Source organism: Delftia lacustris (assembly GCF_040267515.1).
Lineage (GTDB): Bacteria > Pseudomonadota > Gammaproteobacteria > Burkholderiales > Burkholderiaceae_C > Comamonas > Comamonas tsuruhatensis.
On record NZ_CP141274.1, the window covers coordinates 6,838,466 to 6,952,011 of the forward strand.

Here is a 113,546-nt window from a genome sequence, read left to right on the forward strand (position 1 = left end):
GGTGCTGCTGACACGCGCCCAGGATGGTCTGCTGTACCTGGACCACACCCTTGCGGACGAGCAGGCGGTGCAGCACTACATCGTCAAGTTCGGACGCGGCACCGACCCGCAGCTGGCCTGCATCCTCAGGCATGAGGCCACCTATATGCGTCTGGCCGCCGATCTGGGACTGCGGGTGCATGCACCGCTGGAGTTGCACCAGCGTGCGCTGTTCATACGACGGTTTGACCGGCAGGTGCACCGGGGCGCGGTCACGCGACTGGCGCAGGAAAGCATTGCCACGCTGACCGGCATGCCAGGCTTCGAAGCCGTGCCCGACCATGACACGGTCTGCCTGGAGCTGATGCGGCACTGCAGCCACCCGCAGCAGGAAGTGCTCGAATACATCAAACGCGACATTGCCAACCTGGCCCTGGGCAACAAGGACAACCACGCGCGCAACACCGCCGTGCAGCGCGGTTTCGATGGCCGCATCGCGCTCACGCCCCTGTACGACTTTGCGCCCATGTATCTCCACCCGGACGGCATTGCCCGACGCATCCGCTGGCGGGATGAACAGGGCGGCCGGCCCGATTGGGGCCGTGTGCTGGATAGCGTCTGTGCGCTGGCCGCGCAGCTCCCTCGAAAACGCCGGGGCACGCAGTCGGATCCGTTGCAGCGCGATCCACTGGTGAAAGGCCTCAAGGCCATGATTCCCTCGCTGGAGCGCATCGCCGCAGACGGTCTGGCGCTAGGGCTGGAGCCCGAGGTTCTCGGCCACCTGCGTCCCGCCCTCCTGGCACGTGCGCAGGAGCTCGCTGCGCTGCGCTGAAGACCATGGACAAGCGTTTCACCCCCATTCCCATTGCCCAGCAGCTGGAGCTGCGCAGGCAGGCCATTGACGATGTGCTGGCCCACCCCGAATGGTCTTTGCCGCAGGCCGTGCGGCATCTGAAGAAGACCATGCGGCTGACCACGGCCGAGATGGCCAAGCTTTGCGGCGTTTCCTATAGAACGCTGCAGGACATCGAGCAGGAGCGCAGCGAAGGCAGCGTGCAGACCATGAACCGCATCTTGGCCATGCTGGGGCTCAAGCTCGGGGTGGTGCGCATCGTGCGGACCCCGGATTCACCGGCCGGCCCGCACAACGACGCGTCTTAGGCAAACAGCTTGGCCAGCGCCTCCCCCGGCTCCTTGGCGCGCATGAAGGCCTCGCCCACCAGGAAGCCGTGGATACCGGCATCGCGCATGGCCTTGACGTCCTCGCGGCTGCCGATGCCCGACTCGGTGACCAGCAGGCGGTCGGCGGGCACGTTCTTTTGCAGGTCCAGCGTGGTCTGGATGCTGACCTCGAAGCTGCGCAGGTTGCGGTTGTTGATGCCCACCAGCGGGGTCTTGAGGCGCAGGGCGCGGTCCAGCTCGGCGCCGTCGTGCACCTCGACCAGCACGGCCATGTCCAGGCTGTGGGCGATCTGTTCCATCTCGGCCATCTGCGCGTCGTCCAGACAGGCGGCGATCAGCAGCACGCAGTCGGCGCCCATGGCGCGCGATTCGTAGATCTGGTAGGGATCGACCATGAAGTCCTTGCGCAGCACGGGCAGGTGGCAGCTGGCGCGCGCCTGCTTGAGATAGTCCACGCTGCCCTGGAAGAACTGCTTGTCGGTCAGCACCGAGAGGCAGGCGGCGCTGACGCCCTTGCCGTCGCCATCGGCATAGCTTTGCGCGATGTCGGCGGGGATGAAGTCCTCGCGGATCACGCCCTTGCTGGGGCTGGCCTTCTTGATCTCGGCGATCACGCCGGCCTGGCCGGCGGCGATCTTGGCGCGCAGCGCGCCCACGAAGTCGCGCGTGAGCACGCGGCTTTCGGCGTCGCGGCGCATGTCCGCGAAGGGCATGCGCTTCTGGGCGGCGGCCACTTCCTGCACTTTCACGTCGCAGATTTGCTTGAGGATGTCGGACACGTTGCTTTCCTTGGTTTCTTGTATTCGGTGGTCGATGGGGGCTGCGCGGCTCAGGCCGTCAGCCGGGCCGTGTAGGCCACGAGTTCGTTGAGCTTGGCCAGGGCCGCGCCGCTGTCCAGCGCCGCCTGGGCGCGGGCCATGCCGTCCTCGATGCTGGAGGCCACGTTGGCCGCATACAGGGCGGCACCCGCGTTCAGGCAGACGATGTCGCGCGCGGCACTCTTTTCGCCATGGAGCACGCCCAGCAGCATGGCCTTGGATTCCTCGGGATTGTCCACCTTGAAGGCGCGCGTGCCCACCATGCGCAGGCCGAAGTCCTCGGGATGGATCTCGTACTCGCGCACCACGCCGTCCTTGAGCTCGCCCACCAGGGTGCCCGCGCCCAGGCTGATCTCGTCCAGGCCGTCGCGGCCATAGACCACGATGGCGTGCTCGGCGCCCAGGCGCTGCAGCGCGCGCACCTGGATGCCGACCAGGTCCTCGTGGAACACGCCCATGAGGATGTTGGGCGCGCTGGCCGGATTGGTCAGCGGGCCCAGGATGTTGAAGATGGTGCGCACGCCCAGCTCCTTGCGCACGGGCGCCACGTTCTTCATGGCCGGGTGGTGGTTGGGCGCGAACATGAAGCCGATGCCCACGTCGGCGATGCTGCGCGCGATCTGCTCGGGGCTGAGCTGGATGTTGACGCCCAGCGCCTCCATGGCGTCGGCGCTGCCGCTCTTGCTGCTGACGCTGCGCCCGCCGTGCTTGCTGACCTTGCCGCCCGCCGCCGCGATCACGAAGATGGAGCAGGTGGAGATGTTGAAGGTGTTGGCGCCGTCGCCGCCCGTGCCCACGATGTCCACCAGATGGCGCTTGTCCTCCACATGGACCTTGTTGGAGAACTCGCGCATGACCTCGGCCGCGGCCGTGATCTCGCCGATGGTCTCCTTCTTCACGCGCAGGCCGGTGACGATGGCCGCCGTCATCACGGGCGACAGCTCGCCGCGCATGATCAGGCGCATCAGGTGCAGCATCTCGTCGTGGAAGATTTCGCGGTGCTCGATGGTGCGCTGCAGCGCTTCCTGGGGGGTGATCTGGGTCATTGCGGTGTCTCGGTTGGGTGCCGGCCTGCTCAGGCCTTCTGTTCCAGGAAATTCTTGAGCATGGCATGGCCATGCTCGGTGAGGATGCTCTCGGGGTGGAATTGCACGCCCTCGATGGCCAGGCTGGTGTGGCGCACGCCCTGGATCTCGCCGTCCTCGCTGGTGGCCGTGATCTCCAGGCATTCGGGCAGGCTGGAGCGCGCGATGGCCAGCGAGTGGTAGCGGTTGACTGTGAACTGCTCGGGCAGGTCGGCGAACACGCCCTTGCGGTCGGTGGTGATGACGCTGGTCTTGCCATGCATCTGCTGGCCCGCGCGCACGATGTCGCCGCCGAAGGCCGCGCCAATGCTCTGGTGGCCCAGGCACACGCCCAGGATGGGCAGGCGGCCCGCGAAGTGCTGGATGGCCGCCACGGAAATGCCCGCCTCGGCCGGCGAGCAGGGGCCGGGCGAGATCACCAGGCGGTCGATCTTCTCGCGCTCGACCAGGGCGATCACCTCGTCCAGCGTGGCCTCGTCATTGCGCACCACGGTGACATCGGCACCCAGCTCGCCGAAGTACTGGACGATGTTGTAGGTGAAGCTGTCGTAGTTGTCGATCATCAGCAGTCTGGTCATACCGGCTCCTGGGTCTCAAAGGGAAAAACGGGTGGCACGGGCATGCCGCAGCGAAGGCTGGCGCGGGAATGCGCGCAATGCTGCCTGGGTCTGGAAGGGGGAATCTGAGGGCATCTGGGCAATCTCCTGGGTTCTGGGAGCCGCCGTGCCGGGGAGCCATCTGCTGAGTGAGCCTTGCTGCCGTCACGGCGGCAAGGTGCGGTACGCAACCGCGACGACGTGCCGCTTCCTTATTGGAAGCGCCACCACTGTGCAACGATGATCGAAACGGGCGTACCGTTCATGGCTGTCTTGGATCGAGAGTTCAGGTGTCTGGAAGACGGGAATGCAGCAGGCTGCATGGCGAAGCATGCTAACACAGGGTCCGCGCAGCGTGGCGGGACGACCCTGCAGGCGCCTCACTTCAAGAAATCCGGCCGGTCGAACTTCTGCTTCAAAAAGCGCCCGTTGGCCAGCAGCGCCTGCGCATCGCTGGCCGCCACATGGGCCACCACCTGCTGCATCTGCCCGGCCAGCAGCGCCAGCTGCTCGGTCAGCAGCTGCCTGGCCGTCTTGCCGTCCTGCACGGGCTGGGTGACACGGAACAGCGGCGGCAGCGCCGCATAGTGCGACAGCGTGGCGGGCAGGTACTGCAGCACCGTCTCGCGCACGGTGAACAGGCCGTCGTTGAAGACCGGGCCGGCCTCGGCCAGCGAGGGCAGCACCTCGTGCACCGAGCCGCGCACGCTGTCCAGGTGCTTTTGCATCTCGGGCGTGAGCATCGGGCGGGCCTTTTGCACCAGCTCGTCGATGCGTTCGCGGATGTCCTCGGCGCTCCAGTGCTGCTGCAGCGCCCGCTCGAAGCTGGCGCCCGCGGGCTGCAGGGCCCAGCCCAGCAGCAGGCCCGCGACGTACAGGCCCAGCGTGATCCAGCCCCAGCCGGCGCCGATCACGCCGGCAAACAGCAGCACCGGCCCCAGCAGGGCCAGCGCCAGGCCGGCGAGGTTGCCGTTGCCGTAGAAGAAAAGCTGCAGGCGGCGCATCAGGCGGGTCCGATCGCTGGCGGCGCCGTCACTGGTAGCCCCGGATTTCCTTGAACACCAGCGGCAGCCCGCTCTTGCCGGTGTTGCGCGCATCGAAGGCGCGCCCGCCCGTCAGCGCGGCCAGGGCCTGCATTTCGCCGGACTGCGCCTCGCCAAAGATGATGGGAAAAACGCGCACCAGCGGCGCGCCGCCGTCGCGCGCCATGCGCTGCTCGCGCTCGAATGCGGCCCAGTCGCGGCCGGCCGTGTTGGCGCCATCGGTCAGCAGCACGATGCTGACGAAGCGCTCGGGATCGGCCCGCAGTTCCTGGCGGGCCTGCTGCTGGGCCAGCGTGAGCGCGTCGTAGATGGCCGTGCCGCCGTCGGCCACCAGGCTGTCGGCATAGGCCAGCACCTGGGCGCTTGCGGCCTGCAGGTCGCCCGCCGCGAACTGCACGCGCGCGGGCTGGCCGACCAGACCCGAGAACGGAATCAGCAGCACGCGCTCGCGCGCCTGGAAGGCGGCATAGCGCTGGCTGGCGGCCGAGGCCTCGGCGCCGGACAGCAGCTTCAGCGCCTCCTTCATCTGCGCCAGCCGCGCACCCTTCATGGAGCCGCTCACGTCCAGCACGAAGATGCTGGTGGCCGGGCGGCGCAGATCGCTCTGGTAGGCCGAGAGCACGGCATCGATCACCTCCAGCCGGTTCGGAAAGCTCAACTCCACCACGGGCGCCGTGGGCAGGGCCGGGCTGGCCTGCGCCTCGGGGCTGGCGGGGCGCAGCTGGGCCTGGCGCAGCGGCTGGCCCTGGAAGGCGGGGGCCTTGAACTGGGCGACCAGCTTGTCATAGTCGGCGCGGCGACCGGCGTTGAGCAGCATCAGCGGATAGTCGGCCGAGATCACGCCGTCGCGCGGGTAGACCAGGGTCAGGCGGTCGGCGGCGGGCAGCTTCTCGTTCAGGCGCAGGATCACAGCCTCGTAGTTGACCAGCGCATCGACGGCGCCGGGCTCACGCTCGAAGGCCTCGGCCAGCCAGCCGGAGCTGCCTGCCGTGAGCTTCTGGCCCGACAGAAAATCCTTGAGCACCTTGGCGTTGACCTCCCTGGCGTCCAGGTCCTCAGTCTTGCCGGCCACGGCCGAGGCCACGGCGAACAGCGCGCTCATGCCGGTGTTGGAACTGGCCGGATTGGTCATGCCGTAGCGCAGCCGGCCCTGGACGGCAGCGCGTGCGATGTCGGCCCAGGTGGGCGGGGCCTTTTCCCAGCCCAGCTTGTGCAGCACGGGGACCTTCACGCCCAGGGCCACGCGCGAGTAGAAAAGCTTTTCACGCGCCAGCGGCTTGTTCGCCAGCGCCAGCGCGGGATAGGCGCCATTGGGCGGCAGGATGGCGTCGTACTGCTCGCCCGCATTGATGCGCTCGACCATCTCCAGCGTGCCTGCATAGCTGAGCTTGAGCGGTACGCCCGCCGCCGTGGCGGCCTGCTCCAGCGCGGGCGCCACGTCCTTGAGTTCGGAGCCGGCCAGCACGGTGAACGCACCCTGGGGACCGGCGGGCGCATCGGCCTTTGCGGCGGCCTGCGGCGCGGGTTCGGGCGACTTGCCGCAGCCGGCCAGGACCAGCGCAAGGCCCAGCAGCCACCAGGCCGCCAGGCGCCGGAACATGCTCACAGCACCACCTCGCCGGCGGGCGCCTGCAGCGCCTCGCGCACGTCCTCGCGGCGGCTCTTTTCCAGATAGGCGCGGGACTTGTCCACCTCCTGCGACAGCGTGTCCACCGTGGTCTGCATGGAGGCCAGGGCCTTGACCTTGAAGTCGGCCATGGCGTCCATGGTCTGGTAGATGTTGCCGAAGGCCTGCTGCAGCCTGGCGATGTCGATGGTGCTGCCGGCCGCCTGCTCGTGGATCTTCCCGCTTTGCTCGCGCAGCAGCTCGCTGGTGCCGGCGATCAGGTTGCCCGTGGTGGTGTTCAGCGCCGTGATCTGGTCCAGCACCAGCTTCTGGTTGGCCAGCGCCTGCGCCACGATGACGGCCGTGCGCAGGGCAGAGACCGTGGTGGTGGTCGCGCGGTCCACGCCCTTGGCCAGTTCGAGGTTGTTCTTGCGCACCAGGTCCAGCGCCAGGTAGCCCTGCACGTTCACCGCCATCTGGGTGAGCAGGTCGGTGACCTTCTGGCGTGCGTAGAACAGCATGTCCTCGCGCACCACGCGCGCCTTTTCAGGGTCGCTGGCGTCCAGCTGCGCCGCCTTGGCCTCCAGCGCCGCGTCCAGCTTCTTGCCGATGTGGATGTATTTCTCCAGCCGCTCCATCAGGCCCCACAGGTTGGCCTTTTCCTGCTCGATGGCGGCGTTGTCGCGCAGCAGCTCGTCCTTGCCGCGCTTGAGGCTGTCGATGATGGCGTTCAGGTGGCTCTGGCTGGACTGGAACTTGTCGAAGTAGTCCACCAGCCTGTTGCCCATGGGGATCAGGCCCAGCAGCTTGCGCGGCTTGAACAGGTCATCCTGGCGCGAGGGGTCCAGCGCCTCCACCTGGCGACGCAGGTCGATCAGGCCCTGGCCGATCTGGCTGCCCTGGTCGAACAGGCCGTTGTTCAGCGTCTTGACGGGGCGCTCCAGCATGCGGCTGGAGACGGCCGCAGCGGCCTGCACCTCCTTGTTGCCCATGCCGTGGATGCGCTCGACCGCGCCCTTGAAGGCGGGCGACTGGCTGTCGTTGGCGGTGATGTCGTCGATGAACTGCGCCACCTGCGCGTCCAGCTGCTGCACTTCCTCGGCCTTCAGGCGGACCTTGCCGCTGGCCGACTCGATGGGCACGGGCAGGGCGGGCGCGGGCGGCTCCAGCACGAAATCCTGCTCCTGTGCAGGCACGGCCACGGCGGCGCTGGCCGTGGTGGTCTGGGGGGTGTTGCTCATCGGTTGCTCCTGGAACGTTCGGTCATTTGAAGCGCTGCTCCATGTCCACGATCATTCGCTCCAGCCACTCCTGGCTGGGCGGTTCGATCACATCCACCAGCTGCGCGGGCGCCTGCACGCCCTGCCCGGCCCAGCGCTCGGGCCCGTGCGTGTCGCCGCCGGTGCGAAAGCCGTATTCCTGCGCCAATGCGCGCAGCTGCGGGTCGGATTCGAGCAACTGGCCCACGCGATCGCCTGCCGGCGTGTAGGGCACGAGCACATGCTTGGAATACAGCGTGGGCTGCGGGTAGAGCATCACCATCTCGCCGCTCCTGCGCTGCGGATGGCGCAGCAGGAACTCCACCAGCTGCGATTCATAGGCCACCAGCAGCGGCGCCTTGCCCATGCCCAGGGCCAGGTAGTCCTCGAAGGGGCCGGCCGACGAGCTTTCCTGGAAGCCCTGGCGCAGGAACAGCGGCGCCACCTGCGGCATCACGCGCTCCAGGTCGGCCGGGCTTTGCACCACCTGCTGGCCGTTGAGCACATAGCTGGCCAGCGCCAGGTACATGGCCGCGCTGTTGGAGCTGCGCACATCGGTGCTGGCGGGCAGCACGGCCTTGCCGGTGGCAAAGGCGCCGGAGGCCTTCAGGTCACGCCAGCGCGTGCCCTTGCCGGCCATGGCCAGCAGGGCGGGAAGATCGGTCACGTAAAAGAAGTCGCCCTGCTTTTGCGCAACGCCGTTGGCGATCAGGATCTCGGCAATGGGCCGCCAGCTGGCGAACACGATGGGCGTGTAGAACGGCGTGTAGACCGTGCCGGCCCTGGCCGCCGCCTTGAGCTGGGCCGCAGCCGGCGCCCCCGAGGGAAAGCCGAAGTCGTACTGCTTGGGGTCGTAGCTGTTGGCAATGCTGCGCGAGCCGGCCTTTTGCACCGTCACCGTCACGCCGTGGCGCGCCAGCACGTCGCGCACGCGCTCGTCCTGGAAGAAGGCTTCCTTCTCGGAGCCGATCAGGCCGCGTGCCGTCACGGACTGCTGCTGCGTCAGCTGCGCCTGGCGGTCCTGCACCAGGGCCGTGCGCGAGTACCAGACGCCGCCGCCCACGGCCGCCAGCAGCAGCGCCGCCAGCCCCGCCGCCAAAGCACGGCGGGCGTTCATTGAGAGGCTCCGCCCTGGATGACGGCAAGATGAAATTCGGTCATGAACGCGCGGGCCGTTGTCATGTCTTGTTCAAAAAAACTTCTTATACGGAAGTTTTGTGACACAACGACGACACACGGCCCGGCCCGCGCCGCGACTACCTCAACGCGACTATCTCAGCGCGACTACCTCAACGCGAGTTGCTCAGTGAAGCTGCGCCCACCGGGCGTTTCGCGGTGCTGCTGGGTGCGGTGCTCCACCAGCTGGTCCCACGTCTGCATCTGGCGCTCCTGCGTCTTGCGCAGCGCGCCGGTGACCTGCTTGCCGGCTGTCTCGATCAGCGTGGTGATGGTGCGGCTGTCCTGCACCTTGGTCAGGTCATAGTTGCCCGACTGCAAATCCAGCATGCTGCGGTTGCGCGCCTTTTTGGACTCGGCGTTCAGGGACTCGGTCACCACCTGGGCGATCGACTCGCCCTCCCTGCCGCGGGACTGCCGGGTGGTCTTCTGGCCCACCTGGTACTCGGCGCGGCCGATTTCGGTCACGGCGCCGAATTCATTGGTGTTCTCGAAATCACCGCTGAAGCTGGCCTGGAAATCGGCCAGACCGCTTTGCAGGGACTGCACGGAACGCTCCAGCCCGGAGAGCGCGACGATGGCGCCCGGCGCGGCCGGCGCCTGCGCGTTGTGCAGCTGACTGAAGGCACTCTTGAACATGTCCACCAGCGCCGCATCCGCACGGCCGCGCTGCGCGGCGGCATCAAAGCGCTTCAGATGCTGGTCCAGCGCCGCCTGGCGCTGCGACGCGCTGGCGCCTGCGGGCGCGTCGGACTCCAGGTTGACGGCCAGCTCGCCCGCCGCGCCCTTCATCGCCACCGATCGGCCATCGGCGCCCACATGCAGGCTGAACGAGGACAGGGGCTGCGAAGGCTTGGGGTTCTTGATGTCCAGGTCCAGGCCGGACAGAACGCTGCGGTTGAAGTCCATCAGCTTGCCCAGTTCCAGCTGGGGCTTGCCCGGCTTTCCCAGGCCTTCCAGCGCTTCGTCCAGCCCGTCGGCCAGCTGGGCAATGGCCGCGCTCTCGGCCTGGCTCAAGGTGCCGGAACTCTTGACCTCGACCCGCAGCCCGCTGCTGCTGCCCGCTTCGCTGCCGTCGTTCGTGGCAATCCGCAGCTCCACGGTCTGGCCCGATTGCGTGCGGATCTTCAGGCTCACGGTGGCAGCGCCCACGGACACATCGCTCAGTGCGGACTTGTCCAGGGCCTGCGCATCCGCGCTGCCTGCGACGGAGTCGGCCGCCGTGGGCGCCTGGTACTCCGCCACCGTCTGTTGGTAGTCCGACGGCGTGGCCGCAAAGCGCGACAGCAGGGCGCCGCCCAGGCCGCGCCAGCGGTCGGCCAGGCTGGCCGACGGGCCCAGGCCCAGGTTGCGCGCCATCAGGGTGCTGATGTCGTCCCTGTCTTGCGAGGCCCAGGCCCGGGTCAGCCTGAACTGCCCCAGTTCCACGGGCTGCGGCTTGGCATAGATGACGCTGGACCCTGTGGACTGGCCCAGCGTGACCTGCGTGCCCGGGTCGGCGGGTGCAGCGGCTGCCGTGGTCGCTGACGACCTCACGGACACCGTGGGCCGCATGCCCGCTGCGCTGGCGGCAAAGCTGGCGCCGGTGGATGAAATGCTGGTCATGGATTGATCGTCTTCCTTCGGTCTTGTCTTGACTGAATGGCGGCCCCAGGCCTTTGCAGGCAGGGGATTTTCTCTGTCCACGGACCATCGGCAGATTTCCGGTTTTCTTTACCTCCCATGCACCAATATGGTGTGAATACCTTGTATTCATTGAAATCCGGCCAATACAGGGAATGCTCGGCTGTTGGCGCAAAAAGACACCATTGCTCTACTGGGCACAGCAACCGGCGGCAAGCGGCATTCTCCCCGTGAGGCAGCCCTCTTTGACCTGAGTCAAGACTATGGAGTGAACTGCATCGATATAACGAAACGGCATCGCCAAAATCGGTCGCTGCAGTGTAACATAGATAGAATGAAAAAGACCAGGAGACGATATTGGCATGCAAACCTTTGATTTGCATGCATCAAAACAAGCTATCAAAAGCTTCGTAGTCACAGGAAATACAAACATTCGCCGTGGCGCATATGTCGGCAATGCCGCGCCATGCCCCGTGATTCCTGACGAAGCCGCCCCAAGGCGGCCTGTTTCCCGGCAGACCTTCTGATCTGGAGCATTCGAGATGACGCTATTGGCTGGCAAAAAAGGCCTGATCGTCGGCATCGCCAACCGCGACAGCATTGCCTGGGCCTGTGCCCGGGCCATGCATGCGGCGGGCGCCGAGATCGGCGCGACCTGGCAGAACGACAAGGCCCGGGCGCATGTGGAGCCCCTGCTCGACGAGATCGGTGCCGAGCTGCGCATGCCGCTGGACGTGGGCGATGACGAGCAGATGCGCGCACTGTTCGATGCCGCCGCCGTGCGCTGGGGCCGGCTGGACTTCGTGCTGCACGCCGTGGCCTACGCCCCGCGCAAGGACCTGCAGGGCCGCGTGGTGGACAGCTCCCGCGAGGGCTTTGCGCTGGCCATGGACATCTCCTGCCACTCCTTCATCCGCATGGCCCACCTGGCCGAGCCGCTGATGGCCGCCAGCGGCGGCAGCCTCATGACGCTGAGCTACCTGGGCGCCAGCGAGGTCATGCCGCACTACGGAATCATGGGCCCGGTCAAGGCCGCGCTGGAGTCCACCACGCGCTACCTGGCGGCCGAGCTCGGCCCCTCGCGCATCCGCGTCAATGCCGTCTCGCCCGGGCCCATCGCCACGCGCGCGGCCTCGGGCATTGCCGCGTTCGATGAACTCGTGGCCGACAGCGTGCGCCGCTCGCCCATTGCCGGCGAACTGCAGCCCGACGACGTGGGGCCGCTGTGCGCCTTCCTGGCCTCGGACGGGGCGCGCGCCATCACGGGCTGCACGCTGTATGTCGATGGCGGCCACCACATCCTCAACTAGCGGCTGCCGCACCGGCACCCCGCAGCACTGCAGATGACCCTCCCATTCCCCCGAACCGCCGCCGCCGCGCTGGCAGCCGCACTGGCCGCAGCCCTGGCGGGATGTGCCTCCCTGGCGCCGCCGCACGAGCCGCCGCCCCTGCCCACGCCCGAGGCCTGGCCTGCCCATCTGCAGGCGGGCGCCCAGGGTGTCGCCGCCGCCGGCCTGCCCTGGCGCGAGTACTTCACCGACCCCGTGCTGCGCCAGCTGATCGCCACCGCGCTGGAGCACAACCGCGACCTGCGCGTGGCCGCGCTGCGCGCCGAAGAGGCGCGCGCGGCCTTCCAGATCCAGCGCTCCGAGCTGTTCCCGGCCATTGGCGTGGGCGGCCAGGCCGCGCGGGCGCGCGTGCCGGGCGACCTCAACCTCTCGGGCCGCTCCGTGGTCAGCGGCGAGTACCGCGCCGAGGTCGGCTTCAGCAGCTGGGAGCTGGACCTGTGGGGCCGCGTGCGCAGCCTCAAGGACGCGGCCCTGCAGACCTGGCTGGCCAGCGATGCGGGCCGCCACGCCGTGCAGACCGCGCTGATCGCCCAGGTGGCCGACGGCTACCTGGGCCTGCGCGAGCTGGACGAGCGCGTGGCCATTGCGCGCGAGACGCTGGCCACGCGCCAGGAATCCTTTCGCATCTTCACGCGCCGCGAGGCCGTGGGCGCCAGCTCGCGCCTGCAGCTGGCCCAGGTACAGACCCTGCTGACCCAGGCCCAGGCCCTGCTGGCCCAGCTGGAGCTGGCACGCGCGCAGCAGTTGCACGCCCTGGCCCAGCTGGTCGGCGCCCACCCGGGCCCGCTGCCCGCCGCCGCACCCTTTGACGACGCCCTGGTGCTGGCCGAGCTGCGGCCGGGCCTGCCCTCGGAACTGCTCACGGCGCGGCCCGACATTGCCGCGGCCGAGCACCAGCTGCGCGCGGCCCGGGCCCAGATCGGCGCGGCGCGCGCCGCCTTCTTCCCGCGCATTGCGCTCACCGCCCGCTGGGGCACGGCCAGCGCCGAACTCGACGGCCTGTTCGACGGCGGCAGCCGCGCCTGGGCCTTCGTGCCCACGGTGTCCCTGCCCATCTTCGACGGCGGCCGGCGCCGCGCCAACCTGGAGCTGGGCGAGATCCGCAGCGACATGGCCGTGGCCCAGTACGAGAAAGCCATACAGACCGCCTTCCGCGAGGTGGCCGATGGCCTGGCCGCGCGCCGCTGGCTGTCCGAACAGATCACCGTGCAGCGCACCGCCGTGCAGGCCCAGGCCGAGCGTGCGCGGCTGGCGCAGCTGCGCTACGACAACGGCTCGGCCGCCTACCTGGAGGTGCTGGACGCCCAGCGCGACCTGCTGGCCGCACGCCAGCAACTGGTGCAGGCGCGGCGCGCCCTGCTGTCCAGCCAGGTGGGCCTGTATGCCGCCCTGGGCGGCGGCAGCGGGGCGGAACCTGCCGCGCTGCCCGCCACCGTGCCGGCCACGCCTGCCGATCCCCCGAATTCCTGAAGCATCCGGACCCGCCCATGGACAAGAACACCTCTCTGAAGAACAAGATCGTGCCGATCGCCGCCGTGGCGGTCCTGGCCCTCGTGGCCTGGTGGGCCTGGAAGACCTTCACGCCCAAGGGCCCGGGCGAGGGCTTCGTCGGCAGCAATGGCCGGGTCGAGGCCACCGAGATCGACATCTCCACCAAGCTGCCCGGCCGCGTGGAGGAAATCCTGGTGCGCGAGGGCGACTTCGTGCAGGCCGGCCAGCCCGTGGCGCGCATGCAGATCGACACCCTGCGCGCGCAGCGCCAGGAAGCCGACGCCATGCGCCAGCAGGCCGAGCACAGCGTGGCCGCGGCCGAGGCCCAGGTCACCCTGCGCCGCAGCGACCTGGCCGCCGCCCAGGCCCTGATCGTGCAGCGCGAGACCGAGGTGGACGCCGCGCAGCGCCGCTTCAAGCGCTCGGAAACGCTGGCGCGCGAGGGTGCCTCCTCGGTGCAGGAGCTCGATGACGACCGCGCCCGCGTGCGCGGCAGCGAGGCGGCGCTGGCCGCCACGCGTGCCCAGGCCGCCGCTGCCCAGGCCGCCGTGAAGGCGGCCGAGGCCCAGGTGGTCGGCGTGCGCTCCCAGGTGCAGGCGGCCACGGCCACGGTGGCGCGCGTGCAGGCCGACATCGACGACGGCGTGCTCAAGGCCCCGCGCGACGGCCGCGTGCAGCTGCGCGTGGCCCAGCCCGGCGAGGTGCTGGGCGCAGGCGGGCGCGTGCTCAACCTGCTGGACCTGTCCGATGTCTACATGACCTTCTTCGTGCCCGAGACCGCCGCCGGCCGCATCGCCCTGGGCAGCGAGGTGCGCCTGGTGCTGGACGCCGCGCCCGAGTACGTGATCCCGGCCCGCGTCTCCTTCGTCGCCAGCCAGGCCCAGTTCACGCCCAAGACCGTGGAGACCGCCAGCGAGCGCCAGAAGCTGATGTTCCGCGTGCGCGCCCAGATCCCGCCGGAGCTGCTGCGCCGCCATCTGGAACAGGTCAAGACCGGCGTGCCCGGCATGGCCTGGCTGCGCACCGATGCCAGCCATGAGTGGCCCGCCAACCTGGCCATCAAGCTGCCAGCCCAGCCCGCGCAATGAGCCAGAGCACGACGCCCCATGCCAGCGGCTGGGTCGTGCGCCTGAAGGGCGTGCACCAGCGCTATGGCCAGGTCGAGGCTCTGGCGGGCATCGACCTGGACATTCCCGAAGGCCGCATGGTCGGCCTGATCGGGCCGGACGGCGTGGGCAAGTCCAGCCTCATGGCGCTGATCTCCGGGGCACGCAAGATCCAGGAAGGCAGCGTCGAGGTGCTGGGCGGCGACATGGCCCAGCGCCGGCACCGCGAGGCCGTCTGCCCGCGCGTGGCCTACATGCCGCAGGGCCTGGGGCGCAATCTCTATCCCACGCTGTCGGTGGAGGAGAACCTGCAGTTCTTCGCGCGCCTGTTCGGCCATGACGCGGCCGAGCGGCGCCGGCGCATCGACGACCTCACCCAGGCCACGGGCCTGCGCAAATTCCTGGAGCGGCCAGCCGGCAAGCTGTCGGGCGGCATGAAGCAGAAGCTGGGCCTGTGCTGCGCGCTGATCCACGACCCCGACCTGCTCATTCTTGACGAGCCCACCACGGGCGTGGACCCGCTGGCGCGCGCCCAGTTCTGGGACCTGATCGCGCGCATCCGCCGCCAGCGCCCCGGCATGAGCGTGCTGGTGGCCACGGCCTACATGGACGAGGCCCAGCGCTTCGACTGGCTGGTGGCCATGGACGAGGGCCGCGTGCTGGCCACGGGCACGCCGGCCGAGCTGCTGCAGCGCACGGGCAGCCGCTCGCTGGAAGAGGCCTTCATCGCCCTGCTGCCCGAAGAGAAAAAGCGCGGCCATGCGCCCGTGACCATCGCCCCCCTGCCCGAGGGCGGCGAGGACGACATCGCCATCGAGGCCAGGGACCTGACCATGCGATTTGGCGACTTCGTCGCCGTGGACCATGTGTCCTTCCGCATCCGCCGCGGCGAGATCTTCGGCTTCCTGGGCTCCAACGGCTGCGGCAAGAGCACCACCATGAAGATGCTGACCGGCCTGCTGCCGGCCAGCGAGGGCCAGGCCTGGCTGTTCGGCCAGCCCGTGGACCCGCGCGACATCGACACGCGCCGCCGCGTGGGCTACATGACCCAGGCGTTCTCGCTGTACGGCGAGCTGACCGTGCACCAGAACCTGGTGCTGCATGCGCGCCTGTTCGGCGTGCCCGAGGCGGACATTCCCGCGCGCGTGGCCGAGATGCTGCAGCGCTTTGACCTGCAGGCCGCACAGCACAGCCTGCCGGCCGGCCTGCCGCTGGGCATGCGCCAGCGCCTGTCGCTGGCCGTGGCCATGGTGCACAAGCCCGAGCTGCTCATCCTGGACGAGCCCACCTCGGGCGTGGACCCCGTGGCGCGCGACGGCTTCTGGCGCCTGCTGGTGGAGCTGTCGCGGCGCGACCGCGTGACCATCTTCATCTCCACCCACTTCATGAACGAGGCCGAGCGCTGCGACCGCATGTCCATGATGCATGCGGGCAAGGTGCTGGACAGCGACACGCCCGCGCGCCTGGTGGCCAAGCGCGGCGCGGCCACGCTGGAGGAAGCCTTCATCGGCTACCTGGTCGAGGCCGGTGGCGGCGAGGCCCCGGCCGAGGAACAGCAGGCCGCACCGGCCGCCCCCGCTGCCGTGGAAACGCACGCTGCGCGCCGCCGCCATTTCAGCGCCCAGCGCATGCTCAGCTATGTCTGGCGCGAAGCGCTGGAGCTGCAGCGCGACCCGGTGCGCGCCACGCTGGCCCTGGTGGGCTCGCTGATCCTGATGTTCGTGATGGGCTACGGCATCAGCCTGGACGTGGAGGACCTGCGCTTTGCCGTGCTGGACCGCGACCAGACCACCATCAGCCGCAGCTATGCGATGAGCCTGTCGGGCTCGCGCTACTTCATCGAGCAGCCGCCGCTGACCGACTACGACGCACTGGACCGCCGCATGCGCAGCGGCGAGCTGACCCTGGCCATCGAGATCCCCCCGGGCTTTGCGCGCGATGTGCTGCGCGGCGGCTCCGTGCAGGTGGGCGCCTGGTTCGACGGCGCCATGCCCACGCGCGCCGAGACCGTGCGCGGCTACCTGCAGGGCATCCACCAGCACTGGCTGACCGAGCAGGCGCGCGAGCGCCTGGGCGTGGCGCCGGCCGGCCTCATCGACATCCAGACGCGCTTTCGCTACAACCCCGACGTGCGCAGCCTGCCGGCCATGGTGCCGGCCGTCATGCCCCTGCTGCTGCTGCTTTTGCCGGCCATGCTGACGGCGCTGGCCGTGGTGCGCGAGAAGGAAAGCGGCTCCATCACCAACCTCTACGTCACGCCGGTCACGCGCACCGAATTCCTGCTGGGCAAGCAACTGCCCTATGTGGTGCTGGCCATGCTGAACTTCCTGCTGATGTGCCTGATGGCCGTCACCCTGTTCGGCGTGCCCGTGACGGGCAGCTTTGCCACGCTGGCCCTGGCGGCGCTGATCTTCAGCGGCGCCTCCACGGGCTTCGGCCTGCTGGCCTCCACGCTGACGCGCAGCCAGATCGCCTCGATGTTCCTGGTGCTGATCGGCACGCTGATCCCCACCACGCAGTTCGCAGGCCTGGTCGACCCCGTGTCCTCGCTGGAGGGCGTGGGCCGCGCCATCGGCGAGGTCTATCCGGCCAGCCACATGATCGCCATCAGCCGCGGCGTGTTCAGCAAGGCGCTGGGCTTTCGGGAGCTGGCCGGCTCGTTCGGGCCGCTGCTGCTGTCCGTGCCGGCGATCCTGGGCCTGGCCATTGCGCTGACCAGAAAGCAGGAGAGCTGACATGCGCACCCGCCTTTTCTCCAACATCTACCGGCTGGGCGTCAAGGAGCTGTGGAGCCTGTGGCGCGACCCCGTGCTGCTGGTGCTCATCGCCTATGTGTTCACGGTCTCCATCTACACGGCGGCCACGGCCATGCCCGAGAGCCTGCACAACGCGCCCATCGCCATCGTGGACGAGGACGGCTCGCCGCTGTCGCAGCGCATCGCGGGCGCCTTCTATCCGCCGCAGTTCGCGCCGCCGGCCATGATCGACCGCACGCAGATGGACCCGGGCATGGACTCGGGCACCTACACCTTCGTGCTCAACATCCCGCCCAACTTCCAGCGCGACGTGCTGGCGGGCCGCGCGCCCGAGCTGCAGCTGAACGTGGACGCCACGCGCATGAGCCAGGCCTTCACGGGCAACAGCTATGTGCAGCAGATCGTCTCGGCCGAGGTCAGCGAGTTCGTGCGGCGCTTTCGGGGCGCCACCGCCCTGCCCGTGGACCTGGTGGTGCGCGCGCGCTTCAATCCCGCGCTGGACAAGGTCTGGTTCGGCGGGCTGATGCAGATCATCAACAACGTGACCATGCTGTCCATCATCCTCACGGGCGCGGCGCTGATCCGCGAGCGCGAACACGGCACGGTGGAGCACCTGCTGGTCATGCCGGTGACACCGACCGAGATCATGCTGGCCAAGATATGGTCCATGGGACTGGTCGTGCTGGTCACCGCATTTGCCTCGCTCAACCTCGTGGTGCGCGGCGCCCTGGGCGTTCCCATCGAAGGCTCTCAGCCGCTGTTCCTGGCAGGGGCCGCGCTGTGCCTGTTCGCCACAACGTCGCTGGGGATCTTCCTTGCCACGCTGGCGCGCAACATGCCACAGTTCGGCATGCTGCTGGTGCTCGTGCTGCTGCCGCTGCAGCTGCTGTCGGGCGCCATGACGCCGCGCGAAAGCATGCCGCAGCTGGTGCAGACCATCATGCTGGCCGCGCCGACCACCCACTTTGTCGAGCTGTCGCAGGCCATCCTCTACCGCGGAGCGGGGCTGGACGTGGTCTGGAAGCCCTTTCTCGCACTGGCCGCCATCGGCTCCGTGCTGTTCGCCCTCACGCTCGCCCGCTTTCGCAAGACCATCGGCCAGATGGCCTGAGTTTCGTTCCGCCGCCAAGGCATCTTTCCACGTCAACCAGCAAGGAGTTCCATATGAGCGCACAGACCATTCCCCTCCATCTGCTCAAGGCCCAGCTCGAACTGCAGCTGCACCTGAGCCGGCTGCTGCAGGAAAGCGGCCAGCAATGGCTGGAGCATGCCGCACGCAACGGCCCCGAGCGCATCGCCGAGACCGGCAACGAGATCGAGGGCGTGCAGCAGACCAGCAGCTGGCAGGAGCTGGCCACCCTGCCCGCCCAGGCCTTCTGGCGCCACGCCCACCTGCGCATGGGCCATGCCCAGGCCCTGGCCCAGACCGCCATGGCCAGCCAGATGACCCTGGCCCAGGGCGTGCAGCAGGCCGTGCACGACTGGCAGCAGCAGGTGGCAGCCACGCTGAGCGGCGGCGCCCAGGGCGCGGCCGACACCGCCGTGCCGTGGAGCGACCTGCTCGCCCGCTGGACCTCGGCCGTGCAGTCCGTGGCCCAGCCCGCCCATGCGGCGCAGCAGCCCATTGCGGCAGCCGCCGCCGAAACGGCCCGCGACACCACAGCCCAGGGCTGACGGCCCCCAAGGAAGCCGCCACGCGGTCCCGCAGGTGCGGGGCCGCATGGGCGCGGGGCGGCCATCCGCACCCAGCCACAAGCAATCACACGCAATCTAAGAGCAGGGCATGACATGCCGGTAAAGGAGTGGGCCAGATGAACGAGAACCTGCAGAGCCACGGCACCGTGGACGTGGGAGGGATGTGGGGCGATCCGATGAAGCTGTCGCAGGCAGCTGCACAGTACGCCACCGATGCCTGGCAGCGCACGCTGCTGTATGCCGACATCCGGCGCCAGCGCGGCAACCAGTACCGCGCCCACCTGGCCGAGGAAGTGCCCAATGTGCTGAGCTTCCAGGCCGAGATCGTGATGTCCGGCCTGGAGCTGCCGCGTCCCGTCAACTACGGGCTGGCACGCATCGCGCCCATGGAGGGCACGGTCATCGACCCGGCCAAGCGCCCCTTCATCGTCGTCGATCCGCGCGCGGGCCACGGCCCGGGCATCGGCGGCTTCAAGCCCGACAGCGAGATCGGCGCCGCGCTCAAGGCCGGCCATCCCTGCTACTTCGTGGGCTTCCTGCCCGACCCCGTGCCCGGCCAGACCGTCGAGGACGTGATGCGCGCCGAGGCCGAATTCGTGCGCAAGGTCGCCGAGCTGCACCCCGAGAGCCGGGGCAAGCCCGCCGTCATCGGCAACTGCCAGGCCGGCTGGCAGATCCTCATGACGGCCGCCGTCTGGCCCGAGCTGTTCGGGCCCATCATCGTGGCCGGTGCGCCGCTGTCGTACTGGGCCGGCGACAACCCCATGCGCTACGGCGGCGGCCTCATGGGCGGCAGCTGGGTGACGGCACTGACCAGCGACCTGGGTGCGGGCCGCTTCGACGGCGCCTGGCTGGTGCAGAACTTCGAGAACCTCAACCCCGCCAACTCGCTGTGGGAAAAGCAGTACCAGGTCTATGCCGACGTGGACACCGAGGGGCCGCGCTACCTGGGCTTCGAGAAGTACTGGGGCGGCTATGTCTTCCTGGAAGGCCGCGAGATGCAGTACATCGTGGACAACCTGTTCATCGGCAACCGGCTGGCCACGGCCGAGCTGACGACCTCGGACGGCGTGCGCATCGACCTGCGCAACATCCGCTCGCCCATCGTGGTGTTCTGCTCGCATGGCGACAACATCACGCCGCCGGGCCAGGCCCTGGGCTGGATCACCGACCTGTACCGCGACGACGAGGACATCGCCGCCCACGACCAGACCATCGTCTTCGCCACGCACGACAGCATCGGCCACCTGGGCATCTTTGTCTCGGGCGCCGTGGGCCGCAAGGAGCACCGCGAGTTCGCGGCGCACATCGACATCATCGACCTGCTGCCCGCCGGCATCTACCGCGCCGAGATCGCCGACCGCCCCGCCGGCGTGCCGCCGCAGGAGCTGACCGACGCGGCCTACCTGATGAAGATCCGCCGCAGCGACCTGGCCGAGGTGCGCGACATCGTCCGGCCCGACCCCGAAAGCGAGCGCCACTTTGCCGCCGCCGCCCGCGTCTCCGAAATCAACCTCGCCCTGTACCGCAACACCGTGCAGCCCTGGGTGCAGGCCCTGTCCACGCCGTTGTCGGCGCGCTGGCTGCAGGCCATGCATCCGCTGCGCGTGGGCTATGAATACTGGTCGGACTCCCACCCGCTGGCCCCTGCCGTGGCCCAGGCCGCCGAGCAGGCGCGCGAGGACCGCCACCCCGTCGAGCCCGACAACCCCTTCCTGAAGGCGCAGCAGGCCATGTCGCAGGCCGTGGTGCATATGCTGGACACCTACCGCGACCAGCGCGACGCCATGCAGGCGCGGCTGTTCCACGCCATCTATGGCTCGCCTCTGGTGCAGGCCCTGGCCGGCCAAAGCCGCCAGGACGACGGCCCGCCGCGCCCGCACCCGGGCGAATCGCCCGAGCACTGCCAGTACATGTGCCAGGAGCTGGCGCGGCTGCACGAAAGCGTGGCCCAGGGCGGGCTGTACGAGGCCGTCATCCGCGCCCTGTTCCACGTGCTGCGCGCACGCGGCGAGGCCGATGAACGCCACTTCCGCCACGCCTGGCGGCTGCTGCAGGATCACCTGGGCGGCGTGCCGCCCGACATGGCGCAGTTCCGCCGCATCGTGCGCCGCCAGGCCCTGCTGATGCAGCGCGAGCCCGACGCCGCCATGGCCGCCATCACCCAGTTGCTGGCCGCCTCGCCGGCGGCCGACATCCGCTGGGGCATGACCACGGTGGACGAACTGGCCAACCAGGGCGGCAACCTCAGCGATGCCGAGCACCAGCGCCTGCTGCAGGCCATGGCGCATTTCGTGCAGGCGCTGGAGGTGGCGCAGGCCAGGGAGGCCCCCCAGGAAGCGGCCCCACCCGAAGCCCCGGCCGCCAGGCCCACCCCGAGCGCACCGGCCAGCCGCGCGCACACAGGCACCCGAAAGAAGCGATGAACCTCTCCCCTGCCTCCGATGCGGCCCTGCCGCCCGAAGACCTGGCCCTGCTGCGCAACCACAGCTTCGACGAGCTGGACGTGGGCGACAGCGCCAGCCTGGAACGCACGCTGAGCACCCAGGACCTGCGCCTGTTCGCCGCCCTGTCGGGCGCGGCCGTGGCCGACGGTGCCGGTGCCGCTGCCGGCGCTGGCACGGTTGCCGGCGCCGACGATGACGACACCGCCCTGATCGCCCACGGCATGTGGGGCGGCATGCTGCTGGCCTCGGTGCTGGGCACGCGCCTGCCCGGCCCCGGCACCACCCTGGTCGGCCAGACGCTGCGCTTTCTGGCGCCGCTGGCCGCAGGCGACCGGCTGACCGTGCGCGTGGAGGTGCTGGCCAAGCAGGCCGAGCAGCGCCAGGTCACGCTGGCCGTGGCCTGCACCAACCAGCATGGCGCCGCCGTGATCGAGGGCCAGGCCACGGTGCATGCGCCTGCGCGCCACATCGAGCGCCAGCGCACCAGCCTGCCCGAGATCCGGCTGGAGGCCGGTGGACGCGACGGCCTGCAGCGCCTGCTGGCCCATGTGGCCGGCCTGCCGCCCATCCGCGTGGCCGTGGTCCATCCCTGCGACGAGCCCAGCCTCTCGGCCGCGCTGGACGCGCGCCGCGAAGGCCTGATCGACCCCGTGCTGGTGGCCCCGCGCGCACGGCTGGAGGCCGTGGCGGCCGAGCATGGGCTGGACCTGGGCGGCCTGCGCATCGAGGACGTGCCGCACAGCCATGCCGCCGCCACGCGCGGCGCCGAGCTGGCCGCCTGCGGCGAGGTCGAGGCCATCATGAAAGGCAGCCTGCACACGGACGAACTCATGGCCGAGGTCGTGGCCGCCGCCGCCGGCCTGCGCACCAAGCGCCGCGTGAGCCACTGCTTCGTGCTGCAGACGCCGCACTACCCGCGTCCCTTCATCGTTACAGATGCGGCCATCAACCTCGCGCCCGACCTGCAGCAAAAGGCCGACATCGTGCGCAACGCCATCGCCCTGGCCCATGCCATCGGCGTGCCCGAGCCCAAGGTCGCCATCCTGGCCGCCGTGGAGACCGTGAGCCCGCACATGCCGGCCACGCTGGACGCCGCCGCGCTGTGCAAGATGGCCGACCGGGGCCAGATCGCAGGCGGCGTGCTCGACGGGCCGCTGGCCTTCGACAACGCCGTGTCCATGGCCGCCGCGCGCACCAAGGGCATCGATTCGCCCGTGGCGGGCCAGGCCGACATCCTGGTCGTGCCCGACCTGGAAAGCGGCAACATGCTGGCCAAGCAGCTCATGTACATGGGCGAGGCGGCCAGCGCCGGCATCGTTATGGGCGCCAAGGTGCCCGTGATCCTGACCAGCCGCGCCGACAGCCGCGCCTCGCGCATCGCCTCCTGTGCCATCGCCCTGCTGCTGGCCCACCGCTACCGGAACTCGCCGCCATGATCCCTGCCCACACCGCATCCTCCCCCGCCCGCGAACTGGTCGTGGTGCTCAACTGCGGCTCGTCCAGCATCAAGTTCGCCGTCTTCGACGGTGCCCAGCGCCCGCTGCCGCGCAAGCCGCTGTGGAACGGCAAGGTCCAGGGCATAGGCGGGCCCGCGCCCGACTTCGGCGAGAGCGGCGTGCCGCCCTTTGCCATCACCCTGGACACAGCCCACCCCTACCGCGCCGCGCTGCAGCTGATCCGCGAGCGCATCACCGCGCGCCTGGCGCAGCTGGACGGCGCCCGCGTGGCCGCCATCGCCCACCGCGTGGTGCACGGCGGCAGCCGCTACTTCGAGCCCGTGCGCGTCGATGCCGGCGTGCTGGCCGACCTCAAGGCCTTCATCCCGCTGGCGCCGCTGCACCAGCCCTTTGCGCTGGAGGCCATGGACATCCTGCTGCGCGAGCGGCCCGAACTGGTGCAGGTGGCCTGCTTCGACACCGCCTTCCACCACACGCTGCCCAAGGTCGAGCAACTGCTGCCCCTGCCGCATGCGGCCTGGGAACGCGGGCTGCGCCGCTACGGCTTCCACGGCCTGTCCTACGAATACATTACCACCGCCCTGCCCGAGCGCCATGGCGACCTGGCGCTCGGGCGCACCCTGGTGGCCCACCTGGGCAGCGGCGCCAGCCTGTGCGCCATGCGGGGCCTGCAAAGCGTGGCGACCACCATGGGCTTCTCTGCGCTGGACGGCCTGATGATGGGCACGCGCACCGGCGCGCTGGACCCCGGCGCCGTGATCTACCTGATGGAAATCGAAAAGCTCAGCCTGCAGGAAGTGGGCCGCATCCTGTACCACGAGTCCGGCCTGCTGGGCGTCTCGGGCACCTCGTCCGAGCCGCGCGTGCTGCTGCCGCTGGAATCAGGCGCCGATGCCCGGGCCGAGCGTGCCCGCGACGCGCTGGCGCTTTACGTGCGGCGCATCGTGCGCGAGATCGGCGCCCTGGTCGCCGTGCTGGGCGGCCTGGACCTGCTGGTGTTCACCGCAGGCGTGGGCGAGCACAGCGCCGAGATACGGCGGCGCGTGTGCGAGGGCCTGGGCTTTCTGGGCCTGCGGCTGGACGCCGAGGCCAATGCGCGCGATGCGGCCGTGATCTCGGCCACCGGCAGCGCCGTCACCGTGGGCGTGGAGCCCACCAACGAGGAATGGGTGGCGGCGCGCCATGCGCTGCGCTGGCTGCCGGGCAACGCGATCCCCGCATGAGTGTGAACAGGCCCTAGGAACGATCGTCCTGCGCACCGCCTTCGCGCAGCCGCGCGAACTCGCGGTGCTCGTAGGCAATGCATTCCTCCATGAGGTGGCGGTACACCGCCTCCATCATGTCGGGCTGGCCGCCCTCGGCGGCCGTGCGCTCGCGCACGCGGCGCACGATGGCCTCGATGCGGCCCTCGTCGCGCACCTGGGCCGCATCGGCCTTGATGCGCGCGGCCTGCTGCATGTAGCCCATGCGCGTGACCAGCAGCGGCACCAGCATATCGTCCAGCGCATCCACATTGCGGCGCACATCCAGCATGTCGGTGCAGTGCTGCACCAGGTCAATGGCCTGCTTGGCGCGGTCCGTGCTCATTCCAGTCCTTCCTCCACCAGCTCGGCCGCGCGCATCAGTGCGCGCGCCTTGTGCTCGGTCTCTTTCCATTCCATCTCGGGCACGGAATCGGCCACCACGCCGGCGGCGGCCTGCACGTAGAGCGTGCCATCCTTGATCACGCCCGTGCGGATGGCAATGGCCAGGTCCATGTCGCCCGCAAAGCTCAGGTAGCCGCAGGCGCCGCCGTAGATGCCGCGCTTGGTCGGCTCCAGCTGATCGATGATCTCCATGGCATGCACCTTGGGCGCGCCCGTCAGCGTGCCGGCCGGGAAGGTGGCCTTGAACACATCCATGTTGTCCATGCCGTCGCGCAGAATGCCCTCCACGTTGCTGACGATGTGCATCACGTGGCTGTAGCGCTCCACGGCAAAGGCCTCGGTCACCTTCACGCTGCCCGTCTTGGCGATGCGGCCGATGTCGTTGCGCGCCAGGTCGATCAGCATCACGTGCTCGGCGCGTTCCTTGGGGTCGGCCACCAGCTCCTTTTCGGTGGCCTTGTCGGCCTCGGGCGTGGCGCCGCGCGGGCGCGTGCCGGCCAGCGGGCGGATGGTGACCTTCTGGCCCTCGCCCGTGTTCTCCTGGCGCACCAGGATCTCGGGGCTGGCGCCCACCACATGGAAATCGCCCAGGTGGTAGTAGTACATGTAGGGGCTGGGATTGAGCGAACGCAGCGCGCGGTACAGGCTCAAGGGGCTGGCCGTGAAGCGCTTGTGGATGCGCTGGCCCACCTGCACCTGCATGAAGTCGCCCGCGGCGATCAGCTCCTTGGCCTTCTCCACGGCCGCCAGGTAGTCTTCCTTGGCAAAGCTGCGCTGGGCCGGGTGGCTCTCGCCGGCCTTGATCTGCGGCGCGCTGACCGAGTAGCGCAGCAGATCCTTCAACTGCCGCAGCCGCTTCTTGGCGCGCGTATAGGCCTCGCTCTCGCCGGGGTTGGCATAGACGATCAGGTACAGCTTGCCCGACAGGTTGTCGATCACCGCCACTTCCTCGCACTGCAGCAGCAGGATGTCGGGGCAGTTGAGCGTATCGGGCGGGCAGGAATCTTCCAGCTTCTTCTCGATATAGCGCACGGCGTCGTAGCCGAAGTAGCCGGCCAGCCCGCCGCAAAAACGCGGCAGCCCCGGGCGCAGCGCCACCTTGAAGCGCTTTTGGTAGGCAGCGATGAATTCCAGCGGATTGCCCTTGGCCGTCTCCACCACCTGGCCATCGGTCACCACCTCGGTGCATGCCGCATCGCCGAAGCCGCTGGCGCGCAGCAGCGTGCGTGCAGGCAGGCCGATGAAGCTGTAGCGCCCGAAGCGCTCGCCGCCCACCACGGACTCCAGCAAAAAGCTGTGCTTGCCGTCACCGCCCGCATGGGCCAGCTTGAGGTAGAGGGACAGGGGGGTTTCGAGATCCGCAAACGCCTCGACCATCAGAGGGATGCGGTTGTAGCCCTGCGCAGCAAGGCTCTTGAATTCGAGTTCGGTGATCACGGGGAAAGACTCCGGATTGCGTGGCGCTGGCAGACCTGATGTGGGTGCGGGCTGCGCATGGATTGCGCCGATTCATTCGATTGGCCCGTAGGGCCTCGGGTGCACGCCGGGTCGCGCCCCGGGTGCTTCAGCTGTTCAGTTGGACAGGCTTGCGCCAGGGCCAGGCTCCCCGGTCTCCACAACCTGCAATGAACATGCGATGAATGAACATAGCGGGCAAGTGTAGCGCAGACGCGGCTGGGTACAAGTGCGGACCGGCGCCTTGCGGGGGCGCCGCAGGGGCCTGCCATGGCCACAATTGACACCCTGGTCAGCCTGACCAACAATGGCAGCACAACCTGACCAGAAAGGTCGACCATGCCGTCCCATTTCTCCGCCCGCACCGACGCTGCCTTGCCCGAGGGCGAACGCGACCCGCTGAACCGCGCCCTGCGGGACCTGAGCCATCAGGTCGGATCGGCCATGCCGCGCAACACCACGCCCATGCCGATCTCGGTCTTCAAGGCGCAGTACGGCGCGGTGCTCAAACAGGCCGATCACGACGGGGTGGCCCTCATCTCCCAGGGCCGCAAGCGCTACGTGATCGTCAGCGAGGAGCACATGGTGGCCCTGTCCGCCAACGAGCGCGCCCCCCGCACGGTGGCCGACATCTGCAGATCGCTGCCACTGCCGCGCCAGGCCGTGGATCTGTCCGCTGCGCAAATGTCCGGGGCGCGCGGCGATATCGACGTACCCGCCCGGCGCGCGCCATGAGCCGCTACCTGCTGGGCCCCCGCTGCCTGCTGTGGATGGCGAACCAGGAGCCCGCAACGCTGCAATGGTTCTCCACCATCCGGCCGCTGGACTGCATCGTCAGCGACCTGTCCATGGCCATCGCCAAGGCGGCCGTGGCCGAGACATTCCACGACCTGCGTGACCGCAACGAATGGTTCTCCCTGCTCGATGCGCTGTACGCCAACCTGCGGGCCGAAGGCGCCTCCATGCTGACCAGCGTGGACAACAAGGTGCTGGAGCGCTTCATCGAATGGCGCAACTTCGCGCCGCTGGACAGCCAGGGCCCGCAGGGCACGGCGCCCCTGGCGCAGGACCTGCGGCTGCTCATCGCCACGGCCGACCTGCTCAAGGTCTGCTACACCGAACCCGCCAACCTCTACCTGACGCAGGCCGCCGCCCGGGGCGTTGCCGTGCACGCGCTGTGATGGACTTCGACGTACCGCCCCTGTCCAGCGCGGTGCGCCAGGGCCTGCGCCGGCGCCGGGTCGTCCTGAGCCTGTCGGGCGGCGGCTATCGCGGCCTCTTCAGCGCCCATGTGCTGGAGCGCATCCACCGCGAATTCGGCAACGGCGACCTGCTGGAGAAAGTGGACCTGTTCGCCGGCACCTCCATCGGCGCCATCATCGCCACCGCCCTGGCCAGCGGCTGCCAGCCCGCGCGCATCAAGCAACTGCTGCTGGACCACGGCCCCGCCATCTTTCCCTCCAAATGGCTGCCCGGCCTGCGCCAGGCCATGGGCAAGGCGCTCTATGACAGCGCCCCGCTGCGCGCAGCGATCAAGGAGGCCATGCCGCAAGCGGAGCAGTCCGCCCTGGGGCAACTGCAGGTGCCGCTGCTGCTGCCCGCCGTGAACTGGAATTCATCGCAGCTGCACGTGCTGGCCAGCGGCGCCCTGCCCGACAGGGACCGGCTGGGCCTGACGCTGATGGACGCCATGCTGGCCTCATCGGCCGCCCCCACCTACTTTCCCGCGCACGCCGCAGCAGGCCATGTCTTCGTGGACGGCGGACTCGCCGCCAACGCGCCCGACCTGCTGGCCCTGCAGGCCGCCCGCCAGCTCTGGGGGCCGGCGGCCGACATCGTGATGATCAGCGTAGGCACCGCCAACCCCCAGCAGGGCCAGGACCCCGTGGCCATGCCCCGGCGCGGGCTGACCCTGGTCAAGCCCCTGCTGGAACTGGTCATGGCCGCCCAGGAGGTCCAGGCCGTCAAGGCGGCCCGCCAGGAACTGGGCACCAGCAGCTACCTGCGCCTGAACTTCACGCAGCCCGCAGCCCAGCAAAAGCGCCTGGGCCTGGACATCGCCAACGCCGACAGCACCCGTCTGCTGCAGGCCCTGGGCGACGAATGCATCGCCGCCCTCACGGAGCAGGAAAAGACGCTGCTGAAGAACGTCCTGGGCTGAAACGCCGGGCCAAGCGAAGCGAAGGCCCGACAGGGCTTGCAAAGAGAATCAGCGCTCAAACGCCGCCGAAGCCGCAGCCATCCGCCGCAGATACGCCGGATCCTCCTGCAGGCAATGCACGTAGCTCACCTCGTCCTCAACCAGCTCCTCCATCCGCTGCGCAGCCCCGCAAATGGCCTGCAGCGCATTGGCCACCACCTCCAGATTGCGATGGCCCTCGGGCCGCTCCAGCCAGGCCAGCGCCAGTTGGCCCAGCGAGTACACCTCGCTGCTGCCTTGCAGCGTCAGCCGGCCGATCTCGGTCACGGCATGGCTCAACTGCTGCGGCGTAGGCGGGGTCAGGGTTGTGGAAGCGGTACTCATGGCGCAACCCCTCCCACGGCAGACGCGCCAGCATGGGGCGCTTGATGGGTGGAGGGGAAGGCAGAAATGGAAATGCCGTACATGATTTCGTACTCCTTTGCGAGAGAACAAAACCACCGGCCCGTGTTCTTACGCACAGACAGGTGGACGGGATGTTAAGAACACGTGCAAAGCCGTGCGGACGCCCTTGCGGGTAGCCCCATCCCGCCCGTAACCGCAGGGACGTGGGCATGCACCCACGATCCGACAATTCAGACGTGACAAGGCCTCGCTCACGGGGAGGCCGCACCGCTTTACACGCAGGTGTTCTTACGCACCAGCCCCTGAACAGGGGGCCGCCGCAATGATAGAGGCTTTCAAGACGGCAAACGCCCCAGCGCTCCAGGCCGAGCGAAGCGAAGGCCCGAACCCACTCCCCGTATGGCCGCGCCTGCGCCGGGCTGCCTGCGGGGTTGCAGTCCTGCCGAAGGACAGGACTGCTTCGTCATCTGACTCGCTGCGGTTGTCTGAGCGAAGTTCACGCAGTGAACGCAGCGAGTTCCGCAGCGAACCCCGCAGGCAGCCCGGCGCAGGTTGCCCCGCAGCGCAGCGAAGGGGTCGCGGACATTCGGGTGTACGTGTCAAGGACATGGGTAACAACTCAGCTCACAGACATGGGTAACACTTCAAGCTCACATAGTCCTTCTGCGGTCCTCGCACATCCTCTTCGTTGAAGCAGCCCAGTCGCACCGGCCCCAGATACACATCCCACTGGCCAGCGGCCACCTCCTGCATCCCGATCCACTGCCCCGCCAGCAGGTAGCCTATGTAGACCCGCAGCGCTCGCCAGTAGATCAAGCCGTTGTGGCTGACCCGAACCCTTTCCCAATGCTTCGGGTACTGCAGCTCGGGTAGCTTTGAGGGGTATGGCCTGGTCGAGTCGCTGTAATGCTGGGCCGGCATGCTTTGCTGCAAGGCCTCATGCGGGCGCTGCTGGTTGTAGTGCTCCACAAAGGCATCGAGCTGCATCTGCAATGCCGCTTTGTCCGCCGCAGGCTCTTTGCCCAGGGCATGCTTGAGCGTGCGGTGCATCCGCTCGTGGCGACCGTTTTGCTGTGGCTTGCCCCTCTCGATGCGCTCCGGCCTGATGCCCAGCCTTATCCACCATATCGCCAGGCGTGACAGGCCCGCCACGCCAGTAGTCGCGAACGGCGGACCGTTGTCACTGCGTATGCGCTCGGGCAGTCCGTATTGCCGAAACACCTGTTCGAAGCTGCGTTTGGCATCCTCGTAGTTGGGGCTGTCGTAGACATGCACGGCCAGCAAATAACGGCTGGCGTGGTCCATGATGGTCAATGGATAGCACCAGTGACCATCGGCTGTCTTGAACTGGCCTTTGTAGTCTGCACTCCACACCCCATTGGGCTGCTTGCTCGTTCGCAAGGGCTGGGCCGTAGGCACCGAGCGTCTGCGTACACGCCTGCTGCAAACAAGCCCCTCAGCCTTCAGCACGTTGTAGATGGTGGTTTTGCTGGGTGTCTCCTGTGGGCCCCAGCGCTGCAGGAGCAAAGCGTGCAGCTTCTTGGGCCCCATCTGTGACCTTTGCTGCGTGCGCAGCTCAATGATGGCCCGGCGCTGTGCATAGCTGATCGCCTGATTGTTCCCGTGGGGCCTGCGACTGCGTTCTTGCAATCCATCCATGCCCAGTTGGCGGTAACGCTCAACCCACTTGTAGGCCGTCTTGCGGCTGATGCCGTAGCGCCTGCACAGCTCGCTCAGCGGCGCACCACCGCGCAGGTGGTCGGCTATGAAGAGCAGTTTCTCGTCCATGGGTGCGCACTCCTTCCAGGGCATGGTGATCGCTCCTTGGCTGCTGTTGGCTCCAGCTGCCAAGCTTGGATCTGTTACCCATGTCCTTGTACTGATGTGTCACCTATGAGTGTGAGTCGTACCCGGGCGCTTTTCTTTGCTCACTTTCTTGTAGCGAGACAAGAAAGTGAGTCGGCCGCCGGGCCGAAACCCGGCCTCGAAAAGAAACGCCCCGACAGGGGCTTGCAAACAGAATCAGCGGTGCAACGCACAGACAGGTGGACGGGATGTTAAGAACACGCATTGCGACGTGCGGACGCCCTTGCGGGTAGCCCCATCCCGCCCAAAACCACTGGGACGCAGGCTCGCGCCTGCGCTCCGGAAACAAGACGAAAGCCACGAGCCGGTGTTCTTACCCACAGACAGGTGGACGGGATGTTAAGAACACGCATTGAGCCGTGCGGACGCCCTCGCGGGTAGCCCCATCCCGTCCATAACCGCAGGAACGTGGGCATACACCCACGACAAGAAAGCGGACCGAGCAGGATGATAGCCACCCTCCATCGGCCCGCGAAAACCCTGTTGCCACCCCCACCCAATCCCCACAACATCTCGCCCGGACGTAACAAACCGCAACCGGGCCACAGCCCCCGCGCAGGAGACACCATGACCGCCTTGCCCCGCTGGATGAAGACAGCCGCCCTGGCCATGGCGCTGGCGATGCCGCTGGCCGCCACAGCCCAGGAGCCTGCGCGCACCGTCGCGGGCGTGGCCTATCCCGCCCAGGCCGGGGTGGGCGGCCAGACGCTGCAGCTCAATGGCGCGGGCATTCGCTACAAGGCCATCTTCAAGGTCTACACGGCGGGCCTGTATCTGGAAAAACCGGCCGCCAGCCTGCAGGAGATCGCGGCCCTGCCCGGCCCCAAGCGCGTGAGCGTGACCATGCTGCGCGAGATCGATTCGGCTGAGCTAGGCAAGCTGTTCGCGCGCGGCATCGAGGACAACATGGAGCGCGCGCGCTTCTCGCGCCTGGTGCCCGGCGTGCTGCGCATGAGCGACATCTTCACGCAGCACAAGAAGCTGCTGCCGGGCGAGAACTTCTCGGTGGACTGGGTGCCGGGCCAGGGCGCCCAGGTCTTCGTCAAGGGCCAGGCCCAGGGCGCGCCCTTCCAGGAGCCCGAGTTCTTCCAGGCGCTGCTGGGCATCTGGCTGGGCCCGCACCCGGCCGACGAGCAGCTCAAGAAGGCATTGCTGGGCGGTTGAACGGCTGCGCGGGCTCCTGCACCGGCCCGGCAAAGCGCGCCTGGATCTCCAGCCCCGTGGCACCGGGCAGGGCCGTGAGCGTCCAGCCATGGGCGCGCGCAATCTCCAGGCAGATGGGCAGGCCCAGGCCTGCGCCCAGGTCGCGCCGCTCGCTGCTGCGCCAAAAGCGCTCGAAGATGCGCGGCAGGTCCTCGGGCGGCACGCCACGGCCCTGGTCCAGCACCGAAAAGCCCAGCCCGCAGGCCTTCACGGTGACGGTGGCGCCCTGCGGGCTGTGCTGCACGGCGTTCTCGATCAGGTTCTTGAGCAGCACGAAGAGCGCGCCCCGGTCGGCACGCCAGGCGGGCGAGCCGTCCTTGACCTCGCAGTGGATGTGCACGCCGCATTTTTCGGAGGCGCGGGCCATGAAGTCGCAGACCTCGCCAATGATGTCGGCCGGCGCAATGTCTTCCATGCGGTAGCGCTGGTGCTCGCAGACCTCGGCCAGGTGCAGCAGCTGCTGGACCTGGCGCGCCATGTGGTCCACGTCCTTGAGCAGCTCGGGGCTGCGCCGGTCCTCGGGCTCCAGTTCGATCTGCACGCGCATCAGGGCCAGCGGCGTCTTGAGCTCATGCACGGCCATGGACAGGAATTCCTGCTGGTTCCTGAAGCCGGCCTGCAGCCGGTCCAGCACGTGGTTGAAGGCCTCGACCAGGGGCGCGAACTCGCGCGGCAGGTCCTTGGGCTGCAGCCGCGTGCCCAGCGTCTGCGGGGTGATGCGCTGCGCATCCTGCGCGGCCACGCCCAGCGGCCTGAGCATGCGCTGCAGCGTGCGGTGCGTGGAGAACAGGAACACGACCAGGAAGACCACGCCGATGGCCACCATGCCGCGCCACAGCGCGGGCAGGCCCACCGATTCGCGCAGCCAGTCCACCATGCGGTCGCTGACGGCTATCTGCACGTGCCACGTCGTGCCGTCGTGGACCAGCGTGGCCGTGCCCGCGCGCATGACCACGCCGCCGCGCTCGTAGGCAAAGGCCTTGAGCTCGGGGTCGAAGCCCCGGCCGGTCTGCGTCAGCGGCTGCATTTCGCCGTTGGGGGCGAAGACCACGCGGCCGCGGGCGTCGGTGATGCGCAGCTGCATTTCCTCGCCCAGGCTGGTCAGCATCCAGGCCTTGAGTTCGCGCTCGCTGAAACCCTGGGGCACGCCCTTGGCATCGAAGCTCACCCACTCGGCCAGCTTCTCGGCCGCATGCCCCATGCCGCGCTGCAGCGCATAGCTGTCGAAAGGCTTGGCGACGAGGATCACCAGCGCGCCCACCAGCAGCGCGCTGAACACCATGCTCAACCCATAGACGGCCAGCAGCCGCGAGCGCAGGCTACCGGGCCAGCAAAGGTTCGCGAAGCGCATAGCCCTGACCCCGGATGTTGACGATTTCCATGCACGAGCCGGCCGCGGCCAGCTTGCGGCGCAGCCGGTGCAGGGCCACATCGAGGGCGTTGGGCGTGACCACGCTGCTCATGCCCCAGGCCGCCGCCTCCAGCGTGGAGCGGCGCACCGTGGCGCCGGCCTTGCGCACCAGGCTGAGCATGATCTGCAGCTCCGCCGGCGGCAGCGCGATGGCCGAGCCCGCGCAGTGCATGCAGGCCTGCTGCGGGTTGATGCTGATGTCGCCCAGCTGCGGCGCCAGCTCCTGCACCAGGGCCGGGCGGCGCAGCAGGGCGCGCACGCGGGCAATCAGCTCTTCCATGGGAAAGGGCTTGGTCAGGTAGTCGTCGGCACCGGCCTCCAGGCCGCCCACGCGGTCGCTGAGCGCGTCACGGGCCGTGAGCATCAGGCAGGGCGTGGAGCGGCCTGCGGCGCGCAGGCGCTGCACCAGTTGCAGGCCGTCGCCATCGGGCAGGCCGCGGTCGATGACGATCACGCCGTAGTCGATGTCCTGCAGGGCCAGCCAGGCCGTGGAGATCTGGTGGAAGACATCGGTCTCTATGCCGGAGTTGGCCAGCGAGCGGCTGACCAGCGTGGCCAGCCTGGCATGGTCCTCAATTAATGCGATGCGATTCATGGTTTCCGTCGTTGCCGCACAGGGACAGCAGATGCTCCCTGATCCCGGTGATGCGCTGGGGCGCCATGGGCTCGACCAGCACATGGATGACCCACAGGTCCTCGACAATGGCGCGGCATTGCAGGGCAATGTCCTCGGACACCAGATCGTCGGCGCAGGCCGCGTCCACGAAATCAAACCATATGTTCTGGAATCTAGCGCGGGTCAGCAACTGTGCGGCCGTCTTCTGGCCGCGCTGGCGGGACAGGGCATGGTCGCAGACGCAGCGGATATAGGCGCGCAGGTGGCGTGCGGGGCCTGGAGGCTCCTCGGCCAGCGCCTGCAGCAGGTCCTCGCGGAACTTGAGGATAAGCAACTCGAAGATCGTCTCCAGCCGCACGGCACGGTGCTGGCTGCATTCTTGGAAGCGCGAACCCAGGGAATACGCCTGGCCCGCCGCCTGGATACCTATCACGTCCTGGTAGATGGAGGCTTGCATTGCGATGGCACGTTCTGTCGTTTCAGGCTCCGTCGGTCCGCCGCGAGAGCGGCAAACCTGCGGGGAAAACGGCCATGCCCCCCGATTGCGTCTTACTGGCGACTTACCGGCCCCTGAATCTGCCCCATTACACCGGGAATATGCAGGCGGCCGGTTTGATCAATATTGGCTCAAATATCTTCCTGCCAGCCAGCAACATACCTGACCAGCGCCCACTGTGCCAGCCACAGTGCCATATATCCAAATGTCTCCACCAGCTCCTCCAGCACGATCACCTGATAATCAAACCATTGCTGCAGGACAATGAAACCATGACCTTCCGCATTGGTGGATATCACCATGGCCGCGACAAATGTCGCCAGGCTGAATATCGGCAGCGCCTTCTCGCGCACCAGGCGCTTGATGACCTTGTTCCAGACACCGTGGCGCACAAACCAATAGCAGCACAGCAGCAGCATGGCACCCACCACCCATTTGACGGCGGGCCGGTACCACAGCACCTGGGAGCTGATCACCGGCCCCCACTTGCCAGCCTCCAGGCTGGGCAGGAAAGCTGCGCCCCAGGCCAGTTCACGCCCCAGAAAGGCCAGCCAGAACAGGGAGGCGATCCACCACAGTGGCGCTGCAAAGGAGCCCTTTTGCCGCCGCGCCGCAACCAGGGCCGCCACCATGCCCAGCAGCAGGGTCACGGCCTGGATATTCTCCAGGAATCCATTTTCCCAGCTCAGGCTTTGCGGCAATACAAAGCTCAGGGGAAAGCTCAATATCAGCCCTGCCAACAAAGCCCAATTCCAAAGCCGCAGCAAGGAATCATCATGGTATTTGGACGCGGATATTCTTGTTTTTGAAAGGGAAGCAGTCATTTTGATACAGGGCGTCTGGCGCTTTATCTGTTGATATGGTTTTTGCAAGCACGCAATATCCCGGAAATACTTACCAGGAAGCCGGAAAAATGGCGGGCGCACGGGCCTTCCCGCCGTTTTTCATTACAGCAGACTTGCCACCAGATTGCAGCACTGTGTCAAATTTGCCCTGCCGGGCGCGCAGTTGCCACCGCAGCCCGGCCAGGGCGGGCCGGGCTCGGCCCGTTGCCAGAACGGGCCGAGCTCAGGCGACGCGGACCGCGCGCGGGGGCAGCGCCGCCAGGGGCGCGGGCTGCACCAGGTCGCGGTAGTAGTTGGGCAGCGCGAACAGTGCGGGGTGCACTTCGGCGTTGTAGTAGCGCAGGTCGGGCAGGCGGCGCTCGGCCAGGCGCTGGCGCAGCTGGGCGGGGGGCAGCGCCGCCGCATCCAGCGTGTCGGAGGCCACGGCCAGGCCCCAGTAGGCGCCGTACAGGGGGATGTAGAGGCCGTAGCAGCGCACGATGGCAAAGCGCTCGCGCAGGCTGGCCACCAGCCGCGCCACCTGCTCGCCATGGAAGACGGGGCTGCCCAGGTGCAGCACCAGGGCGCCGCCCGGCGCCAGCACGCGCTTCATGCGCGCCAGGGCCTGGTCGGAGTACAGCGCGCTGGCAGGCGTGTCGGGGTCGGTGAGGTCCATGAGGGCGAGGTCGAAGCGTTCTTCGGTGCGCTCCACCATGGCCATGCCGTCGCGTATGCGTAGCTGCAGGCGCGGGTCATCGAACACGCCCCGATGCACCTGCTGCAGGTGCGTGCGCGCGGCCTGGACCACGGCCTCGTCCAGCTCGGCCACCACCACCTGCTCCATGGACGGGTGCTTGAGCAGTTCCTCGGCTGCGCCGCCATCGCCGCCGCCCAGGATCAGCGCCTTGCGCGGCGCCGGGTGGGCCAGGGCAGCGGGGTGGACCAGGGCCTCGTGGTAGAAGAATTCCTCGCCTTCGGAGGTCATGAAGCGGCCATCCAGTCGCAGCACCTTGCCGAACTGCGGCGTGTGCAGCAGCTCCAGCTCCTGATGGGGCGTCTGCACGGTTTCGCGCCGCGTGGCGCGCCAGCCAAAGCGCGCATGGGGCGTGAGCGCCTCCAGCGCCCAATCGCCCTCATCGGCCGCCGCCTCGTCCTTGGCGCCGGGGCCGATGTCGCCACGCATGAGCTGCTGGCGCACCACGCGGCCCGGCGCGTAGGCGGCGATCACGCCCTCCATCAGCGCGCGGGCCTTGCCCGAGTTGTCGGCGGAGAAATTGCAGACGTAGACATCGACGGTGACGCAGCCGGTCTCGGGCCAGGTGTGTATGGCCAGGTGCGATTCAGCCAGCAGCACGGTGCCGGTCACGCCGCCGGGCTGCCCCTGGTAATCAGGGAACTTGACCCAGCGGTCCTCCACCAGGGTCAGGCCGGCCTGCGCGGTCTGTGCGCGGCACAGGGCGGCGATGGCATCGGCGTCGAGCATATGGCGCTCGTCGCCCTGGCATTGGTAGAGATCGGCGGTCAGGTGCAGTCCGTGCATGTCGCGTGCTTCCTCCTTGTCTGTGGCCGGATCGCGGCCAGGATGGCAAAGCAGACGACTCTAGCAAAAACATAAATCGCACCGTCAAAGTGCGTTAACCATCGCCAAATCCCATTCTTTTTCCAACAAATTTGGAGGCTGCGCGTCTCAGGCCAGTTCGGTCAGCGCATCGACGAAGCCATCGGCATCGACCTGGCGCACGGGCTGGCCGTGGTTGTAGCCGTAGCTGACCAGCACCACGGGGCAGCCCGCGGCGCGCGCGGCCTGGGCGTCGTTGCTGGAGTCGCCCAGCATCAGCGTGCGCGCGGGGGAGGTGCCCAGGGCCTCGCAGGTCTTGAGCAGGGGCAGCGGGTCGGGCTTCTTGCGCTCGAAGGAATCGCCGCCGAAGACCTGCTCGAACAGCGGTGCCAGGCCTTTTTGCTCCAGCAGCGGCCGGGCGAAGGACAGCGGCTTGTTGGTCAGGCAGGCCAGGCGCAGGCCGCGCGCGCGCAATGCCTGCAGGCCTTCGAGCACGCCCGGGTAGACATCGGCGAACTGACCGTTGAGCTGCAGGTAGTGGTGCTCGTAGCGCTGCCAGGCCTGGCCGTAGATGGCATCCACATCGGCCGCGCCCACATGGGCCAGCACCGAGCGGATCAGGTGCTCCGAGCCCTTGCCCACCATGTTCTCTATGGCCTGCGGGGCGATGGCCGGCAGTTGCAGGTCCGCCAGCATGCGGTTGAGGGCTTCGGCGAAGTCGCCCAGGGTGTTGACCATGGTGCCGTCGAGATCGACGATGGCGGCATCCAGGTGCGTGGGGTTCAACGGAATAAGGTTTGCAATCATGGCCATGGAGTATCGATAACCGGGGGCTGCCTGCGCAGGAACAGCGCTGAAAATATCAGAACTTGCACGGGCCCTGGACTTGGGCCCTGCGGCTCCTGGCAGACCCGGCATGGCGGCGGCCGCGCACCCCGGCGCACGCAAGGGGCCGTTGATCAGAACGACACCCAGTCGTCCTGCTCCTGCGCTTGCGCCTGCTTGTGCGCAGGGCTCACCGGGCTCACGGGGCGCAGCACGGGCCGGGCAGCCTGGCGGGCGGGGAGCGCCGCTTTCGCGGGTGCCGGGTTGCGCGCCTGCACCGTCGGCTGCGACAGCGGCGGTGTCGAGGCAGGCTGTGCCGCCTGGCCGCCCAGCTGGAAGATCGACACGGCCTGAACCAGCTGCTGTGCCTGCGTTCTGAGGCTGGCCGCCGCTGCCGCGCTTTCCTCCACCAGCGCCGCATTCTGCTGCGTGACCTGGTCCATCTGGCTGACGGCCTTGCCGACCTGCGCCACCCCCGCGCTTTGCTCATCGCTGGCACTGCTGATCTCCCCCATGAGGTCGGTCACGCGCTGGATGGACTGCAGCACCTGCGCCATGGTGGCGCCAGCCTGGTCGGCCAGCTCGGTGCCCTGCTTGACCCGTGTGGTGCTGGTGGCGATGAGCTGCTTGATTTCCCGGGCGGCCTGCGCGCTGCGCTGCGCCAGGTTGCGCACCTCACCGGCCACCACGGCAAAGCCCTTGCCCTGCTCGCCTGCGCGCGCAGCCTCGACTGCGGCATTGAGCGCCAGGATGTTGGTCTGGAACGCGATGCCGTCGATCACGCCCACGATTTCGCCGATCTGGCGCGAACTTTCGCTGATGTCCTGCATCGCGTTGACGACCTCCTGCACGGAGCCGCCGCCCTTGGTGGCCACCTGGCTTGCGCCCAGGGCGAGTTGATTGACCTGCTTGGCGTTGTCCGCGTTTTGCCTGACGGTGGTCGACAGCTGCTCCATCGACGCTGCAGTTTCCTGCAAGGCGCTGGCCTGCTGTTCCGTGCGCTGGCTCAAGTCGGCATTGCCGTTGGCGATCTCCGTGCTGCCGCCCGCGATCCCATCGGCATTTTTGCGAACCTCATGAACGACCGAGGCCAGGCTCTGGAGCATGGCATTGAGCGATGCCTGGACGCTGCCTTCGGGGGCCTGGTGGCGCAGCAGTTCAGGGCTGAGATTGCCTTGGGCGATCTGTTGGGCGACATCGCCCAGTTGCGCAGGCTCTGCGCCCAGGGAGCGCGTCAGGCCTCGCGCTATCAGCCAGCCCATCAGGACAGCCAGGAAAATGGCGACCATGCTTGCGGCGATCAGCATGTTCCTGCGGTAAACGTAGGCCTGCGCTGCCTGTTCAATCATCTGTCGCGACCGTGCGCGGGTCAGTTCACTGTACTGGCGAGTGGTCTCGGTCAACTCCGCTAACAAGGGCCGACACTCGTCGTTCATCTTGCGGACCGCTACATCCTTTTTATTTTGCAGAGCCAGGGCCACGATGTCGGTGGCTACCGGTCCGTAGCGCCGCTCCACATCAGCAATGCTGGTCACCAGATTGCGCGCATCGGCAGCGGCTTCCGTTGACTCCGCTGCGGCCTGGAGCTCGGTCAGCCAGGCCTTGACGTCGGCGTGTGCTGAGGTGAGAGCGCCTTTCTCCTTCTCCAGGTCTGCGGGCGATGTGACCAGCACCAAGTTACGCACCGCGATAGCCCGTCGATCCACGGCTGTGCGAACCTTCTCGGCCAAGGTTGCTCGGGCGTTGATACCGTCGACAAAGTGGACAAGATTTTGATTTGCCTCGCTCAGCGCCTGCAGGGCGAGAAGTGCCACAACCATAGTGAGAAGCGCGAGGGAACTGAAGGCCACGGAAAATTTGGTCTTGACAGTCCAGAAGCGAGGATTCATGGCACGTCTCCAATGAGATACGAAAATTTGCGGTGTACGAGCGGGGACCGGGACGTGCCGGAGCAAATTGCTCAGTTCGCAGCGCAGTCCGGCAGGGCTGCCGTGGCCGTCGCCAGGAGCTTGTCGGCATCGATGAGCAGCAGCGAACGCTCCTCGAGCACGCCCATGGCCAGCAGGCAGTCATTGACCAGGCCCCCGCCCATGGCGGGCACGGCGCGCAGGTCCTGCGGCATGAGCGTCACCACGTCGGTGACACCCTCCACCACCATGCCCGTCACTCCGCCAGGCAGGCGCAGCATGATGGTCACGGTGCAGGCGTCGTACGGCTTGGGCGCAAGCCCCAGCCTGAGCCGCAGATCGATGACGGGAATGACCTCCCCGCGCAGTTCCAGCACGCCGTTGAAGTAGGCGGGGCCATTGGCAATGCGCATGGGCGACTCGTAGGACCGGATCTCCTGCACTTGCAGCAGGTCGATGCCGAACTCCTCATCGTCCACAAGGAAGGAAAGCCATTGCCTGGCGGTGTCGGTTGTCAGTGTAGGTGGCATCTTCATCACTCCAATCAAATTTATTTGATGAATTTGCTAAAAATTTAACAGAGAAAAAAGAACAGCACAACTGGTTGTTACATTTTTGGGGTGTGTTGATGCTCGACACGTGAGCCAGGCGGAGCGCGTCGCCAAGCGCTGCCGGGCTGTGGCGACGGCTTGCCCAAGGGGATAGAGGACTGCGAGGCGGCTCGGCGCAGCGGATCCCGGGCAATGGCCTAGCGAGACTGAATTGATAAATTCAATTCCTCAAGATGGATGCAAGCTTGGTAAATTATCAATTACATCATATTGATCAAAGATTTCCGACCGCATCTCAGGAGACCCCCACCATGTTCCTCCGCCTTCTGTCCATCCGCACACGGCTCATCGCTGCTTTCATCCTGCTCCTGCTGCTGCTGAGCACGGTCGCGGCCATCGGCTCACTGCAGATCGCCCGGGTCCAGTTCAATGCCAACGACCTGGGCACCAACTGGCTGCCTTCCACCAATGCGCTGGCCTCGATTCGGGCCACAGCCAATGAAGCCCGCCGCGCCACCCTTCGCCATGTGATTGAGGAGTCTGTACCGGGCAAGCAGGCTCAGGAAGAGGCGCTGGCGAAGGCCGAGAAAGCCCTAGAGTCGGAGTTCTCCACCTACGAAAAGCTCATTTCCTCCCCTGAGGAAAAGAAGCTGTACGACAAGATGCGCGTAATTTGGGACGCCGTCGTACTGGAGGATAGGAAAGTACAGGAGCTGTCCAAGGCCGGGCCTGAGCAGGCTGCCCAGGCGCGTGAACAAGCCACGGGATCTGCGACCCAGGTCTTCACCGAGTTCATGGACGTCGTGGGCCAGGACATCGCGCTGAACCAGGAAGGCGGGCGCAAGGCCACCGAGCAGGCCGAGAAGGACTACCACCTGGCGCTGTACCTGCTCGGCGGGCTGGCCACGCTGGCGGTGTCCCTGGGCGCCGTGCTGGCCTGGGCCATCACGCGCTCGATCACCGAGCCCCTGCACATGGCGGTCTCGGTGGCGGACACCGTGGCGCGGGGCGACCTCACGGCCAGCATCGTGGTGCAGGGCCGGGATGAGCCCGCCCGGCTGCTGGGCGCGATGCGCGACATGAACGGCAAGCTTCGCGAGATCATGGCAAGCATTCGCCTCAGCAGCGACAGCATTGCGACGGGGTCGAGCGAGATCGCCTCCGGCAGCCTGGACCTGAGCCAGCGCACCGAGCAGCAGGCCAGCAACCTCGAGGAGACGGCCGCATCGATGGAGGAGCTCACGGCCACGGTGCGCACGAATGCGGACACGGCCCAGCAGGCCAGCAAGGTGGCTTCGGCCGCGTCGGCCTCGGCTGCCGAGGGAGGCCAGTCCGTGGCCCTGGTGGTGCATACCATGCAGGACATCTCGCAGGCCTCGCGCAAGATCGCCGAGATCACGAACGTCATCGACGCCATTGCCTTCCAGACCAATATCCTGGCGCTCAACGCTGCCGTGGAGGCCGCGCGGGCCGGCGAACAGGGCCGGGGCTTCGCGGTGGTCGCCAGCGAGGTGCGCGCGCTGGCCCAGCGCTCGGGCACGGCGGCCCGCGAGATCAAGGAGCTGATCGGTGCCAACCTGGAAAAGGTCGAGCAAGGCACCCAGGTGGCCACCCGGGCTGGCGAACAGATGGGCCGCATCGTGGAGCAGGTGCGCAGCGTGGACACCATGATCGGCGAGATCTCCAGTGCATCGGCCGAGCAGGCGGTAGGCATCCGGCAGGTCGGCGAGGCGGTGAGCCAGCTGGACCAGATGACGCAGCAGAACGCGGCGCTGGTCGAGCAAAGCTCGGCCGCTGCGGGCAGCCTGGAGCAGCAGGCCGCTTCTCTGGCGCAGATCGTCTCCACATTCAGGATGCACCCCGAGCATGGGGCAAGCCACCCCGCCGCGCCGCGTGCCGCCAACGTCCAGGCCATGGGGCCCAGGCAAGCGCTGCCGGCCGTTCAGGCACGCGTATCGCCGGCCCGTGCGCAACCGCAGGTCAAGGAGGAGGAATGGGCGGCCTTCTGACCTGAATCCGTACAGAAGCAAGGAAATGGCGGCAAGATGACGTATTCATGTGAACCGTTGCGGGGCCCTTGTTCATGATCAAGCGCATCAGTGTGCGGCAGCTGCGGCTGGGCATGTTTCTGGAGAGCTTTTGCGGCAGCTGGATGGAGCATCCGTTCTGGCGCAGCCGCTTCAGGCTGGAAGACCCTGCCGACCTGGCGAGGATCCTGCACGCCCCCATCCAGGAAGTGTGGATCGATACCGCCAAGGGCCTGGATGTCGCGCAAGACGAGCCGTCTTGCTCGCGCGAGCAGGTGGACACCGTGATCGACGCCCAACTGTCCGAGATCTCGCAACTGGCCGAGTTGGAGTGCGAGCTGCGGCCCGTTGCCTTCGATGAGGAGGTGAAGCGGGCGGCCCGGATCTGCCGCCAGTCCAGGCAGGCGATCACCGCCATGTTCCGCGAGGCGCGCATGGGCAGGGAGATCAACCAGGACGAGGCCCGCTCCGTGGTCGCCGAGATGTCCGAGTCGATCATCCGCAACCCGTGCGCCTTGGTCAGCATCGCCCGGCTCAAGAGCAGCGACGACTACACCTACATGCACTCGGTGGCGGTCTGCGCCCTGATGATCGTGCTGGCACGCCAGCTCGACCTGCCACCGCAGCAGGTGCGCCAGGCGGGCTATGCGGGGCTGCTGCACGATATTGGAAAGATGGCGATCCCCGCCCCCATCCTGAACAAGCCGGGGCGCCTGACCGACAGGGAGTTTGCCGAGGTCCGCGAGCATCCGGCGCGAGGCCTGGAGCTGCTCCTGGCCGGCGGCGTCGATGATCCGGTGGTGCTGGACGTCTGCCTTCACCATCATGAGAAGGTGGATGGCACAGGCTACCCCCACGGGCTGCGCGGCGAGGACATCAGCCTGTTCGCGAAGATGGGCGCGGTCTGCGATGTCTACGACGCCATCACCTCGGACCGCCCCTACAAGCGTGGCTGGGACCCTGCCGAGGCGGTGCACAAGATGGCCGAATGGAGCGCCGGGCACTTCGACAAGACCGTATTCCAGGCCTTCGTCAAAAGCATAGGCATCTACCCGGTGGGCTCTTTGGTGCGGCTGACAACGGGCAGGCTGGGGGTCGTCGTGGACCCTGGCCGCCAGTCCCTGACCTGTCCGCAGGTCAAGGTGTTCTATTCCACGGCCAGCGGCATGCGGATGGCACCGGAGACCGTTGACCTGGCCCGGCCCGGGTGCCAGGAGAAGATAGCCAGTCGGGAAGACCCCGCGAAATGGGGCTTCACCGACCTCGATGCCCTGTGGAAAGACCCGGCCTGGGAACGGGCCACATAAAGGCGGGGCTGCCGGCTCCCGCACAGGGGCAAAAGACCTGTTCCCGGCCTGGGGCCGGAACCCGCCCCGCTGCGGGCGGCAGCATCCGGCGCCCACGGGCGTGCAGGCCTGGCAACAGATTTGATAGATAAATTCAATAAAATTTGATTGAATTGATATTTATGATTCACATGCCGGCCCACACCTTTGTTGCGGCATGAAAGATCTCCCCATGCAAAAGATACTGATCGCCGAGGACCATGCCGACATCCGCAAGCTGCTGCGCATGACACTGGAATTCAGCGACTTTGACGTCATAGAGGCTTGCGATGGCGACGAGGCCTGGGCGATGGCCGAGAGGCTCAGGCCCGACATCGTCCTGCTCGACATCATGATGCCGGGCACGCTCGACGGCCTGGAGGTGTGCAGCCGCATCAAGCGCTCCTACGAGCTGCTGCATACGCAGGTCATCCTGCTGACGGCCCGGGGCAGCGCCGAGGACCGCAAGGCGGGCCTGCAGGCCGGAGCCGACGAATACCTGGTCAAGCCCTTCAGCACCCTGAAGCTGCTGGAGACGATCGAAAAGCTCGAGAGGATCGACTGATGGCCCAGTACCAGACCGCCTCCCCCCGGGAGCCATCGCGACGCTTCGATCCTGCGGCCGTGGAGCAGATGGAGCAGCTCATCCAGGACTTCGGCCGCATGTACCGCGAGCGCAACGATCTGCTCAAGGAAGTGACACGCGCCCACCACGAGACCCTGCTGCGCCTGGCCATGGCCGCCGAGTTCAAGGACGACGACACCGGCTCGCACATCATCCGCATCGGCTACCTGTCGGAGGCCTTGGCCCTGCGCCTGGGCTGCCGCATCGAATTCGCCAGCCTGCTGCGCAAGGCGGCCCCGATGCATGACATCGGCAAGGTCGGCATTCCGGACACCATCCTCAAGAAGCAGGGCCCGCTGGATGCGCAGGAGCGCCTGGTCATGAACCGGCATGCCGAGATCGGCGCGCATCTGCTGGGCCAGTCGCGCATCCCGGTGTTCCAGATGGCGGCCGAAATCGCCGCCAGCCACCACGAACGCTTCGACGGCAAGGGCTACCCGCAGGGATTGGCAGGCGAGGACATCCCGCTGTCGGCGCGCATCACCTCCATCGTCGATATCTTCGACGCGCTCACCATGGACCGGGTGTACCGGCCGGCGTTCGGGCGAGCACGGGCCCTGGAGATGATCGCGGCGGAACGGGGCAAGGCCCTGGATCCCGGCATCGTCGACGCGTTCATGGACAACATCGAAGAGCTGGATGCGCTGCGCCTGGCGCTGACCCGGCAGTCCCCGTCCTTCACCGATCTGATCGACACACCCTGAAAGCCCGCCATGCATCCATCATCGACATGTTTCGGCGCACCGTCTCCAAGGCGCGTGCTGGCCCGCCTGGCAGCCGTTGCCGGATTGCTGCTGTGTCTGGTGCCATGGTCCGGCTCTGCCGCAGCTGGCGAGGTGCTGGAGCGGATTGCATCCACGGGCGCCCTGCGTGTGTGCATATGGCCCGACTACTACGGCATCACCTTCCGCGACCCGCGCACGGGCCGGCTGACGGGCGTGGATGCAGAGCTGTCGGCGGAGCTGGCCAGGGAGCTGGGCGTACGGCTGCAGTATGTGGATTCCTCCTTTCCCAGGCTGATACCTGACCTGCTGGAGTCGCGCTGCGATGTCGCCATGTTCGCCGTGGGCATACTCCCCCAGCGGCAAAAGCAGCTGCGCTTCACGCAGCCCTATCTGAGCAGCGACATCTACGGCGTCACCACCAAGAGCAATCAGGCCGTGCAGTCCTGGGCGGACATCGACCAGCCCGGCGTGCAGGTCGCCGTGCAGCGCGGCACCTTCATGGAGCCCGTGATGCGCGAGACGCTCAAGCATGCGCAGATCGTGTCCATCGAGCCGCCCCAGACCCGCGAGAAGGAGCTCATGGCAGGGCGCGTGGATGTGTTCATGACCGACTACCCCTACAGCCGCCGGCTGCTCGACAGCTCCGACTGGGCCCGGTTGATCGCACCGCCCAAGCCGTTCCACGTGCTTCCCTACGGCTATGCAACCAGTCCTGCCGACGCCCAGTGGCTGGCGCGCCTGGACCAGTTCGTCTCCGACATCCGGCGAGACGGCCGCCTGGCCCGGGCAGCGCGCAACCACGGGCTGAGCGCCATCGTCGCGCCTTGAACCCTCCGATGGAGCGCCTTCATCATGTCTGGCCGAGCCGGCACGCATCATTTTCTGGGGGCCAGGCGCAGCGCCCACCTCAAGGCATTGGTGCTGACCTTTGCCCTGTGTGTGCTTGCCGGGCTGGTGCTGTTCGTCTGGAGCCAGCTGCATGCCGAGGCCGAGCAGAGCAAGGCCCAGGCGGCGTTGCTGGCCCGTGTGCTGCAGGATCAGACGAACAAGACCTTCGAGACCGGCGAGGTCGCCCTGGCAAGCCTGGCCAACAACCCGGTCATCCTGTCCGCCGACAGCCCCGGCGCAGCGCGCGAGGCGGCCTTGGCGCAAGTGGTCGGCCAGTTGCCGGTTCTGCGCAGCATGGCGCTGCTCGATGGCAAAGGACGCATCCTGGCGAGCACGCAAGCGGGCGAGGCCGGCCTGCAGATCGAGCTGCACAAGCTGCTGCCTGACAGGGCATCGGCTCCGGTCCCGGGCAAGGTCCAGCTGGGACGCCTGGTCACCGGCCGCAGCCTCTCCTCCCTGGCAGCGCCCCCGCATGCGACACCGCGGGGCGTCCGCTACCTGCCCCAGATCCTCGCATTCAAGCGCGACAACGGCGCACCGGCCGTGCTGGTGGCCCTGATCAATCCTGATGCCTTGGCCAACTTCTACCAGTCCACGCTGGAGTCCCTCAGCTACGAGGCCATGCTGCTGAGCTACGACGGCCAGGCGCTGGCCAGCACGAATGCGGGCACCGGCGTGCAGGCGACCGCCGTGCTGCAGACACCGCTGTTCCGGCAATGGCTGCCGCACAGCGAATTCGGCTCCTACGTCGGCGCCGGCATGCTCGGCTCCCATGAGGTCGTGTCCTTTCGCACCGTGCGCAACTGGCCTCTGCTGCTGGTGGTGGAGGAGCCCTACTCGGAGGTGGTCGCGCGCTGGCGCGACAAGGCATTCGCCTTCTTCGTTGCCGGCCTTGCGCTTCTTGCCCTGGTGCTGGGCCTGAGCGGGTCGGTGCTCAAGACCCGCAGGGTCCAGAAGTCGTCCCAGCAGTCCATGGAAAAGGCCCAGGCGCGCCTGGCCCGCAGCGAGCATGAGATGGCCGTGCTCATGCGCAGCGTGCAGGAGCTGATCTTTCGCACCGACATCCAGGGCCGGCTGACCTTCGTGAACGCACGCTGGGAGCAATGGACCGGGCAGCCCAGCGTCGAGGCGCTGGGGCAGCCGCTGGAAGGCATCGCGCGCGAAGCCTGCAGGCCGCAGATCCATGCCCTGCTCGACCCCCAGGCCAAGCTGGCCCTGCGCAACTGCCAGGCCATGTTCCAGCTGCCGGGCCACCGGGAAATACTCTGCGACATCGCCGTCGTCCCCCTGCTGCGCGACGGCCGGCTCGTGGGCTTCGCGGGCAGCGCCGTGGACGTGACGGCCCGCTGGAAGGCCCAGCAGGAACTGCAGACCCAGCTGGCCTTCCAGCACCTGCTGTTCGAGACCACGCCCCTGCCCATGCTGGTCACCGACGCGGACCACCGCGTGGTACTGGTCAACAAGGCCTGGGAGGACTTCTTCGGCCGCGGCCGCTATGCCGTGCTCGGCCACGAGATCAAGGGCCTGCACTCGCGCGACGATGCCCTGCTGCAGATACGCAGCAACCAGGTCGTGATGCGCTCGGGCCAGCGCATGGTGCTGGAGGCCCGGCTGCCCCACATGGACGGCAGCTACCGCGACGTGCAGATCTCCAAGGCGGCGGTCAAGGATGCCCAGGGACAGACCACCGGCGTGCTCAGCATCTTTGTGGATGTGAGCGAATTCCGCGCGGCCGAGCATGCCACGCGCGAGGCCCGCGACGCGGCCGAGGAGGCCTTCCGCGTGAAGTCGGAATTCGTCGCCAACATGAGCCATGAGCTGCGCACCCCGCTGCAGTCCATCATGGGCTTTGCCGAGCTGGGCAGCCTGCGCTCGCGCGGCAATCCCGCCATGGCCGACATGTTCAACGACATCCATGCGGCGGGCCAGCGCATGCTGGCCCTGGTCAATGACCTGCTCGATGTGGCCAAGCTGGACAGCGCCGTGGGAACCATCCACCTGGAGCGCACGGACCTGCGCAGCCTGATCCGGCCGGTCGTGCGCGAGCTGGAGCCGCAGCAGCAGCACAAGCTCATCGACCTGCGGCTCGAACTCGACGACGCCCCGCTGATCGCCAAGGCCGACCCCGTGCGCTTCCAGCAGGTGGTGCGCAATGTGCTGGCCAATGCCATCAAGTTCTCGCCCATCGGCGGGCGCATCGATGTGCAGGGCCGCATCGACGGACAGGGCGACATCTGCATCGCCTTCTCCGACCAGGGCCCGGGCATTCCGCCGCAGGAGCTGGACAAGATCTTCCAGCCCTTCGTGCAGTCCAGCAAGACCAAGGACGGCTCGGGCGGCACGGGCCTGGGACTGGCCATCTGCCGCAAGATCATCGACGCCATGGACGGCACCATCGTGGCCGGCAACGGCCCGGCAGGCGGCGCCATCTTCACCATCGTCCTGCCCAGCCGCAGTGCGCAGGAGACCCGACCGGCCGAGCTGACATAGCCTGCGCGGGCGCGGTGGCGCGGTGGCGCGAGGCTCAGGCCTCGGACGGCATGTGCCGCCCATGCACCAGCCAGTTGTCCCCTGCCTGCCAGCGCGCGGCCCAGGCGGGCAGCTGGTCGGCGGGCATGGGCCGGGCGATGCCGTAGCCCTGGGCCACGTGGCAGCCCATTTCGCGCAGGCGGCGCGCATGCCTGGGGGTTTCCACGCCTTCGGCCACGGATTCGAGCTGGAAGGTGCTGGCCAGCTGGATCACGCCTTCGACGATGCCCAGGTCGTCCGGGTCGGCCAGCATGTCGCGCACAAAGCTCTGGTCGATCTTCAGCGACTGCACGGGCAGCTTGCGCAGGTAGGTGAGCGAGGAGTAGCCGGTGCCGAAGTCGTCCAGCGCAAAGCGTATGCCCAGCTGCCGGCACTGCCCCATCACCTGGATGGCCTGCTCCATGTCGGCAATGGCGGCGCTTTCCAGGATTTCCAGCTCGATCAGGTGCGGCGGCAGTTCGGGATGCCGGGCCAGCACCTGGGCCATGGTGGCGTGGAAGCCGCCATCCAGAAGCTGGTTGGCGCTGACGTTGATGCTCACGCACAGGTCCAGGCCCTGGTCGAGCCAGCGTGCCGCCTGGGCCACGGCCTCGCCGATGACCCAGTCGCCCAGCGGTCGCTCCAGGTCGCTGCCCGCGATGAAGGGCAGGAACTCGGCCGGCGAGCGCAGGCCCTGGCGCGGGTCGTGCCAGCGCAGCAGGGCCTCGGCGCCCACCAGCCTGCCGCCACCCAGCTCCACCTTGGGCTGGTAGTGCAGCAGGAATTCGCCCTGCTCCAGCGCACGGCGCAGCCAGCCCAGCTGCAGGCGGCGCGCATCGGCCTTGCGGTCGTTTTCCGGGTCGAACAGCTGGTAGCGGTTGCGCCCGGCCTGCTTGGCCACGCACATGGCCTGGTCGGCATGGCGCAGCAGCAGGTCGGGGTCGGCCTGGTCGTCGGGGTAGAGGCTGACACCCACGCTGGCGGTCACGGTCAGCACCCGGTCCTGCACGGGCACGGGGCGGCTGGCCGCCTCCAGCACCCGGTCGAGGATGGAGGTGCAGTGCTCGACCGAGCCGATCTGCGACAGCAGCAGCACGAACTCGTCGCCACCGAGCCGGGCCAGCGTGTCCTCGGAGCGCAGCACGCTCTTGAGGTGCTCGGCCACGCCCACCAGCAGCGCATCGCCGGTTGCAACGCCGTGCAGGTCGTTGATTTCCTTGAAGCCGTCCAGGTCCAGAAAGCACACGGCCAGGGAGCGGCCCTCGCGCGCCGTGCGCAGCATGGCCTGGTTGAGCCGCTCGACCAGCAGGCGGCGGTTGGGCAGTCCGGTCAGCAGGTCGTAGTGGGTGACGCGGTCGAGCTCGGCCTCATGGGCCTTGATGTGGCTGATGTCGGTGAAGACGCCGATGTAGTGCTCGATCTCGCCGCCGGCACCCTGCGCAGCGGAGATGGACAGCATCTCGGCGAAGATCTCGCCCGATTTGCGGCGGTTCCAGATCTCGCCGTGCCAGAAGCCGTCGCGCGCGATGCAGGCCCAGATCTGCCGGTAGAACTCCGGCCCGTGCAGGCCCGAGGACAGCACGCGCGGCGTCTGGCCGATCACCTCCTCGGGCGCATAGCCGGTGATGCGGGTGAAGGCCGGGTTGACGCGCGTGATGCGCCGCGCCGGATCGACCACCATGATGCCCTGGTGGCTGCTGTCGAACACCACGGCGGCCTGGGCCAGCTCGCGTTCGAAGCGCTTGCGCTCGGTGATGTCCCGGGAGATGCCGAACAGGCCTGCGATGTGGCCTGCCGTATTGCGCACCGGGCCCTTGGTGACCAGGAGGTCCAGCGTCCTGCCCGGCTCCACCGTCAGCTGCTCCTCATGCGTGGCCACCTCCTGGCGCAGCACCGCCTGGTCCTTCCTGCGGATGGCGCTGGCGATGCCGAAGGGAAAGAGCGCGAAGTCGTCCTTGCCCACGATGTCTTCGGCCTGCCGGCCCACCAGGCTGGCGGCGGCCCGGTTGACCAGCAGATAGCGCCCGCGCAGGTCCTTCACGAAGACGGCGTCCGAGGTGCCGGAGATCACCGAGTCCAGCAGCTGCCGCTGCATGTTGGCCTTGCGCAGCGAGCGCTGCAGCGTCTCGGCCAGCACGCTCACGGCCAGGCCGTTGACGGCCACCACCCCCCATTGCGCCCAGTCGCGCACGGCGACGCCGTCCGTCTGGTCCAGGCTGTAGGCCGCAAAGGCCGTGGCCAGCAGGCCCGGCCCCAGGCCGCCGATCAGCGCACTGACCAGCACGGGCAGCATGAACAGCAGCAGCAGCGAGCGTTCACCGAAATGGCTGGCCAGCGTGCTGCTGGCGGCCAGCACGGCCAGGCTCATGGCCAGGGCAAACAGATAGGAGGCCCAGACCGGAAAACGGCGCGGCCCCATTTCCTGGGTGATGGCGGAGGCGCCGCCGCTGTGCGCGGCCGGCACCGAGCACAGCGCGAAGAACAGCAGGAAGTCCGTGGCCAGCACAAAGAACAGCCCCTTGGCGACGGAAAGCCAGCCGATATCCGCACTGCCTGCCAACGCGAACAACAGCTTGTCGGACAGAATGATCCAGGCGAATGCGAGCAATCCGTAGCTCACCGTGATCAGTCCGATAAATCGGCGTCTTGCTGATTTGGCCATTTCAGCGTGGCACTCCCTGTGTATATGGCTGTCCGGAATTATTGCCAATCCCTGCTGGCAATCGCGTCGTCATTCGCCGAAAACAGGGGGCAATAAAACCATTTGCCGCGCACTCGCTCATTCATAGAGAAATTGCATCGCAGGCCTTTTCCGCCGGATGCGGGAATATCTGTCCGGCCCCTTTTCCCGGTCCGGCCGCCAACTCATTCCGGGCACTGGCGGCAGGGCTGCTGCTCGGTGCGGGCGGCCTCGGCATGCAGCCAGGCCAGGAAGGCCGCCACGGCGGGGCGCCGGGCGTTGCGCGCGGGGTAGACGGCAAAGTGGGCCTTGACGCGCAGGGCCCGGTCCATGCCGAAGGGGGCCACCAGCCGGCCGTCGGCAATGTGGCCGCCCGCGTTCATGGCGCTTTCCAGCGCCACGCCCAGGCCCTGCGTGGCCGCGTCCAGCGACATCTGGGCGCGGTCGAAGCGCACGGCAAAGCGTTCTGGCGCGCGCAGCTGCGAGAACGCCTGAAACCAGTCCGACCACTGGACGATGCTGACGTTGCTCTGGATCAGCGGCACATGCAGCAACTGCTGCACGCGCTGCAGCCCATGCTCGGCCACGAACGCGGGGCTGGCCAGCGGCAGGATGTGCTCCTCGAACAGGGGCTCCACCTCCAGCTCCGGCCACTGCGCAATGCCGTAGCGGATGTCGATATCGGCCTGGCCCAGCGCGAAGTCGCTGTGCGAATGCGCAGCCGACAGGTTCAGCGCAATGTGCGGGCAGGCCCGTGCGAAGTCCCGCAGCCGGGGCATGAGCCAGAGGCTGGCGATGCTGGGCGCGCAGTGCACGTAGAGGCTGTTGCTCATGCTGTGGCGCAGGTCCTCGGTGGCCGAGACGATGGCCGCCAGCGCGCCGCCCACGCGCTCCAGGTAGGCCTGCCCCGGGCGGCTCAGGCGCACGCCATGCGCGCTGCGCTCGAACAGGCGCACGCCCAGCTGCGCCTCCAGCTTGGCCACCTGGTGGCTGACGGCCGAGGCCGTCAGGTGCAGCTCGGAGGCAGCCAGCGCGAAGCTGCGCCGGCGCGCCACGGCCTCGAAGGCCTGCAGGTGGGCACTGCTGGGAATGGATGCCATGGCAAGTTCCTCGAAGACGCGGGCAGCTCACAGGCAGACCCCGGGAGACCCCGTACGTGAGCTGAAGAACCGTCATCTTAGGCTGATGAAACATCGTTTGTCTTCATGCTCGTGACAGCCCAAGATGGCTGCATCCACCATCACTACAGCGGAGACAGGCACATGCTGCTCAAGGACAGGGTCGCCATCATCACCGGCGGCGCAGGGATCAACGGACTCGGTTTTGCCACGGCGCGCCAGATGGCCGCCCAGGGGGCCCGCGTGGCCATCCTCGACCTGGAGCGGGCCGACCCGGCCGGCGCGGCCGCGCGGCTGGGCGACGGGCACCTGGGGCTGGTGGCCGATGTGACGGACAAGCCCTCGTGCGAGGCGGCCGCCGCCGCCGTGCTGCGCGCCTTCGGCCGCATCGACGCGCTGGTCAACAACGCGGGCATCACGCAGGCCGTGGGCACGCTGGAGATCGGCGGGGCCGACTACGACCGCGTGCTCGACGTGAGCCTGCGCGGCACGCTGTACATGTCCCAGGCCGTGCTGCCAGCCATGCGCAGGCAGCAAGCGGGCGCCATCGTCTGCATTTCTTCCGTCTCGGCCCAGCGCGGCGGCGGCATCTTCGGCGGGCCGCACTATTCGGCCGCCAAGGCCGGCGTGCTGGGGCTGGCCCGCGCCATGGCGCGCGAGTTCGGCGCCGAGGGCATACGCATCAACTGCGTCACGCCGGGCCTGATCGAGACGGACATCACCCAGGGCAAGCTCGGCCCCGAGCGCAAGCGCGAGATCTCCGCCACGATTCCGCTGGCCCGCCTGGGCCGCGCCGACGATGTGGCCGGCGCCTGCGTATTCCTGGCCAGCGACCTGGCCGCCTATTGCACGGGCATCACGCTCGATGTGAACGGCGGGATGCTCATCCACTGAGCCCCGCGCGCCTGGCCATGGCCTGCATGGCCGCACACAACCCAAGCAAAGGAGACAAGACCATGCAAAGCACGCTTTTCCACCGCACCGCCCTGGCCGCCTGCGCCCTGCTGCTGCCGGCCCTGGCCTGTGCCCAGGCCGTCAAGCTCACGCTGGGGCACGGCGCCGCGCCCGACAACCCGCGCCACCTCGCATCGCTGAAGTTCGCCGAGCTGGTGAAGGCGCGCAGCGCAGGCCGCATCGAGGTGCAGGTCGCCCCCTCGGCCCAGCTGGGCGACGACGCGGCCATGGTCACGGCCCTGCGCACGGGCGCGCTGGACCTGTCGGCCAATTCCCAGGGCGCGGTGGCCGCGGCCGTGCCCGAGTACGCGGCCTATGGCATGCCGTTTCTCTTCGCCACGCCGGCCCGTGCCTTCCAGGTGCTGGACGGGCCGCTGGGCCGGGAGCTGGCCGACAAATCGGCCGCCAAGGGCATGGTGGTGCTGGGCTACTGGGACAACGGCATACGCCACATGACCAACAGCAAGCGGCCCCTGCGCAGCGTGGACGATCTCAAGGGCCTGAAGATGCGCACGCCGCCCGACGCGGTGCTGGTGGACATCATCCAGGCCCTGGGCGCCGAGGCCCAGCAGATCAAGTTCGCCGAGCTGTACGTGGCCCTGCAGCAGGGCGTGGTCGACGGCCAGGAAAACCCGCTGGCCAACTTCCATGCCAGCAAGCTGTACGAGGTGCAAAAGCACCTGGCGCTGACGGGCCACATGTTCCAGATGACGCCGCTGATCATGGGCAAGCGCAGCTGGGACCGGCTGCCGGCCGCCGACCGCACGCTGCTGGCCGAGGCCGCGCAGGAGGCCACGGCCTACCAGCGCCAGCTGGCGCGCGAGGCCGACGACAGGCTGCTGGACGACATCCGCGCCAAGGGCGTGGAGGTGAGCACCATCGACGCGCGGGCTTTCGCCCAGGCCACGGCCAAGGTGCAGGACAAGTGGCTGGCCAGCCCTGCGGGCCCCTATATCGCCAAGGTCGTCAAGGCCGCGGGCGCGCAGTCAAGCGCAGGGAGCCATCCATGAACCTCATCGAACGCCTGGTCACGGGCCTGTGCCGCGCCGTGCTGTGGACCAGCACCCTGGTGATCTTCGTGATCCTGGTGTGCAACACCGCCCTGCGCTATGCCAGCGGCACCAGCCTGCAGTGGGCCAACGAGGTGCCCGAGCTGCTGTTTCCCTGGCTGGTGATGTCGGGCGTGGTGCTGGCCGCCGCCCATGGCGCCCACATCACCACCAGCTTCCTGGTCGAGGCCCTGCCTGCCCGCGTGCGGCGCGCCACGGCCGTGCTGGGCTGGCTGGCCGTGGCCGCCCTGTACGCCACTCTGGCCTGGTCCACGCTGAACATGCTGGAGATCGTGCATGACGAGCGCAGCCAGATCCTGGGCATTCCCGGCTCGCTGACCTATGGCTGCGTGATGGTGGGCATGGCGCTGCTGGCCCTGCTGGCCCTGCAGTCGGCATGGCGCGCCTGCGTGGCGGGCAGGGACCGGGTATCCGCGCAGGCCGGTGCGGCTGGTGCGTCTGCCGAACCGGCCCGGCCCGTGGCCGGCGCGCACTGGTGAAGGGAGGGTGCCATGTCCTTCATCATGCTTTTCGTCTTCATGGCGGGCGCCGTGATCGCCATGCCCATTGCCCACGCGCTGCTCATGGGCGCCATGGCGGCGGCCGCCACCTCGGACCGCGTGCCGCTGGACCTGCTGGTGCAGCAGATGGTGGCCCAGGTGCAGAGCTTTCCGCTGATCGCCATCCCGTTCTTCATGCTCACCGGCTCGCTGATGATGGGCGGGCGCCTGGGCGAGGCCATGGTGGGCGTGCTGTCGGCGCTGATAGGGCGCTTTCACGGCGGGCCGGCCCAGGTGGGGGTGATGTCGTCCACGCTGTTCGGCGGGGTGTCGGGCTCGGCCGTGGCCGACGCCTCGGCCATCGGCTCGCTGATGATCCCGTGGCACAGGCGGCTGGGCTATCCGCCCGCGTTCTCGGCGGCCACGCTGGCGGCGGCGGCCACCATCGACATCCTGATCCCGCCGTCGATCCCCATGATCCTGTTCGCGCTCAGCGCCAATGCATCGATTGCGGCGCTGTTCGTGGCGGGCATCGTGCCGGGGCTGCTGATGTGCGCGGGCTTCATGGGTGTGTGCTGGTGGGTGGGCCGCAGGCGCGGCTTTCCGCGCGACACCACGCCCTTCGCCTGGCCCGCCTTCCGGCGCCACCTGCTGTACGCCAGCCCGGCCCTGCTGCTGCCGGTGCTGATCATCGTGTTCCTGCGCTTGGGCATCGCCACGCCCACCGAGGTGGCCGTGCTGTCCACGCTGTATGCAGGCCTGGTGTCGGCCGTGGTGTACCGCGACCTGGGCTGGCGCCGGCTCAACGATGCGGTGGTGCATGCGGGCCTGGCCACGGGCGTGGTGCTGCTGGTGATCATGGCCTCGGCGGCCATCGGCTGGCTGCTGACCTTCGACCGCATGCCCGATGGCATCGTCCAGTGGGTGCAGTCGCATGTGCATTCGGCCTGGCTGGTGATCGTGCTGATGAACCTGCTGATGCTCTTCATCGGCATGTTCATCGACCTGCCGGCCGCCGTGCTGCTGCTCACGCCGGTGTTCGTGCCGCTGGCCCAGAGCATCGGCATGGACATGACCCAGCTGGGAATCATGATGGTCGTGAACCTGGCCCTGGGGCTGTACACGCCGCCCGTGGGCACGACGCTGTTCATCACGAGCTCGCTGGCCCGGGTCAAGGTGGGCCAGACCGTGCGCGAGCTGATTCCCTTCTACCTGGTGGCGCTGGCGGTGCTGGCGCTGGTGTCCTATGTGCCGGCCAGCATCCTGCGCTGAGCCGCGCGCCCTTCCATCCCGAGGAGACGATGCATGAACCAAGAACCACTGCAACAGCGCCTGGACCGGCTCGCGGCCTGTGCCTGGCGCATACGCCGCCGCGCCCTGCAAATGGGCGAGGTGCAGGGCCAGGGCTACATAGGCCAGGCCCTGGGCTGGGCCGATGTGCTGGCCGTGGCCTATGGCGACGCGCTGCGGCTGCGGCCCGATGAGCCCGGGTGGGAGGGCCGCGACCGCTTCCTGCTCTCGCACGGCCACTACGCCATCGCCTTCTACGCGGCCCTGGCCGAGGCGGGCATCCTGTCCGACGAGGAACTCCAGACCTATGGCAGCGATGACAGCCGCCTGCCCATGTCGGGCATGGCCAGCTACACGCCGGGCATGGAGATTTCGGGCGGCTCGCTGGGCCAGGGCCTGCCGATCGCCGTGGGCATGGCGCTGGCGCTGCGCCACAAGGGCAGCGATGCCTTTGTCTACAACTCCATGTCCGACGGCGAGCTGGACGAGGGCTCGACCTGGGAGGCCGCGCTGTCCGCCGCCCACCACGGCCTGGGCCGGCTGATCTGCCTGGTGGACGTGAACAACCAGCAGGCCGATGGCCCGTCCACGCGCATGCTGGGCTTCGAGCCGCTGGCCGACAAATGGGCCGCCTTCGGCTGGCATGTGCAGCGCGTGGACGGCAACGACCTGGCCCAGGTGGTGCAGGCCTTCGACGCGGCGCGGGCGCTGGCCGAGGACCGGCCCCGCGTCATCCTCTGCGACACGCTGATGGGCAAGGGCGTGCCCTTCCTGGAGCAGCGCGAGAAGAACCATTTCATCCGCGTCGATCCGCCCGAGTGGCAGCAGGCCATCGCCATCCTGGACGCATCGCAACCCCTGGAGCCCGCCCTGCCATGAACATGCCTCTTGCCATCCCCAAGCCCCGGCCGACCACCTCGGCCATGATCGCCTCCATCGCCGCCGAAGGCCAGCGCGTGCAGGCCGCGCCTTTCGGCAAGGCCCTGGTGGAGCTGGCCGCCAGCCGCCCCGACGTGGTCGGCCTGACCGCCGACCTGGCCAAGTACACCGACCTGCACCTGTTCGCCCAGGCCCACCCCGAGCGCTTCTTCCAGATGGGCATGGCCGAGCAGTTGCTCATGGCCGCCGCCGGCGGCATGGCCAAGGAGGGGCTGACGCCGTTTGCCACCACCTATGCCGTCTTCGGCACGCGCCGCGCCTACGACTTCATCCACCAGGTGATTGCCGAGGACAACCTGGACGTCAAGATCTGCTGCGCCCTGCCCGGCCTGACCACGGGCTACGGCCCCAGCCACCAGGCCACGGACGACCTGGCCATGATGCGGGCCGTGCCGGGGCTGACCATCGTCGATCCCTGCGATGCGCTGGACATCACCCAGGCCGTGCCGCAGATCGCGGCGCACCGCGGCCCCGTCTACATGCGGCTGCTGCGCGGCAACGTGCCGCTGGTGCTGGACGAGTACGACTACCGGTTCGAGCTGGGCAAGGCCAAGATGCTGCGCGAGGGCCGCGAGGTGCTCATCATCTGCAGCGGCTTCATGACCATGCGCGCGCTGGAGGCCGCCCAGCTGCTGGCCGCCGACAACGTAGGCGCCGCCGTGCTGCACTGCGCCACCATCAAGCCGCTGGATGTGCAGGCCATCGTGCAGGCCGTGGCCAGCGGGCCGCGCCTGGTGGTGGTGGCGGAGAACCATTCGGTGGTGGGCGGCCTGGGCGAGGCCGTGGCCGGCGCTCTGCTGGAGCGCGATGTGCGGCCCGCGCGCTTTCGGCTGGCGGGCCTGCCCGACGCCTTCCTCGACGCGGGCGCCTTGCCCACGCTGCATGAGCGCTACGGCATCAGCGCCCAGGCGCTGGCGGGGCGCATCCGGCAGTGGCTGGGGTAGGCAAGGCTGCGGTCACGGGGAATCTGTCCGCAGCGCCAGCATATAGCCCATGCCCCGCACCGTGTGCAGCAGCTTGACCGCATAGGGATCGTCGAGCTTGCTGCGCAGCCTGCACACCGCCACGTCCACGGCGTTGTTCAAGGCATCCACGGGCAGGCTCCAGACCTGCTCCACCAATTCGGCGCGCGAGACCACATCGCCCTGACGCTGCAGCAGCAGCCACAGGACGGCGAACTCCTGCCGGGTCAGGTCCAGCCGGCGACCGGCGCGTTCGACCCGCTTCTTGGACAGGTCCAGCACCAGATCCGCCAAAGTCAGGCGCATGCCCTCCCGCCCGGCGGACCCGCGCATGCGCAGCCTTGCGCGGGCCAGGAACACCGGCAGCCTGATGGGCTTGACCAGGTAGTCGTCCGCGCCGTGCTGCAGGCAGAACACCTGGTCCTCCAGGCTGTCGTTTGCGGCAACCACGATGGCGGGGGTGCTTGTGGCCCGGCGCAGGGCCTGCAGGACCTCTCGCCCGCTCAACCCGGGCAGGTCCAGGTCCAGCACCACCAGGCTGTAGGCGCGGCTCAGTGCCAAGTTGCGGCCCTGCAGACCGTCATGCACGACATCGACGTTGAATCCGTCCTGGCACAGGCCCTGGCACAGGTACTGCGCCGACGGCGGGTGGGCATCCACGATCAGGATCTTCATGCTCGCTCCTTTGACCGCACGGCAAGGCTCAGGCCAGCACCTGCCTGAGCATCTGCTGCTGCCGTCGGGCCCATTTCGTGCCGACGCGGATGGCCTCGCGCTGCCGGGAGGAGGCGGAGGCGAAAAAGACCGTTTCGCTGATCTGCAGCCGGTGGAACAAGCGCCGCAACTGCAGCGAACGTGCCCGCAGCGATCCTTCCGGTACCAGGGATTCCTGGCGCTGCGCCGAGAACAGGAAAGCGGCCTGCTCCAGGCAGCAGCGGGCCTCGGGCGTGGTCGCGGGCACGGCTCGGGGCTCGCACAGCCGAGCCTTTGCCACAAAGGGGTTGTGGCCCACCACCAGGCCCCAGGGCCGCATGGCGGTCAAGGGATCGACCGACAGAGCCTCCTGCTTGGTGAGACCGAACGCCCGCGCCAGGCGCAGCCGCATGGCCAGCCGCGGCGCATCGGGCCGCACCGCCTCGATGGCCGTGAGCGCCTCCTCGTCGCCCCCGTCCACGGGCAGCAGCAATGAGCGCAGCAGCAGCCCGGCCTGCTCGTCGTCCTTGGCCGCCGCGGCATGGAGCAGGGCCACGCCCTGCTCCATGGATTCGATGCGTGTGGCGTCACGCAGCACCAGCGCACCCAGGCGGCGCTGGGCCTCCGCCAGGCCGTGCCGCGCCGCCTTCTCCAGGCAAAAGCGCGCCAGCGTGGGATTGGCCACCGAACTGCGGTAGTCGGAACACAGGCGAAACAGGTGCAGCCAGGCGACGGCGATGCCGCCATCGGCGGCGCGCAGCAGCAGGGCGGCCGCCTTGCGCAGGTTCTGCGCGTGCACGAGGTTGTCTGGCGCAAGGTGCGCGCAGGACTGGCCGGAAAGCGCCCGCCCCAGCGCATGGCAGGCGCGCAGGTCGCCATCGGCGGCGCAGCGCTCCAGGCTGCTTTCTATCCAGCCCACCGCCAGCCGCCCCAGGCCATGGCCTGCCACCTCCGCCTGGTGAACCAGGTCGGCGATCAGCTGCTGTATGGCGGGACAGGCAGCGGCATGGGGCAGATCGCCCAGCAGCTCCAGCATCTGCACTGCGCGTGGCGACTGGCCCATGGCCATGGCCTGGCGGGCTTCGCTGGCCATGACCTCGGCAATGTCCTGCGGCTGTACGGCGCGCAGGATCTGCAGGACCTGCAGCAGCTCGCCGCAGGTGAGCGCGGATGCGCCGCCTGCCCCGTGGCACGGAAGGGAAGCGCTGCACCGGCCCAGGCATTCCAGCGCCAGATCGAGTTCCCCCCGGATGAGATGCCATGCGGCGAGCTTCTGGCGCCCGACATCCTCGTACTGCGCAGCGATCCTCAAAGGCTCCAGCAGCCCGTGCTCCAGCAACTGCCTCAGCGGCAGATGCTGGGCCATGCAGACCGAGGCCTGGCGCCTGGCCTGGGGCAGTGCGGCCTGCAGGTAGCCGAGCCCCACGGAAATGCTTCTGGGCACGCCCGGCCCCCCTGCCAGATAGGCCTCCCCGAGCTGAAGCCTGGCCCCCGTGTCCCCTCTTCTTGCCAGCATCCTCAGCTTGACATCCTCGCGACGCATTTTCTGCCCCCCCGCCTATCTTTCAATACCCACCCACAGCCGCATCAGCGATACGACACGGATTATTTTTATTTCACCGGAGTCAATCCCCTGAATGCTATCAATGCCCAACATCCATCCACCCGACAGCAAAGTGACATTCAAGACATTTTGAAGAAAGGTAACTGTCATGAATGGCAGCCCCTGCCTTCTGGTGTTGGCGGGGTGGAACAGGTTTTGCACGAAAAGCCTGTGAATGGCTTGCCATGCCCTGCCCATTTCTTTTCAAGACCGACTGCGATCGCCTGCGGATTCTAGTATTTACCACAGCATCCGTTTTGAAAATGGATGCGCATGGAATCCACCATTCAATACAAGGATCAGGCATGAAATTCAATCGCATATTGGCGGCAGCATTGCCCGTCATTTCGCTGGCGGCCAGCGCGCAGTCATCCATCACCCTGTTCGGCATCGTAGACGTCAATGCGCGCTACGTGAGGAACAGCGACCTGCCTGGCAACCTGACCATGAACAACAGCGGCCTGGCCTCCGGGCGGCTGGGATTTCGCGGCGACGAGGATCTGGGCGGCGGACTGAGGGCCGGCTTCTGGCTGGAGTCGGACGTCAATGCCGACACGGGCACGTTCAGCTCCACGGGCAAGTTCTTCCAGCGCCGTTCCACCGTGAGCCTGTCGGGAGGTTTCGGCGAAGTGCGCCTGGGCCGCGACCTTTCGCCGGCTTCGGCACATACCTACAAATACGATCCGTTCGGCGTGATCGGACTGGGCGGTTCCGCCGTGGCAAGCCGCATGCCGGACGGCTTCTCACCGTCCTACTACCGCCGCGACAACGCGATCCAGTACCTCTCGCCCAGCCTCTGGGGCCTGCGTGCGGAATTCATGTACGCCATGGACGAGAACCCATCGAGCAACGTGGGCCGCCACGTGGCAGGCCGGGTTCACTACGAAAACGGTCCATTGAGCCTGTCGCTGTCCTATGGCACGACCGACATCGGCGCCGCCGGCGCCAAGTTCAGGCAGTATGGCGCGGGCGCCTCGTACGACTTCGGTTTCGCCAAGCTCATGGGCCACTTCCAGCGGGAGGACCTGCCTTTCGGCACCTACGGCAGCAGCACCCTGGGCTCCGAGGACCGCTGGCTGCTGGGCATGACGGTTCCCGTGGGCAGCGGCCATCTCCGCGCCTCCTATGTGCGTACCGATTCGCGCAAGGGTCCGGTGGCATTCAATGGCAGCGATGCGAACAAATATGCCATCGGCTATGTGCATGATCTGTCGCGCCGCACGGCCTTGTATGGAACCGTGGCCCGCATATCCAACAAGGGCAATGCGAATTTCGCCCTGTCGGGCGGTGCACCGGGGCTTGCTCCCAAGGGCACGTCAACGGGTGCGGAAGTGGGCATACGCCACAGCTTCTGATTCCCTTTCCGGGATTATTCCCGCCAGCGTTGCAAAACCGCTGGCGGCAGGCCGGGCAATGCCCTTTTTCCGCATTCGCCAAACCATTGCCACGGCCTGCCATCCATCCATGTTCCGTTTGAATTGAAAATCCCATTTGCGCCAAGGAGCATTTCATGAAAAACATCAATGCCCTGTATATCGCAGGCATTTTTCTTGCCTGCCCAATGGCCCATGCGGACACTTTTCCCAACGGTCAATCGCATTACGGCTCGCCCGCGCCTGCAGGCTCCTACCGTAGCGTCGATCTGTCGCAGAAGACGCCCATCAACGTCACCTGCGGCGAAACCCTCAATTTCACCAGCAAGGGCAGGACATTCGCGTGGAAGGTCCGCTCCATCCGGCACAGCCATGTGCCGGTGGCGCGCTTTGCGCCGCCCGGTTTCGACACGCAGGGCCGCAGCATCTTCGTCATGCCCGCAGAGCACGAGCGAGGCGGCTGAAGGGGCCGCGTCGCTGCGGCCTGCGCTGCGCAAAATCCAACTCAACGCAACTCGACGCAGCAAAAAAGGGCCCGCAATTCGCGGGCCCTTTTCGTTGCTGGAGGCAGGCCGAAGCTCAGGCCGCCAGGGCGCCGCGCATGGCGTCGATCACGGCCTTGTAGTCGGGCTTGCCGAAGATGGCGCTGCCCGCCACGAAGGTGTCGGCACCGGCATCGGCCACGCGGCGGATGTTGGTTTCCTTGATGCCGCCGTCCACCTCCAGGCGGATGTCGCGGCCGCTGGCCTCGATGCGCTTGCGCGCGGCCTCGATCTTGCGCAGCGTGCTATCGATGAAGCTCTGGCCGCCGAAGCCGGGGTTCACGCTCATCAGCAAGATGAGGTCGATGTCGTCGATGACCCAGTCCAGCACGTCCAGCGAGGCGGCCGGGTTGAACACCAGGCCCGGCTTGGCGCCCTGGGCACGGATGTTCTGGATGCTGCGGTGCACGTGGGCCGTGGCATCGGGGTGGAAGCTGATGTAGTCGGCGCCGGCCTTGGCGAAGGCCGTGGCCAGTTCGTCCACGGGCGTGACCATCAGGTGCACGTCGACGGGCACGGGCTGGCCGTCGGGCGTCTTCGCATGGGGCTTCAGGGCCTCGCAGATCATGGGACCGAACGTGAGGTTGGGCACGTAGTGGTTGTCCATCACGTCGAAGTGGATCCAGTCGGCGCCGGAGGCGATCACATTCTTGACCTCGTCACCCAGACGGGCGAAGTCGGCAGACAGGATGGAGGGGGCGATGCGGTAGGTGGGGCTCATGGCCTGCGATTGTCGCAGCTAGCCCATACCGGCACCAGCGACGGCACAAAGCCATGGGCGGCGGCGCGTGGGGACGTTCGCAAGCCGGTACATTGCGGGCAGTTACCATTGCCGCCATGCCCATGAACGAGTTCCAGGTCCAGGTCCGCCCCGCCTTTTTGCCAGAGCAATCCGCTCCAGCGGCAGGCGTGTACGCCTTCTCCTACACGATCACCGTGACCAATACCGGCCAGGTGCCGGGCCAGTTGATCGCGCGCCACTGGATCATCACCAACGAACTGGGCCATGTCGAAGAGGTCAAGGGCCTGGGGGTGATCGGCCGCCAGCCGCTGCTGCAGCCCGGCGAGACCTTCGAGTACACCAGCGGCTGCCAGCTGCGCACGCCCAACGGCAGCATGCAGGGCACCTATCTGTGCATCAGCCACGAGGGCGAAGTCTTCGAGTGCCCCATCCCGCGCTTTCATCTGCAGTCGGGCGCTGGCGGCGACAGCTTTCCAGACCCTGACAACCGCGTGCTGCACTGAGCGCGTTCCTCGGGGGAGGCGCTAGTCTTCCGCCCTGCCGCAAGACCCCTACATGAAGCGAATCACCCAAGACCTGCCCGGCCTTCTGGCCGCACTCGACCCCGAGGCCGACCTCGCGCACCGCCATATCTGGCTGATCCACCTGCTGGAGTGGGTGCGCGCGCCCAAGCCGTCGGTGGACGGCGCGGTGCAGCGCGTGCAGTTGCTGGTGGAGGCCGTGGAGGCCGATCCGGCCGTGCGCCAGCGCCTGCATGCGTGGTGGCTGCGCTTCATCGATACCGTGGACATCACGGCGCTGCTGGCCGATTTCGGCTTTGCGCCGCGCACCAACATGTTCAGCGAGCTGTCCGAGCGCGTGCGCTACAAGCTGCTGCCCAGCACGCCAGAGACGGTCGATGCCTCCGAGCTGTTCATGCTGGCCATGCCCGACGAATTCGACGCGCGCTGGCTGCATGCGCTGGACGCGGCCCTGCTCGAGCGCATCGCCGTACTGCTGACCGATGGCAGCGAGGGCCAGGGCAGCAGCTTCTGGCAGAACAGCCTGCTGGGCTCCATCACCTATTGCACGGGACAGATTCTTTCCACGGGCTTCTCGCCCGAGCTGCGCCTGCGCATGGACGAGCAGGCGCGCGATGACCAGCCCTTCCACGCCCTGATCCACGATGCGGAAAGCCTGCGCGTGGAGGTGCTGCACGCGCTGCGCACCAACGACCGGCGCGACGCGGCCGAGGCCCGGCTGCGCGAACGGCTGGATGCCTGCCGCGCGGCCGTGACATCGGTGTACGCGCATTTCGAGTCCGAAGGGATTTCGGTGGGCCTGGTGTTTCGCCTGCGCCAGCTGCGCGCGCGCATCCTGCGCGTCAGGCGCCTGCTCGACTGCCTGCTGGCCGACAACCGCGCCACCGAGACGGCCGACCTGCTGGCCAACCTGGTGTCCGTGGGCATCGAGCGGCGCAGCCTGCGCGCCCTGCTGGCCACCAATACCTCGCTGCTGGCCGCCAAGGTGGCCGAGCGCAGCGCCGAGACCGGCGAGCACTACATCACGCGCACGGGCCGCGAGTACCTGTCCATGGTGACCAAGGCCGCCGGCGGCGGCTTCGTGATGGCCTTCACCACGCTGCTCAAGTTCGCGCTCTACGCGCTGGGGCTGTCGGCGTTCTGGGGCGGGCTGGCCGCAGGCATCAACTACTCCATCAGCTTCGTGCTGATCCAGCTGCTGCACTTCACGGTGGCCACCAAGCAGCCGGCCATGACGGCGCCGGCCATGGCCGCCAAGCTCAAGGACCTGCGCGCCAGCGAGGCCATCGAGGAATTCGTGGACGAGGTCGCGCACCTGGTGCGCTCCCAGGTGGCGGCCGTGCTGGGCAACGTGCTGGTGGTGCTGCCCATGGTGCTGCTGCTGTCGCTGGGCTATGCCCAGCTGTTCGGCCACACGCCCATCGACGAGCCGCATGCGATTGCCGTGCTCGATTCGCTGAGCCTGCTGGGCCTGTCGCCGCTGTTCGCTGCCTTCACGGGCGTGCTGCTGTTTGCCAGCAGCCTGATCGCGGGCTGGGCCGAGAACTGGTTCGTGCTGCGCCGGCTGGACTCGGTGATCCGCTACAACCCCGGCATCACGCGCTGGCTGGGCGCCGGGCGCGCGGATCGCTGGGCGCATTTCTGGCGCAAGAACATCTCGGGCTTTGCTGCCAATGTCTCGCTGGGCATGATGCTGGGCCTGGTGCCGGCCTTCGCGGCCTTCTTCGGCCTGGGGCTGGAGGTGCGCCACGTCACGCTGTCGGCCGGCCAGATCGGGGCCGCCATGGCCGCCCTGGGCTGGGAGGTTCTGCACTCCGACATGTTCTGGTGGGCGATTGCCCTACTGCCCATCAATGGCGCGTTGAACGTCACTGTCAGCTTTTATCTGGCATTCCGCGTTGCGCTGAGGGCACACAATGTCAGCGGAGTCGACCGCTCGCGCATCTATTCGGCCATCCGCCGCCGTCTGCGCACAGCGCCGCTGAGTTTCTTCCGCCCCTGAGCCTGCGGGACATCGGGAACCACGCGGAACCCACGTGCTGGCGTGCCCGCCCGGCCTTGCAGCCTGGCAGTCACGCCAGTGGATCGCCAACGAAGTGTCCCCGTGCCAGGCGCACGGGACGCGGGCTTGCCCGCGCCGCAGGGAAGGCCTTGCGGAGCTTCGCTTGCGGGCCACTGGCTCGCGCAAAGGACGTCGCTGATGAATGACATGCTGAGCTTCTGGGAACCGTGGCTGCGGCCTTCGGCCGGGCTGGCCACGGTTCAGTGGTCCCTGCTGCTGGCCGTGGCCACCATGGTCGGCTATGCCTGCCAGCGCCATGCCGCCCTGCCCAAGGTGGTCGGCTACTCGCTGGTCGGCGGCATTGCCGGGTTGATCGGCTTTGGGGCCAACACCACCTGGCCGCTGCAGGGCACGGGGCTGTTCCTGCTGGAGCTGGGCGTGGCCATCGTGCTGTTCGAATGCGGCGGGCGCATCACGCTGCGCTGGTTCCGCCACAACCCCATGGTGCTGGTGCAAAGCGTGGCCGAGTCCGCGCTGACCTACGTGCTGGTCTCCCTGGTGCTGGGCTGGCTGGGCATGGCCCCCGAAGTGGCCGGGCCGCTGGCCCTGGTGGCCATGGCGGCCTCGCCCCTGGTGCTGACGCGCGTGGTGGCCGACATGCGTGCCGCAGGCGCCGTGACCGATCGCGGCCTGGTGCTGTCCACCCTGTCCACGCTGTATGCGCTGGCCCTGGGCAGCGCCAAGGCGGGCATGCTGACGCAGCCCAAGGCCGGCTTCGTGGCCTCGATCATGCCGGTGCTGGTGGTCTTGGGCGTCTCGGTGGCCGTGGCCCTGGTGCTGGCCGTGCTGATGCGCCTGGCGCTGCGCTTCATGAGCCCGGCCAGCGAGAACACCTCCATCCTCTTTCTCACCCTGATCTCGGCCAGCGTGCCGCTGACCTCGTACCTGGGCGGCTCGGCGCCGCTGGCGGCGCTGCTGGGAGGCATCCTGCTCAAGCAGTTCAACCCGCGCCCCTGGGCGTGGCCGCGCCAGCTGGGCACGGCGGCCTCGCTGCTGACCATGCTGATGTTCGTGCTGGTCTCCACCGTGGCCGCACAGGCCGACTGGAGCGCGCCGGTGGCCGGCGTGGTGGGCGCCGTGATCCTGGCGCGCCTGGTCGCCAAGACCCTGGGCGTGGCCGTGGGCAATGTGGGCACGGGCGCCAACTGGCGCCAGGCCTTCTGGGTGGGCTGCGCCATGGCGCCCATGTCATCGGTGGCGCTGCTGATCGCCTCGCAGTTCGTGGCCGCCGCGCCCGAGCTGGGCGCGCAGATCGCAGGCGTGGCCCTGCCCACCATTTTGGTGATGGAGGTGCTGGGCGCCGCCCTGGCCACAGTGGCCATCTACCGCTCCGGCGAAAGCTCCCGTCCCTGGAAGCCGCTGAGCCGCTCGAACACCGCAGGAGATGAACGTGAGTCTTGAAGCCTTCAACTCGTCCGAACCGCTGACCCTGGGCGTGGAGCTGGAACTGCAGCTGGTCAACACCCACGACTACGACCTGGCCCCCTACGCCGAGGACATGCTGCGCCTCATGCTCAAGAACCCGCTGCCCGGCAGCGTGGTGCCCGAGATGACGAACAGCATGATCGAGATCTCCACCAGCGTCTGCCATTCGGCCTCGGAGGTGCTGGGCCAGCTCAGCCAGATCCGCGATGCGCTGGTCAAAAGCGCCGACAAGCTCAACATCGCCGTGGTGGGCGGCGGCACCCACCCCTTCCAGCAGTGGCATGAGCGGCGCATCTACGACAAGCCGCGCTTCCAGGAGCTGTCGCAGCTGTACGGCTACCTGTCCAAGCAGTTCACCATCTTCGGCCAGCACGTGCACATCGGCTGCCCCGACGCCGATGCGGCGCTGCTGATGCTACACCGCATGTCGCGCTACATCCCGCATTTCATTGCGCTGTCGGCCTCCAGCCCCTATGTGCAGGGCCATGACACGGCCTTCGACTCGGCGCGGCTGAACTCGGTGTTCGCCTTTCCGCTGTCGGGCCGCGCGCCCTGCGTGCTGCACTGGAGCGAGTTCGAGCAGTACTTCGACAAGATGACGCGCACGGGCGTGGTCAAGAGCATGAAGGACTTCTACTGGGACATCCGGCCCAAGCCGGAGTTCGGCACCATCGAGATCCGCGTGTTCGACACGCCGCTGACCATCGAGCGCGCAGCCGCCCTGTCCGGCTATGTGCAGGCGCTGGCCGCCTGGTTCATGGACACCCAGCCCTTCACGCCCGTGGAGGACGACTACCTGGTCTACACCTACAACCGCTTCCAGGCCTGCCGCTTCGGCCTGGAGGCCGTGTACGTGGACCCGGCCACGGGCGAGCACATGCCGCTGGCCGACCACATCCTCAAGACCATGGATGCCGTGGCCGACTACGCGGCCCGCCATGGCGCCGCGCCCGCCCTGCACCTGCTGCGCAGCGACGTGGCCGCCGGCAGCAACGATGCCCGCTGGCTGCGCGAACGCCAGCGCAGCGAGCAGCTGCTGGCCGAGGTCTCGCGCCAGGCGGCCATGCGCTTTCGCGGCCAGGCCGTGTAGGCAGTCTTGTCCCGCACACACAGGGCTCACACGTCAAATTGTGAGCCAACTCTCCACGTTCAGCAAAGCTGCACCCCCGCCCAATAACACGCTCGCACCCCTGCACAATGAAATTGCGTTGGAGGTGGCGACCCTGTCTAGACAACCTACCTCTTGATGTTCTCCAGCATGTCCGGAGGTTCGCGCAATGCAAGAAGTCAGATGTGCCAGCTGCAACAGAAAGCTGGCGATGGGAGTGTTCCAGCATTTGAGCATCAAGTGCCCACGCTGTGGAACACTCAACTCCTTGAGAGCCTGGAGCTCCGAACCCGAGTGCCTACGAGCGCCCTTGAAGAAAGGAAGCCACCATGGCTCAAGTAACTAAGGTATTAATTGCCGATGGCGACGTGTTGTCCAGCACACCGAACAACGAAGTCATCTATTTCGCATCCAATGCAAACGGTATTCCTGTGGTGCCAGGATCGCACCATATCTTACCGACCAACCCCTATACGCTTGTATTTGACGACGCGGGCAAGCCATCCGGGTATGACAGGAAAAACAATCGCCATACTGTCGCGATGGATGTGAAGTTTGTCGAAGACTTCCTTGAAATCGAGTCGTGCCACACGGGCATCATCTCTCGCCACAAGGGCTGGAACAGCGCTCCCTATGTAAGAGGTGACAACCGTGGAGCTGCAGCCATTGCAGGCAAATGGGGCTATGCAGGCGGTAGTGTCGCTCTGGAGGAAATCGAAATCACGAACGATTTCAATAATGGTGACTCGCATCACCTTCCGTCGGCACAGCATCCAAGGGGCGCTATCGGACAGGCAAAACTTCAGGGTGATCGCTGGTATCGCATGGTGCTTGAAAGCATCGTGTTCCATGGAGCCGTCGGGCACAAGGTTAGATTCATCGACAAACAAACCAAATCCATTGTTTACAAACTACCCATCTACTGGTCGGAATTTTCGGGAAACTATGTATCTCGCGATGCTGGCAAGGTGTGCGTGTTCAGCATTCATGATCCGGCCAAGCCCGCAGCAGGTTTCTATTTCACGAACCTGATGAGCTATTGGACGCGCGCCCACAAATCGGTTGCGCACCCCTGAGAGTACAGGGGCTTGCAGCCCACGCCGTCAGCCCCCGCCATGCAAGTCAGGGCCTTACACCCTCAAGGCAGTACCGCCGCCGCACGCGCGGCGGTGATCTGCGCGTCGGCGTCGCGCTGCAGCAGCAGGCGCTGGCGCACCAGGTCCTGGGCCACGGCCGTGACGGCGCTCACGTAGCCGGCCTGGTCGACATACAGCTCCTCCAGTGAAGGCCGCCCGTCACCGGCCGCCAGCCGCGCCGCGCGCGTCTTGTGGAAGGGGATGAAGCTGCCCGTGAGGTTGGACAGGTCCACGATGCCCGGCGTGGCCACGTAGTTGAACTCCATGCTGGTGCCCAGCGGTGCCCGCGCCTCCACGCTGCGGATGCCGGCGCGCGTGAGGCCGGTGGCCGCATCGACCTGGGGCACGAGGATGGCGTAGTCCTTGCCCGTGGCGCGCGGCGGCTGCAGCGTGGCGATGCCGCTTTCGTCCTGCGGCACGTACTGCGGGCCGAAGTCGAGCAGCGCAAAGCCGTTGTGGCGCGCCAGGTAGCGGAACTCGGGGATGGCGGTCTGCACGCCGCCCACGCTCCAGCTCAGGCCCTTCATGGCGGGAAAGACCAGCTTGTCGGGCCGCACCAGGGTGCCGTCGGCCAGCCTGGGCACCTGGCTGGCCGGCGGCTCGGTGCCGCGCACCACCCAGTCCTCCAGCGCGATGAACAGCGCGCGGAAGGTGTCGTTGAAGTGCACCACGGTGCCGGCCGGATAGTCATTGCGCGTGGGCGCGTAGCCGATGCTGGCCGTGCCGCCTGCGCCGCCGTGCTGGGTGCTGGCGTAGTAGTAGATGCGCGCATTGGCGGGCTGGGCGATGTCGCGCAGGCCGTTGGCATCGGTCAGCACGGGCGAGCCCTGCAGCTGCCAGAACTCCGTGCCGGACAGGCCCAGGAAGAACTTGGGGCAGGTGTTGCTGGCTTCGCAGCGCTTCATCACGCCGCCCTGGCGGCCGCTGACCTCATCGCTGTAGTCCTTGTCCAGGCCGCGCGGCGCGGTCTGTCCGAAGGCCGTGTGGTCGGTGCGCAGGCCGCCCCCGCCGCCGGGCACGGCAAAGCGCGTGTTGATGTTGGTCTGGCGCGCGGCCACATGGGCATACATGCCGTCGAAGACCTTGCCGCCATCGAGCGCCTGGTTGAAGCCCAGGTGCAGGAAGGTCTTCATGGCATTGCCCGACTGCGAGGTGCCCTGGCCGATGGTGTGCGTGATGCGCCCGGCCAGCGGATTGGCCTTGCCGTCGGCATCGGCCGCCTTGGCGCGGAAGAAGCTCACCGTGTCGCGCAGCGCAGCCAGGCCCACGCCCATGACCTTGGGGTCCTTGGCCACGTAGATCAGCTCGTAGAGGTACTGCAGATCGAACCCGCCCTTCAGGCAGACATTGGTGGCGCTGGGTGTGCCGGGGAAGGGATTGGCGGCGGCATCGCAGCTGGCGAACTTCCAGTCGCCCGCAGGCACAGTCTGGCGCGCATCGGTTTCGTTGATGCGGCGCGTGAGCGAGTAGCCGGCCTGCGTGTTGTCCAGGTTGGCGGGCTCGTAGGGGGTCATGCTTCCATTGAACACGCCGCCGGGCAGGGTCATGGAGGGCACGGCGGCGGCCGGGACCAGTTCGGTGCGGTAGCTGCCCGTGATGCTGCTGCCGTCCTTGTTGCGGGCCACGGGCACGGTGACCGTCAGGCGCGCGGGCGTGGACTTGGGCACGTCGCCCTGCCAGGCCGAGTACAGCAGCACATAGCCGCGCTCCAGGTAGACCGCATCGCCGGGCGTGGCCGTGGGGTTGGGCATGGTCAGGATGTTGCCGCGATTGGGCGCGTCATAGCGCAGCACACCGCTGGCCTTGGACATGTCCTTGGGCTTGAGCATGACGAAGTCGGTGCTGTACTCCACCATGCCGCGCGCATTCACGGGCGCCAGCGCCAGGTCCTGGATCACGGCGTTCTTCGGGTCGGCCGGGTCCAGCTCGCCGCGCAGCACGCCGGTGACTTTTTCGTAGGCGCCGACACTGCCGTAGCTGCCGGCAAAGTCCTCGGTGGCGCTGATGCTCAGCTGCATGCGCGGCGCCTGCGAACCGGCAGGCGAGTCACTGCCGCCGCAAGCGGCCAGCAGGCCGGATGCGGCCAGCAGGCCGGATGCGGCCAGGGCAAGGGCCAGGGGATGGGTGGATCTGATGTGCATGTTGTCTCCTTGGGGTCATGGCACAGGCAAGGCTGCGCCCTGGCCGCCGTGCATTGCGGCGGCCTAGGGCGGTTCGGAAAAAAAGGAACGGGAGAGCGGGGGAGCGGCCTACTCGGGCTGGATGCCGGCGGCCTTGATCACCTGGCCCCACTTCTGGGTCTCGGCGGCCTGGAAGGCGGCCAGTTCCTGCGGTGTGGCCGTCCAGCCCTGGGAGCCGGACATGTCGAAGAAGGACTTGGCGCCCGCGCTGTGCACGGCGTCGGACAGCAGGCGGTTCAGGCGGGCCACCACGGCCTCGGGCGTGCCGGCCGGCGCATAGGCGGCGAACCAGTAGCCCATGTCATAGCCCTTGACGCCGGCCTCCTCCAGCGTGGGCACCTCGGGCAGCTGCGGGCTGCGCTGGGTGGTGGAGTAGCCCAGGGCGCGCAGCTTGCCCGACTTGACCTGGGGCACGCCGGTGGAGGTGTCGGTGATCATCAGGTCGATCTGGCCGCCCAGCAGGTCGGTGATGGCCAGCGGATTGCTCTTGTAGGGCACGTGCATCAGGTCCACGCCGGCCAGCTGCTTGAGCATTTCACCGGCCACGCGGCTGGAGGAGCTGCCGCTGCCGAACGACAGCTTGCCCGGCTGCTTCTTCGCCGCCGCCAGCAGATCGCCCACGTTCCTGTACGGCGCATCAGCGCGCACCACCAGCACCTGGCCGCCCTTGCCCAGCCCGGCCACGGGCGCGAAGTCCTTGACCGCGTCATAGGGCAGCTTCTTGTACAGATGCTGGTTGGCCGCGTGCGTGGTGTTGGTGGTGATCAGCACCGTGTAGCCATCGGCCGCCGAGCGCGCCACCTGCTGGGCCGCGATCATGCCGCTGGCGCCGCCCTTGTTCTCGACCACCACGGCCTGCTTGGTCGCCGTGGTCACGGCCTGGCCCAGCGCCCGTGCCAGCTGGTCGGTGGCGCTGCCGGCCGCAAACGGCACGACGAAGGTGATGGGCTTGGACGGATAGTCCTGCGCCAGGGCCGGTGCTGCGGCGGCCGCCAGCACGCATGCGGCCAGGGCGAGCACATGGCGGCGGGGGAAGTTGTGCGAAAAGTGCATGTCTGTCTCCTTTGTTGTGATGAATGTGTGACGGGCGGGTGCTGCCGGCTACTCCGGCGCCAGGTGGGGCAGCAGCGCAGCCGGTATGTGGACCTGCATCTGCAGCAGCCAGTACGACAGCGCCTTGCCGTGGCTGTCGAGGTTGAGCGCATCGTTGACGCCGCCGTCCAGCACCGCGTCCAGCACCCAGTTCATGGCCTGCAGGCGCTGCAGCACGAAGCGCTGCACGCGCGCCGGGCGCCGGGCGGCGAAGTGCGCGGCCACGCGCTCTTCGGTGATCTGCTCCACCAGCACGGGCCAGCAGGCGGCATTCCAGGCGATGAGGCTGATGTTGGAGCGGTTGCCCTTGTCCCCCGTGCGCCCGTGCGCCAGGCGGTACAGCGGCACGGTGACGGGCATCGTGGTTGGCAGTGTGTTCATGCGGCGTGCTCCCCGGCTTCTTTCTCGACCCCTTTGTCGACGCCTTTATCGACATCTCCCTCGGCCCACTTCCATCCGGTGGCGACGCTCTGCTGCGCCAGCAGGCAGGACACCGTGCCCAGCCGCGCGCGCAGCGCCGTGCGCACGCCGCCGCCGCCGGCCGGCCCGCAGGTGTACAGCGCATTGACCTCGCGCGGCAGGCGCCGCGCCTGGGCCTGCGTGGGGCGCAGCCAGGCAGCGCGCAGACGCACGTCCTGGGGGGCGGCTGCGCCGGCCGGCTGCGCGTCGCGCCAGCGGCCGGCGTCATCGCCCAGCACGCTGGCCACGCCGATCCAGTCCAGGCGCAGGTCGCCTGCGGCCTCGCCGCCCAGGCGCTCGCGCAGCACCTCGCCGGCCAGCCGGGCGCGCTCCAGGGCGCGCGGGCCGGCATAGGAGATCTCGCCCTCGGCCAGCCAGCCCGAGGCATGGCAGACATTGACCTTGTAGTGGCCGTTGTGCGCATGGCCGCGCACGCCGCTCAGGCGCACGGCGTCAGGCCCCACCTGGTGCACCTCGGCCTCGGACAGGTCGGCCACCACGTCGGGCGTCAGGTAGGCGGCCGGGTCGTGCACCTCGTACAGCAGCTGTTCCTTGACCGTGCGTTCGCTGACCAGGCCGCCCGTGCCTTCGGGCTTGGTGATGGTGCAGTCGCCCGAGGGCTCGATGATGGCGATGGGATAGCCCAGCCGCGCCAGGCCCTGCACGTCCTTGAAGCCCGGGTCGGCGAAGTAGCCGCCCGTGACCTGGGCGCCGCATTCCAGCAGGTGGCCGGCCATGGTGGCGCGCGCCAGGCGGTCCCAGTCGTCCCAGGCCCAGCCGAAATGCGCCATGGCCGGCCCCAGGGTCAGCGAGGGGTCGGACACGCGGCCGGCCACCACGATCTCGGCGCCGGCCTGCAAGGCCTCGGCAATCGCGCGCGCGCCGATGTAGGCGTTGGCACTGACCAGCGAATCCTCGGGGAACTCCGCGCCCAGCGCGGCCCGCAGCGCCCCGCGGTACGCCGGGCCGCTGACATCGTCGCCATGCACCACGGCGATGCGCGGCACGCGCAGGCCCAGGCGCTGCGCCAGCCGCTGGATGCAGCGCGCCGCGCCTTCGGGATTCGCCGCGCCGAAGTTGCTGACGATGCGTATGCCATGCGCCAGGCAGTCGGCCAGCACGGGCTCCAGCAGGTCCTCCAGCAGGGGTTCGTAGCCCGCGTCGGGCTGCTCGCGTCGCGCGAGCTGGGCCAGCGCCAGCGTGCGCTCGGCCAGGGTCTCGAAGATCAGGCAGGCGCTCTGGCCGCTGGCCGCCAGGGCGCGCACCACGGGCGCGGCGGCATCGGTGCGGTCGCCCGAGAAGCCGGCTGCGCAGCCCACCCACAGCGGGGGCCTGTCCGGGGCAAGAGAGGGTTCCAGGTTGTCCATGAGAGCCAATGTAGGCAGCCGCTGCTAATCTGTGAAATCGATTGTTCGGATCGACTTATCCAAAAACCCGATGAATATCTCCTCCCGCCAGCTCGATGCCTTCATCGCCCTGGCCCAGCTCAGCAGCTTCACCCTGGCCGCGCAGCGCTGCCATCTGTCGCAGCCGGCCTTCAGTGCCCTGATCAAGGGGCTTGAAGACGGCGTGGGCGTGCGCCTGTTCGACCGCAGCACGCGCCACGTGGCGCTGACGCAGGAGGGGGCGCAGTTCCTCGATGCCGCGCAACGCATACGCGCCGACCTGGGCGATGCCGTGCACGGCCTGCGCGAGGCGGCGGCGCTGCAGCGCGGGCGCGTGTCCATCGCCCTGCTGCCTTCGCTGGCGGCGGCCTGGCTGCCGCCCGTGCTGGCGCTGTTCCATGCGCGCCATCCGGGCATACAGCTGCAGGTGTCGGACCTGCTGTCCGAATCGTGCATCGCCCAGGTGGCCTCGGGCCAGGCCGACCTGGCGCTGGCCGCCATCCGCGCCGACACCGAGGAGCTGCAGGCCGAATGGTTCTGCGCCGACCGGCTGCACCTGGTCTGCCGCGCCGACCATGCGCTGGCGGCCCTGCCCGCGCCGGCCATGGCCGACCTGCGGGACCAGCCCTTCATCCAGCTCGCCCGCCACAGCAGCGTGCGCCAGTACCTGGAATCGCAGGAACAGGCCCCGCCCCTCAACACCTTGCTGGAGGTGGAGCACCTGGCCACCGTGATGGGCATGGTGCGCGCGGGCCTGGGCATCAGCGTGGTGCCGGCCCTGGCGCTGTTCCACTTCGTGCAGCCTGGCCTGGTGACGCGCCCGCTGGCCGATGCCGACCGCCGGCGCGACCTGTACCTGGTGCGCAGGCGCCAGCGCAGCCTGTCGCCGGCCGCCCAGGCCTTCCACGCGCTGGCGCTGGAGCATCGGCCCGGTGCGGGCGAGACCACCTGATACGGGGCAGCACGAACCTCGCAGCACAATAGCCCGATCGCCAACCGCCTCCGAAAGCCGCCACCGTGGGTGAATTCGACCTGATCCGCCGCTTCTTCCAGCGCCCCGTGCACCGCGCCGCCCTGGGCGTGGGCGATGACTGCGCCCTGCTCGCCCCGGCGCCGGGCATGCAGCTGGCCGTCTCCAGCGACATGCTGGTCGAGGGCCGGCATTTCTTCGCCGACGTGGACCCGCGCCTGCTGGGCCACAAATCCCTGGCCGTGAACCTGTCCGACCTGGCGGCCTGCGGCGCGCGCCCGCTGGCCTTCACCCTGGCCCTGTCCCTGCCGCGCGCCGATGCGGCCTGGACCGAGGCCTTCGCAGGCGGCCTGCTGGCCCTGGCCGACGCCCACGGCTGCGAGCTGGTCGGCGGCGACACCACCCAGGGGCCCTTGAACATCTGCATCACCGTCTTCGGCGAAGTGCCGCCCGGCCAGGCCCTGCTGCGCAGCGGCGCGCGCGCGGGCGACGACATCTGGGTCAGCGGCAGCCTGGGCGATGCCCGCCTGGCGCTGGAAGCCCTGCTGGGCCACACCACCTTGCCACCCGGCACGCTGGCCGCCGCGCGCCAGCGCCTGGAAGCGCCCACGCCGCGCGTGGCCCTGGGCCAGGCGCTGCGCGGCATTGCCAGCAGCGCGCTGGATGTGAGCGACGGCCTGCTGGGCGACCTGGGCCACATCCTGGAGCAATCCCGCGTGGGCGCCAGCCTGGATACGCGCCTGATCACGCCGCTGCTCGATGCCGGCCGGCACACGCCCCTGGCCATCGACCTGCTGCACCAGTGCACCCTGTCCGGCGGCGACGACTACGAGCTGTGCTTCACGGCCCCGGCCGACCGGCGCGATGCCGTGCAGGCCGCAGGCCGCGACAGCGCCACGCGCGTCACGCGCATCGGCTGCATCGAGGAGCAGCCCGGCCTGCGGCTGATCGGCCCGGACGGTGCGGCCATGGCGCCCCGATGGGCCTCGTTCGACCACTTCGCTGCGGCCTGACGCCGCGCCAAACCACTTTCATCCGAGAAGGACTGCCCATGGTTCAACGCTCCGCCCTGCCCGCCCTCTCTGCCCTGGCAGCCGCCTGCTTCCTGCTGGCAGGCACCCCGGTCCAGGCCCAGGCACAAGCCCAGGAAGCCACCATCGCCCGCGCCCCCATCGCGCGCGTCACCCTGTATGCGGGCGTGGCCTCGGTGGAGCGCACGGCGCGCATCACGGCCGCCACGCGCCAGCTGGTGTTCGAATGCCTGCCCGGCTCCATCGACCCGCAGAGCCTGCAGGTCAGCGCCGATGCCGGCGTGCGCCTGGGTGACTACAAGCTGCAGTCGCAGCCGCGCGAACTGGCCTCCAAGGCCTGCGCCAGCCCGCTGGAGCAGCAGATCCGCACGCTGGAAGACCAGCTGGCCGCGCTGGAGGCCGACGAGTCCGCCGCCAAGCTCGTGGGCGACTACCTGCAGGGCCTGGCCAAGCCCGGCGATGACGCCAAAGCCCCCGCCCTGCCCGCCGCCAGCCAGCTGGGCGCCGCCACCGAGGCGCTGCGCAGCACCAGCCGTGGCAACACGCTGCGCGCCCACCAGATCCTGCGGCAAAAGCAGGCGCTGCAGGAGCAGCTCAGGCCGCTGCAGCTCGAACGCGACCGCACGGGCGCAGGCAACGCCCAGGTGATGAAGGTCACCGTGAAACTGGCCAGCCCGGCCGAGGCCAATGTGCAGCTGACCTACCAGGTGCGCGGCCCGAGCTGGCAGCCCACCTACCGCGCCCAGCTGGACCCGGCCAAGGGCACGGTGGCCATCGAACGCCTGGCCCTGGTGGCCCAGAACAGCGGCGAGGACTGGAGCCAGGTGCAGCTGCTGCTATCCACCGGCCAGCCTTCGCGCAGCACGCAGGCGCGCCTGCCCAATCCCTGGACGCTGGATGTGGAACGGCCCCGCCCCGTGGCCGCCATGGCCCCTGCGCCAGCGCCGGCCCCGGCGGCCCCTGCGATGATGCTGGAGCGCGCCCGCAAGCCCGGGGCGGCCGGCGAGGCCGCCGAACTGCCGGTGCTCGATGTCGCCAGCCTCAACACCGCCTACGCCACGCAGTTCTCCGTGCCCTACCGCATCAGCGTGCCCTCCAGCAGCGAGCGCGTGACCCTGGCCCTGGGCGCGCAGAACCTGCCGGCCACCTTGCTCACGCGCACGGCGCCCGCCGTGGAAGAGGCCGCCTACCTGGTGGCCCAGCTGGCCGTGCCGGCCGGTGTCTGGCCCGCAGGCCCCGTGGCCCTGTTCCGCGACGGCGCCTTCGCCGGCCAGGGCCGGCTGGACTTCGGCAACGCCGCCGCGCTGGCCCAGGGCCTGTCCTTCGGCCGCGATGACAAGGTGGTGGTGCGCAACCTGCCCGTGGACTCGGCCACGGGCAGCGGCGGCCTGCTCAGCAGCAGCACCGAACGCCAGGTCACGCGGCGCTTCCAGGTGGACAACCGCCATGACCGCGCCATCGAGCTGCAGGTGGTGGACGCCGCACCCGTCTCGCGCAACGAGCAGATCCGCGTGCAGTCCCAGTACAACCCGCAGCCGGCCACCACGCGCTGGAACGACCGCAACGGCATGATCGCCTGGCAGCAGCCGCTGGCCGCTGGCGCCAGCGCCAGCTTCGAGGCCCGCCACCAGATCCGCCATCCGCAGGATCTGGCGGTCGAAGAGCGTCAGTGAAGCACCAGGGCCGCGCTTATGATCTCGCCCCATGAGTGACGCGCCGCTGCGGCCGGAGGTTTCCGGCGATCCTGCTACCCCCACCTTTGCCTCTGCGGCGCGCCCACCGGAAGGCCCGCCGCAGGGCGGCATGGCACGCCCCACGCTGGAATTCATGATGTCCCACCCGGCCCACTTCATCGCCATGGGGCTGGGCTCGGGGCTGGGGCGCATCGCGCCCGGCACCGTGGGCACGCTGTGGGCCTGGCTGTCCTTCCTGCTGCTGCAGCACTGGTTCACGCCCCAGCAGATCGGCCTGCTGATCGCGGGCAGCATTCCGCTGGGCTGGTGGGCCTGCACGGTCACGGCGCGCCACATGCGCGTGGCCGACCCGGGCAACCTGGTCTGGGACGAGATCGTGGCCTTCTGGCTGGTGCTGTGGCTGGTCATGCCCACGGGCTTCTGGGGCCAGCTCATCGCCTTTGCGCTGTTTCGCTTCTTCGACGCCGCCAAGCCCCAGCCCGTCAAATGGGCCGACCGGTGCTTCAAGGGCTTCGGCTGGCGCGGCGGCTGGGGGATCATGTTCGATGACCTGGTGGCCGCCTTCTGCACGCTGCTGGTCATCGCGCTATGGCGCCATTTCATCGGCTGAAGGAGCTGGCATGAACGCATCCAACGAACTCGTCGAAACCCTGGCAGGCCTGCTGCTGCAGCGCGGCTGGATGCTGGCCACGGCCGAGAGCTGCACGGGCGGCATGATCGCTGCGGCCTGCACGGACCGCGCCGGCTCCAGCGAATGGTTCGAGCGCGGCCTTGTCAGCTACTCCAACGCGGCCAAGCACGACCTGCTGGGCGTGCCCGAGCCGCTGATCGCCGAACACGGCGCCGTGAGCGAGCCCGTGGCGCGCGCCATGGCCGAAGGCGCCATCGCCCACTCACGCGCGCAGTGCAGCGTGGCCGTGACAGGCGTGGCCGGGCCGGGCGGCGGCAGCGCCGCCAAGCCCGTGGGCACGGTCTGGTTCGGCTGGAACGTGTACGGCACCACGCACAGCGAATGCCTGCGCTTTGACGGCGACCGCGCCGCCGTGCGCCAGGCCACCATGGTCCATGCCCTGCAGCGCCTCAATGCGCTGATCAGCGCAAGGCTTTTATGAGCCGGTGCGCGATCTCCTGCAGCGGTGCAGGCAGGGCGCGGTAGCTTTCCAGCAGGCGCTGCTCGTCCACGGGCAGCGGCGCGTTGTCGTCTTCCAGGCCGGCCGTCAGCTCCAGCGCCGTGGTCTGCAGCGCCAGGGCCACGCGGGCCAGGGTGTCGTTCTTGAGGGTGCGGATGGCCCCCGATTCGATCTGCGACACGGCCGAGGCCGTGATGCCTGCGGCCTCGGCCAGCCGGCCCTGGGTCATGCCCAGTTCGGCGCGGCGGGCGCGTATGCGTTCACCGATATGTCTCATGGCCCGTGCATCCAAAGCCTGTGGCGCGGGCGCTCAGGCGCCGTGACACTTCTTGAACTTCTTGCCGCTGCCGCAGGGGCAGGGGTCGTTGCGGCCCGGCTGCTCGCCCTTGACGATGGTTTCCTGGCGCGGGCCCATGCTCTTCCAGATCTGGCGCAGGTCGTACAGCGCCCAGATGGCCTCGCCAAACTGCTCCACGCGCTCCTGGCTGGTGCTGGCGGGGCCGTCCTCGTCGTACATGCAGACTTCGGGCTTGCCGGTGTCGTCCTCGGTCAGGGCCACGACGGCGTTGAGCGCCTCGTTGAGCCAGCCGGCGGCTTCCTTGTCGCGCGGGGCGGCCCATTCCTCGGCCCAGTTCTCGACCACGAACATGAAGCCCAGCGCCCAGATCTGGCCGAACGAAGGAATCTCGCCGTCATCGGGACGCTCTTCCTCGGGCAGCGACAGGATGGCGCCGCGCATGTCCATGGCCTCGGGCTGGAAGGTGCGGTCGTCTTCCAGCGTCTTCACGTCGGCGTCCAGCTGGGTGCGGATCTCGTCCATGCGCAGGCCCACCAGCTCCAGAAAGCGCGCCTGCTGCGCCGCGTCCTTGAACACTTCCATCAGCGGCAGCGGCTGGCCCTCGGCCGCCTCCAGCGTGCCGCCGTCGCCCAGCAGCATGGGCAGCCACTCGGCGGCCGGCACCTCGCGGCGCGTGCAGATCAGCGCCGTCAGGAAACCGTCGCAGAACTCCCACTGCGGAATCTCCTCGCCGCGCGTGCGCAGCTCGTCGAGCAGATCGTCAAGCTCCTCCAGCGCCTCGGGCGTCAGGGCAGGCTCGTCGGGCAGGGCGGTGGCTTCGTGGGCGTCGTTGGACATGGCGGAAATCTCTAGGGAAAACAGGGAGAAGGAACCGGCCACGGCCAGCCCCTCGAATGAATGGCCCGCAGTGTAGCCGCGCCGCCATGTCCGTGGCGCCCGGTCGGAACTGGCGCCCACGGGGCCATATCTCCCACATGGCCCACCCGCTACCCGGCTCCCTGCCAGGCCGGGAGCATGGAAAGGCCCACCCATTCCCCGACCCGGCTCATCGTCAAATTCTGCAAAGCGCCGCTGGCGCCGCCAAAGACTGCCACCAGTGCCCATGTCTGCTCGTCGAAACCGCGGGTCGTGCAGCAGGCCATCTGGGGCAGGCACATCGCCTCGGACTGGTCCTGGGCCAGTAGGCTGACGAATTCCTGCGCGGTCACGGTCTCCGGATCCAGGCCCATGGGCCAAGTCCCCTTCCAGCGCTGCGCATCCAGGGTCACGCTGTGCACGCCCCATGTCGGAGCGCCTGGCATGTCGCCCCAGGCCAGGCGTTGAAGGACCAGGCCCAGCCCCCTCTCCGCCCATGTCACCGGGTAAGGCGGGGCGTGATCGATCTTCAGCAGCTGCGCATCGCTCAATCCCGCCTGGCGCAGGGCCAGGCGCAGGTAATCCTGCCGGCTGTGCCGCCCCAACGTGCGCAACACGGCATCCATCAACGGGGCGATGGGCTGTGGATTCATGGTGCCGTCCATTCAGAACTCATCAAAACGACGCATATAGGCATCGCATGCCAGTTGCCATGCATGCTCATCATTGGAGCCAGAAGGCGGCGGTCCGATGAAGTTGTTGAGCCGGGATTTGGCACGAATCGGTTTGAGCAGGCGCGCCGCCTCGCCAAAGGCGGGCAGTGTCAGTCCCTGCTCCATATCCCCCAGCCCAGGAAAGTCTCCTGCACGGATTCCCAGGCAGTTGCCTACATCACCGGCCGAAAGATACTGGCTGGCCTCGATCTGCTTGCGCACCGCTTCCCGCCCGCCCAGTTTTTCCAGCAAGGCATCGCTGACAAAACTGAGCCAGTTGATGCTGTACATGGCGTTGTTGAAGTCATGGCTCTGCAAGGCGTGGCCACCCAATGCATTCAAGCCTGGAAACCGCTGAAGATAGGGATATAGCACTTGCTGGCCCTTGCCAACAGGTCCGATATTTCGTTCTTCCACTGCAGGCATGACACCCCATCCGGCAATGGCCCAGAAGGGCTGCATCAACTCCACTAGCTGGGTGGTAATTTTTCCCACATTGCGCTCAGGCGGTTGATCAAGAATCCACCTGACAGGAAGTGCCATGCGAATGAAAGACATGGCAGGGCCTATGCCAGGTGATTGATAGCGATCCTTCATCCAAAGCCCTTCGTCGTTGTTGATACAGCAGTAGAGACGAAAGTCTTGCGCATTTTTTTCCCACACTTCAGGGGGCCTAGGCCTACCCGAGGCCATATAAAATATCAGAGCATAACCTTTTGGGTTATCAAAGCTCTTCTGTTTCTTTGCAGCCAACTTTCTTTGTGCTATCGCGCTGGTCAGCATGGCTGGCATTCCGTCATACCAATAAACCAGCCGTTCCTTCCCTACGGCCTCACAAAAAAGATCAACCACTTTCCATGCACGTTCACGCACAGCCAAGGAATCCCCCTCATGGAACACCATTTCAATGGTCCAGCCGGCTCTTGCACAAACATCACCGAACTGATTGCACAGTACCAGCGCCTTGAGAATATCCATCGTCGCCACGGTGGCAGCATCCGCCTTCTCATTACCGCAAGGCCAATTGAAATCATTTTTCGCAGCCATCTTGATCTTCTCCATTACTTCAAAACACCAGAAATCAGAACAAATCAAACCGGCTCATATAGGCATCGCATGCCAGCAGCCATGCATGTTCATCATTGGAGCCAGAAGGCGGTGGTCCGATGAAGTTGTTGAGCCGGGATTTGGCACGAATCGGCTTGAGCAGGCGCGCCGCCTCGCCAAAGGCGGGCAGTGTCAGTCCCTGCTCCATATCCCCCAGCCCCGGAAAGTCTCCGGCCCGAATCCCCAGGCAGTTGCCCACATCCCCGGCGGAAAGGTATTGGCTGGCCTGCACCTGCTTTCGCACGGCCTCCCGCCCACCCAGTTTCTCCAGCAATGCATCGCTGACAAAACTCAGCCAGTTGATGCTGTACATGGCTTTGTTGAAGTCATGATCGAACAATGCAAGACTTCCTATGGCATTCAATCCTGGGAACCGCTTCAGATAGGGATATAGCACTTGCTGGCCCTTGCCATCGGGTCCAATATTGCGTTCTTCCACTGCAGGAATGACACCCCAGCCGGCAATAGCCCAGAAGGGTTGCATCAACTCCACCACCTGGGTAGTGATCCGGCCCACGTTGTGCTCAGGTGGCTGGTCAAGAATCCACCATGCTGGAAATGCTATGCGAATGAAAGACATGGCAGGACCTATGCCAGGTGAGGTAGAGCGATCATCTAGCCATGTGTATTCTTCGTTGGCAATACGACAGTAAAGACGAAAGTCTTGTGCATTTTTTTCCCATACTTCAGGTGGATTTGGTTTACCCGAAGCCATGTGGAAGATCAGTGCGTAACCTTTAGGGTTGTCCAAGCTTTTCTGTTTCTTGGCGGCCAGCTTTCTTTGTGCGATCGCGCTGGTCAGCATGGCTGGCATTCCGTCGTACCAATAAACCAATTTTTCTTTCCCCACAGCCTCACAAAAAAGATCGACCACTTTCCATGCGCGCTCACGCACGGCCAATGAATCCCCATCATGGAACACCATCTCGATCGTCCAGCCTGCTCTTGCACAAATACGCCCAAATTGATTCTTCAATACCAGCGCCTTGATAATATCCATCGTCGCCACAGTGGCCTTCTGCAGCTCTTTGGTACTCAAAGGTTTGTTGAAGTCTTTTGCCATATCCATCCTCCATATTTCGCCGTATCTAAACCATCGCTTCAAAAGGCCAATCCGAGGACTCTTGCGAGTGCGCTCCCCACCGCACCTACACCTCTAAGTGCCCGCCCCAGCGCAGACGCACCGGCCGCAGCCCCGACCGCCGCCGCCGTATCCTCATTCACCCGCTCTGACAAAGAGATGGCCTTTTCCCTATTGGCCTGCCATCGCGCTGCCTGATTCAACACACCTTCGTTTTCCTTTTCGCCATTACTGTCGCAAGCACAGCTTTCGGCGTCCAAGGCTTCTTTGAGAAACTTATTTTTAAAAATATATTCGTAGGCATCAATCTGACTCATGCCGTCTGGCCCTTCAACATTGGAATACCCATCCCCGGGAAACTTCATCTCATAGACCCGCTGCACGTTGTCCAGCACAGGCGGAAGGCGCGGGTTCTTCACCACGGCCACATCCGGAATGCGCGAGCCCGCAGGCCGGCTGCGCGTGGGGCGCACGGGCTCGTTGCGCGACATGACGGGGGCCTTGTTCAGGTACGGCACTTCCTGCTTGTAGTAGCCCCGGTAGCCTTCAAACCCGTCGGCCTGCATGACCACGCCGGCCACGCAGCGCTGGCCCAGGCCGCCGGTCATGCAGCAGCAAAACAGCTCGCACAGCGCCCTGCGGTCCAGTTCGTTGTCGAAGTCCCGGGTGCCGCATACCTTGTTGAAGCCCACAAGCACGACGGCCTTGCACAGGTCCCTGGACCGCTTCAGGCGATTGAGGGCGATGAAGGCGGGGACCAGTTGTTCGCAGCTCATGCGCCAGGCCCGCCGAGGGGCGAGGACGATTCGCCAGCAGGCGTGCGCCGCCGCACCACGTCCCAGATCCCCATCGGCAGCTCAAGCATCATCAACTGGATGCGGCCGTCAGGCGGCAGGTCGGTGCGCGCGAGAAATTTGCGCACGGCGGGAAATTCGTCGAAGCGCTCGCCAAACTGGTGGCGCAAGGCCAGGAAGCCGATGACATCGTCCGGCGTCGACAGGCCCCAGCCCACCGCGCGGTCAAGGCCTCGCCGGGTATGGGCCAGCAGCCTGTCATGCGGCCAATCCTGCTCGCTGAGATGGCAGGTCTGCCGCACGATGGCGGCAATCCCTTCTTCGCTGGGCACGAGGTTGCGGCGCAGCGTGCGCTGCATTTCCAGGGTTGAAATTTCCATCATGGCGAAGACACCTCCCATTGCCTGCTGTCCAGGCGCGCCAGGCCTGTGACGTGGTCCAGAAACTTGCGTTGCGCCATGCCGACCCAGATCCCCTCGGGATGCGGTGCCAGGCAGGCGAGGATGCTGTGGCCGCGGAACCAGTCCCCCAGATGCGCCGGGTCGAACTGCGCCAGCAGGCGAGGCAGCACGCGCGGGTCGTAAAAGCGCAGCCACAGCCGCTGGCCGCCGTCTCCCCTGGCCTGCAGAAACCGCTTGAGATGGCGCTTGAGCGCAGGGGCCGGCAGCCGGCTGATCAGGAAAATGCCCCAGTGCGCCTGCCAGCCTTCATGCGGCCAGCGCTGGAACAGCGGACTGCCTGCATGCACCCGCATGAGATAGGGCGCGTAGCGCGCATAGCGGGCGGCGGGCATGCCGTCATACAGGCAGGTGATGCCGGACTGCGGCGGCTCGGCCAGGATGGCGTCATGCAGGTGCTCATCCGCCGCCGCGTCCACGATGGCGTAGAGCAGGCCGTCATAGGTCGCCGCCACCTTTTCGAGCACGGCCTGGCGTGCCATCTGGAGTTCGTCCGGCGTGCCGGGGCCTGGGGGGATCAAGGTGGACATGGCGATTCAGTCCTCCATGGCCGACACGAAGGCGGCCCCCGATTGCGCGGCTTCGGCCAGGCACCGGCCCGCATTCGCACCGATCCAGACGGTGGTGCAGCCCGAGACGACCACGCCGCCGTGCACGGTCCTGTCCCCCATGCGGGCTGCGGGCCTGCCGCCGATCAGTACCGTGGCTTCGCCTTCGGCAATGGCGTCGGGCGGCGAACGGGGGCACAGCGCCTGGTCCGTGACCCTGGCCGCCGGCATGCCGCCGATGAGCACATCGGCCTGGCCGGAGAGAATGGCGCCGCCCCCGTGGGCGGGGCAGGCATGCATGTCGCCCACTCTTGCTGCAGGTTGTCCCATGCGAGTGTCCCGGGTTCAGCAGTTGATCTTCACCAGCGGCGACTTGATCTCGACCATGGCCGGAGAGATCTCGATGGAGCTCGCCCCCGATTGCAGCCGGATGCTTCGGGTGCCGGTGACGATGACCTGTTGCCCATCGACCGTCAGCGTGGTGCCCGCCGCCAGGGCCAGCTGTCCGCCCGCATCGACCAGGCTGTTGGCGCCCACCCGCAGCGCGTGGTCGTTGCCGACGTTGACCGCCTGGTCCTGCCCTACCTCGGTGCTGTCGTTGTTCTGGATGGTGCTGCTGCGGTTGTTGCCCACGATGAGGCCTTCATCGTTTCCAACCTGCGCGCTGCGGTTGCGCCCCACGGTCCGGCTCCAGTCCATCCCCACGCTGTCGCTTCGCAGGACACCCACGTTGCTCATCAGCACCGCGCCTACGTTGAGGTTGTAGGCACACCCCACGGTGACCATCTTGAACAGGCCCGTGCCCTGGGTGTAGCCGATGCCCACGGTTTCGGATTTCATGCGCCCCGTGGCCAGGGTCCAGTTGCGGCCGATGCTGTCGCGTCCATTGGCATCCACGGTTTTCGTGCGGTTCTTGCAGATGCGGATGCTTTCATCCAGGTCCACCGTGCGCGTGCGGTTCTGGTGGACGGTGAGGGTCTCGTCCAGGTCCACCACCTCCGTGCGCCAGCCGTGGACATCGATCTTCTCGTTGCGGTCCACGGTCTCCGTGCGGTCGCGGTGGATGACATTGGTCTCGTCCCGGTCGATGGTCTTGCGCCGGTCGTTGCCCACCCATTTGTCTTCGTCGTTCTCGACTTCGGTGAGCTGGTCCTTCTGTGCATGCAGCCACAGCTGTTCGGCGCCCGCCTTGTCCTCGAAGCGGATGGCGTTGGCGTCGCCCTGGCCGTTCTTCATGCCCGCGCCTGCGGCACCGCCCTTGCTCGACCGGGTCTTGATGCCCGATTGCGTGGCGTTGGCCGGCAGCGCCCAGGGCGGCATGTTGGCCGCGTTGTAGACGCAGCCCGTGACGATGGGATAGTCCGGGTCGCCGTTGAGGAAGTCCACCACCACCTCGTGCCCTATGCGCGGGATGGAGATGGCGCCAAAGCCCGGGCCTGCCCAGTTGGTGGCCACGCGGATCCAGCAGCTGGAGTTCTGGTCCTTCTTGCCCAGCCGGTCCCAGTGGAACTGCACCTTGATGCGGCCGTATTCGTCGGTCCAGATTTCCTGCCCGGCCGGGCCCACGACAATGGCCGTCTGCGGCCCCGTGGTGCGCGGCTTGGGCGTGGTGCGCGGCGGCTTGAAGGCAAGATCCGTGGGCTGGGCCTGCAGCTCGTAGCGCTGGAAGGAGCCTTCTTCCTTGGCGCCGTCCCGGGTACTCGGTGCGGATGGGACGCCACGTACGCTGGAGATCGCGCTGACGCGAGGGTTTTCTTTCAGGTGGTAGCTCAGGCCCGTGATCAGGTATTGCCGGTTCTGGTCACCACGCGGGTAGTTGTAGAGGCTGAAGGTGTAGCCCGTGGCCAGCGCCCGGTGGCAGGACTGGCCCCGCACCCGGCTGTGGCCCGTGAGGCCTTGCTTCAGGCGCACGCGGATGTAGGCATCTCCGTCGCCGTACTCCGTGTAGCCGCCCGGCCATTCGTAGGTTTCATGGCCGTCGTGCGCATGGCCCGGTGGATCGCGGCGCATGTGGGACAGTTCGGCCCGGGGCTTTTTGAAGTCGTAGTCGTCGATGTAATGGCGGCCCGGCTTGATTTCCTGCTCCAGCTGCCAGGCGTGGATGTTTTCCTGATCGCCTGCGGCGGCTTTTTCCGGGGGATAGAAGGGAATGGATTCACCACCGGGCAATGCGCCGTGCGAGGCAATGATGTCGTCGCACAGCACCAGGGTGTGTTCTCCCATGGCATGCGCGAAGTGGTAGTAGATGCCTTCGTGCTCCATCAATCGCGAGACGAAGTCGCAATCGCTTTCGTTGTATTGCACGCAGTAATCCCAACTGCGATAGGCGCGGGTGAGTTTCTTTTGCAGGGGATGGCCATAGACGCCCAATACCTGCTCGATGATGTCGGGCACGGTCTGGTTCTGAAAGATGCGAAAGTCGCTCTTGCGCGTGGCCAGCCACAGCCAGGGGCTCAGGCGGGCCTTGTAGGCGTAGTGGCGGTGGTCCTGGCCCTGCATGCCGAAGCGGGTGACGATGCCGTCGATGAAGCGCCTGCCGCCGCCCTGGGTTTCAATTTCTATGGTGGCGTTTTTGCCCAATAGGGCCTTGGGATCGATGCTTTCGTTTTCGCTGAGCATTTCCACATCGAGGCTGAAGAGCTGGCTGATGTTTTCCTGGCCGCGCAATTCACGGAAATGCAGTTCATCGCCCAATGGCGTGTGGATGGTGACTCGGCGTGTCATTGGTGCTCTCGCCCTGTGGGGGCGCCCTCCCGATCTTTCGATACGGAAAGATCATGGAAGAATGAGCCGCTCTATGGAAATTCCAATTTCTGCCAAAAAATAGGATTGCCAAAAGGAAAATTGCCGCTTCTCCCACTCGGATCGGGCTTGGGAAAAGCCTAGGACGAGCGGCCGGAGCAAGGGCCTTCATGATGTGCAGCCGCCACACATCGCCCCGGCTGGCCGCCCCCGGATCAGGGCGCCGCACGCCCGCGCAGCCGCTCAGGTGTTCACAAAGTCCTTCCGATGATCTCCTTCATGATCTCGTCGCTCCCCCCGTAGATCCGCCCTATGCGCGCATCGGTCCAGGCGCGGCCGATCTGGTATTCGGTCATGTAGCCGTAGCCGCCGTGCAGTTGCAGGAATTCGTCGAGCAGGCGGTTTTGCAGCGCCGTGGCATTGAGCTTGACCATGGCGGCCCGGTCGGGCGCGAGCGCGCGGCGCAGGTGCAGGGCGATGCAGTCGTCCACGAAGACGCGCAGCATGATGGCCTGGGCCTTGGCCTCGGCCAACTTGAAGCGCGTGTTCTGGAAGTCGAACACCGGCTGGCCGAAGGCCTTGCGCTCGCGCGTGTAGGCAATGGTCTTGTGCAAAAAGGCCTCGATGGAGGCGGCGGCGCGCACGGCCACCACCAGGCGCTCCTGGGCCAGTTCGTGCATGAGGTACCTGAAGCCCGCGTTCTCCTCGCCCAGCAGGTGGTCGGCCGGCACGCGCACGTTGTCGAAGAACAGCTCCGAGGTGTCCTGCGCCATGAGGCCGATCTTCTCGAGCTTGCGGCCCTTGGAGAAGCCGGGCATGCCGTCCTCGACCACGATCAGGGACACGCCCTTGGCACCCATCTCGGGCGCGGTCTTGGCGACGACGATGACCAGTTCCGAGTTGATGCCGTTGGTGATGAAGGTCTTCTGGCCGTTGAGCACGTAGTGGTCGCCCTCGCGCCGCGCCGTGGTGCGCACGGACTTGAGGTCGCTGCCCGCGCCGGGCTCGGTCATGGCGATGGCGCCGATCAGCTCGCCCGCGGCCATGCGCGGCAGCCAGCGGTCCTTCTGGGCCTTGCTGCCATAGGCATGGATGTAGGGCGCGACGATGTCCGAATGCAGCGGAAAGCCCAGCCCGCTGGCGCCCGTGCGCGCGATCTCCTCCAGCAGCACGGCGGCATGGCCGAAGTCACCACCGCCGCCATAGGGCTCGGGCAGCATGGGGTTGAGCAGGCCTTCGCGCCCGGCCTTGCGCCAGACCTCCTTGGGCACGATGCCCTGGCGCTCCCATTCGGCATGGTGGGGGACGATCTCGCGCTCGAAGAAGCGGCGGGCCTGCTCGCGGAACTGTTCATGGTCTTCGCGGTAGACGGAGCGCTCGGTCAGGTCTTGCATGGGTCGGTATCCGGTGGTTGTCGGTGAGGAAAGACGGGGAAGGGCCGTTCAGGCGCTGCGCAGGTTGAAGCCCGCGTGCGGCTGCTCGCGCAGCCTGTCCTTGAGCACGCGGCGCAGCAGCTTGCCCGTGGGCAGGCGCGGCAGCTCGTCCACGAACTGCAGGCGCTGCGGGCGCTTGAGGCGCGACAGCGTGGCGCCGGCCTCGGCGACGATGGCGTGCGCCATCTCTGCACTGGCCGCATGGCCCTGGCGCAGCACGACCACGGCCATGGGCTGCTCGCCGAAGTCGGGCTCGGGCACGCCGACCACGGCCACCTCCTGCACGGCAGGGTGCGTGGCCAGCGCGTTCTCTATCTCCTGCGGATAGAGGTTGACGCCGCCCGACAGGATGAGGTCGGCCCGCCGGTCGCTGAGGAAGAGGTAGCCCTCCTCGTCCACATGGCCCAGGTCGCCGTAGGTGGCCCAGCCACGCTCGTCGATGGCCTCGCGGGTCTTGGCGGGGTCGTTGAGGTAGGCGAAGGGCGCCACGTCCGAGAAGAACACGCGGCCGATCTGGCCCGCAGGCAGCTCCTGCCCGTCGTCGCCCACGATGCGCAGCCGACCGTAGCTGGCGCGGCCCACGGAGCCTGGACGCCGGCGCCATTCGGCGGAGTTGATCAGGGTGATGCCGCAGCCTTCGGAGCCTGCGTAGTACTCCAGCAGGATGTCGCCCCACCAGTCCAGCAGCGCCTGCTTGACGGCCACCGGGCAGGGCGCGGCCGCATGGATGGCGCAGCGGTGGCTGGACAGGTCATAGCCGTGCCGCACCTCCTCGGGCAGCTGCAGCAGGCGGCCCAGCATGGTCGGCACCCATTGGCTGTGGGTGATGCGGTAGCGCTCGATCATCGCCAGCGCCTGCTGTGCGTCGAAGCGCGCCGTGATCACCACCGCGCCGCCGCCGTCCAGCGTGCGCAGGCAGTAGCGCAGCGGCGCTGCGTGGTACAGCGGTGCGGGCGAGAGGTAGACCGTGTCGGCGTCAAAGCCCATGTTGCGCTGCCAGGCCAGGAATTCGGGGTCGGCCTGCGTGCGGTAGAGCGCCGCCGGCAGCGCCTTCTTGATCCCCTTGGGCCGGCCCGTGGTGCCCGAGGAGTACAGCAGGTCGCGCCCCAGCGGACGGCTGGACAGGTCGATGGGCGCGGGCGCCTGCGCACGCCAGGCGGCCAGGGCATCGGCCAGCGACGGCAGGCCCGTGGATGCGCAGTCTCCGTCCACCGAATGCACGGAGGCGGCCAGTTCGGCCGGCAGCTGCGCCGCCGTGGCGGCCGAGGCAAAGACATGGCGCGCCCCGCTGTCGCCCAGGATGTAGGCCACCTCGGGCGCCGTCAGGTGGGTGCTGATGACCACCGTGTACAGGCCCGCCAGGCGCGCGGCCAGCACCAGCTCCAGGATCTCCACGCGGTTTTCCATCAGCACGGCCACCGTGTCCCCGGCCGCCAGGCCCTGCCCCGCCATCCACTGCGCCACTTCGCGCGAGCGCTGCGCCAGCGCGCCCGCCGTGTGTTGCTGGCCGCTGTCGCCCATGGTCAGCGCAACGCGGTCGGGCCGGGCATCGGCCCAGCTGTGAAAGTCATGCACGCCTGTCTCCTTTGCTTTTTTGAATCCGTCGTCTCGAATTCACCGGGTTTCAGCAAGTATTTTTGTTTGCGCGCGGTTTTTCATCCGGGAAAACGCTTTGTTCAATGCAAATTTCGAGACTTATCATTCATTTCGTGAACCTCCAGTCTCATTAAATCAGCATGAACACTCCCGTCATCGTCGATGCCATCCGCAGTCCCATGGCCCGGGCCAAGCCCGATGGCGCCCTGGCCCAACTCCACCCCGTCGATCTGCTCAGCCAGGTGCTGGAGCAGCTCGTGCAGCGCAACCGCATCGACCCCGGCGCGGTGGACGATGTGATCACCGGCTGCGTGAGCCAGGCCGGCGAGCAGGCCGGCACGCCGGGCCGCCTGGCCTGGCTGGCCGCAGGCCTGCCGGCCCATGTGCCGTCCACCACCATCGACCGCAAGTGCGGCTCCAGCCAGCAGGCCGTGCACTTTGCCGTGCAGGCCATCATGTCGGGCACGCAGGACATGGTGATCGCCTGCGGCGTGGAGTCCATGAGCCGCGTGCCCATGGGCAGCTCGCGCATGGGGCAGAACACCACGGGCGCGCGCTTCGATGCGCGCTTTGCGCCGGGGCTGGTGGGCCAGGGCGTGTCGGCCGACCTCGTGGCCGCGCGCTGGGGCCTGAGCCGCGAGGAACTGGATGCCTATGCCGCGCGATCGCACCAGCGCGCCCATGCGGCCCAGTCGGCCGGGCACTTCGAGCGCGAGATCGTAGGCATCACCACGCCTGCCGGCCTCTTCACGGCCGACGAGACCATCCGCCCGGCCACCACGGCGCAGAAGCTGGGCGCGCTCAAGGCCGTGTTCCAGAACGACGAGCTGTCGGCGCGCTTTCCGCAGATCCGCTGGCACACCACGGCGGGCAATGCCTCGCAGATGACCGACGGCGCCAGCGCCATGCTGCTGATGAGCGAGAAGCGCGCCCAGCAGCTGGGCCTGCGCCCGCGAGCGCGCTTCGTGGCGCTGGACGTGGTGGGCGACGATCCGCTGTACATGCTCACGGCCCCCATTCCCGCCACGCGGCGCGTGCTGGCCAAGGCCGGCATGCGGCTGGAGCAGATGGACCACTGCGAGATCAACGAGGCCTTCGCCTCCGTGCCCCTGGCCTGGCTGAAAGAGCTGAGGGAACTGGGCGCCGACCCCGAGCGGCTGAACCCGCGCGGCGGCGCCATCGCCCTGGGCCATCCGCTGGGGGCCTCGGGCATCCGCCTGATGACCACCATGCTGCACGCGCTGGAGGACAGCGGCGCGCGCTACGGCCTGCAATCCATGTGCGAGGCCGGCGGCATGGCCAACGCCACCATCATCGAACGCCTGTGAGCCAGGCACGGGAGACACATCCATGCAACTGCAAGAGAACATGACGGCCCTGGTGACGGGCGGCGTATCGGGCCTGGGCGAGGCATCGGCCCTGGCGCTGCTGGAGCGCGGCCTGAACGTGGTGGTGGTGGACCTGAACGAGGACCGCGGCGCGGCCATGGTGGACGCCGCCCGCCAGCGCCACGGCAGCCGCCTGCGCTTCGTGAAGGCCGACGTGGCCGACGCCGACCAGATGGCCGCCGCCATTGCGGCCGCCGAGGACTTCGGCGAGTTCCGCGCCCTGGTGCACTGCGCGGGCGTGGGCGGGCCGCTGCGGCTGGTGGAAAAGGACGGCAGCCCGGGCTCGCTGGACAAGTACACGGGCATCGTGCGCGTGAACCTGATCGGCACCTTCAACACGCTGCGCCTGGCCGCCGCCAGCATGGCGCGCAACGAGCCCGTGCAAGGCGAGCGCGGCGCCTGCGTGCTCACGGCCTCGGTGGCGGGCTACGAGGGGCAGATCGGCCAGATTCCCTATGCCTCGGCCAAGGCCGGCATCATCGGCATGACCATCGTCGCCGCGCGCGACCTGGCCACGCGCATGATCCGCGTGTGCACCATTGCGCCGGGCCTGTTCGACACGCCCATCCTGGCCAAGCTGCCCGACAACATCCGCCAGTCGCTGGCCGCCTCCGTGCCCAACCCCGCACGCCTGGGCCACCCGTCCGAGTACGCGCTGACCGCGCTGCACATTCTTGAAAATCCCATGCTCAATGGCGAGACGATTCGCCTGGACGGTGCCATTCGGATGAGTCCTCGCTGAGAAGCGCCCCGGCCCAGCACACGCGCGGAGAAGAAACACCATGTTCAAACGTCTCACGCTGGCGGCGGCTGCCTTGCTGTGCGCCACGGCAGCCATTGCAGCCGACGCCTGGCCCACGCGGCCCATCACCCTGGTCGTGCCGGGCGCGGCCGGGGGCTCCACCGACATTCCCGCGCGGCTGCTGGCGCTCAAGCTGGGCGAGCGGCTGGGCCAGCCCGTCATCGTGGACAACAAGCCGGGCGCGGGCGGCTCCATCGGTGCCAGCCAGGTGGCACGCGCGCAGCCGGACGGCTATACGGTGCTGGTGGGCAACACGGGCTCCAACGCCATCAACTACACGGCCTACAAGAAGCTGCCCTACAGGCCCGAGGACTTCGTGGCGCTGACGGACATGATCTCGTTTTCCAACGTGCTGGTCGTGCCGCAGGCATCGCCGGTGCGCTCGCTGGACGATCTGCTCAAGGCCGCGCGGCAGGCGCCGGGCAAGCTGTCGTTCTCCTCGGCCGGCGTGGGCCAGACCACGCACCTCATGGGCGAGCTGCTGCGCGAGCGCACGGGCGTGGACGTGGTGCATGTGCCCTACCGCGGCTCGGCACCGGCCACGGCGGCCATCGTCTCGGGAGAGACGCAGTTCATGTTCGACAACCTCACGGCCTCGCTGGTGCACATCAAGGCGGGCAAGCTGCATCCCATCGCCGTGACGGGCGCGCAGCGCGAGCCCGAGCTGCCCAACGTGCCCACCACCACCGAGCTGGGCCTGCAGGACTTCGACAAGGTCGGCTGGATGGGTTTCTTCCTGCCCGCGCAGACGCCGCCCGCCGTGGTGCGCAAGCTCACCGACGGCCTGGTCGCCGTGCTCCGGGACCCCGAGGTGGCGCGCCGCTACCGCGAGCTCGGCGGCCGCCCGGGCGGCATGCCGCAGGCGCAGTTCACCCAGCTGGTGGACAACGACCGCAAGAGCTGGGGCGCGCTGATCACCAGCCGCCAGCTGCAACTCGACTGAACCGATTTCGACGGAGACGCCATGAAGGTGCTGGACAGCGTGCGCGTGCTGGAGATTGGCGGCATCGGCCCGGGGCCGTTCTGCGCCATGCATCTGGCGGACCTGGGAGCCGATGTGGTGTCCATCGTGCGGCCCGAGGCGGAACCCGCCGCCACCTCATCCGCCTCAGCCACCTCAGCCACCTCCGCGCTGTCGCGCGGCAAGCGCTCGGTGTTCGCCGATCTCAAGTCGCCCGAAGGGCGTGACCTGGTGCTGGCCCTGGTGCGCGATGCCGATGCGCTGATCGAGGGCATGCGGCCCGGCGCCATGGAGCGCCTGGGCCTGGGACCCGAGGCTTGCCAGGCCCTCAACCCGCGCCTGGTCTATGGCCGCATGACGGGCTGGGGCCAGGACGGCCCGCTGGCCCAGGCAGCCGGCCACGACAACAACTATGCCGCCGTCTCGGGCGCGCTGTGGGGGTGCGCGCCGGCCGATGCCCGGCCGGTCTCGCCGTTTGCCACGCTGGGCGACATCGGCGGCGGCGCCATGTACCTGATGACGGGGCTGCTGGCCGGCATCGTGCAGGCGCGCGCCACGGGGCGTGGCACGGTGGTGGACGCGGCCATCGTCGATGGTGCGGCGCACATGCTCAACCTCATGCTGCACGCGCGCCAGCGCGGTCTGGTGGCCGACGAGCGCGGCCACAGCATCCACGACAGTGCACCGTTCTACGAAACCTATGCCTGTGCCGATGGCGGCTTCATCACCGTGGGCGCCATCGAGCCGCAGTTCCATGCCCTGCTGCTGGACAGGCTGGGCCTGGCCGGTGCCGCAGCGTTCCAGGGCCCCCAGTGGGACCGCGCCGCCTGGCCCGCGCGGCGCGCGCAGCTGCAGACGCTGTTCGCCTCCCGGCCCCGCGCGCACTGGCAGCAATTGCTGGAGGGCAGCGATGCCTGCTTCGGCGCCGTGCTCAGTCCCGTGGAAGCAGCCCGCCACCCGCACCTGCAGGCGCGCGGCGTCTACCTGCAGCCCGAAGGCGGCGCCCTGCAGGCCAGCCCCGCGCCACGCTTTGACGGCCAGGCCTATGCGCCGGGCCGTGCGAATGCCGCAGGCTCAGACACCGCCAGCGTGCGGGAGAAGGTGAGCGCAGGGCGCGCGCAGGAAGTCTGGCGCAGCGCCCGCTGATTCACGAGAGGCTGGAGGCGCCCAGCATGCCTTCGACCAGGCGCACCAGCGTGATCAGGCGCGGCCCGGCATCGCTTTCCAGCGCGCGGCTTTGCGGGCTGTAGATGGGCAGGGAGACCGAGAACACCCAGTACTCGCCGTCCTGGGCCGTGGACATGGGCACGGCAATGGACTGGATCTCGCGGTGCAGGTCGCCGTGGCTGCGGCAAAAGCCGTGCTCGGCCAGGTCGCGCCGCGCATCGTCGAGCCGCTCGCGCAGTTGCTGGGCGCGTGCGGGATCGTCGGCCTGCAGCTCGGCGATGAAGGCCTCGCGCTCGGCCTCGGGCAGGCTCAGCAGGTAGGCGCGGCCCGTGGCGGTGCGCGACAGCGAGATGTGCACGCCGATCTCGGGCAGGAAGACCTTGTTGGTCAGGCCGTTGGCCAGCTCCACCAGGCACAGCTGGCGGCCGTGGCCCACGGCCAGCTGGATCTGGCCCTCCAGGTGATTGGCCAGCTCCTGCATGTGCGGCCGCGCGAACTGGCGCATGTGCATGCGCGCCAGCACGGGCGAGGACAGGTTCAGCAGCCCCACGCCCGGCACGTACTTGGACAGGCGCTCGGAGTAGCGCATCAGGTTCAGTTCGCACAGGGTGTCGATCAGGCGGAACAGCGTGGGCTTGGGCAGGCCCGTCATGTCCATCAGTTCACGGGCGCTGAGTTCCTGGTGCTTGTTGGAAAAGCACTGCAGTACGGAGATGCCGCGCACCAGGGCGGCCACCAGCTTGCCACTGTCTTCGGAATTCATGGATTGATGAGGGCTGAAAAGATGAAACGATTGTCTCAATTTTCAGGGTGCCGCCGCACAGATTTCCAGGGCCATGCGCAGTGCAAACCCGTAAACAGGCCTTGCCCCGCGCAACGGACATGACACGGCACAATCGGTCCATGCTTGGCGCCCTGCGCCTCCCACCAGAAAAGCCTGCCGTGTCCGAACCGTTTGCCGCCGTCCCGCCTTCCGAATCGCCAGACTACGACGCCTTCCTGCGCGCCCATGTGCTGAGCCAGCCTTTGAGCATCCAGCGCTATGACCGCGGCGACGAAACCATCTGGGTCAAGCGCGCGGGCGCCAGCAACCCGGCATGGCGCTATCGCGCGCTGGCCCTGCTCGCCTTGTGCCTGCGCCTGCCCGTGCTGCGGCCCGTGCCCAATCCCGGCGGACACGAAGCCATCCGCACCGAGGTACGCCGCCTGCGCCAGCTCGCGCAGCGCGGCCTGCGCGTGCCTGCCGTGCTGGCCGAGTGCGAGGACGGCTTTGCCATGCGCCACCTGGGCAGCCCCGGCGTGGAGGCGCCCTCGCTGGGCAATGCCATGGAAGCCGCCCTGCCCCGGGGGGATGGCAGCACGCTGGCGCTGTGGCTGCAGGGCCTGCAGACCCTGCAGCAGGTGCATGGCAGCGGCGACTGCCTGAGCCAGGCCTTTGCGCGCAACATGGTCTGCTGTGCCGATGGCGTGATCGGCTTCATCGACTTCGAGGACGACCCGGCCGCCCACCTGCCCCTGGCGCTGTGCCGCGTGCGCGATGCCCTGTGCTACGCCCACTCCACGGCCTGGATACTGGAGCAGGCCGGCGCCATGCCGGCCGCACGCGCGGCCTGGCGGGACTTCGTGCAGTCCATGGAGCCCGAGACCCGCGCCCTGATGGCGCGCACCGTGAAACAGCTGGCCTGGGTGCGCCGCCTGCCTGAGAGCCGCCGCCTGGGCCGCGACATGCAGCGCGTGCGCATGGCCTACACGCTGGTGACGCCGTAGCGGCAGCGGGCTGCACGCCTCAACCGGGCCTCAGCCGGGCTTCAGCCGGGCCTCACCGGGCAGATGGCCCAGCGAGGCGCTGACGCGCGCCGCTTCAGCGCGCAGGGCCCGGGCCACTGCGCCCTGCGGGTCCGGGTCGAAGCCGCCGCTGGCGCCCAGCGCGCACAGCACGCCCACCACATGGCCCGTGTAGTCGTGCAGCGGCGCCGCCACGGCGCTGATGCCCGGCAGGTTGACGTCGCGCACCGAGGCGCAGCCCGCAGCGCGGATCTCGCGGCGCAGCGTGCCCAGCGGGTCCGCGCCATCGAGCAGCGCGCGCCGCGCGGCCGGCGCCTCGGCCAGCTCCCGGGCCAGCAGCGCATCCACGCGGGCATCGTCGTCCATGAAGGCGAAGAAGGCGCGCCCCGTGGCCGACCACAGCAGCGACATCACCGAGCCCACGCGCACATTGACGGTGACCGGCAGGCCCGGCTCCTCGAAGCGCACGATGGTCGGCCCCAGGTTGCCCATCACGGCCACGAAGCTGGTGACCTGCAAGGCCTCGCGCAGGTGCAATAGGGCAGGCTCGGCCAGGCGGATGGGGTCGGACTGCCGCATGGCGGCCAGGCCCACGCGCATGGCCTCGGCCGCCAGCGCGTACTGCGTGCCGCCACGGTCCTGCTCCACCAGCCCCTCGGCCATCAGGCTGGCCAGGTAGCGGTGGACCTTGGCTGGGCTTTCCTCCACCGCGCCCGCGATGGCCGTGAGGCTGGCGCGTCCGCCCAGCGTGGCCAGGGCCTTGAGCACGGCCAGGCAGGTCTCGGCGGCCTGCACGCGCTGGCGCCTTTCGCGCGGCGGCGCGGGCTCGTCAATCTCGGAGGCAACAGTGGAAGTCATGGCGGCAGGACGGGTCTGGAAAGGCCTGTTTTAAGGGCTGGCGGGGCATTGTGCCGCAGCTTGCGGGTAATCCCGGGCGGTGTTTTTACGCAATGCGTAGAAAAATTACGCAAAACAAGATTCCATGGATTCCACCCAGGCCTCACCGGAGACAAGCCCCATGCACAAGCGCCTTTTCCTCACCACACTGGCCGCAGGCCTGCTATCGGCCACCGCCCTGCCCGGCGCGCTGGCCCAGGACGGATTCCCCAGCAGGAACGTGCGCTGGATCGTTCCCTACGCGGCCGGCGGCGGCTCGGACTTCCTGGCCCGCACCATAGGCCAGGCCTGGGGCGGCCAGGTGCACCAGCCCATCGTGGTGGACAACCGCCCGGGCGGCAACACGGCCATAGGCGCCTCGGAAACCGCGCGTGCTGCCGCCGATGGCTACACCGTGCTGTCGGCCGACAACGGCACCCTGGTCTTCAATCCCGTGCTCTACAAGAGCCTCAGCTACAACCCCGCCAGGGACCTCGCGCCGGTCACGCTGATGGGCCGCTTCCCGATGATCCTGGTGGCCGGCCCCGGCATGGCAGCGGCCACGGCCAAAGACTTCCTGGCCCAGGCGCGCACCAGCAAGGACGGCGTGAACTACGCCTCGGCCGGTGCCGGCAGCCCGCACCACCTGGCCATGGAACTGCTCAGGGTGGAGGCCGGCCTGAAGCTGGTGCACGCGCCCTACAAGGGCGCGGCGCCGGCCCTGGGCGACGTGGCTGGCGGCCAGGTGCCCGTGATGATGGTGGACCTGGCCGCGGGCGCAGGCTTCATCAAGGGCGGCAAGGTCCGCCCGCTGGCCGTGGCCAACGCCACGCGCCTGCCCCAGTTGCCCGACGTGCCCACCTTCGCCGAGCTGGGCCTGCCCAAGGTGCAGGCCGCCGCCCTGGTAGGACTGGTGGCGCCCGCCAGGACCCCGGCCCCGGTCATCGCGGCCCTGCACCGGCAGGTCGTGGCCGCGATCAACGAGCCCGCCGTGCGCCAGAAGCTCGTGGATTTCGGCGTGGAGCCCGTGGGCAACACGCCCGAGCAGTTCGCCGCGCTGCTGGCCAGCGAAAGCACGCGCTGGCACCAGCTGATCCGCGACCAGAACATCACTTTGGATTGACCCTCCGCGCCTGCCTGCCTGCGAACAACCAGCCATGACTGCCTCCGCCGCCCCCGACACCGCCCCGTCCGCCTTTGCGCCAGCATTTGCGCCCGGCTCTGCGCCCGCCTCCGCGCGCTGCCCCTTCGACCACCGCCAGCCCAGCGGCCAGACCGGCCCCACGGGCTGCCCCGTCAGCGCGGGTGCCGCGGCCTTCGACCCATTCAGCGACGGCTACCAGCAGGACCCGCCCGAATATGTGCGCTGGGCGCGCGAGCAGGAGCCGGTGTTCTACAGCCCGCAACTGGGCTACTGGGTGGTCACGCGCTTCGACGACATCAAGGCGGTGTTCCGCGACAACATCGCCTTCAGTCCCTCGATCGCGCTGGAGAAGATCACGCCCACGGGCGAGGAGGCCAATGCCGTGCTGGCCTCCTACGGCTTCGCGCTGAACCGCACCCTGGTCAACGAGGACGAGCCCGCGCACATGCCGCGCCGCCGCGCGCTGATGGACCCGTTCACGCCCGAGGAATTGCGCCACCACGAGCCCATGGTGCGCGAGCTGGCGCGCGCCTATGTGGACCGCTTCATCGACGACGGCCGCGCCGACCTTGTGGACCAGATGCTGTGGGAGGTGCCGCTGACCGTGGCCCTGCACTTTCTCGGCGTGCCCGAGGAGGACATGGACAGGCTGCGCGAGTACTCCATCGCCCACACCGTCAACACCTGGGGCCGGCCCCGGCCCGAGCAGCAGGTGGCCGTGGCCCATGCGGTGGGCAACTTCTGGCAGCTGGCCGGCAAGGTGCTGGCCAAGATGCGCGAGAACCCCGATGCGCCGGGCTGGATGCAATACGGCATACGCAAGCAAAAGGAGCTTCCCGAGGTCGTCACCGACTCCTACCTGCACTCCATGATGATGGCCGGCATCGTGGCCGCGCACGAGACCACGGCCAATGCCACGGCCAACGCCGTCAAGCTGCTGCTGCAGCATCCCGGCGCCTGGAAGCAGATCTGCGAGAACCCCGCGCTGATCCCCAATGCCGTGGAGGAATGCCTGCGCCACAACGGCTCGGTGGCCGCCTGGCGGCGCCTGGCCACGCGCGACGTGGTGATCGGCGGCGTGGCCGTGCCGGCGGGCTCGAAGCTGCTCATCGTGACCTCGTCGGCCAACCACGACGAGCGGCATTTCGCCGATGCCGACTTCTTCGACATCCACCGCGACAACGCCGGCGACCACCTGACCTTCGGCTATGGCTCGCACCAGTGCATGGGCAAGAACCTGGCGCGCATGGAGATGCAGATCTTCCTGGAGGAGTTCACGCGCCGCCTTCCCCACATGCGGCTGGCCGAGCAGCGGTTCACCTACGTGCCCAACACCTCGTTCCGGGGCCCCGAACACCTGTGGGTGGAGTGGGACCCGGCCCTCAACCCCGAGCGCGCCCGTCCCGCCCTGCTGCAGGCGCGCCAGCCCGTGCGCATCGGCGAAGCCCTGCAGGGCGGCGCCAGCCGGCCCATGGTCGTGGCCGAGGCCGAGGCTGCCGCCGAAGGCGTGCTGCGCCTGCGCCTGAAGGCCGCCGATGGACACGCCCTGCCGCGCTGGACGCCGGGCTCGCACATCGACCTGCAATGCGGCGACACGGGCCTGTCGCGCCAGTACTCGCTGTGCGGCGACCCGCAGGACACCGGCAGCTACGAGATTGCCGTGCTGCGCGAGGCCAACGGCCGTGGCGGCTCGGCCTGGGTGCATGAGCATCTGCACCGCGGCGCCACCGTACAGGTGCGGGGCCCGCGCAACCATTTCCCGCTGGACGAAGGCGCCAGCCACCTGATCCTGGTGGCCGGCGGCATCGGCATCACGCCCATCTCGGCCATGGCACGGCGCGCCAGGGCGCTGGGCCTGTCCTATGAAATCCACTACAGCGGCCGGCGCCGCGCGGGCATGGCGCTGCTGGCGCCGCTGCAGGTCGAGCATGGCGCCCGGCTGCACCTGTACGTGGCGGAGGAAGGCCGGCGCGCCGACTACGCCGCCCTGCTGGCCACGCCGCGCGCCGGAGCCCGCATCCATGCCTGCGGACCGGCGCGCCTGCTGCACGGCCTGGAGGCCGCCAGCCGCCACTGGCCCGAGGACAGCCTGCGCGTGGAGCACTTCGTCTCCACCGTGGGGGCGCTGGACCCTGCCAGGGAGCAGGGCTTCGAGGTGGAACTGCGCGCCTCGGGCCTTGTGCTGCAGGTGCGCAACGACCAGACGCTGCTGGACGCCCTGCGCAGCGCGAAGATCGAAGTGCAAAGCGACTGCCGGGAAGGGCTGTGCGGGTCCTGCGAAGTGCCCGTGCTCGACGGCGAGGTGGACCACCGAGACATGGTGCTCACGCGCGGCGAGCGTGCGGCCTGCACCAAGATGATGAGCTGCTGCTCGCGCGCCAGGAGCGGCAGGCTGGTGCTGGGCCTGTAGCCAGGGCTACAGGGCAGCCCGGCGCCCGCAAGCCCGGCGCCCAGAAAAACAAAAGCCCCAAGGCCATCATCGGCAATGGGGCGATCGCATCGGTGGGCGCGCTTCGGGGCGCACCTGCCTCCAACCGGATTACTGGTTGGCGATTTCGAGCTCGGCGTTGCGGGCTTGCTGGATGAAATCGATCAGGGAATAGATTGCTTGGCGCATGGTGAACTTCCTTACTGAGACGCTCAACAATCACTGGCGGCATGCATCTCAAGTGCCGCGAATGCCGGGAAAACCCTCTAAGCGTTTACCCTAGGAATAAGTATAAACCACTAGATCTCGGCATGCAAACGCACAGTTGTAAGCGCACGTCAAGATTCCGCAGAGGCGCCCAACTGCGTCCCAATGTCAGGCATGGGATGATTCAGGCTTATGACCGCGCCTTCCGTTTCCCTCGCACCCTGGCACATAGAGCCGCTGAACCCGGCCGAGGCGCCGTGGCCGCTGCTGCTGTCGGCGGATCCGTCGCGGGAGAAGGTGCGCGGCTATCTGGCGGGCTCCACCTGTTTTGCCGCGCGCGAGTCCTTCCAGCGCGAAGGCCAGCCGCCGCGTCCCGGCGGGCGCGGCGAGGTATTGGGCATGTGCGTGCTGGTGCCGCTGCGCGCCAGCGGCGACGAGGCCTCAGGCCCACCCGCCTGGGAGCTGATGAACATCGCGGTCGCGGAATCGCTGCACCACCGGGGCCTGGGCACCGCCCTGCTGCGGCGCGCCATCGAATGGGCGCGCTCCCAGCGAGCGCCACGCATCGAGGTCGGCACGGGCAGCTTCGGCGACCAGCTGGTCTTCTACCAGCGCGCGGGTTTTCGCGTGACGGGCATCGTGCGTGACTTCTTCCTGAAGCACTACACCACCCAGCTGTGGGAGCGCGGCGTGCAGCACCGCGACATGCTGCGCTTGACGCTGGAGCTGGGCACGGGCCGCTGAACGGCCGCCCCGCTCAGTCCGAAGACATCTTCATCAGCACCAGGCCCGAGACGATGAGCACGGCCGCGCCGATGCGCATGGCGCTGACCTGCTCGCCCAGGACCGTGATGCCGACCAGGAAGGCGCCCACGGCGCCGATGCCGGTCCAGATCGTGTAGGCCGTGCCCAGCGGCAGGCTGCGCATGGCCACGGCCAGCAGGCCGAAGCTGGCGATCATGGTGACGATGGTGATGGCGCTGGGCACCAGCCGCGTGAAGCCGTGCGATTGCTTCATCGAGAACGCCCAGACCACTTCGAGCAGCCCCGCCACCAACAGATAGACCCATGCCATGGAAAACTCCTTGTGAAGCCGGGTCGTCCCGGCGCATGCATGTCCCGATGTGGGGGAGGCCGTCCTCCTGGCAGAAGGGCTTGTGCCTCCTGCATGGCCGCCAGTTTAGGAGAAAGCCTTCAAGCCGGCCGCACCCAGCCTGTTGCCCCATTGCCGCCTGGGTGGTTGCTGCACAACAGCATCCAGGCTTCAGGCGGCCAGTGCCTCTTCCTGCTCGGCCAGCAGGATGTTGCCCACGGTGGCGCCCAGGCCGGCCACGCGCTTGCGCAGCTTGAGCACGGCCTTGTCCTTGCTGATCAGCAGCGCCTGGTGCTGGCTGGCCAGGTCCAGGAAATGCTGGTCGTCGGGGTCGGTGCAGGCAAAGCGGATGCGCGGCGCATCGGCCACGTACTCGACCGCTCCGTCAAAGGCCGAGAGCACGCCTTCGGCCGTCTTGCCGTAGAAGGCCACGCGCGGCGCGATCTGGCTGTAGTGCAGCACGCGTTCGAGCTCGATGCGCTGGGCCTGGTCGGCGATCCAGCGCATCTGCCCCTGCTCCACCAGCTCGCGGATCGGCGGAACATGCGGATCGTCGAAGATCAGCATGTCAAGGACCACATTGGTATCGAGCACCACGGGCCGGGGCAGGGGACCTTCGTAGCCGTCGTTGCACTGCGGCCAGCGCAGCACGATCTTCATGGCGCGGTGCCCTCTGCCGGGCCTTCGGCGGCCTTTCTGGGCTTGACAGCGCCACGGACCATGTCGAAGCGGAACAGCCGGCACTCGATGGGGCCGTTCCACATGGGCGTGCGCCGCGCTTCCTTCAGGCGCATCTTGCCGGGCAGCTTGAGGTCGGGCGTGAGCATCCAGGCGCTCCAGCCGCTGTAGTTCTTCTTCCAGTGGGTGGCCAGCTGGCTGAAGAATTCCACGCCGTCCTCGGTCTGGGCCGTCTCGCGGCCCGCGCGCTCGACCACGGCCATGCGCTCGCCGGCGCTGCGGCCGGCCGAGCCGGCTGCGGCAATGCGCTCGCCATAGGGCGGATTCAGCAGCATCAGGCCGGGCTGCTCGCAGGGCGGCATGCGCTGCAGCGCGTCGCCGCCGCGCAGCTGCACGGTCTGGCCCACGCCCGCGCGCTCGGCGTTGCGCTGGGCGAAGTCCACCATGCGGTGGGACACGTCGGAGCCATAGATGCCCACGGGGCTGTCGGGCAGGATGGCGGCCTCTGCCTCGTCCAGAATGGCTTCCCACACATGCCTCTGGAAGGGCACGAGCTTTTCGAACGCGAAGCGCCGCAGGATGCCGGCCGGAATGCGCCGGGCGATCTGCGCGGCCTCGATCAGCACCGTGCCGCTGCCGCAGCAGGGGTCGTACAGCGGCTGGGGATCGTCGCCGTGCGGGTCCCAGCCCGTGGCGGCGATCATGGCTGCGGCCAGGGTTTCCTTGAGCGGCGCATCGCCCTTGTCCTCGCGCCAGCCGCGCTTGAACAGCGCCTCGCCCGAGGTGTCGATGTAGATGGTGGCCTCGTCGGTCGTCAGGTGCAGGTGCACGCGCACGTCGGGGTGGCGCGTTTCCACGTCGGGGCGCACGCCCTTCCTGTCGCGGAAGCGGTCAGCAATGGCGTCCTTGACGCGCAGCGCCGCAAAGTTGAGGCTGGTCAGCGGGCTGTGCTGGGCCGTGACTTCGATCTTGAAGCTCTCGCGCGGGGAGAACCAGATCTCCCAGGCCACTTCGCTGGCGGCGCGGTACAGGTCGTTTTCGTTGCGGTACAGGGTCTGCGACAGCTGCACCAGCACGCGCTGGGCCAGACGGCTGTGCAGGTTCAGCAGCAGGGCGTCGCGCCACAGGCCGCGCACCATCACGCCGCCACGGCCGACCAGGAGGTCGTGGCCGCTCAGGCCGGTGATCGCGTGGACCTCGTCGGCCAGAAATCCCTCGACGCCGGCGGCGCAGGGCAAAAACAGATGCAGTTGGTTCATAGCTTGGGTGCCGAGCATACGCGCACCGCGATTCCCCGCGCAGGCGCCAGCCGAAACCCGCTTGCCTGCGCTTCGGCCCGGGCCTACAGTGGAAGCAACCGCGAGGGAGAGCACCATGAAGACTCGAACCACGCCCGTCCACACGGATTTCCTCGGCGCCACGCAGGCCGCACGCCTGGTGGCGCAGGTCGGCGTCGCCGCCTGCCTGGCCGGCCTGGCCGATGCCATCGAGCAAGACTTCGCGCGCTGGCCCGATTTCGAGAAATCGGCCCGCCTCGCCCACCATTCGCCCGGCGGCGTGATCGAGCTCATGCCCGTGTCCGATGCGCTGGACTACGCCTTCAAGTACGTCAATGGCCATCCAGACAACGCCGACCGGGACCTGCCCACGGTGATGGCCTTCGGCGCCCTGGCCGACGTGGCCACGGGCCTGCCGGTCTTCCTGTCCGACCTGACGCTGGCCGCGCGCCGGCTGGCGCGACAGGGCTGCCGCAGCATGGCGCTGATCGGCGCAGGATCGCAGTCCGAATTCCAGGCCCTGGCCTTCACCCACCTGCTGGGCGTGGAGCGGCTGCGCATCTTCGACATCGACGTCCAGGCCATGCGCAAGCTGGTGGACAACCTGGGCCATGCAGGCATTGCCGCCCAGCGCATCACCTGCTGCACCAGCAGCGCCCAGGCGCTGGAAGGCGCCGACATCGTCACCACGGTCACGGCCGCCAAGCGCCGCGCCTGCGTGATCGCCGATGCCGATGTGCGCCCCGGCACCCACATCAATGCCGTCGGCGGCGATTGCCCCGGCAAGACCGAACTGCCCGTGGAGTTGCTGCGGCGCGCGCGCATCTTCGTGGAGTTCACGCCCCAGACGCGCGTGGAAGGCGAGCTGCAGCAGCTGCCCGCCGACGCGCCCGTGACCGAGCTGTGGCAGGTCATCAATGGCCTGGCGCCGGGACGCGGGCACGACACCGAGATCACGCTGTTCGACTCCGTGGGCTTTGCGCTGGAAGACTATTCGGCCCTGCGCTGGTTGCGCGCGCTGGCCCACGACACCGGGCTGATGCAGTCGATCGACCTGGTGCCTTCGCTGGCCGACCCCCGCGACCTGTACCGGCTGGTGCGCGAGGCCGGGCAGGCAGAACGCGGCTTTGGCTGACACGGGGACTGCATACCATGGGTCCCATGAGCATGAACACCCATACGACCCCGCAGACCGCACGCGCCCTGAGACTCATAGGCGTGCCCACCGACATCGGCGCCAGCCGCCTGGGCAGCGCCATGGGCCCCGACGCGCTGCGCGTGGCCGGCTTGGCCCCGGCGCTGCGCCAGCTGGGCTGCCAGGTGCGCGACATCGGCAACCTGGCCGGTCCACCCAATCCCCAGACACCGCCCGAGCAGGGGCTGCGCCACCTCGCACCGGCCCGCGCCTGGATGCAGGCCGTGCACCAGGCCGTGGGCCAGGCGCTGGACGATGGCGAGCTGCCGCTGATGCTGGGCGGCGACCACAGCCTGGCCATGGGCTCGATCAGTGCCGTGGCCGCCCACTGCCGCCGCCTGGGCCGCGCGCTGCGCGTGATCTGGCTCGACGCCCACGCCGACTGCAACACGCCCGATATCTCGCCCAGCGGCAACCTGCACGGCATGCCCGTGGCCAGCCTGTGCGGCCTGGGGCCCGAGCCGCTGACCGCGCTGTCCCAGGGCGGCGATCCGGCGCTGGATGCCGCCTCGCTGTGCCAGATCGGCCTGCGCAGCGTGGATGACCAGGAAAAGCGCCTGCTGCATTCGCTGGACATCGAGGTGTACGACATGCGCGCCATCGACGAGTTGGGCATGCGCGAGGTCATGCGCCGCGCGCTCGACGGCCTCGCCGGCAGCGACACCCACCTGCACCTGAGCTTCGACGTGGACTACCTCGATCCCGACATCGCGCCCGGCACGGGCACGCCCGTGCGCGGCGGCCCCAGCTACCGCGAGGCCCAGCTGTGCATGGAGATGCTGGCCGATACCGGACGCCTGGGCTCGATGGACCTGGTGGAACTGAACCCGGCGCTGGACCTGCGCAACCAGACGGCCGAGCTGGTGGTGGACCTGCTGGAGAGCCTGTTCGGCAAGAGCACGCTGGTGCGGGCCGATCGCTGAGGCCGCTCAGGCTGGCGAGAGCGAAATACGCCAGCCGTCGCCCGTTGCGTCCGTAGCGAAGCGCACAGGCACAAAGCGCTCGATCACCTCGAAATTGCTGCGCGCATGCGGCGTCAGTTCCGTGCAGGTGTAGCTGGCACCGCGCCCGCTGCGCCAGACGGCCAGCGCCAGCGGCAGGGCCCATTGGTCGGCCAGGTACGGGCCCAGCGCGGCCCGGCTGCCCTGGTGGCGGCGCACCTCGCGTGCCAGGTCATGCGCCACCTTTTCGGCGCTGACGCCCTTCATGCCGAACTGCGTGAACACTTCGCTCAGGTGCTCATAGGCCAGCGTGGCCAGCAGCGCGTTGCCCGGCCCCTCGTTCTGGCGCACGGCAGCCACCTGCAACTGCTCGCCAGACCAGCCCAGGGCCTGGCCCAGATGGTCCAGTTCGCGCTGGGCCACCGCGCGTGGCAGCGCGGGCGCAAAGCATTCGGCATGGCTGGCCACGGGTGCGCCGCGTTCGGTGATATCGAAAGGCACCAGCCCATTGGTTGCCGGCGTAATCGTCACGTCCATCTCGCCGCCACCGGCCGGATAAAAGCCCAGCCGGCGCAGCCGCAGCTCGCAGCGGGCGCCCAGCCTGTGCAGCAGCGGCGCATAGCTGCGCTCCAGGAAATGGAAGGGCGGCGCGGCCGGGTTGTGGGTGCCGCCGCCCAGGGTCAGGCGGCTTTCGCCATTGGCCAGCATCAGCGCGGGCCACAGCGTCTGCAGCAGCAGGGTGCAACTGCCGGCCGAGGCGATCACGAAGCGGTACTCGCCCGCACGCACCGGCCCCGGTGTGAATTGCAGCGTCTGCGAATTCATCTCGGCGCCCTGCATCTGCGCGCCGCAGATTTCGGCGGCGGCATTGACGCAGGCCAGGTGCTGGCGCATCAGGCCCGGCTTGGCGCGCCCGGCACGGATGCGCTGCATGGCAAAGGGCTGACCCGTGCACATGGACAGCGCCAGCGCGCTGCGCAGCATCTGGCCTCCGCCCTCCCCGGCGGAGCCGTCGATCTCGATCACTTTCATTTTTCTCTTTCATTCATTGCCGCCAATTGCCGCCAAAGCGCGCCACGGCATCCCGCAGATAGCGGTCCAGCGGCGCCGCATCGGCCTGGTCCCCCGGATCGGGCGCATGGGCCATGGCATGGGCCAGCTCGCGCTCCAGGAAATCATGGACCCGCACCCGGCGCGGCCCCTTGGCGGCCTCGCCCAGGCGCATCTTGAGCTCCAGCAGCTCGTTGAGCTCGGCCAGCAGGCCTGCATCCTCCAGCGTGCCCGCCGCCAGCTGCGCAAAGCGCATGGGCGGCGCACCACGCCCCTCGCGTATCCAGCGCGCGGCCAGCAAGGGGCGCAGCACGTAGAAGTACTTCTTGTAGCGCACCACATCACCCTGCAGGTGGGCGCGCAGGTTCTTGCGCGCCATGGCCACATAGTGGTGGTAGCCGCGCACCGGCGAAAAGCCCTGCTCGGCCAGCAGATGCAGGCGCTCGGCCCAGGGCTGCTCCTGCCGGTAGACCACGGGCGAGCGCAGCCATTCGAGCAGCGTAGGGTTGGAGGCGCGCAGCAGCCCCAGCGCCTTGCGCAGCTCCCAGCCGCTGACATCGAGCTCGCCGCTGAGCGGCTGCTCTATGACATCGCGGCCCGGCGCCACCGTCAGATACCAGGGCAGGCGGTGGACGTAGATGAAGCGCACGTCATAGTCGCTGTCGGGCGAGGCAAAGCCCCAGCCGCGGCTGCCCGACTCGCAGGCAAACAGCACCGTGACCTCGTGCCTGCGCTCCACCTCGGCCAGGTTGGACAGCACCGTGGCGCGCATGGCATCGGAGACCGGATGCGCGCTCAATACCTTCTCTTCCCTCATGCTCTCATCCTGCTTTCTGTTCCGGAGGATGAGAGCCCGGGGCCCTCATCCACTCACCCTTTCACACACACCACTTGCTTCAGGGTGTGCACCACCTCCACCAGATCCTGCTGCGCGGCCATGACCGCATCGATGTCCTTGTAGGCCATGGGAATCTCGTCCACCACATCGGCATCCTTACGGCATTCCACGCCCTCGGTGGCCTTGATGTGGTCCTCCACGCTGAACATCTTCTTGGCCTTGGTCCGGCTCATCACGCGGCCCGCACCGTGGCTGCAGCTCTCGAAGCTCTCCGGGTTGCCCAGGCCGCGCACGATATAGCTGCGCGCGCCCATGCTGCCCGGGATGATGCCCAGCTCGCCGCGCCGCGCGCTCACCGCGCCCTTGCGGGTGATGAACACGTCCTGGCCGAAATGGCGCTCCTGCTGCACATAGTTGTGGTGGCAGTTCACCGCCTCCACATGCGACTCGAAGGGCTTGGCGATCACCTTGCGCACCGTGGCGATGAGGTTGGCCATCATCACCTCGCGGTTGCGCATGGCGAACTTCTGCGCCCAGGACACGCCGCGCACATAGTCGCCAAAGTAGCGGGCCCCTTCCTCGAAATAGGCCAGGTCCTTGTCGGGCAGGTTGCGCTGATGCAGTTCTGCGTCCTTCTTGGCCAGCTCGATGAAATGGGTGCCGATGGCATTGCCCACGCCGCGCGAGCCCGAGTGCAGCATGAACCACACGAAGCCCGCCTCGTCCAGGCAGATCTCGATGAAGTGGTTGCCGCTGCCCAGCGTTCCCAGGTGCTTGCGGTTGTTGGTGTTGGCCAGGCGCGGATGCAGCTCGCACAGCAGGTCGAACTCCTCGGCCAGCGTGGCCCAGACCTGGTCCACCGACACGGGCGGGTTCTCCCAGCTGCCTGGATCACGGCCCCGGTGGCGCGGCACCGAGCCATGCGGCACGGCCTGCTCTATCGCCGAGCGCAGCGGGCCCAGGTTGTCGGGCAGGTCCTCGGCGCGCAGCGTGGTCTTGGCAGCCATCATTCCGCAGCCGATGTCCACGCCCACGGCCGCCGGGATGATGGCCTTGATGGTCGGGATCACCGAGCCCACGGTGGCGCCTATGCCCAGGTGCACGTCGGGCATGGCTGCGACATGCTTGAACACCACGGGCAGGCGCGCGGCGTTCTCCAGCTGCTTGCGCGCCTCGTCCTCGACGGGCACGCCCTTGGTCCACATCTTGATGGGGACGCCGCCCTCGACATCATGCTGTTGGTAGTTGTTCATGGTGCTGTTCTCTTTCATATCTTTGTTCTTGGTTGAATCGTGTTTTCGCCTCAAGTGGCCATGGCGTCGAATACCGCGCCTATGCGCTCATCCAGCGGGTAGCACTGGTGGTCGCGCTTGCCTGAAGGCAGCCAGGTGCTGGCCGGGCCACGCTCGGCCAGTTGCAGCAGCTTTTCTGCCCAATGCTTCTTGTTGCCTGTCTGCGAGAGCCACTGCTCCATCGTTGCACGGTAGCCATTGCGATCGGATGCGAAGGCATTGCTGATGCAGTGCCCACCCCAGATGAATTCGTAGAAGCATGCATCGACAAAATGCAGCGTGGCGCTCTCGCTGTCACAGGTCAGCCAGTGATCCAGCAGGGGCTGGAGCGGCACACCGGCGTAGTCCCACATGAGCAAAAAGGAGAAGGCCTCTTCGCCCTGGAAAACGCTGGTGTCCGGCTCAGCCCACTGCTCCAGCCCCAAGGCAAAGAAGGCACGAGCAAAGGCTTGCAACGCCGCGCTTTCCTGCGATGAAAAGGAGCCGGGCTCGCAACGACCAAGGCGGTCCAGATACAACTCGGTGGAGTGGTGCAGCCTTGCGCCCTGCGCCAGCAGTTCCAACATTCTTGGCGCCAGGTACTTGATCTCATCCGCAGGCTGGACCAAGCTTTTGGCAGCGTCGTTGTATTGGTAGAAATGGTGCTCGGTCAGGCTGCGCAGGGGCAGTCGACGCATCTCGCGCTCCAGGTCTGCATCCATGCAGCATGTGACGCAAGCGTCCAGCGCTACCGACGGCGACCTGTATCCAGCAAAGCTCTGGTAGAGCGCCTGTGATGCAGCAGCCAGGGCGTCTGTACGCTCCTGTATTTGCGCTGCAGGCGATTGCATCCTTTTCGATGTCATCTTCTTGTCCATGGTGTCTCTCCTTCAAGGGCAGGCATGAGGCAACCGGCACCGCCGGCGACTCCACGCCCGCCTCATCGCGTGATCAACGCATCTTCACCAGCCCGTTGAGCACCTGGTCCAGCCCGCCGAACACGGAGATCTTGTCGATGCGCTCGGCCACGCGTTCCAGCGTCTCCAGCTCCTTCATGAGCAGGGCAACGGGGTTGTCCTCCATGACCTTGGCGGTGTTGAGCAGCGAGCGCGTGGCCGCCGTTTCCTCGCGGCGGCGGATCACGTTGGCCTGGGCCTGCTTTTCGGCCTGCACCACCTGGGTCAGGATGGCCTTCATCTCGCCGGGCAGCACGATGTCCTTCACGCCCACGCTCTCCACCACCATGCCGAAGGGCTGCAGCTTGGCCGCCATGTGCGCGGTCACCACGTCGTCGATCACCGTCTTGTTCTCCAGCAGCTCATCGAGCGTGCGGGTGCCCACGGCGGCGCGCAGCGCGAACTGCAGCTCCCGGTACAGGTGCTCGGCGGGCTTTTGCAGCTGGGCAAAGGCGCGCAGAACGTCGGTGTGGCGATAGGTGGCGCTCAGGTTCAGGCGCAGGCTCACCTTGTCGCGGGTCATGATGTCCTGGCCCGAGACCTCGACGGCCTGCAGGCGCAGGTCCACCAGCTCCACGGCAATGCTGCGGCCGAACTTCCAGAACGCATGGCTGCCGGCCTGCAGCAGGCGGTCCACCTTGCCGTCGATGGTCAGCAGCGCGCACTGGCCTGCGGGCACCTGCACCTGCAGCACGCCGTTGAGGCCGGACACGCTGCGCTGGCGCAGCTGCGTCTGGGTCAGGCGCGCCGCCAGGGCGGCGGGCAGCTCGGCGCCGGCCTGCAGGTCGACCACCTGCACGCTCACATCCACCAGTCCCTTCCAGTACAGGCGGCGCGTGCCGGGCGGCAGGATCTCGACCAGCACGCCGTTTTCGCTGCGCAGGCCCGCCTCGGTTTCGGACAGTTCCACGCGCAGGAATTCGGCGGCCACCACGGCGGGCTCCTGCGCCATCAGGTAGTCGGCCAGGCCGTGCGTGAAGGCGGGCTGCTCCAGGGCAAAGGTTTCCACGCGCAGCTGGTCGGTGCCGGCAAACAGCCAGTGCCGGCCGCTGTGCAGCACGCGCTCGAAATCGCCATTGCGCAGCAGCAGGGCGCGTTCGTTCTTCTTGATGGTGATGCGTTGGATCTTCAGCATTTCTTCTTCTCCTCGTTCGGCGTCTTCGCCGCAATCAATAGGGGTGCCGTTACAGCAGCGGCGGGGTTCCAGGGGGCACGGCCCGGGCCTTGCAGTGCGCCGTGGCGGCAACCCTGGAAACAGGTTGCAGCGTGGCTGGCTGCGGGCCCGGACCGTGCCGGGACCTGGCACAGCCGCCGCTGCTGACGGGGGGCGGCCTGGGGCTGCATCGCAACCCGGCGGCCACCTCCCGCGTTCGGCGGGTGGTCTTTCGACCGTTTCAATAGCCCGGCCTTGCGGCCGGAAGAGTGGACAGGAATCGAACCTGCGACAGTCCTCTTGCGAGGGTGCTCTACCAGACTGAGCTACCAGTGGCTGGCAAGCCTGGAGTCGAACCAGGAGTCCCTTGCGGGACGGTTTCCACAACCTTGCCGTCACCCAGCGCCTGCGGCGTGCGGCATGCGGGAAATCGACAAGCCCCTGGGGGCCCGGACTTCCGGCACCGGCGGGGCGGGCCTTTGCCCCAACCCCGGCCTGTGAGCGGTCACCGCCTGCACTGGATGCCTTGCTTATTGCGAGATGCGTGCCAGCCTGGCATCCGGCACCAAACAATTCCCCAACCCCTTGATTTATTTGGATAAATCTCAAATCACACTTTTCTTGATTTCTTCTTCAATCCAAAGAAACTAGAATTTCAGCTATTCAACTAGACAAAAACATGGAAAAGAAAAAGGTCGTCATCGGCTTTCTGGGTACGCAGCTGGACTCCGGCAGGGGCGCGGGGCGCTGGGAAAAATGGCGGCCGACCCTCTCCCTCATGCAGCACGAGGATCTGGTGGTGGAGCGGCTGGAGCTGCTCTACACGCCGCCCCATCTGGCCCTGGCGCAGCTGCTGCAGGGCGACATCGCCACGGCATCGCCCGAGACCCAGGTGAACCTCGTGCCCATGGACATTGCCGATCCCTGGGATTTCGGCGAGGTCTATGCGCGGCTGTTCGACTGGACGCAGGCCTATCGCTTCGACCCCGAGCGCGAGGAGTACTGGACCCACATCACCACGGGCACGCACGTGGCACAGATCTGCCTGTTCCTGCTGGTGGAGTCGCGTCGCATTCCCGGCGTGCTGGCCCAGACTTCGCCGCCCCGGCGCCAGCGCATGGGCGACCCGGGCAGCTATGCGCTGATCGACCTGGACCTGTCGCGCTACGACGTGATCGCCCAGCGCTTCGGCGCCGAGCAGAGCGAGGCCGTGCAATTTCTCAAGAGCGGCATCGCCACGCGCAATGCCGGGTTCAACGCGCTGATCGACGAGATCGAGCGCGTGGCCGTGCGCTCGCGCGCGCCCATCCTGCTCACGGGTCCCACGGGTGCGGGCAAATCGCATCTGGCGCGGCGCATGTACGAGTTGAAGAAGGCCAGGCACCAGGTGCAGGGCGAGTTCGTCGAGGTCAATTGCGCCACGCTGCGCGGCGATGGTGCAGCCTCGGTGCTGTTCGGCCACAAGAAGGGCGCGTTCACGGGCGCTGCGGCCGACCGCGCCGGCCTGCTGCGCAGCGCGCACCAGGGCGTGCTGTTCCTGGACGAAATCGGCGAGCTGGGCCTGGACGAACAGGCCATGCTGCTCAAGGCCGTGGAGGAAAAGCGCTTCTATCCCATGGGCAGCGACCGCGAGGTCAGCAGCGATTTCCAGCTGGTCGCCGGCACGCACCGCGACCTGCGCATCGACGTGGCGCAGGGGCGCTTTCGCGAGGATCTGTTCGCGCGCATCAACCTGTGGTCCTACGCGCTGCCGGGCCTGGCCGGGCGCCCCGAGGACATAGAACCCAACATGGACCACCTGCTCGCGCGCTCGGCCGACGAGACCGGCCAGATGGTGCGCTTCAACGTGGAGGCCCGCGAGCGCTATCTGCTCTTTGCGCGCTCGCCCGAGGCGCTGTGGAGCGGCAACTTCCGCGACCTGTCGGCCAGCATGACGCGCCTGGCCACGCTGGCTGACGGAGGGCGCATCTCCACGGCCCTGGTCGATGCCGAGATCCAGCGCATGCAGTGGCTGTGGCAACGGGGCGAGGCAGCGCAGCCCGCCCCCGCCGGCGCCGGCTGCGGCCTTGATGCGCTGTTGCCCGCCGATAGGCTGGAGCAGATGGATCTGTTCGACCGCATGCAGCTCGAAGCGGTGCTGCGCGTGTGCAGGCAATCGCCCTCGCTGTCCGATGCGGGGCGCCGCCTGTTCGACCAGTCACGCACCCAGCGCAGCGTGGTCAACGATGCCGACCGCCTGCGCAAATACCTGCTGAAATTCGGCCTCAAATGGGATGACGTGGCCGGCCGCGCGCCTGCGGCCTGAGAGCGTGCGCGCCCTGCGCGGCTACAGCGCCTTGCGCAGCGTGGTCGGCGGGATCTTGAGCAGCTCGCGGTACTTGGCCACCGTGCGCCGCGCGCATTC

Annotated in this window: 105 protein-coding genes and 1 pseudogene (2 of these 106 running past the window's edge); 52 read left to right on the forward strand and 54 right to left on the reverse strand. The window is 67.8% G+C overall.

All coding sequences use genetic code 11. From position 1 onward, the window contains the following. Positions 1-811, forward strand: partial view of a type II toxin-antitoxin system HipA family toxin gene (locus U6958_RS32730; protein WP_016453986.1) — the 3' portion only. The gene continues 518 nt to the left of window position 1, outside the view; the window shows 811 of its 1,329 coding nt (coding positions 519-1,329); its start codon lies beyond the left edge, outside the window; its stop codon occupies positions 809-811. Between the two features lie 5 nt (positions 812-816). Then, positions 817-1,140 carry a helix-turn-helix transcriptional regulator gene (locus U6958_RS32735; protein WP_016449541.1) on the forward strand — a complete coding sequence of 108 codons (324 nt, stop codon included), beginning with the start codon at positions 817-819 and terminating at the stop codon, positions 1,138-1,140. Here the strand turns inward: U6958_RS32735 and trpC are convergent. From trpC to U6958_RS32775, 8 genes are all read right to left on the reverse strand, one after another. Next, positions 1,137-1,940: an indole-3-glycerol phosphate synthase TrpC gene (gene trpC, locus U6958_RS32740; RefSeq protein ID WP_016449540.1), complete on the reverse strand. Its 804-nt coding sequence runs from the start codon at positions 1,938-1,940 to the stop codon at positions 1,137-1,139. The genes U6958_RS32735 and trpC overlap by 4 nt on opposite strands. Before the next feature lie 50 nt (positions 1,941-1,990). Next, complete coding sequence (gene trpD / locus U6958_RS32745) at positions 1,991-3,025, reverse strand: anthranilate phosphoribosyltransferase (protein ID WP_013804671.1); 1,035 nt, start codon at positions 3,023-3,025, stop codon at positions 1,991-1,993. 29 nt (positions 3,026-3,054) lie between these two features. Then, the gene (locus tag U6958_RS32750; RefSeq protein ID WP_012202700.1) at positions 3,055-3,642 is read right to left on the reverse strand and encodes an aminodeoxychorismate/anthranilate synthase component II; all 588 of its coding nucleotides are present in this window, start codon (positions 3,640-3,642) and stop codon (positions 3,055-3,057) included. A gap of 398 nt (positions 3,643-4,040) precedes the next feature. Then, the gene (locus tag U6958_RS32755; protein WP_074923579.1) at positions 4,041-4,664 is read right to left on the reverse strand and encodes a hypothetical protein; all 624 of its coding nucleotides are present in this window, start codon (positions 4,662-4,664) and stop codon (positions 4,041-4,043) included. 28 nt (positions 4,665-4,692) lie between these two features. After that, a complete protein-coding gene (locus U6958_RS32760) occupies positions 4,693-6,303 on the reverse strand; it encodes a VWA domain-containing protein (RefSeq protein WP_074923578.1) in 1,611 nt (536 codons plus the stop codon). A 2-nt stretch (positions 6,304-6,305) separates the two neighbouring features. Continuing rightward, a complete protein-coding gene (locus U6958_RS32765) occupies positions 6,306-7,550 on the reverse strand; it encodes a toxic anion resistance protein (RefSeq protein ID WP_074923577.1) in 1,245 nt (414 codons plus the stop codon). Between the two features lie 22 nt (positions 7,551-7,572). Then, positions 7,573-8,685 (reverse strand): hypothetical protein, encoded by a 1,113-nt coding sequence (locus U6958_RS32770; RefSeq protein WP_061288985.1) that lies wholly within the window; start codon positions 8,683-8,685, stop codon positions 7,573-7,575. Positions 8,686-8,852: 167 nt separating this feature from the next. Next, positions 8,853-10,349, reverse strand: coding sequence for a hypothetical protein (locus U6958_RS32775; protein ID WP_074923576.1), 1,497 nt, complete (start codon positions 10,347-10,349; stop codon positions 8,853-8,855). A 380-nt stretch (positions 10,350-10,729) separates the two neighbouring features. Between U6958_RS32775 and U6958_RS32780 the strand changes: the two genes are divergently transcribed. From U6958_RS32780 to U6958_RS32825, 10 genes are all read left to right on the forward strand, one after another. Continuing rightward, positions 10,730-10,894 carry a hypothetical protein gene (locus U6958_RS32780; RefSeq protein ID WP_155294163.1) on the forward strand — a complete coding sequence of 55 codons (165 nt, stop codon included), beginning with the start codon at positions 10,730-10,732 and terminating at the stop codon, positions 10,892-10,894. A 15-nt stretch (positions 10,895-10,909) separates the two neighbouring features. Then, the gene (gene fabI, locus U6958_RS32785; protein ID WP_016449534.1) at positions 10,910-11,677 is read left to right on the forward strand and encodes an enoyl-ACP reductase FabI; all 768 of its coding nucleotides are present in this window, start codon (positions 10,910-10,912) and stop codon (positions 11,675-11,677) included. 33 nt (positions 11,678-11,710) lie between these two features. Beyond that, the gene (locus tag U6958_RS32790) at positions 11,711-13,186 is read left to right on the forward strand and encodes an efflux transporter outer membrane subunit (RefSeq protein WP_074923575.1); all 1,476 of its coding nucleotides are present in this window, start codon (positions 11,711-11,713) and stop codon (positions 13,184-13,186) included. 17 nt (positions 13,187-13,203) lie between these two features. Further along, on the forward strand, positions 13,204-14,295 hold the full coding sequence (locus U6958_RS32795) for an HlyD family secretion protein (protein WP_012202692.1): 1,092 nt from the start codon (positions 13,204-13,206) through the stop codon (positions 14,293-14,295). Next, on the forward strand, positions 14,292-17,048 hold the full coding sequence (gene rbbA / locus U6958_RS32800) for a ribosome-associated ATPase/putative transporter RbbA (protein ID WP_074923574.1): 2,757 nt from the start codon (positions 14,292-14,294) through the stop codon (positions 17,046-17,048). Before U6958_RS32795 ends, rbbA begins: the two co-directional genes overlap by 4 nt. A gap of 1 nt (position 17,049) precedes the next feature. Continuing rightward, positions 17,050-18,180, forward strand: coding sequence for an ABC transporter permease (locus tag U6958_RS32805; protein WP_017405871.1), 1,131 nt, complete (start codon positions 17,050-17,052; stop codon positions 18,178-18,180). 53 nt (positions 18,181-18,233) lie between these two features. Then, the gene (locus U6958_RS32810; protein WP_074923573.1) at positions 18,234-18,743 is read left to right on the forward strand and encodes a hypothetical protein; all 510 of its coding nucleotides are present in this window, start codon (positions 18,234-18,236) and stop codon (positions 18,741-18,743) included. Positions 18,744-18,880: 137 nt separating this feature from the next. Continuing rightward, the gene (locus U6958_RS32815; RefSeq protein WP_074923572.1) at positions 18,881-21,190 is read left to right on the forward strand and encodes a DUF3141 domain-containing protein; all 2,310 of its coding nucleotides are present in this window, start codon (positions 18,881-18,883) and stop codon (positions 21,188-21,190) included. After that, a complete protein-coding gene (locus U6958_RS32820; protein ID WP_074923571.1) occupies positions 21,187-22,647 on the forward strand; it encodes a bifunctional enoyl-CoA hydratase/phosphate acetyltransferase in 1,461 nt (486 codons plus the stop codon). The genes U6958_RS32815 and U6958_RS32820 overlap by 4 nt, the downstream gene beginning before the upstream one ends. Continuing rightward, entirely contained in the window at positions 22,644-23,891 is a 1,248-nt protein-coding gene (locus U6958_RS32825; RefSeq protein ID WP_074923570.1) for an acetate/propionate family kinase, read from the forward strand. Before U6958_RS32820 ends, U6958_RS32825 begins: the two co-directional genes overlap by 4 nt. A 13-nt stretch (positions 23,892-23,904) precedes the next feature. Here the strand turns inward: U6958_RS32825 and U6958_RS32830 are convergent, their stop codons facing one another. Together U6958_RS32830 and trpE are read right to left on the reverse strand one after the other, a co-directional pair. Continuing rightward, positions 23,905-24,255, reverse strand: a complete 351-nt coding sequence (locus U6958_RS32830; RefSeq protein ID WP_074923569.1) for a chorismate mutase — start codon at positions 24,253-24,255, stop codon at positions 23,905-23,907. Next, positions 24,252-25,751, reverse strand: coding sequence for an anthranilate synthase component I (gene trpE, locus U6958_RS32835; protein WP_074923568.1), 1,500 nt, complete (start codon positions 25,749-25,751; stop codon positions 24,252-24,254). Before trpE ends, U6958_RS32830 begins: the two co-directional genes overlap by 4 nt. Before the next feature lie 357 nt (positions 25,752-26,108). On the opposite strand from trpE, the gene U6958_RS32840 reads away from it, so the two are divergent. From U6958_RS32840 to U6958_RS32850, 3 genes are read left to right on the forward strand one after another with little or no spacing between them, the layout of a single operon-like run. Then, on the forward strand, positions 26,109-26,504 hold the full coding sequence (locus U6958_RS32840; protein ID WP_013804688.1) for a hypothetical protein: 396 nt from the start codon (positions 26,109-26,111) through the stop codon (positions 26,502-26,504). Beyond that, positions 26,501-26,950, forward strand: coding sequence for a hypothetical protein (locus tag U6958_RS32845; RefSeq protein ID WP_074923567.1), 450 nt, complete (start codon positions 26,501-26,503; stop codon positions 26,948-26,950). Before U6958_RS32840 ends, U6958_RS32845 begins: the two co-directional genes overlap by 4 nt. After that, entirely contained in the window at positions 26,950-27,930 is a 981-nt protein-coding gene (locus tag U6958_RS32850; protein ID WP_074923566.1) for a CBASS cGAMP-activated phospholipase, read from the forward strand. The genes U6958_RS32845 and U6958_RS32850 overlap by 1 nt, the downstream gene beginning before the upstream one ends. A 48-nt stretch (positions 27,931-27,978) precedes the next feature. Here U6958_RS32850 and U6958_RS32855 read toward each other — a convergent pair whose 3' ends face one another. Both U6958_RS32855 and U6958_RS32860 read right to left on the reverse strand, forming a co-directional pair. Then, positions 27,979-28,293 (reverse strand): hypothetical protein, encoded by a 315-nt coding sequence (locus tag U6958_RS32855; protein ID WP_043791354.1) that lies wholly within the window; start codon positions 28,291-28,293, stop codon positions 27,979-27,981. A gap of 645 nt (positions 28,294-28,938) precedes the next feature. After that, positions 28,939-30,126, reverse strand: a complete 1,188-nt coding sequence (locus U6958_RS32860; RefSeq protein ID WP_012202818.1) for an IS481 family transposase — start codon at positions 30,124-30,126, stop codon at positions 28,939-28,941. A 621-nt stretch (positions 30,127-30,747) separates the two neighbouring features. Here U6958_RS32860 and U6958_RS32865 point away from each other — a divergent pair. Then, entirely contained in the window at positions 30,748-31,344 is a 597-nt protein-coding gene (locus U6958_RS32865) for a chalcone isomerase family protein (protein ID WP_047473840.1), read from the forward strand. On the opposite strand, the gene U6958_RS32870 is transcribed toward U6958_RS32865, so the two are convergent. The 9 genes and pseudogenes from U6958_RS32870 to U6958_RS32905 all read right to left on the reverse strand — a co-directional run bounded on the left by U6958_RS32870 (position 31,319) and on the right by U6958_RS32905 (position 39,550). Continuing rightward, the gene (locus U6958_RS32870) at positions 31,319-32,734 is read right to left on the reverse strand and encodes a HAMP domain-containing sensor histidine kinase (RefSeq protein WP_074924342.1); all 1,416 of its coding nucleotides are present in this window, start codon (positions 32,732-32,734) and stop codon (positions 31,319-31,321) included. The genes U6958_RS32865 and U6958_RS32870 overlap by 26 nt on opposite strands. Continuing rightward, a complete protein-coding gene (locus U6958_RS32875; protein ID WP_017407765.1) occupies positions 32,703-33,389 on the reverse strand; it encodes a response regulator transcription factor in 687 nt (228 codons plus the stop codon). Before U6958_RS32875 ends, U6958_RS32870 begins: the two co-directional genes overlap by 32 nt. Further along, a complete protein-coding gene (locus U6958_RS32880; protein ID WP_074924340.1) occupies positions 33,367-33,867 on the reverse strand; it encodes a hypothetical protein in 501 nt (166 codons plus the stop codon). The genes U6958_RS32875 and U6958_RS32880 overlap by 23 nt, the downstream gene beginning before the upstream one ends. Positions 33,868-34,037: 170 nt before the next feature. Beyond that, on the reverse strand, positions 34,038-34,778 hold the full coding sequence (locus tag U6958_RS32885) for a hypothetical protein (protein ID WP_227472472.1): 741 nt from the start codon (positions 34,776-34,778) through the stop codon (positions 34,038-34,040). 196 nt (positions 34,779-34,974) lie between these two features. Further along, on the reverse strand, positions 34,975-35,913 hold the full coding sequence (gene speE, locus U6958_RS32890) for a polyamine aminopropyltransferase (protein ID WP_404997208.1): 939 nt from the start codon (positions 35,911-35,913) through the stop codon (positions 34,975-34,977). 6 nt (positions 35,914-35,919) lie between these two features. Beyond that, positions 35,920-36,270: pseudogene (speD, locus tag U6958_RS33375) on the reverse strand (adenosylmethionine decarboxylase); the annotation flags it as partial. Positions 36,271-36,417: 147 nt separating this feature from the next. After that, positions 36,418-37,095 (reverse strand): phosphoglycolate phosphatase, encoded by a 678-nt coding sequence (locus U6958_RS32895; RefSeq protein WP_026062241.1) that lies wholly within the window; start codon positions 37,093-37,095, stop codon positions 36,418-36,420. A gap of 152 nt (positions 37,096-37,247) precedes the next feature. Further along, on the reverse strand, positions 37,248-39,002 hold the full coding sequence (locus tag U6958_RS32900) for a methyl-accepting chemotaxis protein (protein ID WP_074924334.1): 1,755 nt from the start codon (positions 39,000-39,002) through the stop codon (positions 37,248-37,250). A gap of 71 nt (positions 39,003-39,073) precedes the next feature. After that, positions 39,074-39,550 (reverse strand): chemotaxis protein CheW, encoded by a 477-nt coding sequence (locus U6958_RS32905; protein WP_034368788.1) that lies wholly within the window; start codon positions 39,548-39,550, stop codon positions 39,074-39,076. 332 nt (positions 39,551-39,882) lie between these two features. On the opposite strand from U6958_RS32905, the gene U6958_RS32910 reads away from it, so the two are divergent. From U6958_RS32910 to U6958_RS32935, 6 genes are all read left to right on the forward strand, one after another. Next, positions 39,883-41,580, forward strand: coding sequence for a methyl-accepting chemotaxis protein (locus tag U6958_RS32910; protein ID WP_074924332.1), 1,698 nt, complete (start codon positions 39,883-39,885; stop codon positions 41,578-41,580). Positions 41,581-41,654: 74 nt separating this feature from the next. Continuing rightward, complete coding sequence (locus U6958_RS32915) at positions 41,655-42,905, forward strand: HD-GYP domain-containing protein (RefSeq protein WP_046240182.1); 1,251 nt, start codon at positions 41,655-41,657, stop codon at positions 42,903-42,905. Positions 42,906-43,116: 211 nt separating this feature from the next. Next, positions 43,117-43,488, forward strand: a complete 372-nt coding sequence (locus tag U6958_RS32920; protein ID WP_034348076.1) for a response regulator transcription factor — start codon at positions 43,117-43,119, stop codon at positions 43,486-43,488. Beyond that, a complete protein-coding gene (locus U6958_RS32925; RefSeq protein WP_016450587.1) occupies positions 43,488-44,252 on the forward strand; it encodes an HD-GYP domain-containing protein in 765 nt (254 codons plus the stop codon). Before U6958_RS32920 ends, U6958_RS32925 begins: the two co-directional genes overlap by 1 nt. 9 nt (positions 44,253-44,261) lie before the next feature. Then, entirely contained in the window at positions 44,262-45,101 is an 840-nt protein-coding gene (locus tag U6958_RS32930; protein WP_016453965.1) for an ABC transporter substrate-binding protein, read from the forward strand. 24 nt (positions 45,102-45,125) lie between these two features. Then, on the forward strand, positions 45,126-47,651 hold the full coding sequence (locus U6958_RS32935) for an ATP-binding protein (RefSeq protein WP_350337298.1): 2,526 nt from the start codon (positions 45,126-45,128) through the stop codon (positions 47,649-47,651). A gap of 34 nt (positions 47,652-47,685) precedes the next feature. On the opposite strand, the gene U6958_RS32940 is transcribed toward U6958_RS32935, so the two are convergent. Next, the gene (locus U6958_RS32940; protein WP_223275343.1) at positions 47,686-50,277 is read right to left on the reverse strand and encodes a bifunctional diguanylate cyclase/phosphodiesterase; all 2,592 of its coding nucleotides are present in this window, start codon (positions 50,275-50,277) and stop codon (positions 47,686-47,688) included. 257 nt (positions 50,278-50,534) lie between these two features. Further along, positions 50,535-51,449: a LysR substrate-binding domain-containing protein gene (locus U6958_RS32945; protein WP_016450592.1), complete on the reverse strand. Its 915-nt coding sequence runs from the start codon at positions 51,447-51,449 to the stop codon at positions 50,535-50,537. Between the two features lie 162 nt (positions 51,450-51,611). Here U6958_RS32945 and U6958_RS32950 point away from each other — a divergent pair, with 162 nt between their 5' ends. From U6958_RS32950 to U6958_RS32975, 6 genes are all read left to right on the forward strand, one after another. Next, a complete protein-coding gene (locus U6958_RS32950) occupies positions 51,612-52,361 on the forward strand; it encodes an SDR family NAD(P)-dependent oxidoreductase (RefSeq protein WP_016450593.1) in 750 nt (249 codons plus the stop codon). Positions 52,362-52,423: 62 nt separating this feature from the next. After that, positions 52,424-53,431, forward strand: coding sequence for a TRAP transporter substrate-binding protein (locus tag U6958_RS32955; protein WP_074924308.1), 1,008 nt, complete (start codon positions 52,424-52,426; stop codon positions 53,429-53,431). Then, positions 53,428-53,970, forward strand: a complete 543-nt coding sequence (locus tag U6958_RS32960) for a TRAP transporter small permease (protein WP_074924305.1) — start codon at positions 53,428-53,430, stop codon at positions 53,968-53,970. Before U6958_RS32955 ends, U6958_RS32960 begins: the two co-directional genes overlap by 4 nt. Before the next feature lie 12 nt (positions 53,971-53,982). Then, positions 53,983-55,242 carry a TRAP transporter large permease gene (locus tag U6958_RS32965; RefSeq protein WP_074924304.1) on the forward strand — a complete coding sequence of 420 codons (1,260 nt, stop codon included), beginning with the start codon at positions 53,983-53,985 and terminating at the stop codon, positions 55,240-55,242. A gap of 33 nt (positions 55,243-55,275) precedes the next feature. Then, the gene (locus U6958_RS32970) at positions 55,276-56,139 is read left to right on the forward strand and encodes a transketolase (RefSeq protein WP_074924301.1); all 864 of its coding nucleotides are present in this window, start codon (positions 55,276-55,278) and stop codon (positions 56,137-56,139) included. Further along, the gene (locus U6958_RS32975) at positions 56,136-57,143 is read left to right on the forward strand and encodes a transketolase family protein (RefSeq protein WP_074924299.1); all 1,008 of its coding nucleotides are present in this window, start codon (positions 56,136-56,138) and stop codon (positions 57,141-57,143) included. Before U6958_RS32970 ends, U6958_RS32975 begins: the two co-directional genes overlap by 4 nt. 12 nt (positions 57,144-57,155) lie before the next feature. On the opposite strand, the gene U6958_RS32980 is transcribed toward U6958_RS32975, so the two are convergent. The 3 genes from U6958_RS32980 to U6958_RS32990 form a co-directional block, all read right to left on the reverse strand. Next, positions 57,156-57,836 (reverse strand): winged helix-turn-helix domain-containing protein, encoded by a 681-nt coding sequence (locus U6958_RS32980; RefSeq protein WP_074924298.1) that lies wholly within the window; start codon positions 57,834-57,836, stop codon positions 57,156-57,158. Positions 57,837-57,864: 28 nt separating this feature from the next. Then, on the reverse strand, positions 57,865-59,298 hold the full coding sequence (locus U6958_RS32985; protein WP_244160589.1) for a hypothetical protein: 1,434 nt from the start codon (positions 59,296-59,298) through the stop codon (positions 57,865-57,867). Between the two features lie 114 nt (positions 59,299-59,412). After that, the gene (locus U6958_RS32990; RefSeq protein WP_133073138.1) at positions 59,413-59,619 is read right to left on the reverse strand and encodes a hypothetical protein; all 207 of its coding nucleotides are present in this window, start codon (positions 59,617-59,619) and stop codon (positions 59,413-59,415) included. A 143-nt stretch (positions 59,620-59,762) separates the two neighbouring features. Between U6958_RS32990 and U6958_RS32995 the strand changes: the two genes are divergently transcribed. Beyond that, positions 59,763-60,812: a porin gene (locus U6958_RS32995; RefSeq protein WP_016450601.1), complete on the forward strand. Its 1,050-nt coding sequence runs from the start codon at positions 59,763-59,765 to the stop codon at positions 60,810-60,812. Between the two features lie 155 nt (positions 60,813-60,967). Beyond that, positions 60,968-61,294: a CzcE family metal-binding protein gene (locus U6958_RS33000; protein ID WP_047219715.1), complete on the forward strand. Its 327-nt coding sequence runs from the start codon at positions 60,968-60,970 to the stop codon at positions 61,292-61,294. A gap of 115 nt (positions 61,295-61,409) precedes the next feature. Here the strand turns inward: U6958_RS33000 and rpe are convergent, their stop codons facing one another. Then, complete coding sequence (gene rpe / locus U6958_RS33005) at positions 61,410-62,093, reverse strand: ribulose-phosphate 3-epimerase (RefSeq protein ID WP_016450603.1); 684 nt, start codon at positions 62,091-62,093, stop codon at positions 61,410-61,412. 116 nt (positions 62,094-62,209) lie between these two features. On the opposite strand from rpe, the gene apaG reads away from it, so the two are divergent. The 6 genes from apaG to U6958_RS33035 all read left to right on the forward strand — a co-directional run bounded on the left by apaG (position 62,210) and on the right by U6958_RS33035 (position 68,306). After that, positions 62,210-62,617 carry a Co2+/Mg2+ efflux protein ApaG gene (gene apaG, locus U6958_RS33010; RefSeq protein ID WP_016450604.1) on the forward strand — a complete coding sequence of 136 codons (408 nt, stop codon included), beginning with the start codon at positions 62,210-62,212 and terminating at the stop codon, positions 62,615-62,617. Positions 62,618-62,669: 52 nt separating this feature from the next. Beyond that, a complete protein-coding gene (locus U6958_RS33015) occupies positions 62,670-64,637 on the forward strand; it encodes a site-specific recombinase (protein ID WP_016450605.1) in 1,968 nt (655 codons plus the stop codon). 198 nt (positions 64,638-64,835) lie between these two features. After that, positions 64,836-66,098: a cation:proton antiporter gene (locus U6958_RS33020; protein ID WP_016450606.1), complete on the forward strand. Its 1,263-nt coding sequence runs from the start codon at positions 64,836-64,838 to the stop codon at positions 66,096-66,098. After that, positions 66,088-67,212, forward strand: coding sequence for a YbdK family carboxylate-amine ligase (locus U6958_RS33025; protein WP_013804717.1), 1,125 nt, complete (start codon positions 66,088-66,090; stop codon positions 67,210-67,212). Before U6958_RS33020 ends, U6958_RS33025 begins: the two co-directional genes overlap by 11 nt. A gap of 187 nt (positions 67,213-67,399) precedes the next feature. Beyond that, positions 67,400-67,576 carry a Com family DNA-binding transcriptional regulator gene (locus tag U6958_RS33030; protein WP_074924296.1) on the forward strand — a complete coding sequence of 59 codons (177 nt, stop codon included), beginning with the start codon at positions 67,400-67,402 and terminating at the stop codon, positions 67,574-67,576. Beyond that, positions 67,560-68,306 carry a hypothetical protein gene (locus U6958_RS33035; protein WP_074924295.1) on the forward strand — a complete coding sequence of 249 codons (747 nt, stop codon included), beginning with the start codon at positions 67,560-67,562 and terminating at the stop codon, positions 68,304-68,306. The genes U6958_RS33030 and U6958_RS33035 overlap by 17 nt, the downstream gene beginning before the upstream one ends. A gap of 62 nt (positions 68,307-68,368) precedes the next feature. Here the strand turns inward: U6958_RS33035 and U6958_RS33040 are convergent, their stop codons facing one another. The 4 genes from U6958_RS33040 to U6958_RS33055 all read right to left on the reverse strand — a co-directional run bounded on the left by U6958_RS33040 (position 68,369) and on the right by U6958_RS33055 (position 73,464). Further along, positions 68,369-70,507, reverse strand: coding sequence for an alpha/beta hydrolase domain-containing protein (locus U6958_RS33040; protein ID WP_074924294.1), 2,139 nt, complete (start codon positions 70,505-70,507; stop codon positions 68,369-68,371). A 108-nt stretch (positions 70,508-70,615) separates the two neighbouring features. Beyond that, complete coding sequence (locus U6958_RS33045; RefSeq protein ID WP_074924293.1) at positions 70,616-71,599, reverse strand: tripartite tricarboxylate transporter substrate binding protein; 984 nt, start codon at positions 71,597-71,599, stop codon at positions 70,616-70,618. Between the two features lie 48 nt (positions 71,600-71,647). Further along, complete coding sequence (locus U6958_RS33050) at positions 71,648-72,019, reverse strand: hypothetical protein (RefSeq protein ID WP_074924292.1); 372 nt, start codon at positions 72,017-72,019, stop codon at positions 71,648-71,650. Further along, positions 72,016-73,464 (reverse strand): acyclic terpene utilization AtuA family protein, encoded by a 1,449-nt coding sequence (locus U6958_RS33055; RefSeq protein ID WP_047327985.1) that lies wholly within the window; start codon positions 73,462-73,464, stop codon positions 72,016-72,018. The genes U6958_RS33050 and U6958_RS33055 overlap by 4 nt, the downstream gene beginning before the upstream one ends. 70 nt (positions 73,465-73,534) lie before the next feature. Between U6958_RS33055 and U6958_RS33060 the strand changes: the two genes are divergently transcribed. From U6958_RS33060 to U6958_RS33080, 5 genes are all read left to right on the forward strand, one after another. After that, positions 73,535-74,434 (forward strand): LysR family transcriptional regulator, encoded by a 900-nt coding sequence (locus U6958_RS33060; protein WP_047219821.1) that lies wholly within the window; start codon positions 73,535-73,537, stop codon positions 74,432-74,434. Positions 74,435-74,499: 65 nt separating this feature from the next. Continuing rightward, positions 74,500-75,465, forward strand: coding sequence for a thiamine-phosphate kinase (gene thiL / locus U6958_RS33065; RefSeq protein ID WP_016453949.1), 966 nt, complete (start codon positions 74,500-74,502; stop codon positions 75,463-75,465). A gap of 38 nt (positions 75,466-75,503) precedes the next feature. Then, on the forward strand, positions 75,504-77,156 hold the full coding sequence (locus U6958_RS33070; RefSeq protein ID WP_074924291.1) for a DUF4139 domain-containing protein: 1,653 nt from the start codon (positions 75,504-75,506) through the stop codon (positions 77,154-77,156). 130 nt (positions 77,157-77,286) lie between these two features. Further along, on the forward strand, positions 77,287-77,787 hold the full coding sequence (locus tag U6958_RS33075) for a phosphatidylglycerophosphatase A (RefSeq protein ID WP_012202641.1): 501 nt from the start codon (positions 77,287-77,289) through the stop codon (positions 77,785-77,787). A 10-nt stretch (positions 77,788-77,797) separates the two neighbouring features. Further along, complete coding sequence (locus tag U6958_RS33080; RefSeq protein ID WP_074924290.1) at positions 77,798-78,289, forward strand: CinA family protein; 492 nt, start codon at positions 77,798-77,800, stop codon at positions 78,287-78,289. On the opposite strand, the gene U6958_RS33085 is transcribed toward U6958_RS33080, so the two are convergent. The 12 genes from U6958_RS33085 to U6958_RS33140 all read right to left on the reverse strand — a co-directional run bounded on the left by U6958_RS33085 (position 78,270) and on the right by U6958_RS33140 (position 89,911). Next, on the reverse strand, positions 78,270-78,584 hold the full coding sequence (locus U6958_RS33085) for a helix-turn-helix domain-containing protein (RefSeq protein ID WP_012202639.1): 315 nt from the start codon (positions 78,582-78,584) through the stop codon (positions 78,270-78,272). The genes U6958_RS33080 and U6958_RS33085 overlap by 20 nt on opposite strands. Positions 78,585-78,617: 33 nt before the next feature. Further along, complete coding sequence (locus tag U6958_RS33090; protein WP_016450524.1) at positions 78,618-79,442, reverse strand: UPF0149 family protein; 825 nt, start codon at positions 79,440-79,442, stop codon at positions 78,618-78,620. 149 nt (positions 79,443-79,591) lie between these two features. Then, on the reverse strand, positions 79,592-80,125 hold the full coding sequence (locus U6958_RS33095) for a hypothetical protein (RefSeq protein ID WP_052734102.1): 534 nt from the start codon (positions 80,123-80,125) through the stop codon (positions 79,592-79,594). Next, positions 80,126-81,235, reverse strand: a complete 1,110-nt coding sequence (locus tag U6958_RS33100) for a type VI immunity family protein (protein ID WP_083393691.1) — start codon at positions 81,233-81,235, stop codon at positions 80,126-80,128. 19 nt (positions 81,236-81,254) lie between these two features. Next, on the reverse strand, positions 81,255-82,343 hold the full coding sequence (locus tag U6958_RS33105) for a type VI immunity family protein (RefSeq protein WP_083393690.1): 1,089 nt from the start codon (positions 82,341-82,343) through the stop codon (positions 81,255-81,257). Between the two features lie 38 nt (positions 82,344-82,381). After that, positions 82,382-83,137 (reverse strand): hypothetical protein, encoded by a 756-nt coding sequence (locus tag U6958_RS33110; protein WP_074924288.1) that lies wholly within the window; start codon positions 83,135-83,137, stop codon positions 82,382-82,384. Continuing rightward, positions 83,134-83,514 carry a hypothetical protein gene (locus tag U6958_RS33115; RefSeq protein ID WP_239009547.1) on the reverse strand — a complete coding sequence of 127 codons (381 nt, stop codon included), beginning with the start codon at positions 83,512-83,514 and terminating at the stop codon, positions 83,134-83,136. The genes U6958_RS33110 and U6958_RS33115 overlap by 4 nt, the downstream gene beginning before the upstream one ends. Positions 83,515-83,534: 20 nt before the next feature. After that, positions 83,535-84,143 (reverse strand): DUF4123 domain-containing protein, encoded by a 609-nt coding sequence (locus tag U6958_RS33120; protein ID WP_074924287.1) that lies wholly within the window; start codon positions 84,141-84,143, stop codon positions 83,535-83,537. Between the two features lie 6 nt (positions 84,144-84,149). Then, entirely contained in the window at positions 84,150-84,461 is a 312-nt protein-coding gene (locus U6958_RS33125; protein ID WP_016453939.1) for a PAAR domain-containing protein, read from the reverse strand. Between the two features lie 45 nt (positions 84,462-84,506). Next, the gene (locus U6958_RS33130; protein WP_350337299.1) at positions 84,507-86,885 is read right to left on the reverse strand and encodes a type VI secretion system tip protein TssI/VgrG; all 2,379 of its coding nucleotides are present in this window, start codon (positions 86,883-86,885) and stop codon (positions 84,507-84,509) included. A gap of 269 nt (positions 86,886-87,154) precedes the next feature. Then, positions 87,155-88,297 carry an acyl-CoA dehydrogenase family protein gene (locus U6958_RS33135; RefSeq protein WP_074924217.1) on the reverse strand — a complete coding sequence of 381 codons (1,143 nt, stop codon included), beginning with the start codon at positions 88,295-88,297 and terminating at the stop codon, positions 87,155-87,157. Between the two features lie 48 nt (positions 88,298-88,345). Further along, entirely contained in the window at positions 88,346-89,911 is a 1,566-nt protein-coding gene (locus tag U6958_RS33140; protein WP_074924219.1) for an AMP-binding protein, read from the reverse strand. A 161-nt stretch (positions 89,912-90,072) separates the two neighbouring features. Here U6958_RS33140 and U6958_RS33145 point away from each other — a divergent pair, with 161 nt between their 5' ends. Genes U6958_RS33145 through U6958_RS33160 form a run of 4 tightly spaced genes read left to right on the forward strand, consistent with a single transcriptional unit; the run spans position 90,073 to position 94,229 of the window. Beyond that, positions 90,073-91,260, forward strand: a complete 1,188-nt coding sequence (locus U6958_RS33145; RefSeq protein WP_047327981.1) for a thiolase family protein — start codon at positions 90,073-90,075, stop codon at positions 91,258-91,260. Between the two features lie 22 nt (positions 91,261-91,282). Then, entirely contained in the window at positions 91,283-92,062 is a 780-nt protein-coding gene (locus tag U6958_RS33150; protein WP_016450520.1) for an SDR family NAD(P)-dependent oxidoreductase, read from the forward strand. 40 nt (positions 92,063-92,102) lie between these two features. Beyond that, a complete protein-coding gene (locus tag U6958_RS33155) occupies positions 92,103-93,065 on the forward strand; it encodes a tripartite tricarboxylate transporter substrate binding protein (protein WP_034367696.1) in 963 nt (320 codons plus the stop codon). A gap of 21 nt (positions 93,066-93,086) precedes the next feature. Beyond that, entirely contained in the window at positions 93,087-94,229 is a 1,143-nt protein-coding gene (locus tag U6958_RS33160; RefSeq protein WP_074924222.1) for a CaiB/BaiF CoA-transferase family protein, read from the forward strand. Position 94,230: 1 nt separating this feature from the next. On the opposite strand, the gene U6958_RS33165 is transcribed toward U6958_RS33160, so the two are convergent. Continuing rightward, the gene (locus tag U6958_RS33165; protein ID WP_016450517.1) at positions 94,231-95,013 is read right to left on the reverse strand and encodes an IclR family transcriptional regulator; all 783 of its coding nucleotides are present in this window, start codon (positions 95,011-95,013) and stop codon (positions 94,231-94,233) included. 140 nt (positions 95,014-95,153) lie between these two features. On the opposite strand from U6958_RS33165, the gene U6958_RS33170 reads away from it, so the two are divergent. Continuing rightward, the gene (locus U6958_RS33170; protein ID WP_046240314.1) at positions 95,154-96,017 is read left to right on the forward strand and encodes a hypothetical protein; all 864 of its coding nucleotides are present in this window, start codon (positions 95,154-95,156) and stop codon (positions 96,015-96,017) included. A gap of 30 nt (positions 96,018-96,047) precedes the next feature. Here the strand turns inward: U6958_RS33170 and U6958_RS33175 are convergent, their stop codons facing one another. Continuing rightward, entirely contained in the window at positions 96,048-96,893 is an 846-nt protein-coding gene (locus tag U6958_RS33175; protein ID WP_016450515.1) for an IclR family transcriptional regulator, read from the reverse strand. Positions 96,894-97,053: 160 nt separating this feature from the next. Here U6958_RS33175 and U6958_RS33180 point away from each other — a divergent pair, with 160 nt between their 5' ends. From U6958_RS33180 to U6958_RS33190, 3 genes are all read left to right on the forward strand, one after another. After that, on the forward strand, positions 97,054-98,034 hold the full coding sequence (locus U6958_RS33180) for a tripartite tricarboxylate transporter substrate binding protein (protein ID WP_034389537.1): 981 nt from the start codon (positions 97,054-97,056) through the stop codon (positions 98,032-98,034). A gap of 34 nt (positions 98,035-98,068) precedes the next feature. Continuing rightward, entirely contained in the window at positions 98,069-100,465 is a 2,397-nt protein-coding gene (locus U6958_RS33185) for a cytochrome P450/oxidoreductase (protein WP_074924225.1), read from the forward strand. A 417-nt stretch (positions 100,466-100,882) separates the two neighbouring features. Then, positions 100,883-101,434, forward strand: a complete 552-nt coding sequence (locus U6958_RS33190) for an N-acetyltransferase (RefSeq protein ID WP_016450512.1) — start codon at positions 100,883-100,885, stop codon at positions 101,432-101,434. Between the two features lie 13 nt (positions 101,435-101,447). Here U6958_RS33190 and sugE read toward each other — a convergent pair whose 3' ends face one another. The 3 genes from sugE to U6958_RS33205 all read right to left on the reverse strand — a co-directional run bounded on the left by sugE (position 101,448) and on the right by U6958_RS33205 (position 103,720). Then, entirely contained in the window at positions 101,448-101,765 is a 318-nt protein-coding gene (gene sugE, locus U6958_RS33195; RefSeq protein WP_013804742.1) for a quaternary ammonium compound efflux SMR transporter SugE, read from the reverse strand. A gap of 189 nt (positions 101,766-101,954) precedes the next feature. Next, positions 101,955-102,443 carry a putative toxin-antitoxin system toxin component, PIN family gene (locus tag U6958_RS33200; protein ID WP_016454612.1) on the reverse strand — a complete coding sequence of 163 codons (489 nt, stop codon included), beginning with the start codon at positions 102,441-102,443 and terminating at the stop codon, positions 101,955-101,957. After that, positions 102,440-103,720, reverse strand: a complete 1,281-nt coding sequence (locus tag U6958_RS33205; protein ID WP_074924228.1) for a class I SAM-dependent RNA methyltransferase — start codon at positions 103,718-103,720, stop codon at positions 102,440-102,442. The genes U6958_RS33200 and U6958_RS33205 overlap by 4 nt, the downstream gene beginning before the upstream one ends. A 115-nt stretch (positions 103,721-103,835) precedes the next feature. Here U6958_RS33205 and U6958_RS33210 point away from each other — a divergent pair, with 115 nt between their 5' ends. Both U6958_RS33210 and rocF read left to right on the forward strand, forming a co-directional pair. Beyond that, complete coding sequence (locus U6958_RS33210) at positions 103,836-104,873, forward strand: ornithine cyclodeaminase (RefSeq protein ID WP_074924231.1); 1,038 nt, start codon at positions 103,836-103,838, stop codon at positions 104,871-104,873. A gap of 17 nt (positions 104,874-104,890) precedes the next feature. After that, positions 104,891-105,856: an arginase gene (gene rocF, locus U6958_RS33215; RefSeq protein ID WP_074924234.1), complete on the forward strand. Its 966-nt coding sequence runs from the start codon at positions 104,891-104,893 to the stop codon at positions 105,854-105,856. A gap of 6 nt (positions 105,857-105,862) precedes the next feature. Here the strand turns inward: rocF and rtcA are convergent, their stop codons facing one another. The 5 genes from rtcA to U6958_RS33240 form a co-directional block, all read right to left on the reverse strand. Next, complete coding sequence (gene rtcA / locus U6958_RS33220; protein ID WP_074924237.1) at positions 105,863-106,906, reverse strand: RNA 3'-terminal phosphate cyclase; 1,044 nt, start codon at positions 106,904-106,906, stop codon at positions 105,863-105,865. Between the two features lie 13 nt (positions 106,907-106,919). Continuing rightward, complete coding sequence (locus U6958_RS33225) at positions 106,920-107,741, reverse strand: nucleotidyltransferase domain-containing protein (RefSeq protein WP_074924239.1); 822 nt, start codon at positions 107,739-107,741, stop codon at positions 106,920-106,922. A 53-nt stretch (positions 107,742-107,794) separates the two neighbouring features. After that, a complete protein-coding gene (locus U6958_RS33230; protein ID WP_074924241.1) occupies positions 107,795-109,033 on the reverse strand; it encodes an RtcB family protein in 1,239 nt (412 codons plus the stop codon). A 32-nt stretch (positions 109,034-109,065) separates the two neighbouring features. After that, a complete protein-coding gene (locus U6958_RS33235) occupies positions 109,066-109,911 on the reverse strand; it encodes a hypothetical protein (RefSeq protein WP_026062793.1) in 846 nt (281 codons plus the stop codon). Positions 109,912-109,984: 73 nt separating this feature from the next. Then, positions 109,985-111,124, reverse strand: a complete 1,140-nt coding sequence (locus tag U6958_RS33240; RefSeq protein ID WP_074924244.1) for a slipin family protein — start codon at positions 111,122-111,124, stop codon at positions 109,985-109,987. Positions 111,125-111,821: 697 nt separating this feature from the next. On the opposite strand from U6958_RS33240, the gene rtcR reads away from it, so the two are divergent. Continuing rightward, positions 111,822-113,447 carry an RNA repair transcriptional activator RtcR gene (rtcR, locus tag U6958_RS33245; RefSeq protein WP_074924246.1) on the forward strand — a complete coding sequence of 542 codons (1,626 nt, stop codon included), beginning with the start codon at positions 111,822-111,824 and terminating at the stop codon, positions 113,445-113,447. Between the two features lie 21 nt (positions 113,448-113,468). Here rtcR and U6958_RS33250 read toward each other — a convergent pair whose 3' ends face one another. Next, positions 113,469-113,546, reverse strand: the 3' end of a protein-coding gene (locus U6958_RS33250) for an RNA polymerase factor sigma-54 (RefSeq protein ID WP_016454603.1). The gene runs 1,539 nt beyond the window's last position; 78 of the gene's 1,617 nt are visible here — the last part of the coding sequence; its start codon lies beyond the right edge, outside the window; the stop codon is at positions 113,469-113,471.

Coding starts and splice junctions, on each gene's coding strand:
- U6958_RS33100 (WP_083393691.1), bottom strand. CDS start 81,235: ATGGAGAAGATCAAGATGGCTGCGAAAAATGATTTCAATTGGCCTTGC.
- sugE (WP_013804742.1), bottom strand. CDS start 101,765: ATGGCATGGGTCTATCTGTTGGTGGCGGGGCTGCTCGAAGTGGTCTGG.
- U6958_RS32980 (WP_074924298.1), bottom strand. CDS start 57,836: ATGAAGATCCTGATCGTGGATGCCCACCCGCCGTCGGCGCAGTACCTG.
- U6958_RS32995 (WP_016450601.1), top strand. CDS start 59,763: ATGAAATTCAATCGCATATTGGCGGCAGCATTGCCCGTCATTTCGCTG.
- U6958_RS32960 (WP_074924305.1), top strand. CDS start 53,428: ATGAACCTCATCGAACGCCTGGTCACGGGCCTGTGCCGCGCCGTGCTG.
- rbbA (WP_074923574.1), top strand. CDS start 14,292: ATGAGCCAGAGCACGACGCCCCATGCCAGCGGCTGGGTCGTGCGCCTG.
- U6958_RS33240 (WP_074924244.1), bottom strand. CDS start 111,124: ATGCTGAAGATCCAACGCATCACCATCAAGAAGAACGAACGCGCCCTG.
- fabI (WP_016449534.1), top strand. CDS start 10,910: ATGACGCTATTGGCTGGCAAAAAAGGCCTGATCGTCGGCATCGCCAAC.
- U6958_RS33160 (WP_074924222.1), top strand. CDS start 93,087: ATGAAGGTGCTGGACAGCGTGCGCGTGCTGGAGATTGGCGGCATCGGC.
- U6958_RS33135 (WP_074924217.1), bottom strand. CDS start 88,297: ATGCAAGACCTGACCGAGCGCTCCGTCTACCGCGAAGACCATGAACAG.
- U6958_RS33050 (WP_074924292.1), bottom strand. CDS start 72,019: ATGAACACACTGCCAACCACGATGCCCGTCACCGTGCCGCTGTACCGC.
- U6958_RS33020 (WP_016450606.1), top strand. CDS start 64,836: ATGAATGACATGCTGAGCTTCTGGGAACCGTGGCTGCGGCCTTCGGCC.
- U6958_RS32760 (WP_074923578.1), bottom strand. CDS start 6,303: ATGTTCCGGCGCCTGGCGGCCTGGTGGCTGCTGGGCCTTGCGCTGGTC.
- trpD (WP_013804671.1), bottom strand. CDS start 3,025: ATGACCCAGATCACCCCCCAGGAAGCGCTGCAGCGCACCATCGAGCAC.
- U6958_RS32935 (WP_350337298.1), top strand. CDS start 45,126: ATGTCTGGCCGAGCCGGCACGCATCATTTTCTGGGGGCCAGGCGCAGC.
- U6958_RS33130 (WP_350337299.1), bottom strand. CDS start 86,885: ATGACACGCCGAGTCACCATCCACACGCCATTGGGCGATGAACTGCAT.
- U6958_RS32870 (WP_074924342.1), bottom strand. CDS start 32,734: ATGCGCTTCGCGAACCTTTGCTGGCCCGGTAGCCTGCGCTCGCGGCTG.
- U6958_RS32860 (WP_012202818.1), bottom strand. CDS start 30,126: ATGCCCTGGAAGGAGTGCGCACCCATGGACGAGAAACTGCTCTTCATA.
- U6958_RS32845 (WP_074923567.1), top strand. CDS start 26,501: ATGAGCCGCTACCTGCTGGGCCCCCGCTGCCTGCTGTGGATGGCGAAC.
- U6958_RS32765 (WP_074923577.1), bottom strand. CDS start 7,550: ATGAGCAACACCCCCCAGACCACCACGGCCAGCGCCGCCGTGGCCGTG.
- U6958_RS32815 (WP_074923572.1), top strand. CDS start 18,881: ATGAACGAGAACCTGCAGAGCCACGGCACCGTGGACGTGGGAGGGATG.
- U6958_RS33185 (WP_074924225.1), top strand. CDS start 98,069: ATGACTGCCTCCGCCGCCCCCGACACCGCCCCGTCCGCCTTTGCGCCA.
- U6958_RS32880 (WP_074924340.1), bottom strand. CDS start 33,867: ATGCAAGCCTCCATCTACCAGGACGTGATAGGTATCCAGGCGGCGGGC.
- U6958_RS32855 (WP_043791354.1), bottom strand. CDS start 28,293: ATGAGTACCGCTTCCACAACCCTGACCCCGCCTACGCCGCAGCAGTTG.
- U6958_RS33175 (WP_016450515.1), bottom strand. CDS start 96,893: ATGACTTCCACTGTTGCCTCCGAGATTGACGAGCCCGCGCCGCCGCGC.
- U6958_RS33090 (WP_016450524.1), bottom strand. CDS start 79,442: ATGTCCAACGACGCCCACGAAGCCACCGCCCTGCCCGACGAGCCTGCC.
- U6958_RS33000 (WP_047219715.1), top strand. CDS start 60,968: ATGAAAAACATCAATGCCCTGTATATCGCAGGCATTTTTCTTGCCTGC.
- U6958_RS32820 (WP_074923571.1), top strand. CDS start 21,187: ATGAACCTCTCCCCTGCCTCCGATGCGGCCCTGCCGCCCGAAGACCTG.
- apaG (WP_016450604.1), top strand. CDS start 62,210: ATGCCCATGAACGAGTTCCAGGTCCAGGTCCGCCCCGCCTTTTTGCCA.
- U6958_RS32825 (WP_074923570.1), top strand. CDS start 22,644: ATGATCCCTGCCCACACCGCATCCTCCCCCGCCCGCGAACTGGTCGTG.
- U6958_RS33210 (WP_074924231.1), top strand. CDS start 103,836: ATGAAGACTCGAACCACGCCCGTCCACACGGATTTCCTCGGCGCCACG.
- U6958_RS33055 (WP_047327985.1), bottom strand. CDS start 73,464: ATGGACAACCTGGAACCCTCTCTTGCCCCGGACAGGCCCCCGCTGTGG.
- U6958_RS32795 (WP_012202692.1), top strand. CDS start 13,204: ATGGACAAGAACACCTCTCTGAAGAACAAGATCGTGCCGATCGCCGCC.
- U6958_RS33085 (WP_012202639.1), bottom strand. CDS start 78,584: ATGAGACATATCGGTGAACGCATACGCGCCCGCCGCGCCGAACTGGGC.
- U6958_RS32830 (WP_074923569.1), bottom strand. CDS start 24,255: ATGAGCACGGACCGCGCCAAGCAGGCCATTGACCTGGTGCAGCACTGC.
- U6958_RS33125 (WP_016453939.1), bottom strand. CDS start 84,461: ATGCATGCCTGCCCCGCCCACGGGGGCGGCGCCATTCTCTCCGGCCAG.
- speE (WP_404997208.1), bottom strand. CDS start 35,913: ATGCGTGGCGACATCGGCCCCGGCGCCAAGGACGAGGCGGCGGCCGAT.
- U6958_RS33150 (WP_016450520.1), top strand. CDS start 91,283: ATGCAACTGCAAGAGAACATGACGGCCCTGGTGACGGGCGGCGTATCG.
- U6958_RS32840 (WP_013804688.1), top strand. CDS start 26,109: ATGCCGTCCCATTTCTCCGCCCGCACCGACGCTGCCTTGCCCGAGGGC.
- U6958_RS32895 (WP_026062241.1), bottom strand. CDS start 37,095: ATGATTGCAAACCTTATTCCGTTGAACCCCACGCACCTGGATGCCGCC.
- U6958_RS32930 (WP_016453965.1), top strand. CDS start 44,262: ATGCATCCATCATCGACATGTTTCGGCGCACCGTCTCCAAGGCGCGTG.
- U6958_RS32965 (WP_074924304.1), top strand. CDS start 53,983: ATGTCCTTCATCATGCTTTTCGTCTTCATGGCGGGCGCCGTGATCGCC.
- U6958_RS33155 (WP_034367696.1), top strand. CDS start 92,103: ATGTTCAAACGTCTCACGCTGGCGGCGGCTGCCTTGCTGTGCGCCACG.
- rpe (WP_016450603.1), bottom strand. CDS start 62,093: ATGAGCCCCACCTACCGCATCGCCCCCTCCATCCTGTCTGCCGACTTC.
- U6958_RS32735 (WP_016449541.1), top strand. CDS start 817: ATGGACAAGCGTTTCACCCCCATTCCCATTGCCCAGCAGCTGGAGCTG.
- rtcR (WP_074924246.1), top strand. CDS start 111,822: ATGGAAAAGAAAAAGGTCGTCATCGGCTTTCTGGGTACGCAGCTGGAC.
- U6958_RS33115 (WP_239009547.1), bottom strand. CDS start 83,514: ATGCAGCGCACGCTGCGCCGCAACCTCGTGCCCAGCGAAGAAGGGATT.
- U6958_RS33205 (WP_074924228.1), bottom strand. CDS start 103,720: ATGAACCAACTGCATCTGTTTTTGCCCTGCGCCGCCGGCGTCGAGGGA.
- U6958_RS33075 (WP_012202641.1), top strand. CDS start 77,287: ATGGCACGCCCCACGCTGGAATTCATGATGTCCCACCCGGCCCACTTC.
- U6958_RS32900 (WP_074924334.1), bottom strand. CDS start 39,002: ATGAATCCTCGCTTCTGGACTGTCAAGACCAAATTTTCCGTGGCCTTC.
- rtcA (WP_074924237.1), bottom strand. CDS start 106,906: ATGAAAGTGATCGAGATCGACGGCTCCGCCGGGGAGGGCGGAGGCCAG.
- U6958_RS33045 (WP_074924293.1), bottom strand. CDS start 71,599: ATGCACTTTTCGCACAACTTCCCCCGCCGCCATGTGCTCGCCCTGGCC.
- U6958_RS32970 (WP_074924301.1), top strand. CDS start 55,276: ATGAACCAAGAACCACTGCAACAGCGCCTGGACCGGCTCGCGGCCTGT.
- U6958_RS33190 (WP_016450512.1), top strand. CDS start 100,883: ATGACCGCGCCTTCCGTTTCCCTCGCACCCTGGCACATAGAGCCGCTG.
- U6958_RS32955 (WP_074924308.1), top strand. CDS start 52,424: ATGCAAAGCACGCTTTTCCACCGCACCGCCCTGGCCGCCTGCGCCCTG.
- U6958_RS32780 (WP_155294163.1), top strand. CDS start 10,730: ATGCAAACCTTTGATTTGCATGCATCAAAACAAGCTATCAAAAGCTTC.
- U6958_RS33110 (WP_074924288.1), bottom strand. CDS start 83,137: ATGAGCTGCGAACAACTGGTCCCCGCCTTCATCGCCCTCAATCGCCTG.
- U6958_RS32905 (WP_034368788.1), bottom strand. CDS start 39,550: ATGCCACCTACACTGACAACCGACACCGCCAGGCAATGGCTTTCCTTC.
- U6958_RS32790 (WP_074923575.1), top strand. CDS start 11,711: ATGACCCTCCCATTCCCCCGAACCGCCGCCGCCGCGCTGGCAGCCGCA.
- U6958_RS32865 (WP_047473840.1), top strand. CDS start 30,748: ATGACCGCCTTGCCCCGCTGGATGAAGACAGCCGCCCTGGCCATGGCG.
- U6958_RS33235 (WP_026062793.1), bottom strand. CDS start 109,911: ATGGACAAGAAGATGACATCGAAAAGGATGCAATCGCCTGCAGCGCAA.
- U6958_RS33230 (WP_074924241.1), bottom strand. CDS start 109,033: ATGAAAGAGAACAGCACCATGAACAACTACCAACAGCATGATGTCGAG.
- U6958_RS32910 (WP_074924332.1), top strand. CDS start 39,883: ATGTTCCTCCGCCTTCTGTCCATCCGCACACGGCTCATCGCTGCTTTC.
- U6958_RS33070 (WP_074924291.1), top strand. CDS start 75,504: ATGGTTCAACGCTCCGCCCTGCCCGCCCTCTCTGCCCTGGCAGCCGCC.
- U6958_RS33105 (WP_083393690.1), bottom strand. CDS start 82,343: ATGGCAAAAGACTTCAACAAACCTTTGAGTACCAAAGAGCTGCAGAAG.
- U6958_RS33015 (WP_016450605.1), top strand. CDS start 62,670: ATGAAGCGAATCACCCAAGACCTGCCCGGCCTTCTGGCCGCACTCGAC.
- U6958_RS32850 (WP_074923566.1), top strand. CDS start 26,950: ATGGACTTCGACGTACCGCCCCTGTCCAGCGCGGTGCGCCAGGGCCTG.
- U6958_RS32915 (WP_046240182.1), top strand. CDS start 41,655: ATGATCAAGCGCATCAGTGTGCGGCAGCTGCGGCTGGGCATGTTTCTG.
- U6958_RS33200 (WP_016454612.1), bottom strand. CDS start 102,443: ATGAAGATCGTGCTGCGCTGGCCGCAGTGCAACGACGGCTACGAAGGT.
- U6958_RS33180 (WP_034389537.1), top strand. CDS start 97,054: ATGCACAAGCGCCTTTTCCTCACCACACTGGCCGCAGGCCTGCTATCG.
- U6958_RS33095 (WP_052734102.1), bottom strand. CDS start 80,125: ATGGACGGCACCATGAATCCACAGCCCATCGCCCCGTTGATGGATGCC.
- U6958_RS33035 (WP_074924295.1), top strand. CDS start 67,560: ATGGCTCAAGTAACTAAGGTATTAATTGCCGATGGCGACGTGTTGTCC.
- U6958_RS32945 (WP_016450592.1), bottom strand. CDS start 51,449: ATGGCATCCATTCCCAGCAGTGCCCACCTGCAGGCCTTCGAGGCCGTG.
- U6958_RS33225 (WP_074924239.1), bottom strand. CDS start 107,741: ATGAGGGAAGAGAAGGTATTGAGCGCGCATCCGGTCTCCGATGCCATG.
- U6958_RS32775 (WP_074923576.1), bottom strand. CDS start 10,349: ATGACCAGCATTTCATCCACCGGCGCCAGCTTTGCCGCCAGCGCAGCG.
- rocF (WP_074924234.1), top strand. CDS start 104,891: ATGGGTCCCATGAGCATGAACACCCATACGACCCCGCAGACCGCACGC.
- U6958_RS32755 (WP_074923579.1), bottom strand. CDS start 4,664: ATGCGCCGCCTGCAGCTTTTCTTCTACGGCAACGGCAACCTCGCCGGC.
- U6958_RS33145 (WP_047327981.1), top strand. CDS start 90,073: ATGAACACTCCCGTCATCGTCGATGCCATCCGCAGTCCCATGGCCCGG.
- U6958_RS32920 (WP_034348076.1), top strand. CDS start 43,117: ATGCAAAAGATACTGATCGCCGAGGACCATGCCGACATCCGCAAGCTG.
- U6958_RS32975 (WP_074924299.1), top strand. CDS start 56,136: ATGAACATGCCTCTTGCCATCCCCAAGCCCCGGCCGACCACCTCGGCC.
- U6958_RS33120 (WP_074924287.1), bottom strand. CDS start 84,143: ATGTCCACCTTGATCCCCCCAGGCCCCGGCACGCCGGACGAACTCCAG.
- U6958_RS32950 (WP_016450593.1), top strand. CDS start 51,612: ATGCTGCTCAAGGACAGGGTCGCCATCATCACCGGCGGCGCAGGGATC.
- U6958_RS33170 (WP_046240314.1), top strand. CDS start 95,154: ATGCTTGGCGCCCTGCGCCTCCCACCAGAAAAGCCTGCCGTGTCCGAA.
- U6958_RS32750 (WP_012202700.1), bottom strand. CDS start 3,642: ATGACCAGACTGCTGATGATCGACAACTACGACAGCTTCACCTACAAC.
- U6958_RS33165 (WP_016450517.1), bottom strand. CDS start 95,013: ATGAATTCCGAAGACAGTGGCAAGCTGGTGGCCGCCCTGGTGCGCGGC.
- U6958_RS33040 (WP_074924294.1), bottom strand. CDS start 70,507: ATGCACATCAGATCCACCCATCCCCTGGCCCTTGCCCTGGCCGCATCC.
- U6958_RS33060 (WP_047219821.1), top strand. CDS start 73,535: ATGAATATCTCCTCCCGCCAGCTCGATGCCTTCATCGCCCTGGCCCAG.
- U6958_RS32805 (WP_017405871.1), top strand. CDS start 17,050: ATGCGCACCCGCCTTTTCTCCAACATCTACCGGCTGGGCGTCAAGGAG.
- U6958_RS32810 (WP_074923573.1), top strand. CDS start 18,234: ATGAGCGCACAGACCATTCCCCTCCATCTGCTCAAGGCCCAGCTCGAA.
- U6958_RS32875 (WP_017407765.1), bottom strand. CDS start 33,389: ATGAATCGCATCGCATTAATTGAGGACCATGCCAGGCTGGCCACGCTG.
- U6958_RS32770 (WP_061288985.1), bottom strand. CDS start 8,685: ATGAACGCCCGCCGTGCTTTGGCGGCGGGGCTGGCGGCGCTGCTGCTG.
- U6958_RS33080 (WP_074924290.1), top strand. CDS start 77,798: ATGAACGCATCCAACGAACTCGTCGAAACCCTGGCAGGCCTGCTGCTG.
- U6958_RS33030 (WP_074924296.1), top strand. CDS start 67,400: ATGCAAGAAGTCAGATGTGCCAGCTGCAACAGAAAGCTGGCGATGGGA.
- U6958_RS32925 (WP_016450587.1), top strand. CDS start 43,488: ATGGCCCAGTACCAGACCGCCTCCCCCCGGGAGCCATCGCGACGCTTC.